The following is a 111,469-nucleotide window of genomic DNA, read 5'->3' on the forward strand; positions in this document are numbered from 1 at the left end:
ACCTGGAAGATCGGCGCTTCTTCGTCCTTGTTGATGGCGACGATGACGCGGCTGTCCTTCATGCCTGCCAGATGCTGGATCGCGCCGGAAATGCCGACAGCGATGTAAAGCTCCGGTGCAACAACCTTGCCCGTCTGGCCAACCTGCCAGTCGTTTGGCGCATAGCCCGCATCGACTGCCGCACGGCTGGCACCAACCGCCGCACCGAGCTTGTCAGCAACCGGCAGGATCACTTCCTGGAACTTCTCAGCCGAACCAAGTGCACGACCGCCCGAGATGATGATCTTGGCCGAGGTCAGTTCCGGACGGTCCGAAGCCGACAGCGCATTGCCAACAAAGCTAGACAATGCTGGATCGGCAGGCACAGTTGCACTTTCAACCGCAGCCGAACCGCCATCGCCGGTGGCCTGGAAAGAGGCCGTGCGCACCGTGATCACCTTCTTGGCGTCGGTGGACTGGACAGTCTGGATCGCATTGCCTGCATAGATCGGACGCTTGAACGTGTCTGCCGATACGACTTCCATGATTTCCGACAACTGCATCACATCGAGAAGTGCTGCAACGCGCGGCAGGATGTTCTTGGCCGAGGTCGTCGCCGGAGCGATGATCGTGTCGTAATTGGCGGCGAGTGCCACGATGAGCGCTGCCGTTGGCTCAGCCAGACGGTTTTCCAGCGCATCGCTTTCAGCCAGCAGAACCTTGCGCACGCCTTTCAGCTTGGCAGCAGCATCGGCTGCCGCCTTTGCGCCCTTGCCTGCAACCAGAATATCGACATCGCCGCCGATCTGGGCGGCTGCCGTCAGCGCCTTTGCCGTCTGGTCCGAAAGGGTTGCATTGTCATGTTCGGCAAAAAGAAGAATAGCCATTTATCGTGTCCCTTCCGATTTCTTAGATGATGCCATCAGCTTTAAGCTTCTCGACCAGCTCGCCAACCGAGCCAACCTTGACGCCAGCCTTGCGGCCACCCGGTTCTTCGGTCTTCAGGACCTTCAGGCGCGCTGTGATATCGGCACCGAAATCGGCAGGCGACTTCTCGTCCAGCGGCTTCTTCTTTGCCTTCATGATATTTGGCAGCGATGCATAGCGCGGCTGGTTCAAACGAAGATCAACCGTGACAATCGCCGGAAGCTTCACATCGATGGTCTGCAGACCGCCATCCACTTCGCGCGTGACCTTGGCCGAACCGTCGCCCAGTTCCACTTTCGAGGCAAAGGTTGCCTGGCTCCAGTTGAGAAGCGCCGACAGCATCTGGCCGGTCTGGTTGGCATCGTCGTCAATGGCCTGCTTGCCGAGGAAGACGAGGTCTGGCTTTTCCGCATCGACCACGCCCTTCAAGACCTTGGCGACGCCGAGCGGCTCGACCGTCTCGTCGGTCTTCACCAGAATGGCGCGATCCGCACCCATGGCAAGTGCCGTGCGCAGTGTTTCCTGCGCCTGTGCCGGGCCGACCGATACAGCCACAATCTCCGTGACCTTGCCAGCTTCCTTCAGGCGGATCGCCTCTTCAACCGCAATCTCGTCGAACGGGTTCATCGACATCTTCACATTCGAAAGCTCAACGCCTGATCCGTCGCCCTTAACGCGGATCTTAACATTGTAATCGACGACACGTTTTACTGCGACAAGGACTTTCATCCGCGACCACCTCTTCAATGAATCCTGCGGCACGACTATGCCGCCATGAAACACCGCCCGCATGTCAGATTCCGACGGGAACCCGACATGGAAGCGGCTCCGAAAAAAGCACTGTGACAAAGCCTTTAGCCACGGCGCTTCCTATTAGAAATCGGCGGGAAACGTAAAGACGCCTGACGTGCACGTCAATCAGCCTCGGCAATCTATATCGATTAATATCCATTTATTCTGACAGAACTTCATTCTCAGATTGCGACATCCCCTGAGAGGCCTTCTGTTCCCTTATCTGTGGCGTTTACAAAGGCGTCATCCTGCTTTACGACACGCTCCGCACTAACCGGTCGCAGCCTACCCGGTCAAAACAAGGAACCCTGACTATGAAAACGCTTGTCGTCTGCTCCGGCGGACTCGACTCCGTTTCGCTTGCGCATAGAAGCGCAGCGGAACATGAACTCACTGCCCTTCTCTCCTTCGATTACGGCCAACGGCATAAGAAGGAGCTGGATTCAGCCAGAGCCTGCGCCGAACGGCTCGGCGTTCCGCACCAGATCATCGATATCCGCACCATCGGTGCCAGCCTCACCGGCTCGGCGCTGACTGATGATGTCGATGTTCCGGACGGTCACTATGCCGAAGAGACGATGAAGATCACCGTCGTACCCAATCGCAACGCCATCATGCTGGCGATTGCCTTTGGTGTGGCCGCTGCGCAAAAGGCCGATGCGGTGGCGCTGGCCGTCCATGGCGGCGATCATTTCATCTATCCCGATTGCCGTCCCGGCTTTATCGACGCCTTCCAGACCATGCAGAATCATGCGCTGGACGGCTATGCAGATATCAAGCTGCTGGCACCTTATGTGCACGCATCCAAGGCCGATATCGTCACCGATGGCGCAAAACACGACACGCCTTTCGAGGCGACATGGTCCTGCTACAAGGGCGGCGAACACCATTGCGGTCGCTGCGGCACCTGCGTGGAACGTCGCGAGGCGTTTCACCTCGCAGGCGTCACAGACCCGACCATCTATGAGGATGCCGATTTCTGGCGTGAAGCCGTTGAGCGGAGGAACGCCTGATGTTTCGCATCACCAAGGAGTTTCATTTCTCCGCATCACACCAGTTGACCGGACTACCTGCCAATCATCAATGCGCACGGCTGCACGGCCATAATTACATTGTTGAAGTGGAGCTTTCCGCCCCCGGTCTCGACGGTCATGGCTTCGTGCGCGACTATCACGAGCTGGCGCCGTTCAAACACTATATTGATGACGCTTTCGATCACCGGCATCTCAACGATGTGCTGGGTCATGGCCAAACAACAGCCGAAACGCTGGCAAAGCATTTCTTCGACTGGTGCCATTCGCGCTGGCCGGAAATTTCGGCTGTGCGGGTGAGTGAAACGCCAAAAACATGGGCGGAATATCGTCCAAGTGTAAAGCCATGAAACCGGCATCCGAAATCCGCATTAGCGAGATTTTCGGCCCCACCATTCAAGGCGAGGGCGTGCTCATCGGCGAGCCGACTGTCTTCGTGCGCACAGGCGGCTGCGACTACCGTTGCGCATGGTGCGACAGCCTGCACGCGGTCGAAAGCCGCTTTCGCCATGAATGGAAGCCTATGGGTATCGAAGCCATCTGGCATGAAGTGACGACACTTTCGGGAAATAAGCCGTTAACAGTGTCACTTTCTGGCGGCAATCCGGCGATACAACCTCTTGGACCTCTCATCGCCCATGGCAAGGTGGAGGGTTATCGCTTTGCGCTGGAAACCCAAGGCTCTATCGCCAAGGACTGGTTTTCGGCGCTGGACACGCTGGTGCTTAGCCCCAAGCCACCGTCAAGCGAAATGGAATTCGACCCCGATGCGCTGGCGGCCTGTGTCGAAGCGGCAGGACCGAAGCCGCGGGTGGTGCTGAAATTCGTGATCTTCGATGATGCCGATTATGCCTTCGCAAAGCATGTCTCGGCGCGTCATCCCCGGCTGCCGGTCTATCTCCAACCCGGCAATCACACACCGCCACCGCCCGAAGCAGATGATGCGCTGATCGACATCGACGGCATCATGCGCCGCATGGAATGGTTGGTGGACACGGTGATTGCAGACCGCTGGTTCGAAGCGCATGTGCTGCCCCAGTTGCATGTGCTGATCTGGGGCAACAAACGGGGCGTCTGACTACCGATTTGCGCCTGGCACCCAGAGCACGTCTTTCGCGCCGTTGTCATTGACGGCGCGGGAGGCGACGAAGAGAAAATCCGAGAGGCGGTTGATATATTGCAGAGCCTCCGGCGACACCACCTCACCCTCGATCTTCGCCAGCGCCACCATCAGGCGCTCGGCGCGGCGTGAAACCGTGCGCGCCAGATGAAGTGCTGCCGATGCCGCCGAGCCGCCCGGCAAAATGAAAGAGCGCAATGGCTGGAGATGGGCGTTGAGACCATCGATATCCGCTTCCACGCGGGCAACCTGCGACGCAACGATGCGCAGCGGTTCATAAGCCAGCGGCTTGCCGTCATCCGGCGTCGAAAGATCGGCCCCGAGATCGAATAAATCGTTCTGGATGCGCGAGAGCATCGCGTCGATTTCAGCATATTCGCCGGTATGAATCCGCGCCATGCCGATGCAGGCATTGGCTTCATCCACCGTGCCATAGGCTTCCACACGCAGATCGGACTTCAGACGGCGCGGGCCGCTGGCAAGGCCAGTGGTGCCGTCATCGCCGGTGCGCGTGTAAATCTTGTTGAGCTTGACCATGGCTTACTGACCGCCGGTGTGCCGCGCGAAATAGATAGCGCCCACGATCAGAACGATTGCGATGAATTGCAGGAATACGCGTAACTGCATCATCTTGTTGGAAAAATTGGCATCACCACCGCGCATCATATTGCGCAGGCCAATGATCAACACAATCGCCACGGCGAACATGGCCACCATGGCTGCGCCTTTGAACACAACGTCCATCTTGTTCCCTTCCCATCATCCGCAGCCCCTTGTTTTTCAAGACTGATCGGACAGCATCCGGTACAGCCAGCGCGATGGCATCAGGCGGCGCGCCAGAATTCCCAGTTTCGCCGGTCTCGTTACCGCATAGTGCGGACGTGGACGCGGCGCCTCCAATGCGTGAAGCAGTACATCATAGACGGCTTCCGGTCCAAGCTTGTTCTTCGATTTGGTGCCGCCGCTTGTCAGCTTGGCCATCTGGCGCTGATAAAGTTCGCGATGCACCGAGGCCTCCAGATCGATATTGGCCTGCGCATGCCGGGCGGCATTATAGGTGAATTGGGATGCGATCGGCCCCGGCTCGATCAGCGAAACCTCCACACCGGAGCCTTCAAGCTCCATGCGCTGCGCCAGCATTAGGCCTTCAATCGCGAATTTGGACGCGACATAAGCGCCGCGCCATTTCATCGGTACCAGCCCCAAGATCGACGAACAATGAACGATGCGCCCGTGCCCCTGCCCGCGCATGACGGGCACCACCCGTCGCGTCAGATCATGCCAGCCGAAGAAATTGGCTTCGAACTGGGCGCGAAGCGCTTCCACCGGCAAATCCTCGACTGCGCCCGGCTGGGCATAAGCGCCATTATTGAACAGCGCACCCAGCCTGCCATCCGTCTTGCGCAACACTTCGTCGGCAAGGGCAGCAATGGAGTCCGGCTCGGCATAATCAAGATAATACGCCGCCATCCCCTTGGCTTGCAGAGCGGCGATATCCTGTTCCTTGCGAGCGGTGGCAAATACCTGCCATCCACGACGATGCAAGGCTTCCGCGCAATAAGCGCCAATGCCGGAAGAACAGCCGGTTATGATGATGCTGCGATTTGCGTGTTCCTCAGCCATTTCGTCCTGTCCTGCCGCCGCGTTTCTTCCACAGTGCTTGATTCGCAAGGGCTTTAAAACGGCGCAACCCTTGCAATCTGACAGGTGATGCTAGATTTAAGTGTCTGAAACTTGGGCCAATGATCGAAGGGGTAAAATCTGCGGATGCGAAAAGTCAGACGTTTTCTCCGTCAGATTACCTATGATGTGCTCGGTCATTTCAGTTCGGACGACGGCTGGGCTTTTGCCAGTCACATCGCCCTGTCAGGCCTGATGGCGCTGTTTCCTTTCCTGATCTTCGCAACCTCGCTGGCCAGCTTTCTCGGCACCAAGGAATTTGCTCAAACGGCGGTCCATGTCATTTTCGACATGTGGCCGTCGAATATCGCGGCCCCCATCGCCAATGAAGTGACCAATGTTCTGACGGTTCAGCGTCGGGGGCTTTTGACCCTCAGTGTGATCGCCGCCGCCTATTTTGCCTCCAATGGCGTGGAGGCGCTGCGCATCGCGCTCAATCGCGCCTATCGCGTCACCGACCAGCGCTCGATCATCTTTTGCCGCCTGCAAAGCCTCGGTTTCGTTCTGGTCGGCACTCTCAGCCTGATGGCAATCAGCTTCCTGCTGGTTCTCGCACCGCTCGCCGTGCGCATTGCCGAACAATGGTTTCCCGACATTGCACCCTTCACCGGCACTATCGCGTTCTGGCGCTATAGTGTCGCCGTGGCGGTTCTGGTGCTGGCGCTGTTCATGGTGCATATCTGGCTGCCAGCCGGACGCCGCGGCCTTGGCGATATCCTGCCCGGCATCATCATCACACTTTTCGCCTGGCTTGCCGCCGCAACCGCCTTTGCGAAATATCTGGAGACTTTTGCCAATTATGTTTCCACCTATGCGGGCCTTGCCTCGATCATGGTGGCTATCGTTTTCCTCTATATGCTGTCGGCTATCTTCATCATCGGCGCAGAAATCAACGCAGCAATCATGAATTTCCGCAAACGCGAGCAGCAGCCGGATTTGATCGTCGAATAATCAGCGCTTCATCGTCGTCAGGGCCACGCCAAGCGTGGTGACGACCATGCCTGCAATCTGGATCGGACCGAGCGTCTCGCCAAAAATCAGATAGGCCATGATCGCTGCGGTGCCCGGCACGAGATAGAACAGCGATGCGACTTTCGACATCGCACCCTCGCGGATCATCACCAGAAGCGCCAGAATGGCACCGATGGAAATCGCCAGCGTCAGCCAGACCAGCGCGAAAATGAGCTGCGGTGACCAGATCATCACCCGGGTTTCGAACGCAAAGGCACAGATAGCCGTCAGCGTAGCGGCGGCGATATACTGAACCGCAGTGCCTGTCTTCAAATCGCCGGTCGTTCCAAAACGCTTCTGCCAGACCGTGCCCGTGCTGATGGCCAACACCGCAAAAAATGCTGCGGCAAGGCTTTTCGGGTCGACGCCGCTACCAGCGGAAAACTTCGGCCAGACGACCATGGCCACGCCAAGAAAACCGATGAGCAGTCCCGCCCACTGACGTCCACTTGCTCTTTCCCCGAGAAGCATGGCGGCGATCAGCGTTGTGAGCATGGGTTGCAAACCGGCGACGAGGCCCGACATGCCAGCAGGCAGACCGTGATGCACGGCCCAGAACAGCGCCGAGAGATAAGCGCCATGGATCAGACAACCAGCGATGGCTGCATGAACCAGCGTCGCCCCCTTCGGCCACGCAGCCCTGCTTGCCAGCGCCCAGAACGTCATGATGACTGCCGCAATGGAGAACCGCACCGCCATGAAAGTGAAGGGTTCCGCATAGGGCATGGACAGCCCGGCCCCGATAAAGCCAGTGGCCCAGAGCAGAACAAACATGATGGGGAAGAAACGGGCGGCCATGACAAACTCTCTTATTTTGGCCCGCCATATACCGCTTCGCTAGAAACGCCTATCGCATAAATCTGATTGCAGCGTTCAATTTGCCAAAAGCCGACACTCCTTTTATGGAGAACGGATGACCGCTGAAACCAATACGATCCGCATTCTTGTCGACGCCGATGCCTGCCCGGTGAAGGCTGAAATCTACCGCGTCGCCGAGCGTCACAACCTTCCGGTGGTGCTGGTTGCCAACAGTCACGTGGCAATCCCGCGCGATGCCGAACGGGTGGAACGGGTTGTCGTATCGGACAAGCTGGATGCGGCGGACGACTGGATCGCCGAAAATGCACAACCGGGGGCAATCGTCATCACCGCCGATATTCCGCTTGCTAGCCGCTCACTTGAAAAGGGCGCATCGGTCATCGCGCCCAATGGGCGCGTTCACACGCAGAGCACCATCGGCAACACACTCGCGACACGCAATCTGATGGATTCGTTACGCTCTGCCGGAGAAATCACCGGCGGCCCCGCGCCATTTTCACCGAAGGACCGTTCGGCCTTTCTGTCGGCGCTCGATCTCGCCATTGTACGGCTGAAGCGCGCCGGTTTTACCTCAGCTTGACCGGATCGTCGCGGTTGCCACACCAGCGCCGATCAGCAGGGTTCCGCCCGCGCGATTGAAAATCCGCAAGGCCCGCTCGCTGGCAAAGAAGCGCCGCGCCCGCGCCGCCGTCAGCGCATAAGCGAAGGCATTGAGGAAAGCGAGCACCAGAAACGTGCTTTCGAAGACCAGCATCTGGGTCAGAAAATCCCGATGCGGGCTGAGAAACTGCGGCAGAAACGCCACGAAGAAAGTAATGCTCTTTGGGTTGAGCGCTGTCACCAACCAGGCGTGAACCAGCATCTTTGCCGGATGCACCTTGTCATGCCGCGCCTTCGCGTTCATCGTGCCGCCTGCCCGGAAAAGCTTGATGCCCAGCCAGACGAGATAGGCTGCACCAATCCATTTGACCGCCGTGAACACAGTTGCTGAAGCCGCGAGCAGCGCGCCGACGCCTAACATCGACAGGGTCATGGCCGTGAAATCGCCAAGCGCCACACCCACCGCCATCGGGAAAACCGTCTTCCAGCCCTGTCCCAGCGCGTAAGAAACGACGAGCAGAACTGTCGGCCCCGGAATGATCAGAAGCACGATAGATGCTGCGGTGAATGCCAGCCAGACGTCGAGGCTCATGGGAAGTCTCCTTAGAAAAAGGAGGAAGCCACCAATTCCGGACTTTGTCGAGGACTAAAGCATAATCCGACCGGAGTGAAACGAGGATCGATAAGATTATGCGTTAAACAAAAGAATTTAGAGCGTCGATCCGATTCATTCGGATCGGTACACGCTCTAAAGTTTTTGCGCTGCTTCGATCAGTTTCATGGCGTCAGGCCCTTCCCATGGAGCAGGACCGTTCATGGAGGCGATCTGACAGCCTTCCTTGTCGACCAGAAGTGTGACCGGCAAGCCGAAAGCGAGGTTCTTGCGCTTCAGCTCATTGAAACTCGCCATGGTCGCATCGCGATGCAAGGCAAGGTTCTTGATGCCGATCTCGTTCAGAAAGCCCTTCGGCTTGTCGTCGGAACCTGTGTCTATATTGATCGCCACAACGTCGAAATCATTGCCGCCCTTTTCGGCCTGCAATTTGTCGAGGGCGGGCATTTCCTCACGGCATGGCGCGCACCAGGTCGCCCAGAGATTAACGAGAAGCGTCTTGCCCTTGTAATCACCAAGCGTCATCTGCTTGCCGTCGGGGCCGGTGAAAGCCAGATGAGCAACGGAAATAGGCTTTTCCGCCGGGCGCATGGCAGCCACGCCACCGGTTGCAGCCGCGTCCAGTCCCTTCAGGGAATCGGCTTTGAGGGCGCATTGGGCGGACGCTTCGTCATTTTCGGCAGAAACATTAGCCGCTACCACATTGCCAGAGGGGCGCTCCATCACGTATACCGCCCCAATACCGGCAATGACACCGGCAAGGGCTGCAAGAAGGACGATCTTGCGATTTCCCGATTTCGCCTTTTCGTTGTCTTCTGCCATGTCGCGTCACTTCTTTCTATTATCCGGCCAAATCGTCACTCGGGGCATATGAGCATGAGCGAACAAAAATCAAGCAATCAGATGTGGGGCGGCCGTTTTGCCTCAGGACCCGATGCGATCATGGAAGAGATCAATGCATCGATCGGCTTCGACCGCAAGCTCTACGCGCAAGACATCCAGGGCTCGCTCGCACATGCCGCCATGCTTGCAAAGACGGGCATCATTACGGCAGACGATCATAAGCAGATCGAGCAGGGCCTGAAAACCATCCTCAAGGAAATTGAAGACGGCAAGTTCACCTTCTCACGCAAGCTTGAAGACATTCACATGAATATCGAGGCGCGGCTGGCCGATCTGATCGGCCCTTCCGCCGGACGCCTGCACACGGCCCGCTCGCGCAACGATCAGGTGGCTGTCGATTTTCGTCTCTGGGTCAAGCAGGAGATGGAAAAGACTGCCGTCGCCCTGAAGAACCTGATCGAAGCATTTCTGGAACGCGCCGAAGAACATGCGGCAACAGTCATGCCGGGTTTCACCCATCTCCAGACCGCGCAGCCTGTCACTTTCGGCCATCATTGCATGGCCTATGTGGAAATGTTCGGCCGCGATCTGTCCCGCGTGCGCGATGCAATTGAGCGCATGGATGAATCGCCGCTGGGTGCCGCAGCCCTTGCAGGCACCGGTTTCCCGATCGACCGCCACATGACAGCGAAGACGCTCGGCTTCCGCGAACCGACCCGCAACTCGCTCGACAGCGTTTCCGACCGCGACTATGCGCTGGAATTCCTGTCGCTCGCGTCAATCTGCGCCGGTCATCTGTCGCGCCTTGCGGAAGAAATCGTCATCTGGTCGACGCCGCAGTTCAACTTCGTGCGCCTGTCCGACGCCTTCTCCACCGGCTCGTCGATCATGCCGCAGAAGAAAAATCCGGATGCCGCCGAACTGGTCCGCGCCAAGACGGGCCGTATCAACGGTTCGCTGGTTGCACTTCTGACCATCATGAAGGGTCTGCCGCTCGCCTATTCCAAGGACATGCAGGAAGACAAGGAACAGGTGTTCGACGCTGCCGAAAATCTGGAACTCGCCATCGCCGCCATGGCTGGCATGGTGCGCGACCTGACCATCAATGTCGCATCCATGAAGAAGGCTGCCGGTTCGGGCTATTCCACGGCGACCGATCTGGCTGACTGGCTGGTGCGGGAACTGGGTCTGCCCTTCCGCGAAGCGCATCACGTCACCGGTCGCGCTGTTGCTCTGGCGGAAAGCCGCAAGGTCGACCTCGCCAAGCTCTCGCTGGATGAGCTGCAATCGATCCACCCGGGCATCACCGATGCGATCTTCGGCTATCTCACGGTCGAGAAATCGGTCAAGAGCCGCCAGTCCTTCGGCGGTACGGCCCCGCAGGAAGTGCGCCGCCAGATCCGCTACTGGAAGAAGCGTATCGTGAAGGCGTGAGTGTCTGATCTAAAAGTCGCTATGCCGGTCTGCAAATGGCAATTTCTGCGCTTACCTAGGCTCACGTACCCAAAAGTACGCTGCGCTCCGGTTCTCGAAATCACCATTTTCGCCACGGCTGCCGCTTTTTGATTCAGACACTGTAGCCGTTCAAGATAAAGTCATGTGAAATCATCCGGGCAACGGGTGATTTCACTCTTGAGATTTTTGCGTTACAGCTAGCGCAAATAGATTTTGATTCAGGAACCAAAGCTGATGACAGGCCGCTCCGCTATTTCTACCGTGCTTATGATCGCCGCACTCGCGGCCACGCTTGCCGCCTGTGGACGCAAGGGCCCGCTGGAGCCGCCACCGTCGTCGCTGATTACCGACGATCAGGGGCATACCAAGCCGAAACCCAAGGAAGACAAGCCTTTCATTCTTGATAAGCTGCTCTAGTTCCCAGAAGGACTATCTTCCGTGAATCATTTTGAATATCGCGACGGCGTGCTGCACGCCGAAAATGTCAGCCTGCCTGAAATCGCCAAGGCGGTCGGCACGCCGTTCTATGTCTATTCCCGCGCCACGATCGAGCGTCATTTCCGGGTGTTCAGCGAAGCTTTCGCTGACATGGAACCAACGATCGCCTATGCGCTGAAGGCCAACTCGAACCTGGCGGTGTTGAAGACGCTGGCGAAACTCGGCGCCGGTGCCGATACCGTTTCGGAAGGCGAAATACGCCGTGCGCTCGCCGCAGGCATTCCCGCCAGCAAGATCGTCTTTTCGGGCGTCGGCAAGACGCCGCGCGAAATGGATTTCGCGCTGCAAGCCGGTATCTACTGCTTCAATGTCGAATCCGAACCGGAGCTGGAAATTCTCTCGGCTCGCGCAGTTGCAGCTGGCAAGGTCGCCTCGGTATCACTGCGCATCAATCCGGATGTTGACGCCAAGACCCACGCCAAGATCTCGACCGGCAAGTCTGAAAACAAATTCGGCATTCCGCGCGTCAAGGCGCGTCAGGCCTATGCTCGTGCGGCGAGCCTGCCCGGTATCGATGTCGTCGGCATCGATATGCATATCGGCAGCCAGATCATCGATCTCGAACCGTTCGACAACGCCTTTGCGCTGATGGCGCAACTGGTGACGGAATTGCGCGCCGATGGCCACAATATCCGCCATGTCGATGTTGGCGGCGGTCTGGGCATTCCTTACCGCACCGACAACAACCCGCCGCCGCTGCCCGTGGCCTATGCGGAAATTGTTGCCAAGCACATCAAGCCGCTTGGCCTGAAGACCGTTTTCGAGCCGGGCCGTCTGATCGTCGGCAATGCCGGTCTGCTGGTGACGGAAGTGATTTTCGTCAAGGAAGGCGATGCGAAGAACTTCATCATCGTTGATGCCGCGATGAATGATCTTATCCGCCCGACGCTTTATGAAGCATTCCACGATATCCGCCCGGTCAAGCTGGCGAAGGACGATGCGCCGCGCATCCGCGCCGATTTCGTCGGGCCTGTTTGCGAAACGGGCGACTATCTCGGCCTCGACCGCGAAACGACAAAGCCAGCGCCCGGCGACCTGATCGCCGTCAGCACGGCTGGTGCCTACGGCGCGGTTCTATCGAGCACCTATAACAGTCGTCTTCTGGTGCCGGAAGTGCTGGTGGATGGGGATCGCTACCATGTCGTTCGCCCGCGCCACACTTACGAAGAGCTGCTCGCGCTCGATTCCATTCCAGACTGGCTATAGTCCATTCGGATCATGGCCGATATTGATCATGGCCCAATTAATCATGGCGAAGCCTCGCCTTTGCCATGATGCATGTTATCCTGTCATTCGATTGCACACTGGCAGACAGAGCAGAAAGCCCGGATGACGGATCAAGGCCACGACAAGAAGGATAAGCCGCAACTGATGCGGGATGCCTTTTTGCGCCTGTTTTCAGGCGATGGTGCGCTGTTGCGGCGTCTGCGTCTGCGCACGTTCCTGTCTGTCGGGTTTGAACGTCTGTGGCCGCTGGTCCTGCCGCTGATTCTGCTGGTAGCACTTTTCGCAAGCATCAGCTGGTTTGGCCTGTTCAGCATGATGCCGCGCTGGCTGCATATCGCCGTGCTAACGGTCTTCGCGCTGGCAGGGCTGGTTGCGCTCTATCTCCCATCCCGCTTCCGCCAACCGACCGAAGACGATGTGACGGCGCGGATCGAGGCGGTGAACGGCCTTGTGCACGAACCGCTGGCCGTGCAGTCCGGCCACATGGCCACCGGCACCCACGATCCTTTCTCGCAGGCTCTGTGGCGCGAACACCAGCGCCGCATGGCCGAACGGCTGAAGAACCTGCAATCCGGCCTGCCACGACCGCGCCTTCCCGAACGCGATCCTTATGGCCTGCGCGCCGCCGTGGCGCTGCTGTTCGTCACGGCGCTCGCCTATACATCCAGTTCAAGCAGCGGGCGCATTGCCGATGCGTTTCACATTCGCCCGGGTGAAGGCGGTGCTGTTGCCCGCGTCGATGCCTGGGTGACGCCACCGCGCTATACAGGCCGCGCGCCGGTCTTCCTGACGGTCAGCGCCGACAATGCCCACAATGCCGAGGCGATTACGGTTCCGGAAGGCAGTGTGCTTTCGGTCCGCGTCATCGGCGGCAGTTCGGAACGCCTGACCGCAACCAATGCAGAAGGCGAACAGCGGGATGTCCAGCCGATCGTACCGAAGGAAGAGCAGACCGAACCCAAGGGGCTGAAGCCGGTGCAGACGCCGGAAGAAAGCGCCGTCGCGGGCAGCCGCAACTTCCGCTACGATTTGCGTGAAGACGAAACCCTGACGCTTTCCGGCACCGATGCGCGCTGGAAATTTGCGGTGACGCCGGACACGCCGCCGACAATCAGCTTTACCAAGGAACCCGGTCGCGCGCTGAACGGCACGCTGCAACTCACCTATGAAATCGATGACGATTATGCGCCGGCCAAGGCTTTTGCTGAAATCGTGCCGCTGGAAATCGATGAAGACGAAGAAGCAACGCCGCTTTACGAAGCACCTGAACTGCCGCTCGCACTGCCACGCCGTGGCGTGAAGGAAGCCACCACCTCGAAGGACCTGACCGAACATCCGTGGGCTGGCCAGAAAGTGGCACTGACCCTCGTCGTCACCGACGCGGCAGGTCAGGTCGGCCGCAGTGAAACCAAGACAACAACGCTTCCAGAACGGCCATTCAGCAACCCGCTTGCGCGCGCAATTGCCGAACAGCGGCGTATTCTGGCGCTCGACGCCAATCAGCGCGATCATGTACTGGACATGCTCTCGGCGCTGATGCTGCGTCCGGAAGAAACGATCAAGAACGCCGCGCATTATCTCGGCCTCGTGACCATCCGTACAAAGCTTCGTCTGGCGCGCAGCGATGATTCGCTCCGCGAGACTGCCGACTACATGTGGCAGGTGGCGCTGGGTATTGAAGACGGCAATCTTTCGGCAGCTGAAAAGCGTCTGCGTCAGGCGCAGGAAGCGCTCAAAAACGCGCTGCAAAACGGTGCCTCGCAGGAAGAGATCGAGAAACTCACCGCCGATCTGCGCAAGGCGATGCAGGACTTCCTGCGCGAATTCGCCCAGCGCCAGCAGCAGAACCCGAATGCGCGCCAGTCAGCGCCGGATCCCAATGCCCGGATGCTGACGGAAAAAGATCTGCAGCGCATGATGGACCAGATCGAAAATCTGGCCCGTCAGGGTTCCCGCGATCAGGCCGAACAGCTTCTCTCGCAATTGCAGGACCTGATGAACAATCTGCAGATGGGACAGGCGCAGCCCGGCCAACAAGGTCAGGGTCAGCAGGGCCAGCAAGGTCAGATGCAGCAGCAGATGAACAAGCTTGGCGATCTGATGCGCCGCCAGCAGCAGATGATGAACGAGACATTCAATCTCGACCAGCAGCAGCAGCGCCAGTTCGACAGCAATCCGGGTGCGGGGACAGAGGGCGAAGACGAGGACATGGAAGGCCTGTTTCCCGGCGATGACGGCTCCAAGGGTGGTGGCTCGCAGCAGGGCGGCCAGACGGATGAAAAGACGGCTGAGGCCATGCGCAAGCTGCAACAGCAACAGCAGCAATTGCAGCAGGAATTACAGAAGCTCACGGAAGACCTGAAAGGCATGGGCATTGAACCCGGCAAGGATTTCGGCGATGCCGGAAAATCCATGGGCAATGCCGCCGAAGCGCTCGGACGCAATGAAGGTGCGGAAGCCAACGACAATCAGGGCAGCGCTCTCGACGCCTTGCGCCGTGCCGGACGCGACATGATGCAGAAGATGCAGCAGGCGATGGGCCAGGATGGCCAGCAGGGTCAGGGCGCGAATGGTTCTCGTGGACGCGATCCGCTTGGACGCCAGCAGGGAATGGGAGCTGATGACGGCAGCGGCACCAAAATTCCAGGTGAAATCGATATTCAGCGCGCGCGTGAGATTCTGGATGAAATCCGCCGCAAGCTCGGCAATGCGCTGACGCCGCAGATGGAAAAGGAATATCTACAGCGCCTGTTACAGTTCGATTAGAGCATTTCCAGCAAAAGTGCGTAGCGCCTACGCAGAGAAATCAGTCCACTGGACTGACTTCTGATCCTGCTTCGATGCGTGGGATAATGCGAAAATACAAATAGATCGAGCGGCTCGGAACCGCTCTAGAAGCTGTTCAGCAAATTCGTCAGGCCACGGCGAAAAGAGTGATTTTCGAGCACCGTAGCGCGTACTTAAAGGTACGTGAGCACCGGCGCACAGAAAAGCGCTCTTTGCAGCCCGACATCACGAATTTGCCGCTCAATCCTTGACGTGTCCGACGTAAGGCAACTGCCGGAACGAATGGGCCACGTCCATGCCGTAACCGACGACAAAATAGTCCGGGCATTCGAAGGCGACGAAATCAGCTTCCAGATCAACCTTGCGACGCACGCTCTTGTCGAGCAGGACGGCGATGCTAACGCTGCGCGCACCACGTTCCAGCATCAGTTCGCGGACGAATTTGAGCGTCTTGCCTGATTCCAGAATATCGTCGATCAACAGCACGTCGCGATCACGAACTTCGCTGTCGATATCGCGCAGCAGGCGAACCTCGGTGCTGGTCGTGCCCTTGCCATAGCTGGAAACGGTAATGAATTCGACATCCGGTTCAACGCCTGCATCATGCATGGCGCGGATGAGGTCAGCTGCGAAAATGAACGAGCCCTTGAGAATGGAAATCGTCAGCAGATTGTGAAACTTGCGTTCGGCAATAGCCTTCGCCAGCTCAAGATTGCGACCGGCAATATCTTCCGGGCTGAACAGAACTTCTATCGTCTTGCCGCCGACTTCTGGCATTGTCGGTTCTCTCCTGATCGTTTGCTGTACTTCTCACACCCGAAGCCGTTTCAGACTTTCGGGAGGTGCTGTCATGCAGAAGGCACGCTCTATAGCATGGTTTGAGAAAAATGCACCCCGCCTGTCAACAGGCTCAGGCTTATATCCATTCCCCGATGACGGGATTTGATATAGCGTGCCAGCATGCATCCGGACATTATCGAACTGCGCTCCTTTTACGACACGACACTCGGTCATTTGGCCGAGCGCGCCATACGCATGGCGATTGCCGGTCTGTGGGAACGCGTACCGGGTGAGCGTCTCGTCGGAATGGGCTACTGCCTCCCCTATCTTGACCGGTTCAGCGCCGATACCGAGCGCACTTTTGCCTTCATGCCCGCCGGACAAGGCGCCATTGCCTGGCCTTCAGCCGACAAATCCAGCACGGCTTTGGTCTTCGATGAAGAACTGCCGCTGCCAGATTCCTCTATCGACCGCGTTTTGATGGTGCATGCACTGGAATATGCGGAAAACGCGCAGGAAACGCTGAAGGAAATGTGGCGCGTGCTTGCCCCTAATGGACGGCTAGTGATTGTGGTGCCGAACCGCGGCGGTGTCTGGGCCCGCTTCGAGCACACACCTTTCGGCAGCGGGCGACCCTATAGCCGCGATCAGCTTTCCACCTTGCTGCGCGAAGCCAACTTCACGGTCAACACCGTCAGCGACGCCCTGCATTTTCCACCCGCCACGCGTCGCTGGATGATGCGCCCCTGTCTGGCGCTGGAAGGCATGGGGCGGCGGCTGTGGCCGCTTTTCTCCGGCGTTCTGGTCGTGGAGGCACAGAAGCGCCTCTATCAGGGCCTGCCGGTTGCGCAGCGCTCGTCCCGCCGTGTTTTCGTGCCGGTGCTTGGAACCCCCGTCGGGGGCTTGCGCAAAGCAAAGCAGAAAGAAGCGGAAACCTGACGCTTTTCCCTTGAAAACAAGGTTTTTCTCGACTTCCAGCCCATGGCGGTTTATGTCGCATCGGGGCTCAAATCCCTTGAGCGTCCCGTTAAGCAACACTGTTCTTTTGGCGGAGCCAAAATCATGACCGATCAGCAAACCCTTTCCCGTCCCCAGCCCAAGGCCGGCCTGCTCAACATCGCAGCCTACGTGCCTGGCAAGGAACATGTGGAAGGCGTTGCCAAGGTCTATAAGCTCTCCTCCAACGAGACGCCGATCGGTCCCAGCCCCCATGCTGTGGAGGCCTATCGATACGCCGGCGAAAAGCTGGAGATTTATCCCGACGGACAAGCGCTCGCGCTGCGTGAGGCCATTGCCGAAACGCAAGGCCTGAACATTGGCAACATCCTGTGCGGCAATGGTTCGGACGAGCTGCTTGGCCTTCTCTGCCAGACCTATCTTGCGCCCGGCGATGAAGCCATCATCACCGAGCATGGCTTTGCCGTTTACAAGATCCAGACGCTGGCAGCCGGTGCAACGCCGGTTACGGTAAAGGAAAGCAATGAGCGCATCGACGTGGATGCCATTCTTGCTGGCATCACACCGCGCACCAAGGTCGTCTTCATTGCCAATCCGGCCAACCCGACCGGCACCTATCTGCCGTTCGAGGAAGTGCGCCGCTTGCATGCGGGCCTGCCGAAGCATGTCCTGTTCATCCTCGACGCGGCCTATGCCGAATATGTCCGCCGCAACGATTACGAGGCTGGCCTCGAACTCGTTTCGTCGAACGAAAATGTCGTGATGACCCGCACCTTCTCGAAGATTCACGGCCTTCCAGGCCTGCGGATCGGCTGGATGTATGCGCCTGCCCATGTAATCGACGCGGTCAATCGCATTCGCGGTCCGTTCAACATGAACGCGCCCGCCATTGCTGCGGGCGCCGCGGCCATTCGCGATCGCAACCATGTCGAAAAGTCGGTCGCCTATAACGACACCTGGCTGAGCTGGCTAACGGATGAGTTCACCAAGCTCGGCCTGCGGGTCACGCCTTCGGTGACGAATTTCCTTCTGATCCATTTCCCCGAAGACGCCGCTCACTCGGCGGACAAGGCGGATGAGTGGCTTTCCAAGCGCGGTTATATTCTGCGCCGCGTTGGCGGATACGGTTTCCCCAATGCGCTGCGCATGACTGTCGGACCGGAAGAAGCCAATCGCGGTGTAGTCGCCGCACTCACTGAGTTTTTAAAGTAAGATCAATGTCCACGATCCATTTTGATAAAATCGCGCTGATCGGTATCGGCCTCATCGGTTCGTCGCTGGCGCGCGTCATCAGTCGCGAAGGCCTTGCAAACCACATCGCAATCGCAACCCGCAGCGCCGAGACCCTGAAGCGCGCCGAAGAGTTGGCTCTCGGCGACAGCTACACGACCGACAGTGCCGAAGCGGTCAAGGATGCCGATCTGGTTATCGTCTCGGTGCCGGTCGGCTCTTCCGGCACCGTCGCAAAGCAGATTGCCGCAAGCCTGAAGCCGGGCGCCATCGTCACTGATGTCGGCTCCACCAAGGCTTCCGTCATCGCGCAGATGCAGCCGGAACTGCCTGCCAATGTGCATTTCATTCCGGGCCACCCGCTGGCCGGAACGGAATATTCCGGCCCGGATGCAGGCTTTGCGGAGCTGTTCAACAATCGCTGGTGCATCCTCACGCCTCTTCCAGACACGGATGAAGCGGCGCTGGAAAAGCTCACTGCCTTCTGGACGGCCTGCGGTTCGCGGCTCGATCACATGGACCCGCAGCACCACGATCTGGTGTTGGCCATCGTCTCGCATCTGCCGCATATCATCGCCTACAACATCGTCGGCACGGCCAGCGATCTGGAACAGGTGACGAAATCGGAAGTCATCAAATATTCCGCATCCGGTTTCCGCGATTTCACGCGTCTGGCGGCATCCGATCCGACCATGTGGCGCGATGTCTGCCTGCACAACAAGGACGCCATCCTTGAAATGCTGGGACGATTCTCGGAAGATCTTGCCTCCTTGCAGCGCTCGATACGCTGGGGTGACGGAGAGGCCCTGTTCGACCTCTTCACGCGCACGCGTGCGGTCCGCCGCGGCATTATCGATGCAGGACAGGAAGTGGATGCGCCAGACTTTGGCCGTCAGGCTGCTACGCGCACAAACGAAAAGAAGTAAGACAACGAGAGGGGCAGTAAAAAATACTCCCCTATTCCCCTAATTCCCTTACAACGCCGGCAACCGCCCAAGCGGAATGAACCCGGCATTGGCCCTGCCCTTGCGAACGGCAATCTCCAGCGTGGGATTGCCGTTTTCGTCTTTCGGCATAGCTGAAAGCGCGAAGAGGATCGTGGCGATATTGCTGCCCTGTTCCGGGAAAACCGTCTGGCCTGCCTGCGCCAGCGACTGGGCATTCACCAGCGTCAGCTTCACGTCGGCATTGATCAACCCTTCGTCATCGACGGAGAACGGGCCGGTCAGCGATACCATGGCCCCATTGGGCATGGAGAGAAATGCCTGATGGATCGTGCCGCTATGACCGCGCAGACGCTGGCTGAAGTCGGAAGAGCCAGACGCCAGAAGCGTCGCAGCATCGGCGATCTCGATATCGGCAACACCGTCGATCTCGGGGCTCTTGGCATTACCGATCACCGGTGCCGCGAGCTTCAGCCCTGCAAAACGGCCAGTCAGCTTCAGCGCGCCATCGGCGGCGCTCATGCTGAAATCCATCTGTTCCAGGCTGCTGAGCGGTTCCGTGGTCGTGGTTTCCGTGCGGCGGCCGACCACGACGTCGCGGGCTTCCAGCGCAATCTCAGTCGGGAACGGGCGGGCAAGCCGGGTGTTGGAGTTGAACTTGCTCCAGTTGACTTCTAGCGGTTGCAGGCCGGGGAATTCGATAAAGGCGGGGCCAGTCAGATCGTTGCTGAGCGAGCGCGGCGCATAGACAGGCGAGCCGGAGGTGAAACGACCGGCGCGGAATGCCATGCCCGCGCTCGGCTTCTGCCAGGAAATGCTGTCGCAGACGACATTGACGCGGAGCGGATAACCGCTGGTGCGCAAATCCTCGCAGCGCACACCAATGCCCTGGGCCGAAAGCTTGGCCATATCTGCCGTCGCGCGGGTTTGCAGGCGGTCGGCCACATAGAACCACCCGGCTGTATAGCCAGCGACGAGAACGATCAGGAAAATGCCAAGCGCAATCGGGCGCTTTCTGGACTTCCGTTGCTCTGTTCCAGCTTCCGTCCCGGGATGCATCATCGAAAAACCTTATGTCGGTCAGAGAGTTGAGCCTGAGAAGCGGCAAAGCCGCCAGCGACGCATCTTTCGATACCAGTGTTTTGCTCAACCTCACTGGTGGCCATATTATGGCAGGATTGAGTCTTGTGAAGTGGAGCTTCAGAAAAAACGAGGGATATCCATCAATTACCCATGGAAATCGAACAAGAGACGGCAAATATTATATCATCATGACAAAACACATCGATGAAAAGCGGACGAGTGATTTCTGGGTTTTCGGCTATGGCTCGCTGATGTGGCGTCCCGGTTTCGCGCATGTGGAAACTATTCGCGCCCGCCTGCACGGCTATCGTCGCAGCCTGTGCATCTATTCGCATTTTCATCGCGGCTCACCCGATCATCCCGGACTGGTGCTTGGCCTCGATGCGGGCGGCTCCTGCCTTGGCATGGCCTTTCGCGTGCCGGGCGAAATGACCGACGAAGTGATGGTCTATCTGCGCGAACGCGAAATGTCGAACAATGTCTATCATGAAAAGAAGCTGCGGCTGCGCCTTCACGACGGGCGCGATGTTCAGGGGCTGGTCTATGTAGCCGACCGCCGCCATGTGCAATATGCCGGAGCGCTCAAGGCCGAGGATGCAGCGGCAATTGTCGCCTCGGCGCATGGCGAGTCCGGCGCAAATATCGATTATGTAGCCAATACGCTGAAGCATCTGCGCGACATGCGGGTGCGCGATCACGCGCTGGAGCATGTTGGCAATCTGATCGCCTCGAAATCACACCAGCCGCGTGATTTCGACTGACAGGACGCGTCAAAGGATGACAATCATCCTTTGATAGCGAGAATGGATTTTGCCAGTCCGGCAATCTTTTCAAACTCGATCTGCGCATCCGGGAAGAGCTTGCGCACCTGGCCTGTGGTCAGAAGGCGGATCGATTCCACGTGGAAGCGCGCTTCATCGGCAGTTTCCTGACGTGGGAAAAAGCCAAGCCGCATTTTGGTCATCAGCCAGATGCGCACCGGCACCGGCAGCCACTGGAATCCGATAAAGCGGAAATGCGGCTCGTAAGGGAACCAGTAATTCGGCGTCTGCATATAATAGCGCTTGCCGAGCCTGCGGGTGTTCTCAGCAAACCGCGTGATGGCAGCCCAGTCGCCGACATGTTCAATGACCGAGTTGGAATGAACAACATCGAAAGTCCGCCCGGCAAACAGCGCCGGATCGGTCGCGTCGCCGACCAGAAACGTGAAAGTTTCGGTGTCTTTCTCTTCCTGCTCTTCGGGATTGATCAGCGTGAAATGCAAACGGTCACGATTGGCCTCGATAAAAGCCTCGCCGATCAGCCAGTATTTTTCCGATCCGCCGAGATCGAGAATCTCTACCTTCTCGCCTTCCGGCTTTTCGGCAAGGGCGGCTTCGATCAACTTCTGAATATGGGCAAACCGTTTGGCGCGGAAAGAAAACTCGATGCTTTTGCGGTCCTTATAGGGATCGCGACCATTATCTGAAATATTCATTGCCGTTTTATCCGTTCAGCCATACACCAGCCAGCGCTGTTAAGTTCACTTGGCATTTATTACAGAGCATAGCAACACTGCACAGAATGTTAGTATGATCTAATTTTTTGTTCGCATATCATCACAGCTATACTGACTACACGGCGATCTGTGAATAAATAGGACCATAACTCGATTGAAGGGCGCTTTTCGCACGGCATTTCGATGACGAAAGTTGAGCCGACACTCTATCGGGCACTTGTCCTTAATCGCAGCAATCGCTACATCTCGGCCAATCGTCAAGGAGACAGACACTCATGATTGCATTGTTCCGCACCATTGATCTGGCGCTCGACATCTACACCTGGATCATCATCGCCAGCGCCATCTATTCGTGGCTCTATGCGTTCAATGTCGTCAATTCCAGCAATCGCTTCGTGGCCTCGGTCGGAGAGTTTCTCTACAAGGTGACCGAGCCGGTTCTACGCCCGATCCGCAATCTCCTGCCCAATCTCGGCGGGATCGATATTTCGCCGATCATCCTGCTCCTGATCATCTTCTTCATCCGCCAGTTCATGTGGACGACGCTGCTGCCGCTCTTCCTCTGATCGGCAAACCAAAGCTTAAAAGCAAAAGCGCCCAATAATCCTTCGGGGATCATTGGGCGCTTTTGTTTTAAACCAGAATGCAAACCGGCGATTGCTCGCCCGGATTATTTGCCCTTGGCGCGTTCGATCGCTTCAACGATGAACTTGCGAGCGTAATCTTCATCGCCCCAATCGCCAATCTTGACCCACTTGCCGGGTTCCAGATCCTTGTAGTGTTCGAAGAAATGCGCGATCTGCTTCAGCGTGATTTCCGGCATATCCGTGTAATCATGGATCTTCTCGTAACGGCGCGTCAGGTGCGGCGACGGAACGGCGATGATCTTTTCGTCCTTACCGGAATTGTCTTCCATAACCAGAACGCCGATCGGGCGGACATTGATCACAGAACCCGGCACCAGCGGACGGGTGTTGCAGACGAGAACGTCAATCGGATCGCCGTCTTCCGAGAGCGTGTGCGGTACGAAACCGTAATTGCCCGGATAGGTCATCGGCGTGTAGAGAAAACGGTCAACGATCAGAGCCCCGGACTTCTTGTCCATCTCGTACTTGATCGGCTGGCCGCCGACTGGAACTTCGATGATGACGTTGACGTCTTCGGGAGGATTGGTTCCGATGGAAATGGCATCAATATTCATGATGGGTCCTTTCGTGTCGCGCTCTGATACCGGGTTTCATGTTTCCGTGCAAGAAAAACGAAACTCCCACAAAACGCGACTAATTGTCGTTTAACTTAAGTTGAACATGAAGGCTCAGGACGTTTAACCGCGAGGGGAAACGCCCAGTTCCTTCAAGCGCTCAACAGCTGTTGGTGGCATCGGGGGTGGGTTGGCGTCGCGGCTTGCCGCAACCAGAAGCTCGTCGCAGGCCGTTTCGGTGGTTTCGATCAGCCGACGCAGAAACTCTTCCTTTTCAAGCCCCGGCGGAATCGGAGGCAGAACGCGGCAGCGAACGGTGCCCGGAAAACGCAGGAACTTGCGGCGCGGCCAGTAGAGCCCGGCATTATGCGCAATCGGCAGGACCGGCAGATCGAGCGCATCGTAAAGATGCACGATGCCGTATTTATACTGCGGCGGTGCGCCCGGCGACCGGCGTGTGCCTTCGGGATAGATGAGGATCTGACGCCCTTCGGCGATAGCCTTTTCCGCGCCCTTGGTGATCGAATGCAGCGCCTTGACGCGCGATCCACGATCCACCGGGATCATCTCCATCTTGGCGATATACCAGCCGAACAGCGGAATGCGCATCAATTCGCGCTTCAGGATCAGAACCGGATCGTCCAGATAAGGCAGGAAAGCATAAGTATCCCAGGCCGACTGGTGCTTGGGCGCGCAGATATAGGCGCCTTCCGGAATATTCTCGAGCCCTTCGATGACGTAATCCGTACCGACAATGACCTTCTGGAGCCACAGATTAACCCGCGCCCAGAGCTTCGGCACGATCCATGCCTTCTTGCGCGGCAGCAGGAAATAGAACGGCGTATAAAGGATCATCTGCACCAGTGTGCAGATGTAAAACGCAGCGTTGAAGAGGATCGAGCGCAGGTATAGAAGCATCGTGTCGGCGAGTATCCCGGCTAGAGCACATCCCGAAAAGCGTGAAACGGCTTTCGGAAATGATGTGCTCAAAACAAACAGTCAGACCATAATCCCGAAAAACTGTCAGGCCTTCGTTTTCCGAAATCTCGGGCACTCCTATATCAGGAACTGCCCCATTTTCCATACAGAAAACGGTGACTGAGCGCCGGGATTTTCCTGTTTGTTACCGATTGATCTTCTGACCGGTCACGCCGTCGAGAATGTCGAAGCCGAAAATCTCTGACGCGCCAACGCGCACGACCGCGCCCAGATATTTGACATATTCAACGAAGAGCACGCGCAATGTGTCGCCTTCGGCCACCCAGCTTTGCTCGCGACCGTCGCCATTCACCACCGGATAGGGCACGAATTCCACGTCCTTCATCCGATAGGACATTTCCAGAATGCTGCGCGGCATATGGTAATTGTTCGTGACGACGATCACGCGGCGATAATCGTTGTTGCGAATCCAATGCTCGCTTTCCTCGGCATTGCCGACGGTGTTGCGGGCCGAACGGTCGAGATCGACACAGCAGTCGAACAGGCCTGGATCAGCATGGGTCGCGCGCTGTATCGATTTTTCATTCGTCGAAGGGTGCACGCCGCTGATCAGCAGCCGCTTGCCGCGCTTATCCTGCAAGAGATCGACCGCCGCCTGAATGCGGGACTGACCGCCGGTCAGAACCACGATGCCATCGGCCGGCTCATCGATCACTGGCGGCGTCATGCTCGTCACTTTCTCCCCGAAGACGACAAAGCCGACGAGAAAAGCCAGAAGCAGCGTGAAAAGCACAATCGAGATGGGTTGGAAACGTCTGAGCATACGCATCATGACAGACCACAGGAATCTGGCTGGCGCAAGCAGCAAGGATGAAGGGGCAACAACAGGGGGACTGCGCCGCCAGACCACAGCGCCCGCATGCATCTCTTCCGCTGTTCGTTTCTGTGCCACCGCATCGTTACTCGCCCGGTATCCGCCGCCCAATGCGCGCGCGATTCGTCCGTAGTTCCTCTGGCTATCATACGCAGCATTGCGGCGATAACTCGGAGAACTACCAGGAATTCCCGTGCGACGGAGCGTATTGGGCCAAAAGACTGTCATTCGGAGCGTACTCCCGGACCATCCATGGTTGCGAGCTGGCGGATAACCGTCAGGCGGCTGGTCAGCATAGTCAGGACGCTGACCAGAATGATGATGGCGGCGGCACCGAGATAGCCGCTGCGACCAATGGCGAAGCTACCAAACATGGCAGCGGCCTGATCGCCTTCGGGTGTCGCCATATGGCGCGAAGCCCACCAGGAAAAGATCAGGAAAACCAGCATGGCGGCAGCGCCGCCGAACAGAGCGCCCTTCAGCGCCGTGCGGAAGAAATGCCACTCGAATTCACGCGCCACGAATTTCGATTCCGCACCGATGAAATGCAGAACCTCGATGATGTGGCTATTGCCGGACATTGCGCCACGGGTGGCGAAAATGACGGTGAGAACGGTCGCCGCAATGACCAGCGACAGAACCGCCGTACCGACCAGAACCGTTGTGTGCGCCATCGACACCAGTCGGTCCACCCAGGTCCGGTGGTCGTCGAAGCTGGCCGCCGGAATAGCGCGGGTCAATTCCGTGCGCATGGTACCGAAATCGGGCGGCGCGCTTTCATCGATGGTCACCACGACGAGGCGTGGCACGGGCAGTTCATCGATATTGAGACCAGTGCCAAGCCATGGCTCCAGCAGACGCGCAGTGGCATCCTTGTCGATGATGTTCGTCGCTTTCACGCCCGCAAAGCCGCGTGCGATGTCGCTCGCCTGCTGCAAGGCCTTTTCAATATCCTGCCCTTCGACCGGGCGTATCTGGATCGTTGCCTCCCGCGCAATCTGGCTCTGCCAGGCGGCAGCCGATGCGCGCACCAGCGATACGCCGCCCATTGTCAGGCAGGCGAGAAAGGTCATGATCGCGATAACGGTCACCAAAGCGGTGCCGGTAACGCTTCCGTCGGGTACAATCGGGCTTGGCCCTTTGCGTTGTCGGCGCTTGCCGAGGCGCACCAGAACCATATCCTTCAGGTCTTCGAAACGAACCTTCAGGTCATCCTGAATTTTCTGCCAGCCGCTCGGGCGGCCACTGCGGGTGTTACTCATAGATGTCGAGCCGCCCATGTTCCAGAATCATGCGCCGCGCATTGACCTGATCCATCAGGGATAGATCGTGCGTTGCGATGATAACAGCAGTGCCCGAGCGGTTAAGCTCCGTAAAAAGGCGCAACAGGCGCTTGGCCAGCGGCGGATCGACATTGCCGGTTGGCTCATCAGCAAGCAGCAGTTCCGGCTGATCAATGAGCGCACGCGCAATCGCGGCGCGCTGCTTCTCACCGCCGGACAAAACCGGCGGCAGAACGCCCATGCGGTCACCGAGGCCAACCCAATGCAGCAGCTCTTCCACCTCATGTCGATAGGTGGCTTCTTCCTTGCCGCGCACCCGCAGCGGAAGAGCCACATTCTCGTAAGTGGTCATGTGGTCAAGCAGGCGAAAATCCTGAAACACAATGCCGATACGGCGGCGCAGCAGAGGCACTTGCCTGTGATCAAGACGCGCCACATCCTTGCCGAACACGTTGATCAAACCGCGTGTCGGCTTCAGCGCCATGAAAAGAAGGCGCATGAGCGACGTCTTGCCGGCGCCTGAAGGGCCAGTCAGAAACTGGAATGAACGCGGCGGTATGTGGAAACTGACATCCTTGAGGATCTCAGGTCCCATTCCATATCTCAGGCCGACATTCTCGAAACGTATCACCGGTCAGCTTCTCTTTGGTTCTTCGCGCGAGCGAGGCGTTCGCACGCACATCAATATCGGATTGACCTTTACCCTCTATGGTTAATCTTGCGTTAAATCCGGCCTGTTTGGACCGTTAAAAATTTCGCGAGCGAAGCATTAACCATTTTGCGGCAGCCTAGGCTGGCAAGGTCTATCGAGAAAACACAGAGGAAGATGACTTCATGATGGCGAAGCAATCATCAACCAGAGGTAGCGCGCGCGGCCAGCCGCATGCGACAAAGCCTGCTGGCTGGCGTCTGTCCCCTGCTGCTGAAGTCGAGGATGCCGAATTCGAAACTGTGCTGCCCGAGCGGCAAATGCCGGTCACGTCGCGCGCGCTGCCCGGTTTGAGCCTCTTTCACAAACAGGACCATCCAACGCTTTCGGCGAAAACCGCCCACGGCCCCGGAGTCGCATACTGGGTTCTGGTGGCTTTTTGCGCCACGACCGCTTTCTGGATGGCGGGCGGCTATACGATCATGACCAACAAGTCATCGGATGTCGCAGCCGCTGCCTCGCCGTCCCTGCCACTTGCTCCCGCATTGAAAGTGACCGACATCACCACGAATATTGCTGAGCGCGCCGAAGGCAATGTGCTGAATGTCGGCGCCAGCATCAGCAATGAAAGTCGCGAGACACGGCTGCCCCCGGCACTGATCGTCAGTATCACCTATAGCGACGGACAGAAGCGCGAGCGCCTGCTGGAACCGGTGCGCACCAGCATCCGGCCCGGCGGTAATATCCGCTTCGAGACAATGCTGCCCGCCCTGCGCGGCACGATCGAGAAAGTCGATATACGGATGGCGAGCCCGGCCTGATTACCGGGCGCAGACCGCCTGTAATTCTCGAAACCGCGGTTACTGCCAGCAGCCGAGATTGCGTCCCTTGAGATTGTGAGAATCGATATCGACGACAAGCTTCGGGTCCTGACGCAGCAGAACCATCGTCGTCCGCTGTTTCAGATCAATCTTCTGCCATCCAGCGCATTCGGTCGGCATCGGCGTGGAGTCGATCTTGACCTTTTCCGTCCATGCGGTCGCCGTGCAGCCCGACAGAACGGAAATCAGCGCCACTGCCACAGCGCTGCCCAATAGGGCTTTCGATTCTCTGGTCTTCGGATGCGTGTTCAAACCGCAAACTCCCTGTCATGCTCTGCGACAGCCTTTGAAAATGGCTGTTCTTCGGTTGCGGGCCTGCCCCGTGCCTACCTTTCGCTTATAACGCGCATGCAGCGTTCTTCGCAATGACCCGACGACAGAAGACCATGGCCAAGGCTCTACTGCAAATGTGGTGCCGGTCAGGCCAGCGATGATGATCCCATCAACGCGGAAGCGCGATAGAGCGCTAAAAAAGCCGACCTCTATTTTAACCAACGGGGCAAATGGATTATTTAAATGAATTCAATATTTTATGGGCTAAATTTATAAAATTCATAATATAATTGGGATAAATTTGCGCCTTTACTGTTAAAACGGTTCTAACAAGCAAAGCATAACAATCATTCTTTGCTTTCAACAATATTGCCGGAAGAATATGACAAGGATATAGTTTTTGTCATCTGATTCGCTTACGGCCAGTTTCACTACACCAACCTTGGGGATTTCCATGTTGAATAAACTATCGGCTGAGTTTTTCGGAACTTTCTGGCTGGTTTTCGGCGGCTGCGGTAGCGCGGTGCTCGCTGCGGCTTTTCCTGAACTTGGCATCGGCTTCCTTGGCGTCGCCTTTGCTTTCGGTCTCACCGTCCTGACCATGGCTTATGCTGTGGGCGGCATTTCCGGCGGTCACTTCAATCCGGCTGTATCACTCGGCCTCGTGATCGGCGGCAGACTTCCGGCAAAGGACCTCATTCCTTACTGGATCGCACAGGTTCTGGGCGCCATCGTTGCGGCGGCAGTACTCTATCTGATCGCTTCGGGGAAAAGCGGCTTTACTGCTGGGGGCTTTGCTTCCAACGGTTATGGCGAATTGTCACCTGGCGGCTATAGCCTGACATCGGCCCTGCTGATCGAAGTCGTCCTGACGGCGTTCTTCATCATCATCATTCTGGGTTCGACCTCGTCGATTGCTCCGGCAGGTTTTGCGCCGATCGCTATCGGTCTTGGCCTGACCCTTATCCACCTGATCTCGATCCCGGTGACCAATACATCGGTCAACCCGGCTCGCTCGACCGGCGTTGCGCTCTTCGCTGACACAGCTGCACTCAGCCAGCTCTGGCTGTTCTGGGTTGCACCTTTGGTCGGCGCAGCACTCGGCGCGATCATCTGGAAAGGCCTGCTTGGCAAAGATTGATCCGCCCTCCCGGATCGACTAGGCCGGCTTCATGTCGGCCTTTTTTTATTTGAAGACTTTTCGCCCCTAGTGGATTGAATTTGACGTTTAAATCCCGACTGACATAGATGCTGTTTCAAACGTCAAATTCGAAAAATCCACTAGATACTTATACTTGCTAGTGGTCTGATTCCAACCTTTGCTCAGCGCTTGAACCGAAGGATGCAAATGTTGGAATCAGACCACTAGAAGCAGGGGCGAAACATTTGCCACCAAAAAAGTGATTCCGATCATGGGAAGGATGCTGTAAGTAACAAGCATCTTTCCTCTCGATGTCTTGAGCAATGTCCCCCTCAACTGATGCTTCTTCTGCGGATCGCTACGCAGCATTCCGCCACTCGTCATTCAAGAAATACTGGGGCGCGCGCTTTCTGAGTGCCTTCGCGGTGCAGATTGTCAGCGTTTCAGTCGGCTGGCAGATTTATGACCAGACCCGCGATGCCTTCAATCTGGGCATGGTCGGGCTGGTGCAGTTTCTGCCCGCATTGCTGCTTGTTCTAGTGACCGGCGCAACAGCCGACCGTTTCGGCAGACGCCTGATCATGGGGCTGTCGCTGGTTCTGGAAGCTGTCGTCACGGCTTTGCTGCTCTCACTGACGCTAGCAGGCCTGTTCGAGCCGATGACCGTGTTTGCCTGTCTGCTGCTCTTCGGTATCGCACGCGCCTTCCTCGGACCGTCCTCGGCATCGCTCGTCGTGAACCTCGTTCCGACCGAAGACTTTGCAAATGCGGTATCGTGGAATTCGTCTGCCTGGCAGGTCGCAACCATTGTCGGCCCGGTTGCTGGCGGTCTGCTCTATGGCATCTCGCCGGTTGCGGCCTATTGTGTGGCCACGATCTTCCTGATCGCGGCTGCGGTTCTCACCTTCTCTATCCCGAAACCGAAACAGCACACGCTGACGGAAGAGCGCTCCATGTCGAGCATGCTCGCCGGCTTCCGCTATATCTGGAAGGAAAAGATCGTTCTGGGCGCAATCTCGCTCGATCTTTTTGCGGTGCTGCTCGGCGGTACGGTCGCACTATTGCCGATCTATGCGCGGGATATTCTCGATCTTGGTCCGTGGGGGCTTGGCCTGCTGCGTTCTGCGCCCGGCATCGGCGCAGTTCTCACCGCAATCTGGCTGGCCGGTCATCCGATCCGCGATCATGCGGGCCGCGTGATGTTCGTGTTCGTGGCGTTTTTCGGCCTGTTCAACATCATTTTCGGCGTTTCAACACTGACCTGGCTTTCCGTCGTCGCACTGGCGCTGGCGGGTGCTGCCGACATGATCAGCGTCTACATTCGCGAAACGCTGATGCAACTCTGGACGCCGGATCATGTTCGCGGACGCGTCAATGCCGTGAATATGGTTTTTGTCGGCGCATCGAACGAGTTGGGCGAATTCCGCGCGGGCCTGATGGCAGCGGCGCTCGGCGCGGTTCCAGCTGTGGTGATCGGCGGCGTCGGCTCCATCGCGGTCGCGATGATCTGGGCAGCCATGTTCCCGCAATTGCGCAAAGCCCGTCACTTGCAAGGGCGGACTTGATGATCAAAAGGGCGAGCTACGGCTCGCCTTTTCTATTTGCACCCGCGCCTGAAGAGCATTGCGGTCGTCTTCGCGGATGCCGATAAGCTCCGCGATACGCCATGTCACATCCGCTTCCACTTCGCTGACATCGCCATCAGCATAGACCATTTCCCACATCAGCCCCACGAAATCGAGCCGCGCATTATAGTCGAGCTGGCGCTTGAGAACGGATGTGAAGCTTGAAAAATCGATGGCCTCGCTGTCGGCCACCTCGGCGGCCTTGATCAGCTTCTTCAGCGCATCGCCTTTGAGATTATATTTCAGCGACAGCATCGCCGCGAGCTTCTTGCGCTCGCTCTCGCGCGTCTCGCCGTCGACATCCATGATATGGAACAGCAGGGCAGCTGCGGCAAGCTTGGGATCGTCATTGGAAATATCACCCTTGCGGTCACGAAAACCGTTGCCGGGCAGCTCCTTCAAAAATTCCAACAGACGATCGAACATTCACCCTCGCCAGACATATCAATACAGACGCACCCCATAGAGAAACGCTGCTCTTCATATCTGCGAACCTAACCGGGGAAACACGGCAGACAACGCGACAAACCGTCATGAAAGACGGTTCGCAGCAGATGACGCCGCCAGCGTTGTTTTTAAGCAACGCTTTGCTAAAGCGGAAGTGGCTTAAAAGAGCCGCAAGCCGCCCTGCGCCTTGCGTGGTGTACTGTTTTGATCCACACCCGGATCATCCACGACGAAATGACTGCGCTTGTCCTCGTCGTCACCATCATCAATGGGCGACGCATCAAGAGGCGGTTGCGGAATTTCATCGCGTTTCTGAGCAGGCGCGGGAGGGGAAGCTTTGACCGGTTCCGCATCGGGAACGACCACTTCGGCCTCCACCACGTCGATTTGAGGAGCTGCTTTCACTGGCGCTTCGCGAGCAGGCGGTGTTACCACAACGGGCACTGCCGCTTTGTTATCGGGAATTGGCCCTTTGATCTCCGGCTCTTCCGCCTCAACAACCGGGGCAAGTTCGACCACCGGAACTTTCCATTCAAAACTGTTCAGGCGACCGGTGACCGGCGAGACTGGCGACCAGCGTTCCGAAACATAACCGTCGGCAGTCCAAGCGGGATCACGCGGCGCCTTGACGGCCCGGGCAAGCCACTGACGCACCTTGCCCTGATCGCCACTCTCGGCTTCCTCAATATCAGCCAGCAGCAAATAGACGCTTTCCGTCGGACGCGCCCTCAGCACCTGATCGGCATTATCGCGCGCTGCCTTGAAATCTCCGGCTTCATAAGCCGCGCGCGCCAGCACAAGACTGCCTTCGGCTGTGTTGGAACGCAGCGAAACCAGATGCCGCGCGCGTTTCAAACGGTCCTGCGCCGTGTCACCAGCGCGGGCATAGACATAAGCGGAAGCGATATCCGGATGCGGGAAACGCTTCCATGCCGCTTCCAGAATCTTGGAACCCTTGCGCACTTCTCCATCGGTAAACAGCGCCTGTGCGGCCACCACGGCAGCGGGCACCAGATCTGGCGCGAGCTTGTTTGCCTCCAGCGCCATGGTGCGTGCATGGGCGTGATCCACATTCAGCGTTGCCATGGCCTTGGCCGTCAGCAGCGCTGCGCGTTCCTTCTTCACGGTATCCTTGCTGTGCGCCAGCGCCTGCTTGCGCGCCTCGACCAGCTTCAGCGCCCCATCCCAATCGCCATCAGCGCAGAACTGACCCATAACCGCAGATGACGCCCATTCGAGTTGCGGTGCCTGTTTGGCAGCTTCCGAAGCATAATGGCGTGCGGCTTCAATCGCGCCGACACGCTGGGCCTCGATGTAAAGCCCACGCAGGCCCAGAAGCTTGGTTTCCGGATCTTCCAGCATAGCCTCAAACCCCTTGCGGGCATCGTCCGTGCGGCCTTCCAGCATCGCCGTCTGCGCTTCCAGAAGCTTGATGAGCGGCTCCTGATCGGAATTCAGCAATTTGCCGGCCTGCTTGGTCATGCGGCGTGCAGCCTCGGCATCGCCCGCACCGGCAGCAATCAGGCCGGTTGAAAGCGACTGATATCCACGGTCGCGCTTGCGCGCCCGAAAATGGCGGCGCAGCGTGTAGGGCGACTGGATAATGCTCTTCACCAGCCACCACAAAAGCAGGATCGCCGCCACGATGGCCACGATACCGGCAACCGCCGTAATCAGCGGCACATTATAGTGGTTGCCCGCAAAAACGACATCCAGCTCACCGGGACGATCGGCCAGCCATGCAAAGCCGAAACCAAGGGCCACAACGATCAGCAAATAGAATAAAACACGCAGCATCGGCCCGCCCCCTTAATTACCCGCTGGTGCCGCAGCACCCGCGTCAGTCGGCGCCTTTGGCTTGAGGCTGTCCGCAACCAGACGCTGGATCAGCGCATCGGCATCGCGGCGCACCTTCATCTGGTTCGCAAATTCTCCCGAAACAGCTTTCGCATCGGCGGGCAGTTTCTCCCATTCGCCGATGGCGCGTTCCAGATCACCTGCGTGGAGTGCGGCTTCCATGCGGGCAGTCGTCGGACCGACACCCTCGCCTTCCACATTGCCCGCGACAGGGCGGACGCTCACCAGCCCCTTGGCGCTGGCAACGAGCTGATCCCAAACACCCGCATCAGCGGGCAGCTTGTTTTCGGTGGCGACAATGCGATTGGCAACCGGGCCAAACCAGGCGTTAAGGTCGGCCACTGTCGGCACGCCCGTATCGGCAAATGCCTTGAGGCCCTCGACCGAACTATCCTGCGGCGCAAGTGAAGCATAAGTATCGAGTTCGACCTTGAACGAACCGCCACGATCAATGGCCGTCTTCAGCGCATTGGCCGCGATCAGCGCTGTCGCATCCGGCTGGCGGGCAGCTTCGCCGACCTTTGCCTGCAAGGAGGTCAGTTTTGATTCGAGCGAAGAAATCGTGCCGCTATTGCCCGAAACACCGGCTGCGGCCTGATCAGCCTGATTCTGGGCTGCCGACAATTTCGATTCCAGCGCGTCGAGACGCCCGGTCAGCGCTTCAATATCACCCGAAGCGGCACCTCCAGTCGCCTGCGGCAGTGTTTCGACCTGCTGCTGCAATTGCGTGAGAGTTCCCGCGACCGCTTCCGCCTTGATCTCTGCGGCCTGAACATTCTTCTGCAAATCGGCAAATTGCGCGCGGCTTGCCGCATCGAGCGGCGCAGGCGTTGGATTGGTGCGCAGATCGGCGATCTGCTGCTCCATCTGCGCCAGCTGCTCGGCAGTCACGCGCGCGCCGGGCGACGGAATGACATTACCCCATTGAAGCGCAAACATGCCGCCGAGCGCGATAACGCCACCGGCGATGCCAGCCAGAAGATGCGATGCACCGGATGTGGATTTCGGGCTGGAACCCTGATTGGCATTGCTGATTGGCGGCACAGTGTACGATGCGCTGGAGGTTGAACGCGGCTTTTCCGCTTCCGGCTTGACGCCTGCGGTAAAAGGCGGACTGGCGGCATTTGAGGTACTTGCAGCCGGTTTCGGTTCTGGCTTTGGCCCAGATTTCGTTTCGGCGGCTTTCGCCTCAGCGGGCTTGGTTGCTGTTGCTTGAGTAAAGTTGCCGACCGGCTCGGCGGGCGGTGTCGCCCTGGCTCCCGTCTGTTCATCGACACGCTTTACATCAGACGGATCGAGATTGATCGTCACGGGATTGCGGGCCGGTTTGGAATGTCGCGGGGTGCCGGATTTCGCCATGGGTCCTCTCGTAATCGTCGATTGCCTGCCGGTGACTCTATGTGACTCTAACAGATAAAATCCTCTGTCGCAGGAAGGTTGCGTCTAAAAGAGTCAAAGTTTGGAAAACAGGCGGAAAAGTCCTTTCTCATCCGGCTGTTCTGCGACCAGCGCATTCGTCTGCCATTCGGCGGGCAGTTTTGCGGCCACACGCGCCGATATACACAAAAAGCGGGTCTTTTCGTTAAAAGGCGGAGCAATCCCGCCCATCGCGGCGGTAAATTCTTCCGCCGCCACACCGGAATAGAGCATCACAGCCGCAAGCGGTTGCGCGCCCAATATGCGCTGAAGTTCATCACGCGAATAATCGATGGTTTCGATATCATAGACATCGCACACGGTCATATCGAGACCAGCTGCGGATACACGCTCTTCGAAAATCGGCTGGCGAACGCGCCCCGCCAGATAGAGAATGCGCGCTCCTTGCGGCAAAGCCTCGCGCATGGTCTCAGCAAGACGCACCGCATCACCGCCACCGTCGACCACATCGCTGAACCCCGCCTCGTGTGCAGCACGCGCCGTACCCTCGCCAACGGCGAAGAGCGGCATATCGCGTTGCGGCAAAGCATGCCCCGCATGGCGAAACGCATTGGCGCTTGTCACCGTCAACGCGTCGAATCGAGTGGCAGGTATGGAGAAAGCCATCGAGACCGTGCGGCTGAGCGGTAGAAGCACCGGCTCGAACCCCGCATCAGTGAGCTTCGCGGCGGTCAGCAGCGCCGCCGGTTCCGGCCTCGTCACCAGAACCCGCTTGCCTGCTATGGCTGCGCCCGGCCCCGTCAAGGTCAATCCCAGTCGGTGAAGAAATGCGGACCGGCTGCCGCACGAACCTGGCTTGCAGCCTCGGTTCCAAGCGCCGCCGCTTCCGATGCCGTGCCGTCGAGCGTCACTTCATGCGCCTTTGTGCCATCAGGTGTCAGGATCATGCCGTGGAAATGCACCTTGTCGCCGTCCACAGTGGCAAGACCGGCAATCGGCGTGCGGCAGGAGCCGTCAAGCGCGCCCAAAAACGCGCGTTCGCAGGCAAGGGCTACCTGCGTGTCGCGATGCGCCAACGGTGCCAGCAGCGCATCAATGCGCGCATCGCCAATACGGCTTTCAATACCGATTGCGCCCTGTCCCGGCGCGGGCGGGAAGGTCAGTGGATCCACCAGTTCGGTAATTGCTGCATCAAGGCCCAGCCGCTTCAGCCCTGCACAGGCCAGAAAGGTACCATCAACCTCGCCTGCTTCAAGTTTTCGCAAACGGGTATCGACATTGCCGCGATACATCACCACCTGAATGTCCGGGCGCAAACGCCGGATCAGCGCCTGACGGCGCAGTGACGACGAACCAACGACAGCGCCCTGCGGCAAATCCATGAACCGCTTGGCCGTGCGACCGATGAAAGCATCGCGCGGGTCTTCGCGTTCGAGAAAGACGGAAAGATGCAAGCCTTCAGGCAAGACAGTCGGCATATCCTTGGTCGAATGAACGGCGAGATCAATGCGTCCGTCCTTCAGTGCCTGCTCGATTTCCTCGGTGAAAAGCCCCTTGCCGCCGACTTCCGAGAGCGGGCGGTCCTGAATGCGGTCGCCCGCCGTGGACATGGGCAAAATCTCGATAGCCTCTTCCGGCAAGCCATGCGCTTCCATCAGACGGCGACGCGTCTCGTGAGCTTGAGCCAGAGCCAGCTTGCTACCGCGTGTGCCAATCTTCAAGGATGGTGTTTGCATATTGCGTCGTCCATGGTACCGGGTTGCTTGACGTATCAGAAATATGAGACTGGCAGGGTCTAACCGCAAATGCGCATTCTTGGAATAGAAACCAGTTGCGACGAAACAGCCGCCGCTATCGTTGAACGCAACGATAAGGGTGAAGGCCGTATTCTGTCCAATGTGGTTCTGAGCCAGATCGCCGAACACGAGCCTTATGGCGGCGTTGTGCCGGAAATTGCGGCGCGCGCGCATGTCGAGGCGCTGGATCGGCTGGTCGCACGCGCCTTGCAGGATGCGGATATGCAGCTCGATGATGTGGATGCCGTGGCAGCCACCGCCGGTCCCGGCCTGATCGGTGGGCTGATCGTCGGCCTGATGACGGCCAAGGCGCTCGCCATGGCTGCGCAAAAGCCCTTCTATGCCGTGAACCATCTCGAAGGCCACGCGCTGACAGCGCGACTGACCGACAAGCTCGAATTTCCCTATCTGCTGCTGCTGGTTTCGGGTGGTCACACGCAGATGGTGCTGGTGCGCGGACTTAATGATTATGAGCGCCTCGGCACCACGATTGATGATGCGCTGGGTGAAGCCTTCGACAAGACGGCGAAGCTTCTCGGCCTGCCTTATCCCGGAGGCCCGGCGGTTGAGCGCATGGCGCTTCAGGGCGATCCCAAGCGCTTTGCCCTGCCCCGACCGCTGAAAGGCGAAGCGCGGCTCGATTTTTCATTTTCCGGTCTCAAGACCGCCGTGCGCCAGACAGCAAGCGAACTGGTGCCGCTGAGCGATCAGGACGTCGCCGATATTTGCGCCTCGTTTCAGGCCGCAGTCGCCGATACGCTTTCCGACCGGGTCGGGCGTTCGCTCGAACGCTTCAAAGCGGAGTTCCCGGACTGCGCAACGCCTTCGCTCGTCGTTGCGGGCGGTGTGGCCGCTAACAAAACCTTGCGGGCTTCGCTGGAGCAGCTCTGCGCCAGACACGGCTTCAGCTTTATCGCCCCGCCGCTCAATCTTTGCACTGACAATGCAGCGATGATCGCCTGGGCCGGAGCTGAACATGCCGCAACCAAAACGCCGGATTCGCTTGCCATCGCGCCGCGCTCGCGCTGGCCGCTCGATGAAAAATCCGCGCCGCTGATCGGCACGGGACGGCGCGGAGCTAAGGCATGAGTGCTCGCACGAAGATCGCCGTTCTCGGTGGCGGCGCATGGGGTACGGCGCTTGCTGCCATGGCGGCGACCAGCGGCCACGAAGCCTGGCTTTACGCCCGTGATACGGACACGGTCGCAGCGATCAACGATAACCGACGCAACCCGCGCTATCTGGGCGACATCGAACTGCCAGCCGGTATTCGCGCCAGCACCAATGCTTCCGATGTTGTGACCGATGCTGACGCCGTTTTGGCGGTAGTCCCCGCGCAGGCAATGCGCATGGGCCTCTCCGAACTGAGCAGCCTCATTCCACAGTCCGCGCCCGTCGTTCTTTGCGCTAAGGGAATTGAACGCGGCACCGGACGCCTGATGTCGGAAGTGGTGGCGGAAGTCTTGCCGAACCACCGCATCGCCGCCCTTTCCGGCCCAAGTTTTGCAACCGATGTTGCACGCGGCCTGCCGACGGCGGTGACGGTTGCCTGTGAAGATGCAGACACAGCCGACAAGCTGGCAGCTCTTCTTTCTGGTCCTGCTTTCCGCTGCTATTCGACCACCGATCTTAAAGGCGTCGAGATTGGCGGCGCTTTGAAAAACGTTCTGGCGATTGCCGCGGGCGCCGCTGTCGGACGCGGTTATGGTGCGAGCGCGCAAGCAGCGCTCGTCACACGCGGCTTCGCAGAACTGCGCCGCATCGGACAAGCCATGGGCGCAAAGCCGGAAACCATCATGGGGCTTTCCGGCCTCGGCGATCTGATGCTGACATGCTCATCATCACAATCGCGCAACTATTCCTACGGTCTTGCGCTGGGACGCGGCGAAGACCTGACCAACCGGCCTCTGGCCGAAGGTGTCGCAACCGCGCCTATTGCTGCGGAACTGTGTGACAAGCACGGCATTTCTGCACCCATCATCGATGCGGTTGGCGCTTTGCTCAGCGGGAAGATTACCATCGACGAGGCTGTAACCAGTCTCATCAACCGACCACTTAAGACCGAAGACTAGAGGACCAGACGATGCTTTTTGCACTTCTCTGCAACGACAAGCCCGACCATCTGCAAGTGCGCCTCGATACGCGCCCGACGCATCTCGAATATCTTACGAGCCTTGGCGATGTGCTGAAGTTTGCCGGTCCCTTCCTCGGCGAAGACGGCAAGCCAAATGGCAGCCTTCTCGTTGTCGAAGCTGAAGACAAGGCCGCAGCGTCCGCCATCGGCGCCAATGATCCCTATGCGAAGGCTGGTCTGTTTCAGGACGTCACCGTACGCCCGTGGAACTGGACGTTCAAAAATCCTGCCAACGCCTAAGGCTTAAGCACCGGGGAACACGCAATGGCATACTGGCTGTTCAAGTCCGAACCGTTCAAATGGTCATGGGAAATGCAAAAGGCCCGTGGCGAAAAGGGCGAGCAATGGGATGGTGTGCGCAATTATCTGGCGCGCAACAACATGCGCGCCATGAAAATCGGCGACAAAGGCTTTTTCTATCATTCCAATGAAGGGCTGGAAGTGGTCGGCATTGTCGAGGTTTGCGCTTTGTCGCACCCCGACAGCACCACTGATGATCCGCGCTGGGACTGCGTGGACATCAAGGCCGTCCGGGATGTGCCGAAGCCCGTCACGCTGAAGGACGTCAAGGCGAACCCCAAGCTTGAGAACATGGCGCTTGTCACCTCCATGCGCCTGTCTGTGCAGCCGGTGACGGAAGACGAATGGATCGAAGTCTGCCGCATGGGCGGCCTCGACGCCAAAGACATCTGAGACCAGCAACCGATGCTCGATCCGGCGGAAACCAGCACGCGCAGCTTCATTCTGGCCAATACCGGCCTGCAAGCACCGCCGCATGTGCCGGAAATCCGCCTGCATCTGGCTGACGAAGCGCACGACCTCTGGCACAAGACAGAGGAAGAACTGGCCACAATCGGCCTGCCGCCGCCCTTCTGGGCCTTTGCCTGGGCGGGCGGTCAGGGCGTGGCGCGCTATATTCTCGACCATCCGGAAGCCGTAAGCGGCAAGACTGTGCTGGATTTTGCGTCCGGCTCAGGTCTTGTCGCCATCGCGGCCATAAAGGCTGGTGCGAATAGCGTCCTCGCTTCGGATATCGATCCCTTCGCGCTCCCGGCAATCGATATCAACGCCACGGCCAACGGCGTGGCAGTGACGGCAAGCCTTGAAGATCTCATCGGCACCGATTACGGCTGGGATGTGGTTCTGGCAGGCGATGTCTTCTATGAGAAGCCGCTGGCAGACCGTCTCATTCCATGGTTCGCAAAACTGGCGGAACGCGGCGCCGAGATCATTGTCGGCGATCCGGGCCGCTCCTATCTGCCGAAAGAGCGCTTGCGGCAGCTTGCCGTCTACACCGTGCCCGTGACGCGTGCGCTGGAAGATTCCGAGGTCAAGCGCACGACCGTCTGGGCATTCATTTAGACGCACATCTTATCCGAAAACCGTTTCACACTTTTCGGGATGTGCTTTGCTTAAGCAAAGCGTTTCGCTCCCGCCACACAGAGCACGACAACTCCCGCTGTCGCGACCATGCCCATGCTGACGGGTTCACCCGCAATGCCCGCCGCCAGCATCAAGCCGAAAAACGGCTGTAGAAGCTGAAGCTGGCCAACCGTCGCAGCGCCGCCTTGCGCCAGCCCGCGATACCAGAAGAAAAAGCCGATCAGCATCGAGAACAGCGAAACATAGACCAGTCCGCCCCATGCCATGGCCCCAATCCCCGCCCATGTTTCTGGACGCATAAGAATGGTCAGCGGCAGCATGATCGGCAGCGAGAAGACCAACGCCCAGCAAATGACCTGCCAGCCGCCAAGCCTGCGGGACAGGCTCGCTCCCTCCGCATAGCCAAGCCCGCAAACAATGATCGCGCCCAGCATCAGCACATCGCCTAGGAAAGTCGACTGGCTGCCCTGCCCGTACGCATAGGACGCGACGATAGCGCCGCCCACGATCGAAAATAGCCAGAACAGTGGACGCGGACGCTCGCCGCCGCGCAGCACTGCAAATACCGCCGTCGAAAGCGGCAGCAGGCCGATGAAGACAATCGCATGGGCGGAGGTCATATGTTGCAGTGCAATGCCCGTCAGCAGCGGAAAGCCAACCACGACGCCCAGCGCCACGACAATGAGTGAAATGACATCGCTCTTGCGCGGAAGAGGTTCACGAAATGCCAGCAGCAGCGCCATGCCCAGCAGACCGGCAATCGACGCGCGTGCCAGTGTCAGAAAAGTCGGATCGATATCGATGACGGCGAGACGCGTCGCGGGTAGCGAGCCTGAGAAAATCAGCACACCGAGAAATCCATTCAACCACCCGGCCGTCTTGTTACCCACGGTCTGGCTAACAACCACCTTGTTCCCAACATTCTCGCGCATGTGTCTTTTCAGCTTTCAACAAAATCGTCTATGAATTTTGCGGACAATGCCGCGAACTTGCCGAAATAATCAGAGACAGTTACCGGACAATTCTGGCAAACTGTACTGGTACGAAAGAGAGTACAGATGATATCGACGGGCTTATTGCGCAGCCTGGAAGCCGCCTATGCGGGCGTCGATAACGCGCGCGGCGATGAAAACGCTGCTGCAGAGAAGACCTCGCTCGTCGAAAAAGTCATGTCCATTATCCGTGGACGCATTGCAGCCATGAGCCTTGCGCCCGGCGCCCGACTGCCATCGATCCGTCGGCTTGCCGAGACGATGGACGTTTCCAAATCGACCGTTGTCGAAGCCTATGACCGGCTGGTCGCCGAAGGCATCATCCAGTCACGCCGCGGCGCAGGCTTCTATGTGTCGGAACGGGCGCGCCAGCCCTTTTCGCTGGCCACGACCACACCGCATAAGGACCGGCAGATCGATCCATTCTGGGTCATGCGCCAATCGCTGGAAACCGAAGGCAAGACATTGAAGCCCGGCTGCGGCTGGCTGCCGGATGAATGGCTGCCGCTTGAAGGCATCCGCCGCGCGCTCCGCGCCATTGCTCGCGACGAGCGCAGCGATCTCGCCACCTATGGCGAACCGCTCGGCTTTCGCCCGTTGCGCAGTCACCTCGCACACCGGCTGGCGGAACAGGGTATGGATATTTCCGGCGGCGAGATAGTGCTGACCGATTCCGGCACGCAGGCCATCGATCTCATCTGCCGCTTTCTGCTTCAGCCGGGCGATACCGTGCTGGTGGACGATCCCTGCTATTTCAATTTTCAGGCCGTGCTGCTGACCCATCGCGTCAAGCTGATCGGCATCCCCTATACACTTAGCGGCCCGGACCTCGAAGCCTTCGCCAAGGCAGCCGCCGAACATGCGCCGAAACTCTATATTTCCAATGCGGGGCTGCAAAACCCGACCGGCGGCGTCATGTCGCCCGCAACCGCGCATCGCCTTCTGAAACTCGCGGAAGTCCATGGCATCATTCTCGTCGAGGATAATATTTTCGGCGATTTTCATCCCTCACCCGCGCCGCTGCTGGCGGAACTCGACGGGTTCGAACGTGTTCTGCACATTGGCAGCTTCTCCAAGACCCTCTCGGCTGCGGCCCGTGTCGGCTATATTGCCGGGCGCAGTGACTGGATCGACGGCCTCACCGATCTGAAGCTGGCCACCACCTTTGGCGGCAATTCGATTTCAGCACAAGTCGTCCACGCGCTTCTGACCGACGGCACCTATCGTCGTCACATCGAAGGCATGCGCGCCAAGCTGGCCGATGCCATGACGCTGACCGCCAAACGCCTGAAAGCCGCAGGACTTGAACTCTGGAACGAACCGCAAGGCGGCATGTTTCTCTGGGCGCGCCTGCCGGACGGCATGGACTCCGGCATCATTGCCAGGCACGCTCTCGACAAGGGTGTCGTTCTGGCTCCGGGTGATGTGTTCAGCCCGTCACGGACCGCAAGTTCCTATCTGCGCTTCAATGTGGCGCAATCAACTGACCCCGCTGTTTTCACGGTTCTGCAAGAAGCGATGAAAATAACCGAACGCTAAATCCACCCACAACATTAGCCTTCCCGCGTCGAAAACAATTTCAAGCAAAAGACGCACAGTCATGCGGACGACTGTCGTTATACTCTTGCGACTGTCTTGGAGGAGACATCGCGTATTTGTGTGTGTGGCATAACTCGGACAGCCACAACACGATTGCGCAGGGAGAACGGAGAGGGCAGACTGGTCTAAACCCGTCTGCCGGGAGGGAGTAGCATTGAATACGCGCCTGTCCGGGGCGGATGCAGTTTCGCGCCCCGAAGATGAAAAACTGTCGGTTGCTGCCAACATTGCCTATGGTTTTCAGCATGTGCTGACCATGTATGGCGGCATTGTCGCGGTTCCACTGATTATCGGTCAGGCCGCAGGGCTGAGCCCCAGCGAAGTTGGGCTTCTGATCACGGCTTCGCTCTTTGCAGGCGGTGTCGCCACCGTACTGCAAACCATCGGCATCCCCTTTTTCGGATGCCAGTTGCCGCTGGTGCAGGGTGTGTCTTTTGCCGGTGTCGCCACGATGGTGGCCATCGTCACATCCAGCGGTAGCGGTGAAGCGGGGCTGCAAGTCGTCCTTGGCTCCGTCATGGCAGCGGCTTTTATCGGCTTTCTGATAACGCCGATTTTCTCACGCATTACGCGCTTCTTTCCACCGCTCGTGACGGGCATCGTCATCACAACCATCGGCCTGACGCTGATGCCTGTTGCCGCCCGCTGGGCGATGGGCGGTAACAGCAATGCGCCCGACTTCGGCAGCATGTCCAATATCGGCCTCGCTGGATTGACGCTGGCGCTTGTGCTTGTCTTGAGCAAAATCGGAAGCGCCACCATTTCGCGCCTGTCCATCCTGCTTGCCATGGTGTGCGGCACGCTGATCGCCTGGGCGCTCGGCATGACGGATTTTTCGAGAGTCAGCGAAGGCCCGATCATGGCTTTCCCGGAAATCTTCCATTTCGGCTTGCCAGTGTTCAGCATCGCCGCCACCATTTCCATGTTCATCGTCATTCTGGTGACTTTGGTGGAAACATCCGCCGATATTCTGGCGGTAGGCGATATCATCGGCACCAAGGTCGATTCCCGCAGACTCGGCAACGGACTGCGTGCCGACATGGCATCGAGCATTCTTGCCCCGGTCTTTGGCTCGTTCACACAGAGCGCGTTTGCACAGAATGTCGGCCTTGTGGCGGTAACAGGTGTGAAAAGCCGCTTTGTCGTCGCGACGGGCGGCCTCATTCTCGTGGCGCTTGGCCTGTTGCCGGTGATGGGGCGCGTGATTGCCTGCGTTCCGCCAGCGGTTCTGGGCGGTGCAGGCATCGTGCTTTTCGGCACGGTAGCGGCCAGCGGCATTCGCACGCTGTCGAAGGTCGATTATCAGAACAATGTCAATCTGATCATCGTGGCGACCTCCATCGGTTTCGGCATGATCCCGATTGCCGCGCCGCAGTTCTATCATCAGTTTCCGGCCTGGTTTGAAACCATCTTCCATTCCGGCATCAGCTCGGCTGCGCTGATGGCTATCCTGCTGAACCTGATGTTCAATGAATTCAAGACCGGCAATTCCGATCAAATGTCTGTGTTCTCGGAAGGAACCGAGCGCATCATCCGCCATCACCACATCGCCGAACTGCATGATGGCGACTATGTCCTCGGCGGGAAGCTCTACGATGTGCAGGGCAATGAAGTGAAAGTCGTTCCCGCACCGGCACACTGACGGATCGAAACTATCGCAGGACGCGAACCACCGTCCGGTCTGATAAATGCGGCAAGAGGCGCGCCATATCGGCGCGCTTCAATGCGATACAGCCCTCGGTCGGCGTATAGCCGGGCCTTGCAAGGTGGAAGAAAATGGCGCTGCCGCAGCCACGACGGCGCGGCACAATATTCCAGTCCATCACGATGCAGACATCGTAGAGATCGTCCTTGCGCCACATATCTTCGTGACTGGCCTTGTAAGCCAGCGGTACCGGCCGGTTATAATTGCGGTCTCCCGGTGCGTCGCACCAACCGTCCAGACGACGGATTCTGCGCAACGGTAACTGCGTTGTCGGCAGAGTTCCCTTATCGCCACGGCGATATCCGTAGAGCAGACGCATGGCGGTCAAAGGCGTTGCGCCGTCGCCCTCGCGCTTGAAAGCGCTGATGCCCCCCTTGCCAAGCGCGCATTCCAGCACCAGATTGCCAGCAGTAAGCAGCCCGCGAGTCTTGTGGCCCGGCTTGGCCCGAACATTGATGATGCCGACCCCACGGCTTCCTTGGTATCTGGTCACGCCCCCGCCTCCATTTTTAGTTTACGGGCAAAACATGTTTACAATCCGCCCCCGAAGCCGGTGAAAACATGATTCGCGTTTCGCCGCTTCAACTTCTGGCCATTAAGTGTCATAAAACACGAAGAGCCATATTTAAATCAAAGAGTAACGAGGACAGGCATGACAGGCCGTACAATTCTGATTGTGGATGACGACGAAGATCTCCGCTCCATCCTCGTCGAGCAGCTTGAGCTGTGTGAAGAATTCCAGATCCTGCAGGAAGACAATGCCACCAAGGGCATTCAGACTGCGCGCAACGGCATCGTCGATCTTCTGATCATGGATGTGGGTCTGCCGGACATGGATGGCCGCGAGGCTGTCAAGCTTCTGCGTAAAGGCGGCTTCAAGTCCCCGATCATCATGCTGACCGGACATGACACTGAATCGGACACGATTCTCGGTCTCGAATCCGGCGCGAATGACTATGTCACCAAGCCGTTCAAATTTGCCGTTCTGCTTGCCCGCATCCGCGCGCAGTTGCGCCAGCATGAACAAAGCGAAGACGCGACCTTCACGGTCGGCGCCTACACGTTCAAGCCGGGCCAAAAGCTGCTCATCGACGAGAAGGGTGCAAAGATTCGCCTGACTGAAAAGGAAGCGGCGATCATCAAGTATCTCTATCGCGCTGGCGACAAGGTCATCGGTCGCGACGTGCTGCTGGAAGAGGTCTGGGGTTATAATTCGGGCGTAACGACCCATACGCTTGAAACCCACGTCTATCGCCTGCGCCAGAAAATCGAGAAAGACCCATCCAATGCCACGCTTCTCGTCACAGAAAGCGGGGGATACAAGCTTGTCCCGTGATGGACAGCGCTCGATGCAGGTGTATTGACAATCTATGGCGCTAGACGACGATATTCGCATTCTCGGCACGGTGGGCCTGTTCGAGTCATTTACACCCGAACAGTTGCGTCTTCTTGCCTTCGGCGCCGAGCGGCTTGTGCTACGCGCGGGCCGCGAACTTTTTCGTGAAGGCCAGAGCGCAGACTGCGCCTATATCGTCGTTTCCGGCAACATTACCCTGTTTCACGATGCTGATGAGGGGCGGATATCAATCCGCCCCGTCGGCCCCGGTGCGATGCTTGGTGAAATGGCTCTCATCGCCCAGACATCACGCCTCACCGGCGCGGTCGCTGAAGCAGAAACTGAAGTGATCCGCATCAGCCGCTCGATCTTCCGGCGCATTCTGGAAGAATATCCAGAAGTCGCCGCCTCTCTGCATGGTCATATCAGCCGGAATCTGCTGGACCTGATCAGCGAAATCGAGAAGGTCGCGCCTCGTCTCGGGAATGGTGACTGACCGCCTCTCATTACAGTTCAATCACTCGTTCTATTCCGATGGCGTTCAAAAACGCCTGATCATGGCTGACAACAAGTAAGCCGCCTTCATAATCGTTTAGTGCTATTTCGAGAGCCTCGATGGAATCGAGATCGAGATGGTTGGTCGGTTCGTCCAGGATCAGTAATTCCGGCTTCTGTGTTCCGCCGAGAACGCAGGCGAGTGCGGCGCGCAGCAATTCGCCACCGCTCAGCTCTCCTGCAAACCGGCTCGCGCTTTCGCCGCGAAATGAAAAACGCGCCAGCGCTGCGCGCGCATCATTGTCATTCGCATCTGGATTGAGACGACGGAAGTTCTCATAAAGCGTGGCTGTGCGATCCATCAGCTTCATCTGCTGATCGAACATCGCAATTGGTACGTAGCACTGCACGCGTCCGGCAATCGGCAACAGTTCTCCCATGACAAGCCGCAGCAGTGACGTCTTGCCCGCACCATTGGCGCCATGTATCGCGATGCGCGCTGGCCCGACGATCTTCATCGAAAAGTCACGGATGACAGGCGGGTCTGATCGAGGGCCACCCGAAACAGTATCCATTTCCAAAAGAACGCGCCCGGATGGCAGTGCCGAACGCTCGACGTTGAAACGCATTGGCTTGATCGTTTCGACCAGTGCCTCGGCCTCCGTCAATTGAGCCTGCGCCTTCTCCGAATTGCGATCCGCGAGCGCCTGGCCCTTGCCACCGGTCTTCTGCGCCCGATCCTCGCGCGCATCGAGTGTCATTTTACTTATGCCGCTATCAGCACGTGAATTACGCCCACGCGCATCACTGCGCGCCTGACGTTCGGTCGCGTCCTGCGCCTTGCGTTGAACCTGTTTCACCTCGCGTTGAGCCGTCTGAAGATTACGGGCAGCAATATCCCGCTCTTCCTGCTTCTTATCGTGATAAAAATCCCAGTTGCCGCCATAAAGATGGAGACCAGTTTGCGTAAGCTCGGCGATGCTATCCATCTGCCGCAACAATGCTCGATCATGGCTGACGACAATCGCCGCCCCGCGCCAGTCCGCCAACAGAACCCTCACGGCCTCACGGCCATCGCGATCGAGATTGTTGGTCGGCTCATCCAACAGAATGATATCGAGTTGGTGGAAGATTAGGGCAGCCAATGCCGCGCGCGTCCGCTGCCCACCGCTGAGCGACGCAAGGGGTGTCTGCGGTTCAAGCGCCAGTCCGAAGCGCTGTAAGGCGTCCGCAAAGCGCTGCGGTAGAGCCCAGTCGGCTTGTTCAAAGTCGCTGTCCTCCCCCTGCCCGGCCTCAATACGCGAAAGCATGGCTAATTCTGCGGCAAGCTCGAACAGATCGGCCAGCGTTTGCCCGCTATCGGTCGAGATATTCTGTTGCAGAACACCGAGCCTGCCGCTGCGCGCGACAGTGCCCGATGTCGGCGCCAAGGTGCCGCTCATGATGTTGAGAAGCGTGGATTTACCCACACCATTGCGCCCGACAAGCCCGATACGGGCTTCGGTTACACTAAAATTGACGGATTCGAAAAGCGTGCGGCCATCAGCCGTGATGCAGGAAACGTCCTGTAGTGTCAGAAGAGCAGTCATTGCGAACCATGGAAACATTGAAAACACTGGTCGGTTGATACAGTGCTGTCTGATCCATCGTTCTTTTCTCCTTGCTTAGACTGCTCTCTATATAGGGGCTGTTACCGGATCAATCCAGATCAAAGGTCGCAATAACCGGAACATGGTCTGATGGCCGCTCCCAGCCACGTGCATCGCGCAGAATCTGCAGGCCCTTCATATGGGCCTCCAGATCGGCAGAACCCCAGACATGGTCGAGCCTGCGGCCACGATCCGATTCATCCCAATCCTTGGCGCGATAGCTCCACCAGGTATAGATTTTCTGGTCAGACGGAATGATCTTGCGCATGAGATCGCTCCAGCCGCCCTTGACGCGCAGATCTTCCAGCGTCTTGGTCTCGATCGGCGTATGGCTGACGATCTTCAAAAGCTGCTTATGCGACCAGACGTCGTTTTCAAGCGGGGCGATGTTGAGATCGCCCACCAGGATCGACGACAGGCCATCCTGACGATCCGCCACAATGGCCCGCATTTCTTCAAGAAAGCCGAGCTTGTGGGCAAACTTCGGGTTGATTGCCGGGTCCGGCTCATCGCCGCCTGCTGGCACGTAGAAATTATGGATGCGCAGCTTCTTAGTCCCCGCCTCGACCACCGCGCTCAAATGGCGGCAATCGCCCATATCGCAAAAGCCGATTTTCTCAACACCGGACAATGGACGACGCGAAATGGTTGCAACGCCGTGATAGCCCTTCTGGCCGCTGATCGCGATATGTTCATAACCAAGTGCGCGAAAACCTTTGGACGGAAACTGATCGTCCGGGCACTTGGTTTCCTGAAGACACAGAACATCGGGCTGATAGTCGCGCAGAAACTGCTCGACCAGCGGCATGCGCAGGCGCACAGAGTTGATGTTCCAGGTAGCAACGGAAAAAGCCATGGGGGTGGACTCGCAGCAACGAAAAAGATGCCGCGAACCTAACCATTTATCCTGCAAATGCAAACAGCTTGCCGCAGCAAGGTGACATTTGCTGACCTTTTTGTGAAGGCCGTTACTGGCCTTTGCGCTTCATGGCGATGCGCTGATAGTCGATCTTGAACATGTCATCGGTGAAACGGACACCGCTGCGCACGTTGAAGATCATGACCGTCGTATCAAGCTTCTGGGCATCGGTGATCGTCCACTGCTTCAGCTCGTAAGACTTGGGATCGAACATCATGGTGATTTTCGAATCGCCGAAGATCGACTTGTCGCCCAGCACCAGCGTGGTCATGTCCGGTTCCTGCTTCACATTCTGAAGACGGCCGCCGCCAAGGTCGATACGGTCTGCCAGTAACAGCTTGAGCGGCGTCTTGGACAGCGGATAGAGATCCCACGTATCCAGCTTGCGATTGTTGATGACCACAGACTCGCCATCGGAAATCACGCGGATCGGCGAATTATTGTAGTTGAAGCGAATCTTGCCCGGACGCTCAATATAGAAAGTGCCGCCAGTCTGATCGCCCTTCGGGCCGAACTGTACGAACTCACCCGTCATGGTGCGAACCGATGAAAAATGATCGGCGATCTGCTGTGCTGCACCCGCAGCACCAGCCCCCTGCGCCATCGCCGCAACTGGCGTCAGAACCAGCGACGTGACGCCAAGACCAAGCGCTCCCATTCCCAGCACGGCTGCAAGACGACCAGCTTTCGCAAAGGCTGAAAAACGGGAGAATATCATCGGTATACTTTCTCTTTTCATCATATCGTCAGGTTATCGCGCCAGTTTGGCGCGAGTGTGGCGTGCTGTCGCGTCATATCCCTGGCTTAAAAGTCATCGTCACCGGTTGGTACGAGAATCTCGCGCTTTCCGGCATGGTTGGCGGGACCAACAATCCCTTCATCTTCCATCCGCTCGATAATCGACGCAGCCCGGTTATAGCCAATGCCGAGACGACGCTGGATATAGGAAGTGGAAGCCTTCTTGTCACGAAGCACCACGGCGACGGCCTGATCATACGGATCATCGGAATCTTCCAGATTGGAGGTTCCAGACGGGCCGCTGCCGCCCTCGTCGTCTTCTTCATCCTCAGTGATGGCATCCAGATATTCCGGCACGCCCTGAAGCTTCAGATGCTGCACGATGCGTTCCACCTCGTCGTCGCCGACGAAAGGCCCGTGCACACGCTGGATACGACCGCCGCCAGCCATGAAGAGCATATCGCCCTGACCGAGCAGCTGCTCGGCGCCCTGCTCGCCCAGAATGGTGCGGCTATCGATCTTCGATGTCACCTGGAAGGAAATACGGGTCGGGAAGTTCGCCTTGATCGTACCGGTGATGACATCCACCGATGGACGCTGCGTGGCCATGATCACGTGGATACCAGCGGCTCGCGCCATCTGCGCCAGACGCTGCACCGCGCCTTCGATATCCTTGCCCGCGACCATCATCAGGTCGGCCATTTCGTCGATGATCACGACGATATAGGGCATTGGCGCCAGATCCAGCTCTTCGGTCTCGTAGATCGCCTCGCCGGTATTGCGGTCAAAGCCGGTCTGCACAGTGCGTGCAATCGGCTCGCCCTTTTTCTGCGCCAGACCGACACGCTGATTGAAGCCGTCGATGTTGCGAACGCCGACCTTCGACATCTTGCGATAACGGTCTTCCATTTCGCGCACGGTCCATTTGAGCGCGACCACAGCCTTTTTCGGGTCGGTCACAACCGGCGTGAGCAGGTGCGGAATGCCGTCATAGACGGAGAGTTCCAGCATCTTCGGATCGATCATGATCAGGCGGCATTCCTGCGGCGTCATGCGATAGAGCAGCGACAGGATCATCGTGTTGATCGCAACCGACTTGCCCGAACCGGTCGTACCGGCAACGAGCACGTGCGGCATCTTCGCGATATCGGCAATCACCGGCTCACCATTGATGGTCTTGCCGAGCGCCAGCGCCAGTTTCGCCTTGGACTGTTCGAAGTCGCGGCTGGCCAGCATTTCGCGCAGATACACCATCTCGCGCTTCGGATTGGGCAGCTCGATGCCAATAGCGTTGCGGCCCGGAATGACGGCAACACGCGCGGCAATCGCGCTCATCGAGCGGGCGATATCGTCGGCAAGGCCGATAACGCGGGATGACTTGATGCCCGGTGCCGGCTCCAGTTCGTAAAGCGTGACCACCGGGCCGGGCTTCACATTGATGATTTCACCGCGCACGCCGAAATCTTCCAGCACGCCTTCCAGCAGGCGCGCATTCTGCTCAAGCGCATCCTTCGACAGAGCGGGATCGCGCTGGACCAGCTTGGGTTCCGCGAGGAAATGCAGCGATGGCATTTCAAACACGCCATTATCCTTGAGGAAGGACGGCTGTGCTTCACGCTGGGCGCGAGCGCCCGGCTTGGGCGAAGGCGCGGCCTGTTCGACGCGCGCCTTGCGGCTGCGTGCAGGCGGCGCATCATGCCATTCCTGACCGGCCAGCGGTGCGTCGTCCGCGCCATCATCCATTGGATCATGCATCGGGTCGTCCATATCGAACGGCGCTTCATCCGCCGATGGTCCGCCGAAGCCCGGTTCACGACGCCTGCCCGCTTCCGCACCATTGCGCGTTTCAGCGCTGCGGCGTACTGCGCGCATATTGCCGAAATCCTCGTCGCGGGACTGGCGACGGCCAAGCCCGGTGAGCCGCTTGAAGTTGGCTGTCGTCGTCAGCGCGAGATGGGTCAGCGCACCAATGAACTGGAAGCCGCCGCCTGCGGTTTCCTCGTCCTCATCGATGAAATCATCCTCAGTCCGTCCGCGTTGTGCAGGCTGAACCGGATTGATGATGCCACGGCCAATGATGCCGCTTGCAAAAAGGCAGAGCCACAGAGCGGGAAAGGCGAGAACCAGCGCGATAGCCGAAGCGATTGCACCCTGTGGGAACTGGCCAAGGAACAGGCCGGGCAGCCGCAGCAGCATGTCGCCAAACACACCGCCAAGCCCGATTGGCATCGGCCAGCTTTCCGGTACGGCAAAACAGCTTGCAATGCCCGCGAAAAGAATGGCTGCACCGATCCAGGCAAAGCTGCGCTTCGCGACACGGCCGATACCACCGCGCGTCATCATGAGAAGCGACCACACGACCAGCGGCAGCAATGCGGGAACGCTCGCCAGACCGAAGAACTGCATGGCGAGATCGGAGAAGACAGCGCCCGGATAGCCAAGCGCATTGGTCACCGGATTGTCGGTTGCATGGCTGAAGCTTGGATCAGCCACATTCCATGTAGCCAGCGCGCCAACGGCCATCGCCGTCAGCGACAAAAGCGCCAAACCGAACAGTATATAGAACTGCCTGCGGAAGATATTGGTCAGGCGAAGCCTGTCTTCCGTTATCCGCTCGTCACGCAGCGGGTATGAGGGCGAATATCCTTGCCGCATATAGCCAGTCCCGAACCGAAATTTCTGCTGTCGCCCATAACAGAATAGCTACGGGCAGAATGAATCGGTCCGATCCTAATCCGGCGATGGTTAATTCCGCATTAACCATGGGTCAAAGCATTTCCAGCAAAAGTGCGAAGCGGTTTTGCGTAGGGAAATGTGTAAAGGGATTAGAGTCCACATATGAAAAAAGGCGCAGTTTCCCGCGCCTTTTTTCGTCTTGGGAGAATTGTTCTTAATGAACAGATTCGCCGTGCAAAGAGATATCGAGACCTTCGATTTCGGCCTGCTTGCTTGGACGCAAGCCCATCACAGCCTTGACCACGTAGAGGATGATGGCCGTAGCGATTGCGGTGTAGACGACGGTTACGGCAGCACCGAAGAACTGCTTGCCCATCGTGGCACCTTCGCCAGCCGCATTGATGGTGGCGTCTGCAAAGAAACCGGTCAGAACCGCACCAACGAAACCGCCAACGCCATGGACGCCGAACGCATCAAGCGAGTCGTCATAGCCGAGAGCGTGCTTGATCTTGACGGCTGCAATGTAGCAGATCGCGCCAGCGACGATGCCGATGATGAGAGCGCCCGTCGGGTTGACGAAACCGGCAGCAGGCGTAATCGCAACGAGACCGGCAACGGCGCCCGAAATAATGCCGAGCACGCTTGGCTTACCGGCAACAGCCCATTCCACGAACATCCAGGCCAGAGCCGCACCGGCAGTCGCAACCTGCGTGTTGAGCATGGCAACACCAGCCAGTGCATTCGCGCCAGCGGCAGAACCGGCGTTGAAGCCGAACCAGCCCACCCACAGAAGGGCAGCGCCGATGACCGAGAGAACGAGGTTGTGCGGGGCCATGTTGGTGTGGCCGTAGCCATCACGCTTGCCGAGGATGAGCGCAGCCACCAGACCGGCAACACCGGCATTGATATGAACGACCGTACCGCCGGCAAAGTCGAGAACACCATCGGAAGCCATGAAACCGCCGCCCCAGACCCAATGCGCGACCGGGATATAGACGATGAAGAGCCACAGGGTCAGGAAGACCAGCATGGACGAGAACTTCATGCGTTCAGCAAACGAACCGGCAATCAGCGCAGGCGTGATGATCGCGAAAGTCATCTGGAAGGTGATGAAAACATATTCCGGGATGGTGCCGGTCAGCGATTCCATCGTTACGCCGGAGAAGAAGGCCTTCGACAGACCGCCGATGTACGAATTCATCGAACCGCCGTCGGTGAAGGCGAGCGAATAGCCAGCGACCATCCACAGCACGGACATGAGGCAGGTAATGGCAAAGCTCTGCATCACCGTGGACAGCACGTTCTTCTTGCGCACCATGCCGCCATAGAACAGCGCAAGGCCCGGAATGGTCATCATCAACACAAGCGCGGTTGACGTCAGCATCCAGGCCGTATCGCCCGTATCGAGAGTGGGCGTGGGTGCCGCAGGGGCTGCGGCGTCCTGAGCCAACGCCATTCCAGCCATGGCGACAAGCGCAGGCAAAGTGGCCAAAAGAGCTGCTGGCTTGATTCTTCCTGTTATGAGCATCGAATATCTCCGTCGAATGGCGGTTTCAAACGCGTATGCGCTGGAAAGACCGGTTCAAACAGAGAGAAACAAAAATCGTGCCAGTTGCAGAAACGAGGGGCACAAAATGTGATTTTTTTGTGAAGCCGAGGATTACGAGTTCCGAGAGAACCCGAAAAGCCGGGCTTTTTCTGCCAGAGGTTTAGGCAAAATCAGGCTAAGTGATTCTGGCGATTCAGTTTTTCAGCGCCCTGTCGGAGCGCTGAACTTTACGGCCCACCATCGAATTGCACAATATTTATACAGCAATAACCGGCACGATTAATATTTAATCATTCTTTCTTTTCGTGCACACGAATTAGCCCTTCCTGTGCAACGGAAGCCACCAGAATCCCGTCCCGCGTATAAAGCGCGCCGCGATTGAACCCGCGAGCCCCCGAAGCGCTCGGCGTGTCCTGCGTATAAAGCAGCCAGTCATCCAGCTTAAACGGACGATGAAACCACATGGCATGATCAAGGCTTGCCGCCTGAAGATCACGATCGAAGATCGAGCGCCCATGCGGATGCAGCGAGGTATCGAGAAGCGTCATATCCGACAGATAGGCGAGAATTGCCGCCTGGAGCGCCCGATCATCAGGGACAATACCGTTTGCGCGCACCCAAACATGCTGCACCGGCTCCAGCTTCTCCCGCGAGAAATAATGCGTGAGCTGGACTGGCTTGATCTCGATTGGCCGCTCCCGCTCCCAATATTTGCGGACATTGGCCGGAGCAAGATGCAGATATTGCTCCTTGATGTCGCGATCGCCGAGCAATTGTTCCGGCAACGGCAACCCTTCCGGCATGGCGATCTGATGATCGAGACCGCCCTCATCCACCTGAAACGAAGCCGACAGCGTGAAGATGGCCTTGCCGTGCTGTTTGGCCAGCACGCGCCGCGTATTGAAGCTCGACCCGTCGCGAATACGATCCACTTCATAGATGATCGGAATTGCCGGATCGCCGGGACGCACGAAATAGCCATGCAACGAATGCACATGCCGCTCTGGTTCCACCGTCCTTTGGGCCGCAATCAGCGCCTGACCGATCACCTGACCACCGAATACACGCTGCCAGCCCACTTGCGGGCTGTTACCGCGAAACAGATCCATCTCCAGCGTTTCCAGATCGAGTATCGAAAGCAGCTCGCGCATGGAAGCGGTCTGACCTGCGCTCTCGCCTGAGACAGGCCCTGCGACAGGCTTGGCATCGGACTGCTGATATTCGGACTTTTCGCGATCGGACATGGACAGCCTAACTCCTGCGACCCTATATGAACCTAATAAACCTATGGCTCATGTTTGTTCCCGACGGCAGAAATCTGTCAAGTGGCGTGGCTGCTTTTAGGGTTCCGCCTCCTTGCGAACATGCCTCACAGTGCCGCGGCAAAATATCGGCTTCACTCTTGCCGTATTTGTGCCAGAAGCGCACAAGCATGGTATAGGCTTTCCGGAAAGGACGAACTGATGGCTGCGAAATCCAAACAGACAAGCACCAGCAACACCGACCTGCTGATCGCCGGCGGCGGTTATGTCGGCCTCGTCACGGCGGTCGCGGTCAAGTCTGCGGCGCCGCATCTTTCCGTTACTGTTGTCGACGGCGCCCCTGCTGGCGCCTGGAAGACCGACCCGCGCGCCTCTTCGATTGCGGCTGCCGCATCGCGCATGCTCGACAAGCTCGGCTGCTGGCAGGAAATCGTGCCTGAGGCGCAGCCGATCACCGAAATGGTCATCACCGATTCGCGCGTATCCGACCCGGTGCGACCCGTTTTCCTGACCTTTTCAGGCGATGTGGACCCGGGTGAGCCCTTTGCCCATATGGTCGAAAATCGCGTTCTCAACACCGCCCTGCATAACAAGGCCGACGCACTGGGCATCAGCTTTCTCGAAGCAACCAGCGTGAACGGCTTTGAGACCAAGCCGGAAACCGTGGCCGTGGCGCTTTCCGATGGCAACACAATCGAGACCCGGCTTCTGATTGCTGCCGACGGCGCGCGCTCGCGCCTGCGCGATCAGGCGGGCATCAAAACCGTCAACTGGGACTACGGCCAGTCCGGCATCGTCTGCAACGTGTCGCATGAAAAGCCGCATGGCGGACGCGCCGACGAGCATTTCCTGCCTGCCGGGCCTTTTGCCATCCTGCCGCTCAAGGGCAATCGCAGCTCGCTGGTGTGGACCGAACGCACTGCTGACGCCGACCGCCTGATCCGTGAAGATGATTTCGTCTTCGAAGCCGAACTGGAGCAGCGTTTTGGCCACCGTCTCGGCTCGCTGCATGTCGAAGGTCCACGCCGCGCCTTCCCGCTTGGCCTGACGCTGGCGCGCGAATTCGTAAAGCCGCGCTTTGCCCTCGTCGGCGATGCCGCGCATCGCATCCACCCGATTGCCGGACAAGGTCTCAATCTTGGTTTCCGCGATGCGGCAGCCATTGCCGAAGTCATCGTCGAAACGGATCGTCTCGGCCTCGATATCGGATCATTCGCAGCACTCGAACGCTACCAGTCCTGGCGTCGGTTCGACACGGTGCAGATGGGTGTGACGACCGATGTGCTCACCAAGCTGTTTTCCAACGACAACCCGGCCATCCGCTCCATCCGCGATATTGGTCTTGGTCTCGTTGATCGCGTTCCCAGCCTGAAATCCTTCTTCATCAAGCAGGCCGCCGGGCTGTCCGGTGAAACGCCACGCTTGTTGAAAGGGCAGTCGATCTGATCGCCTGCTCTCAGATTGCTGCCTATTAATCGCTGGAAGCCACCGCCAAGCGCCCTATATCCGTGACGGACAATCACCAAGAGGAGCTTCCCCATGGATAGAAAAGCAACCGCAGTCTGGCAAGGCACGCTCAAGGAAGGCAAAGGCACGCTCAATACCCAGAGCGGCGCGCTGAAAGACCTTCCCTATGACTTCAAGGCCCGTTTCGAAGATGAAAGCGGGCGCGCAGGAACCAATCCTGAAGAGCTTCTTGGCGCAGCACATGCGGGCTGCTTTGCGATGCAGCTTTCCGCCTTGCTGACGCAGAACGGCACCCCGGCAGAAAAGCTGGAAGCAACGGCAGTGGTCAGCATCGGCCCTGCCTCGGGTGGCGGTTTTGAGATTACCCGCAGCGCACTGACGCTCAATGCCAAGATTCCGGGCATTTCCTCTGATGATTTCGACAGCCTTGCGAAGAAGGCAAAGGAATCCTGTCCGCTTTCGAAGGCGCTCGGCGCAATCGAAGTGACGCTGGACGCGAAACTGGTCTGAGACCACCAAAGGCCGGTTTTTGAGCGCATCCCGAAAAGTGTGAAACGCCTCCGCAGCGAAATCAGTCCACTGGACTGATTTCTGATCCTGCTTCGATCGGAAAAGATGCGCGTTAGAACAAACCCATAGAGCGCCGATCTGATCCAATCAGATCGAATGCGCTCTAAGGAACCCGCCTTTTATTCCGGCAGATGACAGACGGCCTCAATATTGTGCCCGTCTGGATCGGTCACGAAGGCCGCGTAATAATCAGGATGGTAATCGGCGCGAAGGCCCGGCTTGCCATTGTCGCTGCCGCCGGCTGCAATGGCCGCTTCATAGAAGCGATCCACTTCCAAACGCGTGCCAGCCGAAAAGGCGACATGCAGAACGCCTTCCAGTTTCGCGCCCTTCTGCTTGCCGATCCAGAATTCCGGCTTGCCATTGCGCCCATATCCAACCCAGTCACCGAATTCCATGGCGCGGGTAATGCCCAGTGGGGCAAGCGCCTCATCATAGAATTTGCGCGACTTGGGCATGCTGGAAATGTTGAAGCCAATATGGTCGAGCATGATTGCCCATTCTCCGTGCTGCCTTGTTATCTCAAGACATATCGGCAGCAACGTAAAGGTCAAGACCATGCAATCAATGAGTGCATAGTCCTCACGGGAATCCTGACAAAGAAAAAGGGGAAGGCAACAGCCTTCCCCTTTTCTAATTTTCAGATCGATCGCGCGATTACACGCGGCGCTCGACCATCATCTTTTTAATCTCGGCAATCGCCTTGGCCGGGTTCAAACCCTTCGGGCAGGTCTGCGCGCAGTTCATGATCGTGTGGCAGCGATAGAGACGGAACGGATCCTCAAGATTGTCGAGGCGTTCGCCCTTGGCTTCGTCGCGGCTGTCGATCAGCCAGCGATAGGCCTGAAGCAGCACAGCCGGGCCGAGGTAACGGTCGCCGTTCCACCAGTAGCTCGGGCACGAGGTCGAGCAGCAGGCGCACAGAATGCACTCATAAAGACCGTCCAGCTTCTGGCGGTCATCATGGCTCTGCAGCCATTCCTTCTGCGGCTCCGGCGAAACCGTCTTGAGCCAAGGCTCAATGGAACGGTGCTGGGCGTAGAAGTTGTTGAGGTCCGGAACGAGATCCTTGACCACTGGCATGTGCGGCAGCGGATAAACCTTGATGGTCCCCTTGATGTCGTCCATGCCCTTGGTGCAGGCCAGCGTATTGGCGCCGTCGATGTTCATTGCGCAGGAACCGCAAATGCCTTCACGGCACGAACGGCGCAGCGTCAGCGTCGGATCGATCTTGTTCTTGATATAGAGCAGACCGTCCAGAACCATCGGGCCGCAATCGTCGCGATCGACATAATAGGTGTCGATGCTCGGATTGGCGTCGTCGTCCGGCGACCAGCGATAAATACGGAATTCCGTGACGCGCTTTGCGCCATCAGGACGGGGCCAGGTCTTGCCCTCCTGCATGCGGGAATTCTTGGGAAGTGCGAGTTCAACCATTGCTCTTTCCCTTAATCAGTAAACGCGCTTCTTCGGCGCAATCTTGGCGAGGCTGATGCCACCTTCTTCTTCCGTCGTGAGCGGATCGAGGTGAACGGCGCGATAACCGAGCGTCACCTTGCCGTCCGGCGAGAGCCAGGACAGGGTGTGCTTGCGCCACTCGGCATCGTTACGGTCCGGGAAATCCTCATGCGCGTGAGCGCCGCGGCTTTCATGACGTGCTTCCGCCGAAACAACGGTCGTCAACGCGTTGGCCATGAGGTTTTCAAGTTCGAGCGTTTCGACAAGATCGGAGTTCCAGATCATCGAGCGGTCGGAAACCTTAATATCCGGCAGTTCGTGCCAGAGCTTTTCCATGCGCTCGCAGCCCTGCTTGAGCGATTCCGACGTGCGGAACACGGCGGCATCTTCCTGCATGGTGCGCTGCATCTTTTCGCGCAGCTCTGCCGTCGGCGTCGAGCCGTTGGCGTAACGCAGGCGATGGAAACGATCCATGATCTTTTCGACTGCGGCTTCGTTGATGTCCGGGATCTTCGCAGCGCGGTCGATGACTTCGCCAGCGCGGATCGCAGCCGCACGACCGAACACCACAAGATCGATCAGCGAGTTGGAGCCGAGACGGTTGGCGCCGTGCACCGAAGCGCAGCCCGCTTCGCCGACAGCCATCAGGCCCGGCTGGACGCGATCCGGATCTTCCGGCGTCGGGTTCAGCACTTCGCCCCAGTAATTGGTCGGAATGCCGCCCATATTGTAGTGAACGGTTGGCAGAACCGGGATCGGCTCCTTGGTCACGTCCACGCCTGCGAAAATCTTGGCCGACTCGGAGATGCCCGGCAGGCGTTCATGCAGAACGGCGGGATCGAGATGGTCGAGATGCAGGAAGATGTGGTCCTTGGCCTTACCGACGCCACGACCGGCGCGGATTTCCATGGTCATGCAGCGCGAAACAACGTCACGCGAGGCAAGATCCTTGGCCGATGGCGCATAGCGTTCCATGAAGCGCTCGCCTTCGGAATTGACCAGATATCCACCTTCGCCGCGTGCGCCTTCAGTGATGAGGCAGCCTGCGCCGTAAATGCCGGTCGGATGGAACTGAACGAATTCCATATCCTGAAGCGGCAGGCCAGCGCGCGCAGCCATGCCGCCGCCGTCGCCGGTGCAGGTATGGGCCGAGGTGGCCGAGAAGTAGGAGCGACCATAACCGCCCGTCGCCAGAACCACCATCTTGGCGGAGAAGCGATGAATGGTGCCGTCATCGAGGTTCCACGCCACGACGCCGGTGCAGACACCGTCGGTCATGATCAGGTCGAGCGCGAAATATTCGATGAAGAACTGTGCGTTGTTCTTCAGGCTCTGGCCGTAAAGCGTGTGCAGAATGGCATGGCCGGTACGGTCAGCGGCAGCGCAGGTGCGCTGAACCGGAGGACCGTCGCCGAAATTCTGCATGTGGCCGCCGAACGGACGCTGGTAAATCTTGCCTTCTTCCGTACGCGAGAACGGCACACCATAGTGCTCCAGCTCGTAAACGGCGGCAGGCGCTTCACGCGCCAGATATTCCATCGCATCGGTATCGCCGAGCCAGTCCGATCCCTTGACAGTATCGTACATGTGCCACTGCCAGCTGTCCGGGCCCATATTCTTCAGCGAGGCGGCAATGCCGCCCTGCGCCGCAACCGTATGCGAACGGGTTGGGAAAACCTTCGTGATACAGGCTGTCTTCAGGCCCTGCTCGGCCATGCCGAGCGTGGCGCGCAGACCAGCGCCACCGGCGCCAACCACGACAACGTCGAACTTGTGATCGACAAACTTGTAGGCCTTTTCGCCCGCAGCAGGAGCTGCATTCTTTTCTGCACTAGCCATCGGGCTATCAACCTCCGAAGCTGAGCTTGAGGATCGCGAAAACGCAGGCAAAACCGACCACCGCCGCAAAGAAGGTGTTCAGCATCACCAGCACGATCTTCATGCCTTCGCCATGCACATAATCTTCGATAATGACCTGCATGCCCAAACGCATGTGATAGACGCCGGTCAGAACGAACAGCGCCATGATAATCGCGGTAAGGGGATGCGAGAGAGCAGCCCGGACTTCCGCAAAGCTTGCGCCATTGAGCGAAATCACCAGGCCGATGAAAAAGAGAACCAGCGGCACCAGAGCCACCGCCGTCATGCGCTGATACCAGAAATGGCTGGTGCCTTCCTTGGCGGAGCCAAGACCGCGAACCTTGCCAAGAGGCGTACGCATATCGTTATTCGAACCGCTCATGGGATCAGCCTCCTAGCGCACCGAGTAAGCGACGACCCAGACGAGGATCGTTGCGATGACCGAGAAGACAACCGTTGCCCAGGCAATCTTGGAAGCGGTGTGCTTTTCAAGACCGGCGCCGGTATCCCAGATGAAGTGACGAACGCCGCCAGCCAGATGGTGCAGCAGCGCCCAGGTGTAACCGAACAGAACGAGCTGGCCGATCCAGGAGCCGAAAACGGCGTTGACGGCATTGAAGCACTCTTCGCCAACGGCTGCGGAAATGAGCCAGGCTGCAAGCAGCAATGTGCCGAAATAGAGCGCCCCACCCGTGATACGATGCACGATGGACATCGTCATCGTGATGACCGGCTTATAGACGGACAGGTGCGGCGACAAAGGACGCGGACGCGTTACGGTCGGTTGTGTCATGGTTCTCGTTGGCCTCTCGTGGGGCTTCCCTGACGTTTCTCCCCCGGCAATACCCACCGACGATGATCGGCCGGGCGTACCGGATGGCGGGTTTCTGAAAACCCAGTTTTGAAGTCGCCCTTCACGCAAGGTACCGGAACTTCCGATCCTGCGTCGGCACGACCCAAGAAATATGGCGAGACCGTGGAATACGGCCTTATGTGCCGCTTTCTACTGCTCTTTTACCATCACGTCAAAGAAGCTTTTTCACGAAAAGACTAACAATTGGTCGCACCTTTGCGACACATTCACGTGATTGCGGCCTTCAATCGTTTGAAGGCCGCAATTTCGAAAAACATGTGTAAATTCATCAACTTTAGTAAAGACGCATCAAGCGCCGAATCGAATCACATAGCTCGACCAGTCAGCCGCCGTCGCGATCTGCTCATAGAGCTTGCGGCCGTCTTCCGGCACGCGCGGTGCATTGAGCACAAGCTTGGACCAGCTGCGTTCTTCCGCCTTGTCGGCCAGCAGGTCGATCAGCGCCTTGGCGATGCCTTTGCCCCGGTGATCGTGATGGACATAGATGTGATCCACCTGCCCTGCGCGCAGGCCCGATACCGGCTCCGGGAGATCGTAGAAAATCACGAAGCCGACAAGGTTCCCGTCCACACGCGCGCCGAGAATTTCAGTGGCGCGGTCCTGCAAAAGATGCTCGGCGTAATAATCGTCGGGACGGCGCGGCGCTCCACGCTTCAGCGCCTGCGCATAGCTGGCAAGCAGCGGCGCAAATTCGTGGGCATCACGAAGATGAAGATGCGCAATATCGACGGCATGATCTTTGGTCATTAAACATTCCTTGGCCTTCGGGGCGGTTCAAGTCGCCTTTGGTCACAACGCGGCGAAGCAGTTGCGTCCAAAGACTTATCCGATTGTAGCCAGCACGGATGAAAAAGGTAAAGAAAGAGTTAAGATGATCTGGAAACTCTTTTTGCGTCAGACGGCAAAGGTGAAACCGCACCATGGCAAACCGAAACAGAATAGCCTTGATAGCTTCATGTGCACTTGCGCTTGCCGGCTGGGTCGCGACGGCATCCGCCGACACCACTTTGCGCTATGCCGACGCATCGGGAAACCTGATCATGCAAAAGGCGAATGGCGGCCCAAAGATCATCCGTGTCGGTGCGGCGCATAAGGACCCGACATTGCAGATGCCGCGCCGGGCGCAGGGCACGACGACCATCACCGCGCCGCAAGACAAGGCTGTTGCCTATATCGTCGGCCCGCCGAACAGCAGCTGCGAAAGCGCTGTTCTTCTGCGCGGGCGCTCATTCATGTATGGGCTGGATAGCGGAGAAACGCCGGTTCTGGATCACCCGGGCTGTTGAGCCGGATTATCCACGTGTGCGGGCTGATCCCGACGGGCGAAACTCCACGACATTCTCATCCGAGATGATCGGCGATGCCGCGCGCACGCAATTGCGACCGCCCTTTTTCGCCTCGTACAGCGCGCCGTCAGCCCGTTTGTAGAGATCGGAAAACATGTCGTCGAATTCCATCTCGGCAACGCCGAAGCTGGCGGTGAAATCTATATCGCCACTATGGCTCGGAATTTTAATCGTGCCGCATGCCAGACGCAAACCATCGGCACAGCGCGACGCCGACTGAATGGTGTTTCCCGGCAGCAGGACCGCAAATTCCTCTCCGCCCATACGCGCGGCAAAGCCGCCTCGGGCAACTGCCGTCTTGCGCAATTCAGCAGCAAAGGCCGCAATGACACGGTCGCCCAGCGCATGGCCGTAATTGTCATTTATCAGTTTGAAATAGTCGATATCGCAAACCACGAGCGACAAGGCCTGCCGCGACCGCTTCGATTTATCGATCGCCGCTTCCGCCCGCAACGCAAAGCCACGGCGATTGAGCAGGGCCGACAGCTCGTCCGTTTCAGAACGGATAGTCATGTCCGAAAGCAGTTCACGCATCAGGCTCAACAGCAACAGCAGCCCCGCCGCGACCGACAGACCTGCGCCAATCGACTGGGCAAAAAGCGCATAGGCCGTGTTCACATAATCGTTCGGCTCGCTGCCCGCCCCACCTGACACATCGGCGAGCACGGGTTTCAAAAGAAAATGTAACGCACTCAAAGCAAAGAGCGCGGCCATCATCATATCGACGGCACCACGCCTGCTGAAACGCAGGATAACCCAGACGGCAAGCGCCAAGGCCAGAAAATAAGGCGTCTGGTAGAGAAACAAGCCCGCCCAGCTGCTGCGCGCAATGCCGTAAATGGCGTAAATCATCACCAGCGAAAGGAACACAAGCAGACCGAGCATCTTCAACGGCACCGGAGCGGCATACATGCGCGCCAGACCGATGACGAGGCAAACCAGCGTCATAAGATAAGTTGCGAAGGCGAGCATATAGCCAAGACGCGGGCTTGGCATGGACGGCATCGCCAGCTCGGTCAGGAAATAAAGCATCGCAAAAACGAAGCCCATCGCGAAGACGCGCGCAGCCGCATTGCCTTGCGCGTAAACGGCAATGCCGAAAAACGCGAAGGCAAACAGACCGGATACGGTCATGTTGATGATGAGAATGAAATCGGCCCCGCCCATGAATGCCTTTTCCGTTCGAAGCGCGTCAAATAAGAAAACACTAATCTAACAGCACTTGCATATACATGGAATATGCGGGGAAACCATGAAGAAGCTCATAAGACCAGTGCTTTTTAAGGCATTAATCTCGATATTTATATTTAGAACAGAGCATAAAGAAAAAGCCGCCGGATCGCTCCGGCGGCTTTTTCAAATCGGTGTCTTACGGAACTCAGTTCCAGTCGCGAATGTCGACGAAGTGACCGGCAATCGCAGCAGCGGCAGCCATGGCTGGCGATACGAGATGGGTGCGGCCCTTGAAGCCCTGACGGCCTTCGAAGTTACGGTTCGAGGTCGAAGCGCAACGTTCACCCGGCTTCAGGCGGTCGTCATTCATCGCAAGGCACATGGAGCAGCCCGGCTCGCGCCAGTCAAAACCGGCTTCGATGAAGATCTTGTCGAGGCCTTCAGCTTCCGCCTGTTCCTTCACGAGACCCGAACCCGGCACGATCATCGCGTTGACGCCATCGGCAACCTTCTTACCAGCGGCCATACGCGCTGCGTCGCGCAGATCTTCGATACGACCATTGGTGCAGGAACCGATGAAAACGCGGTCGATCTTGATGTCGGTCATCTTGGTTCCCGGCTTCAGACCCATATAGTCGAGCGCACGCCACTTGGATGCACGCTTGGTTTCGTCCTTGATTTCGTCCGGATTTGGAACGATGTCGGTGACGAAAACAACGTCTTCCGGCGAAGAGCCCCAGGAGACGACCGGCGAAATCTTGGCGGCATCCAGCTCGACGATCTTGTCGAAATGCGCACCTTCATCCGAATGCAACGTCTTCCAGTAGGCGATAGCCAGTTCCAGCGCTTCACCCTTCGGCGCGCGCGGCTTGTCCTGCACATAGGCGAAGGTCGTTTCGTCCGGAGCGATCAGACCAGCGCGTGCGCCACCTTCAATCGACATGTTGCAGACGGTCATGCGACCTTCCATCGACAGCGAGCGAATGGCGCTGCCTGCATATTCGATCACGTAGCCGGTGCCGCCAGCGGTGCCGATTTCACCGATGATGGCGAGCGTGATGTCCTTGGCGGTGACGCCGGGAGCCAGTTCGCCCTCAACACGCACCAGCATGTTCTTGGCTTTCTTCTGGATCAGCGTCTGGGTCGCGAGCACATGCTCAACTTCCGACGTACCGATACCATGCGCCAGCGAACCGAACGCGCCATGGGTCGAGGTGTGGCTGTCGCCGCAAACAATCGTCATGCCCGGCAGGGTGAAGCCCTGTTCCGGTCCAACGATGTGCACGACGCCCTGACGGCGATCGCGTTCGGAATAATATTCGACATTGAAATCGGCAGCATTCTTGGCGAGAGCCTCAACCTGAATGCGGCTTTCTTCGTTCTTGATGCCGTTGACGCGATCTTTCGAAGTCGGCACGTTGTGATCGACCACGGCGAGCGTCTTCTCGGGATGGCGCACCGGACGGCCAGCCATGCGCAGGCCTTCGAAAGCCTGCGGGCTCGTCACTTCGTGCACAAGATGGCGATCAATATAAAGGAGGCAGGTACCATCTTCCTGCTGATCCACTACATGGTCGTCCCAGATCTTGTCATAAAGTGTACGCGGCGCGCTCATTGCGAGAGTTCCTTTGAACGGTTCTTAATTTGGCCTGTCATATGCACCTGCCATCGCGTTTCGTCAAGAAACTGAAACCGCAACAGGGTGTCGCAGTAACAATCTTGCGCAAAGTCGGCAGAATTATGCCTGATATTATGTGTCTCGGTGCATTTGGCAAATAAAAAAGGCGGCCATAGGCCGCCTTTTTCAAAGATCTCTGACTGAACCTTATTCAGCAGCGGTCTTGGCAGCTTCGGCCTTGGCAGCGGCAGCCTTGTCAGCTTCGCGCTCAGCCTTGGTGCGGTTGTCTTTCTTTTCAGAAATACGGGCAGCCTTACCGGTGAGGCCACGCAGGTAGTAAAGCTTGGCGCGACGGACCTTACCGCGGCGAACCAGCTCAACGCCTTCAACGATCGGCGAGTAAACCGGGAATACGCGCTCTACGCCTTCGCCGTACGAAATCTTGCGAACGGTGAAGTTTTCGTTGAGGCCAGCGCCCGAACGAGCAATGCAGACGCCTTCATAGGCCTGCACGCGGGTACGCGTACCTTCGGTAACGCGAACCTGAACGCGAACCGTGTCGCCCGGCTGGAAATCTGGAAGCTTGCGCTTTTCTTCGATCTTTGCTGCCTGTTCGGCTTCAAGCTGACGAATGATGTCGGTCATCGTCTGACTCCTTCTATGTTCTTTTCAAACAGTCAGAGCGCTCTGCACTTGCCGCCAAGCAATCCTTGGCCTTGCGGCTATGCCTTCAATATCAGGCAGGAGCGGTACACCATTTATTGGTTTACGGACGTCTCGGGCTTGGCCCGAACGAGGTATTGCAATGTCGGGTTCCCCCGAACAGACGCGCAAATACAGCATTGCGAGGGGTTTGTCACGCCCTGTCAGAATTTTTAATAGCCAGCCGCAAGCGACTATGTCAGAAATATTGCAAAAATAAATGCTTCACACGTAAGCAATCAAAAAAAGCATAAAGCTAAAATGGGGACAATATGACTATCAAACAACCGTCACCCTCATTGTATAATGAGGATCTGGCGCCCGCTGTCGAACGCAAATGGGGCGCTTTCAGTATTTTCAATGTCTGGACATCGGACGTCCATAGTCTTTGGGGCTATTATCTTGCTGCAAGCCTTTTTCTGCTTTGTGGCAGCTTTCTGAACTTTATCATTGCCATCGGCCTTGGCTCTCTGGTGATCTTCTTCCTGATGAGCCTCGTCGGCAATGCGGGCGTGCGGACAGGTGTGCCATTTCCGGTGCTGGCGCGCGCGTCTTTCGGCACATTCGGCGCGAATTTTCCGGCGCTCGTGCGCGGCGGCGTCGCCTGCTTCTGGTATGGCGCGCAGACGGCGGCAGCCTCTGGCGCGCTCGTTGCGCTGCTGATCCGCAATGACAGCATGCTGGCCTTTCACCAGAACAGCCATTTGCTCGGCCACTCCACCCTTGAAGTCATCTGCTACGTGCTAGTCTGGGCGGCGCAGTTGCTGATCATCCAGCGTGGCATGGAAACGGTGCGCCGCTTTCAGGATTGGGCGGGTCCGGCTGTCTGGATCATGATGCTCATTCTGGCCGTCTATCTGGTCATCAAGGCTGGTACATTCTCCTTTGGCAGCGAAATCCCACGCGATATTCTGCTGGAGAAGACAAGGGACGCTGGCGTATCCGGCGAGCCGGGTTCCATCGCCGCGCTGGCAGCGGTCGCCGCCACCTGGATCACCTATTTCGCAGCACTTTATCTCAATTTCTGCGACTTCTCGCGCTATGCCAAGGATGAAGCGGCACTGCGGCGCGGCAATCTATGGGGCCTGCCGGTCAATCTTCTGGCCTTCTGCCTCGTTGCCGGTGTCACAACCACCGCCGCATTCACCGTTTATGGCGAAGTGCTGCTGCACCCCGACCAGATTTCAGCAAAGTTCGACAGCTGGTTTCTGGCGCTTCTGGCCGCGCTGACATTCACTGTCGCCACGCTCGGCATCAATGTGGTGGCAAACTTCGTTTCCGCCGCCTTCGATTTCTCGAATACATTTCCGCAGAAGGTTTCCTTCAAGCGGGGCGGCGTTATCGCAGCGCTGATCGCGCTGATCCTCTATCCGTTCGCGCCATGGGAAACCGGCGCTGCACATTTCGTCAATTTCCTGGGTTCCACCATGGGGCCGATCTTCGGGATCATGATGGTCGACTATTATCTGCTGCGTCGCGGACAGCTGAATGTCGCCGATCTTTATCAGGAGAATGGTGAATTCCGCTTCCAGAACGGCTGGCACGTCAAGGCTTTCATCGCCTTTGCGATTGGCGCTCTGTTCTCGTCTGTCCTGCCGATGGCCACCAGTCTTCTGCCGGACTGGTGGGCAACCTATGGCTGGTTCTTCGGCGTCGGCATTGGCGGCGGCGTCTATTTCATACTCCGCAGGCCGGAAGTGCAGGCTCACGCATCCGCAAAGCAGCACGCATGAAACAAAATGCCCGGTGAAAACCGGGCATTTTCATCTATTTGCCGATACGACCCAGATGCGTATCCTGAAAGCCTGATCCATATTTGAGACCAAAGCCCAGCGCGCGGTCGATGCCGATATGCACCGCCCAGATCAGCGCCATGGCGATACAAATCTGCCAGTTCATTGCCCAGCCAAACACGGCCAGCAGAACCACGCCGATCCAGCTATGGGCAATATTATAGACAACCGCACCGGTGCGCGGTCCCTTCATATAGGCAAAGAACGACAGATCCGGCGCCAGAACCAGAATGGCAAAAAGCCACCAGCTTGCTCCACTCACCCAGTAGGCTCCGAGCGCCAAAAGCGCGAGGGACAGGCTTTCAAGGCGCTGGATCAGATTCATTTGCGTTTTGTCTCCTGATAGGAATCCCAGAGATCGGGGCGGCGTTCCCGGGTGATCCGCTCGGCCTGCGCATGCCGCCACTTGTCGATGGCGCCATGATTGCCGGATGTCAGAACATCGGGAATGGATCTGTCTTCCCAGACCTGCGGACGCGTATAATGCGGATGTTCGAGCAGCCCGGTCTCGAAACTTTCCGTTTCGCCCGATTGCTGATTGCCCATCACGCCCGGCAACAGGCGCACCACAGCATCCAGCAGCACGATGGCCGCCGTCTCGCCGCCCGAAAGAATATAATCGCCGATCGAGACTTCCTCGAGTTGGCGCGCTTCAATCACGCGTTCATCCACGCCTTCAAAGCGTCCGCACAGAATGATCGCGCCCGGCCCGGCTGCAAGCTCGCGCACGCGTTTCTGCGTCAGCGGTGCACCGCGCGGGGTCATCAGCAGCATCGGGCGATCATCGGCAACGGAATCGAGCGCCCGCGCAATCACATCGGGCTTCATCACCATGCCCGCGCCACCGCCCGACGGCGTGTCATCGACCATGCGATGCCTGCCTTCGGCAAAGTCGCGAATCTGCACCGTGTCGAGCTGCCACTTCGCCTCGGCGAGTGCCTTGCCGGCCAGTGAAACGCCAAGCGGCCCCGGAAACATTTCCGGATAGAGCGTCAGCACAGAAGCATGGAACAAGCCTGCTTCTTTGACTTCCGGCAGAAGGTGCGAAGATTCACCCGTCATGACTTCTTCGGTCGCTTCTTCTGCTGATTGCCGCCCTTCAGCGGATTGTCATTTTCATCGGGGATCAGGCCCGCCGCGAACGGCTCCACCAGCAGGGTGCCTTTTTCGAAGTCAATCTCCGGTACAGCCGCTTCGGTGAAGGGAATGAGCATCGGGCGCTTGCCCTTCTCGCTCAGTTCGATGAGGTCGCCACCACCGAAATCGAACACCGCGCTCACAACGCCATAGCTCTTGCCCTCGGCATCGATTGCCGCAAGACCGATCAGGTCGGTCTGAAAGAACTCGTCGTCTTCGAGATCGTCATCCGACAATTGCGAACGGTCGATGTAAAGCGCAGTACCATTCAGCGCCTCGGCGGCATTGCGATCGTTGACGCCCTTGAAGCGCACAATCACAACCGTCTTGGCGGCCCGGGCTTCAAGAACCTCGTAGCCCTTGCCCTGCTCATCATAAAGCAGGCCATAATCGCCAATTGAAAGCGGATCTTCGGTGAATGTCTTGATTCTGACTTCGCCACGAATGCCATGGGCGGCACCGACGATGGCGAGCTGAATCGGATTTTCTGGACGTGGCATGGTTGCCCCTGATCTGGATTCGGGCACATCGCCCCGACAGTGAGACCGATATGCGCTGCTGATTAGCTTTATCGCTTAGCGAATTAACACCGAAACGCCAAGAAAAATGCTTGGTTCCGTCAATCTGGCTGCCAAACACACTATGGCAACCAGCCGGTAACCTCTCCCTGACAAACTGTCAGCCGAAACTTCAACCGGTAGATTTCAAGATGGCGATGAATGGCGAATTCCTGATTCCCGCCCGTGCAGACCTTGCGGCTGCGCGTGAGGAATGGCTGAAGACATTAAAGGATACGCGCCGTCTTTCTGAAAACACCGTTGAAGCCTATGAGCGCGACTCGCGGCAATTTCTCAATTTCCTCACCGGACATCTGGGCGAACCGCCCTCGCTGAAAGATGTCAGCAGCCTGCGCGTTGCCGATCTGCGCTCGTTCCTCGCCAGCCGCCGCAATGATGGCGCAGGCGCGCGAACCCTTGGCCGTGGTCTGGCCGGTATACGCTCCCTGCTGCGCCATCTGGAAAAACGCGGTCTGGCCAATGCCGCAGGCGCGAGCGCCATGCGCGCACCGCGCCAGCCGAAATCCCTCCCGAAACCGCTAACCGCTGACGACGCCCGCCGTGTGGTCGCTGCCGATGGCCAGATGGCCGAGGAACCGTGGATCGCGGCGCGTAACGCGGCCGTGCTCACCTTGCTCTATGGCTGCGGCCTGCGCATTTCCGAGGCTCTTGGCCTCAAAGGCGATGCGCTGTCCGACAGTTCCGCGCTTTCGATCACCATAACAGGCAAGGGCAACAAGTCTCGGCTTGTGCCCCTGCTGCCGATTATCCATCGCGCCGTCGCGCAATATCGCGCGCTATGTCCCTATGATCTCTCTGCCGACAAGCCGCTGTTTCGCGGTGCGAAAGGCGGCGAGCTTCATGCCGCCATCATCCAGCGCGAAATGCAAAAGCTGCGCGCCGGGCTCGGTCTACCGGACAGCGCCACGCCGCATGCTCTACGCCACTCCTTCGCCACCCATCTGTTGGGCCGCGGCGGTGATCTGCGCACCATTCAGGAACTGCTTGGCCATGCCAGCCTGTCGACCACGCAGATCTATACCGGCGTGGATACGGAGCGGTTGCTGGAAGTTTATGACAAGGCACATCCGAGAGCCTGAACTGGCCACCTTTCACATCGCGGAAGATTGCTTATATTCCCCTGTATGAAAAAGCTGCTTCTCGTTCTTCTATGCGCCGTCTTCGCCGGTTCCGTCACCGCACGAGCTGACGAAAAAGCTCCCGCCTGCTCCATTCGGGGCGAAAATCTCATCGATGGCGTGGAAAAAAGCGACCCCGCTCTCTGGAAAGAGCTGCGCGCGGAAGCAGAATCGATCCCCAACCATCAAGGCCGCATCTGGAAGATCGAAAAGGACGGAGTAGCCCCGTCCTATCTGTTCGGCACCATTCATCTCAGCGATCCGCGTGTACTGGAATTGCCGAAGGTAGTGCAAGACGCCTATCAATCGGCGAATACTGTCGTGATCGAAACCACTGATGTTCTCGACCAGAAGAACTTTCTGCGTTTGAAGCTGGAACGTCCCGAACTGCTGCTTTTCACCGATGGCAGCACGCTCAAATCGCATCTGCCTGCCGACAGGCGGGAGGAAATCGAAAATAAGCTTGCGGAGCGCGGCATTATTCTCGATGCGGTCGCCAAGATGAAGCCGTGGATTCTGACCACGCTGCTGGCCCTGCCCAAATGCGAGCGCGAACGCAAAAGCGACGGCGTGAAATCGCTCGACGAGTTTCTGGCAATCCATGCTCAGTTGGAAGGGCGCAACATTGAGGGGCTGGAAACGGCTGCGGAACAGTTCGAAGCCACCGAGAAGCTTCCGCTCGATTTTCACATTCGCAATCTCATCGCCACGGTCGATTACGGTGACAAAACCGAAGACGCCATGGAAACGACAACCGCGCTTTATCTGAAGGGCGAGCTTGGCATGATCATGCCGGCGCTGAGAAGAATCGTGCCGGATGCATTGTCCGATCAGGATTACGATCTGTTCCTGAAATATCTGATCATCGACCGCAACCACACCATGGCGGATCGCGCCGTTCCGCTGCTGGAAAAAGGCAATGTCTTTATTGCTATCGGCGCCCTGCATCTGCCGGGCGAAGAGGGTGTGGTGGAGTTGCTGCGCGCCAAGGGCTATCGGCTGACGGCGCTTTAGCCCCCTGCCCGCACGCGGAACAATCGGCTTTTGACTGCGTTCACTCTGCTGAAGCGAGTTTGTGACGGCTGAAAGCCGCGCAAACCCGATGCGACAACTGGAGGAGCGCGCAATGGTTGATCCCCTCGATCCGCGAAACGACCCCAGAACGAACCCGGTTAATACTGATCCGAGACTTTCCGATCCTTCCGGCATGCCACCGCCGCAACGCGGCGGAAGCGGCTATCTTCTGGGTGCCGTTCTGCTCGTGGCAATCATCATTCTCGGCTATTTCTTCTACGAGAATGGTACGCGAACCGACACGGCAGCACCGCCACCCGCAACGCAGAGCGAGCCCGCAACACCGGCTCCGGCCACACCTGCCAATCCGCCAGCCCAGAATTAATTCCCATAAAACAAGAAAGGCCCGCTTGCGCGGGCCTTTCTGCATTCTCTCTAGAGCGGTTCCGGTTAAAACGGAATCGTGGAACCGCTCTATCTATTTTTAAGCATTATCCTACGCAAAACCGCTTCGCACTTTTGCTGGAAATGCTCGAAGAGACTACATATGGATCGGCTTGGCGAAGGTCGCCAGAGCGGATTCGCGCACGGCTTCCGACATGGTCGGATGCGCATGGCAGGTGCGGGCCAGATCTTCCGACGAGCCGCCGAATTCCATCAGAACGGCCAGTTCGTGGATCATTTCGCCAGCGTTGTAGCCGAGGATATGAGCGCCCAGCACGCGGTCCGTCGCCTTGTCGGCGAGGATTTTCACGAAGCCGTCCGTGTGCAGCATGGCGCGTGCGCGGCCATTGGCCGTGAACGGGAACTTGCCGACCTTGTATTCAATACCGGCGGCCTTCAGTTCTTCTTCGGTCTTGCCCACAGAAGCCACTTCCGGCTGGGTGTAGACAACGCTTGGAATAACGTCGAAATTCACATGACCGGCCTGGCCAGCGATGATTTCGGCAACAGCAATGCCTTCGTCTTCAGCCTTGTGCGCCAGCATCGGGCCCTGCACCACGTCGCCGATGGCGTAAATGCCTTCGACATTGGTGCGCCAATGATCGTCAATCGCAACGCGGCCGCGATCATCGACATTGACGCCTGCTTCCTGAAGGCCAAGACCGTCCGTGTAAGGACGACGGCCCGTGGAGATCAGAACGGCATCGGCTTCGAGCACTTCCGCATCGCCGCCCTTGACCGGCTCGAAAGTGACCTTCGCGCCCTTACCGGACTTTTCGACGCCCGTCACTTTCGCGCTGAGCTTGAAGGCAATGCCCTGCTTTTCGAGCAGACGCTGGAACTGCTTGGAGACTTCGCCGTCCATCGCGCCGAGCACCTTGTCGAGATATTCGACAACCGTGACCTTTGCACCGAGACGCGCCCAGACCGAACCGAGTTCCAGACCGATCACACCGCCGCCAACGACGACGAGATGACCCGGAACCTTGTCGAAGGACAGAGCGCCGGTCGAGGAAACGATGGTCTTCTCATCAATGTCGACCTTGACGCCCGGAATACCGGCAACGTCGGAACCCGTTGCGATGATGATGTTCTTGGCTTCGATTTCCTCAACCTTGCCGTCTTCGGCGGTCACGGAAACCTTGCCCTTGGCGACGACCTTGCCGGTGCCGATGTAAGGCGTGATCTTGTTCTTCTTGAACAGGAATTCCACGCCCGTCACATTGGACTTCACGGTCGCGTCCTTGTGGGCCAGCATCTTTCCCAGATTAAGCTTGGGCGACACTTCCACGCCCAGCGTATCAAAGGAATGACCAGCTTCGGCAAAGACTTCCGATGCATGCAGAAGCGCCTTGGACGGAATGCAGCCGACATTGAGGCAGGTGCCGCCGAAGGTCTTGCGCTTTTCCACCACAGCGACCGAGAGACCCAGCTGCGCGGCCTTGATTGCGGCGACATAACCGCCGGGGCCCGTACCGATGACAACCACATCATAAGACATTGAATTACCCTTTTCAGTCTTTCCTGAACGTTTTTCGTTAGAGTACCGCATTTATGCGACGCCAAATGTTTCGGCTGCAAAATGCTTGAAATAACCGGCTTTTGTTAAAGCTGCCGATCAGTTTTCATCCGGGGTGCATCCCTGAAAGCGGAACACTTCCCACTGAAGCGGCTTTTCGGGTTTGGCCGCTCCAAAATCATAACCGTCGAGCGCCGTCACCAGATCGGGGAACAGCACAGCCTGCGCGGCAGGTTCATCCGCCTTGGGCAGAACTTCCGCTTCCGCACCTTCCTTCAGCGCGTAGATGACGCTCTGCCAGATACTGCAATCATCAAGGTCTTCCGGATTGGAGCCATCGCCCTTGCAATTATAGGTGATGAGCGCATAAGGCCGCGCCACACCCTCTTCCGGCCAGATCACCATGCCATTCAGCTTGAATTCCGGCTTGTCATTGGCAGTGATCGTAAATTCATTGGTCGGCGCAGGCGTCATCTTGAGATCGTTCGTCTGCAGTGGACGGAACGTCAATGTGTAGGCGCCGTCACGGTCCTGATAGATGCCGCGATTCTGGGTGCAGGCTGCCTGCACCGCGGTTGAGAACACCGAAGCGGCGACGACCGAAGCGGCCGTTATTTTGAGAAGCTTCCTTGCAACATGCATCTGTCGGTTCTCCCTGAGTTTTTCCGGCAGCAAATCAATTGCTTCTTACATAGCCTTTTCGGTGGCAAGTTTAAGCCCCAGAGCGATGAAGACAACACCGCTGGTGCGATCGATCCATTTCGAAGCTCGCGAAAAAGCCGCGCGCATCTTCGGCGTCGTCATGAAAATGCTGACTCCAACGAACCAGCTGATCAGCGCCGTGGCCATCACGACACCGTAGCCGAGCTTTATTTCGGTCGGCGTGTGCGCGTGAACGACTGTCGAAAAAATCGACAGGAAGAAAAACACCGGCTTCGGATTAAGAGCATTCGCCGCAAAGCCGAGACCGAATGCCTTGGCAAAGCTCTGCTGCTTGCGCGGCTCGTTCGAGGCGGTTTGCGCATCAATTGTGGTCGCGCCCGCACGCAGCGCTTTGATGCCGATATAGACCAGATAGGCCACACCGCACCATTTGACGATGTTGAACAGATAGATCGACTTGGAAATGATGAGGCCAAGCCCCAGCACCGTATAGGTGACGTGCATCATCAGCGCCGTCCCGATCCCGAAGCTGGTGATGATCGCCTCACGACGGCCATGCATCAAGGACTGCCGCATGACCATGGCCAGATCTGCTCCCGGCGAAACAATCGCAAAGGAGAAGATCGCCATCAGGGAAGCCAGTTCGAAGAGATAGGGATGCATCGCTTTTCCTTTGCTACATTGTGGCGCGATTGGCCGCGCCGGCAGCTATCAAAAAATCAAAGCCAGAAACATGACACCCAATCCGACCATCGAACCGACCCAGATCAGCGACCGGATATAGGGAATGCCCGCCAGATAGAGCGGAATGTAAACAATACGGCATGCAAACCAGAGCCAGGCTCCGTAAATGCCCCAGACGCTTGCATCACCCTTCAGGGTCAGAGCCAGAGCCAGCGCAATAAAAGCCGGATAGGTTTCGCGGAAATTCGTGGACGCCCGCTCAGCACGCCCGGCAATGGCACCGGAAGGTTTCAACCCTTCATCGCGGGGACCGGCATTCCAGTCGGTGCCGAGTTCTCGCGTCGCCGTCATGGCTTGCAGGAGAATATGGGCCACCAGCAAGACGACGCTCCAGCCGACAAGCGGCAGATAGGGCGACAGATAAGGCGAAGAGGAGAAAAGACCCGGCTCCATCGTTCAAATCCCGTTGCTCGTAAACCCGACCGAAAAGCCACCCGATTGTGCCCGGGCGGCTTTCCTGAATTCCAGCTTAGAGATCGAGAACCAGACGTTCCGGATCTTCCAGGCTTTCCTTGACGCGGACCAGGAAGGTCACGGCTTCCTTGCCGTCCACGATGCGGTGATCGTAGGACAGGGCCAGGTACATCATCGGACGGATCACGATCTGGCCGCCGACAACCACCGGACGATCCTGGATCTTGTGCATGCCGAGAATGCCCGACTGTGGCGAATTGAGGATCGGCGAAGACATCAGCGAGCCGTAAACGCCACCATTGGTGATGGTGAAGGTGCCGCCCTGCATGTCAGCCATCGAAAGCGTGCCATCGCGCGCTGCCTTGGCCAGACGACCCAGTTCCTTTTCCACGCCAGCGATCGAAAGCTGATCGGCGTCGCGGATAACCGGAACGACAAGACCCTTGTCGGTGCCGACAGCCATGCCGACATGCGCAAAGTTCTTGTAGATGATGTCAGTGCCGTCGATCTCGGCGTTAACAGCCGGGATTTCCTTCAGCGCATGGGTAACAGCCTTCGTGAAGAAGCCCATGAAGCCGAGCTTCACGCCGTGCTTCTTTTCGAAGACGTCTTTGTACTTGGTGCGCAGTTCCATGACTGCGGACATGTCGACTTCGTTATAGGTCGTCAGCATGGCAGCAGTGTTCTGCGCATCCTTCAGACGCTTAGCGATAGTCTGACGCAGACGGGTCATTTTCACGCGTTCTTCGCGCGGTGCATCGTCAGCCGAGGAAGCCGGACGGGCAGCAACCGGAGCCGGAGCAGCCGAAACACCCTTGGCGATAGCGTCGAGAACGTCGCCCTTGAGAACCTGACCGCGCTTGCCCGAGCCTTCGACCTGATCAGCGGACAGACCGCTTTCAGCAAGAAGCTTCGAAGCAGCAGGTGCAGGCTGCATGGCCGGGCCCGACGATGCGGAAGCGACCGGTGCAGCGGCTGCCGGAGCGGCGGCTGGCTTGGCTTCTTCCTTCTTCGGAGCAGGTGCAGCAGCTGCGCCCTCACCGGAAATCTGGCCGAGCAGAGCGTTGACCTCAACCGTGTCGCCTTCCTTGGCCACGATTTCAACCAGCACACCAGCAGCAGCAGCCGGAACTTCCACTGTCACCTTGTCGGTTTCCAGTTCCACCAGCGGTTCGTCGATGGCGATAGCATCGCCAACCTTCTTGAACCATTTTCCGATGGTTGCCTCAGTAACGGACTCCCCAAGCGTGGGAACGCGAATTTCGGTGGCCATGGTTTCTTCTTCCGTTGATCTTCAAACTTTAGATTTTGTGTTCAATTCAGGTTGGAGCAGCTTCGAAAAACTGCTCCAAAACTATAACCCGGATCAGTTACCGAGCGCATCCTCAAGGAAAGCCTCAAGCTGCGCAAGATGCTTCGACATCAGGCCGGTTGCCGGAGAAGCGGCAGCCGGGCGGCCCGTGTAGCGGACGCGCTGATGCTTGGCATCGATATGCGCCAGCACCCATTCCAGATACGGATCGATGAACGACCACGCACCCATATTCTTCGGCTCTTCCTGGCACCAGACGATTTCCGCATGACGGAAACGCGACAGCTCGTTGATGAGCGCCTTGGCCGGGAACGGGTAGAGCTGTTCAACACGCAGCAGGTAGACATCGTCGATGCCGCGCTTTTCACGCTCTTCGTACAGGTCGTAATAGACCTTGCCCGAGCAGAGCACGACGCGACGGATCTTGGCGTCTTTCTGAAGCTTGATGCCTTCTTCGCCCTTGTTGTACTGCGCATCGTCCCAGAGCAGACGGTGGAACGAGGAATCGCCCGACAGTTCGCTGAGGCTCGATACAGCACGCTTGTGGCGCAGCAGGGACTTCGGCGTCATCATGATGAGCGGCTTGCGGAAGTCACGCTTCATCTGGCGGCGCAGAATATGGTAGTAGTTAGCCGGCGTCGTAACGTTGGCAACCTGCATGTTGTCTTCAGCGCAGAGCTGGAGATAACGTTCCAGACGGGCGGACGAATGTTCCGGACCCTGACCTTCATAACCATGCGGCAGAAGGCAGACGAGACCGGACATGCGCAGCCACTTGCGTTCACCCGACGAGATGAACTGGTCGAACACGACCTGCGCACCGTTGGCGAAATCGCCGAACTGGGCTTCCCAGAGAACCAGCGCACGCGGATCGGACAGCGAATAACCATATTCGTAGCCAAGCACCGCTTCTTCCGAAAGCATCGAATTGATGGCTTCGTAGATCGCCTGACCCTTCTGAATATTGTTCAGCGGGGTGTAGCGGTTCTGGTTTTCCTGATCGTAGAGAACCGTATGACGCTGCGAGAAGGTGCCGCGTTCCACGTCCTGACCGGACAGACGAATCGGATGGCCTTCCGCAACGAGCGTGGCGAATGCCAGCGATTCAGCGGTTGCCCAATCGATGCCTTCACCGGTTTCCATCATCTTGGCGCGGTTATCGAGGAAGCGCTGGATGGTGCGGTGGACGTGGAAGTCCTGCGGCACTTCAACCAGCTTCTTGCCGATTTCCTTGAGCGTCTTGATCGGAACACCGGTCTTGCCGCGGCGCTGCTCGTCGGCATTGTCAGCCGTGCGCAGACCAGCCCAGGCGCCGTCAAGCCAGTCAGCCTTGTTCGGCTTGTAGCTCTGTCCGGCTTCGAACTCGATTTCGAGCTTTTCGCGCCAGTCGGCCTTCATCTTGTCGACATCGGCCTGAGTGAGCAGACCTTCGGCAATCAGCTTTTCGCTGTAGAGCTGAACGGTCGTCTTGTGCGCGCGGATTTCTTTGTACATCAACGGCTGGGTGAAGGACGGTTCGTCGCCTTCATTGTGGCCGAAGCGACGGTAGCAGAACATGTCCACGACCACCGGCTTGTGGAAGGTCATGCGGAATTCCATCGCAACCTTGGCTGCGAACACCACAGCTTCCGGATCATCGCCATTGACATGGAAGACCGGCGCTTCAACCATCTTCGCCACATCGGACGGATAAGGCGAAGAACGCGAGAAAGCCGGATTGGTCGTGAAACCGATCTGGTTGTTGATGATGAAATGCAGCGTGCCACCGACGCGGTGACCCTTGAGGCCCGAAAGACCAAGGCACTCGGCAACCACACCCTGACCTGCGAAAGCGGCATCGCCGTGCAGCAGCAGCGGCAGAACCTTGGCGCGTTCGGTCAGCGGAACCATGTCGTCACGGGTGCGACCGACAAGCAGATCCTGCTTGGCGCGGGCCTTGCCCATGACAACCGGGTTGACGATTTCAAGGTGAGACGGGTTGGCGGTCAGCGACAGGTGAACCTTGTTGCCATCGAACTCGCGGTCCGACGAAGCGCCAAGATGGTACTTCACGTCGCCCGAACCTTCCACATCGTCCGGCGTGTAGGAGCCGCCCTTGAACTCGTGGAAAATAGCGCGGTGCGGCTTGGCCATAACCTGGCTGAGCACGTTCAGACGGCCACGGTGAGCCATGCCGAACACGACTTCCTTGAGACCCATCTGACCGCCGCGCTTGACGATCTGTTCCAGTGCCGGGATCAGCGATTCACCGCCATCGAGGCCGAAACGCTTGGTGCCCTTGTACTTGACGTCGATGAACTGTTCGAAACCTTCTGCTTCGATAAGCTTCGACAGGATAGCCTTCTTGCCTTCCGGCGTGAAAGCAACCTTTTTATCCGGACCTTCGATGCGTTCCTGAATCCAGGCCTTTTCAGCCGGATCGGAAATATGCATGAACTCGACGCCAATCGTGCCGCAATAGGTGCGCTTCAGAATGTCGAGCATTTCCGGCACGGTCGCGTATTCGAGACCGAGCACATTATCGATGAAAATCTTGCGATTGTAGTCAGCAGGCGTGAAGCCGTAGGCTTCCGGCTCCAGCTCGTTATAGTCGTTCGGCTTTTCGGCCAGACCAAGCGGATCGAGATTAGCATGCAGATGGCCGCGCATGCGATAGGCGCGGATCATCATGATGGCGCGAACGCTGTCGCGTGCAGCCTGTGCAATCTCTTCAGCGGACAGTGCGGCAGCGGCTTTACCGTCGCCCTTGCCATTCTGGGCAGCTTTGCCCTTCAGCTTGTCGGTCACATGCTTTTCGACTTCAGCCCAGTTGCCGTCGAGAGCGGAGACGAGTTCGCCATTGGCGGCAATCGGCCAGTTCTTTCTGGTCCAGCTTGCGCCCTGCGCATTCTTCTTCACATCTTCGGCACTATCGCCCAGCTTCGCGAAAAAATCGCGCCACTGCGGATCAACCGAATTCGGATCATCCTCATACTTGGCGTACAGCTCCTCGATATAGTCGGCGTTGCCGCCATAGAGGAACGAGGTAAGGGCGAAAACGTCGTTGGCCTGTTCTTGCCTTGCCATAACCTAATCCGGAGCTTTGCTCCGTCTCCTTGTCAGTAGCTCATCTGCGCGGGCCGGAAGTTTCCGGAAGTTCGTTGCCGAAACCTTCATCCCTCACGCCGCCGGGGAGGAACCACAACAGACCCCGGCAAAACTCGTTTCTACGCGACCCGAGCAATCTGTTCCGACGCAATTGTCAGAACCGCCCGGTCTATTTGTTCGACACCGGAGAATGACCGCGAATGCCTGCCATTCCCTTAAAGCCCGGTATCCGGCTTCAGTATGTTTTGTTATGCCAAACCCGGCAGCGGCTTTCGCCGCCGCCGGGATATTCAAACTCGAACCGATCTTAGCCCTTGAGGACTTCGACCAGCGTCTTGCCGAGCTGCGCAGGCGACGGGGAGACGCGGATGCCAGCCGATTCCATGGCTGCAATCTTGTCTTCCGCTCCGCCCTTGCCGCCGGAGATCACGGCGCCGGCATGGCCCATGGTGCGTCCGGCAGGAGCCGTACGGCCAGCGATGAAGCCAACCATTGGCTTCTTGCGACCGCGCTTGGCTTCGTCCTTGAGGAACTGAGCCGCATCTTCTTCAGCCGAACCGCCGATTTCACCGATCATGACGATCGACTTGGTTTCGTCGTCAGCCAGGAACATTTCCAGCACGTCGATGAACTCGGTGCCCTTGACCGGGTCGCCGCCGATACCGACAGCAGTGGTCTGGCCGAGGCCCTCGTTCGAGGTCTGGAACACAGCTTCATAGGTAAGCGTGCCGGAGCGGGATACAACACCCACCGAACCCTTCTTGAAGATATTGCCCGGCATGATGCCGATCTTGCATTCTTCAGGGGTCAGGATGCCCGGGCAGTTCGGTCCGAGCAGGCGCGACTTCGAGCGTTCCAGACGCTCCTTGACGCGAACCATGTCCAGGACCGGAATGCCTTCGGTGATGCAGACGATGAACGGAACTTCAGCTTCGATGGCTTCGATGATCGCGTCGGCTGCGCCTGCTGGCGGAACATAGATCACGGATGCATCGGCGCCCGTGCGTTCCTTAGCTTCGGCTACGGTTGCGAAGATCGGGAGCTTTTCGCCCTTCGAACCTTCCCAGGTTTCGCCACCCTTCTTCGGATGGATACCGCCGACCATCTGCGTGCCGTAGTAAGCAAGCGCCTGTTCGGTATGGAAAGTACCGGTCTTGCCGGTCAGGCCCTGTACGAGAACCTTGGTGTCCTTGTTAACGAGAATGGACATGCCTTAATTCCCCTTCACAGCAGCGACGATCTTCTGCGCCGCATCGTCGAGATCGTCAGCCGAAATAACGTTCAGGCCGCTCTCGTTGATGATCTTCTTGCCGAGTTCCACATTGGTGCCTTCAAGACGGACAACCAGCGGAACCTTCAGGCCGACTTCCTTGACCGCAGCGATCACGCCTTCGGCGATCACGTCGCACTTCATGATGCCACCGAAGATGTTGACCAGAATGCCCTGGACAGCCGGATCAGCGGTGATGATCTTGAACGCAGCCGTCACCTTCTCCTTCGAAGCGCCGCCACCAACGTCGAGGAAGTTGGCAGGTTCTGCACCGTAGAGCTTGATGATGTCCATCGTTGCCATGGCAAGGCCAGCGCCGTTGACCATGCAGCCGATATTGCCGTCGAGAGCAACGTAAGCGAGGTCGTACTTGGAAGCTTCGATCTCTTTTTCGTCTTCTTCCGACAGATCGCGCAGTTCCTGAATGTCAGGATGACGGAACAGCGCATTGCCGTCGAACGATACCTTGGCATCGAGAACGCGCACGCGGCCATCGGTCATGACGATCAGCGGGTTGATCTCGAGAAGGCTCATGTCCTTTTCGGTGAAAGCCTTGTAGAGGATCGGGAACAGCTTCACGCCGTCTTCGCGAGCCTGACCTTCAAGCTTCAGCGCGTCGGCGAGCTTGTTGGCGTCTTCGTCCGTTACGCCCTTGGCCGGATCGATGGCGACAGTCACGATCTTTTCGGGGGTTTCTTCGGCAACGGCTTCGATGTCCATGCCGCCTTCGGTCGAAACGACGAAAGCCGGACGGCCGACGGTGCGGTCGATCAGGATCGAGAGATAGAGTTCGCGATCAATGTCGGCGCCATCTTCGATGTAAAGACGGTTGACCTGCTTACCGGCAGGGCCGGTCTGCTTGGTGACGAGCGTGTTGCCGAGCATTTCCTTCGCATTGGCAACCACTTCCTCAACCGACTTGGCGAGGCGCACGCCGCCCTTGGCGTCCGGGCCGAGTTCCTTGAACTTGCCCTTGCCGCGTCCACCAGCATGGATCTGGCTCTTGACGACATAAAGCGGTCCGGGAAGCGTCTTTGCCCACTCTTCCGCCTGCTCGACGGAATAGACAGCCACACCGTTGGCGATCGGCGCGCCGTAGGTGTGAAGCAGGCGCTTGGCCTGATATTCGTGAATATTCATCTGGTTGTCCTCTACGGATTCCCGGTTCGTTTGGCGAACCGGTACGGATTGACAGCCGGAAAAGGCCGGAGCCCCGTCAAAAACAGAGCATCCGGCCTTGTCTGGATATTACTTGAGCGACGGAGCGATACCGATGCAGGCTTCGCAAAGACCGGCAACCGAAGCCACCGACTTTTCGAACTCGGCCTTTTCGTCCTTGTCGAGGTCGATTTCGATGATGCGTTCAACGCCATTGGCGCCGATCACGGTCGGCACGCCGACATACATGTCCTTCACGCCATACTGACCGGTCAGCTGGGCAGCGACGGGCAGAACGCGCTTCTTGTCCTTGAGGTAGGATTCAGCCATCTGAATGGCCGAAGAAGCCGGAGCGTAGAAAGCCGAACCGGTCTTGAGCAGACCGACGATTTCCGCGCCGCCGTCACGGGTGCGCTGGATGATCTTGTCGAGCTTTTCCTGGCTGGTCCAGCCCATCTTGACGAGGTCCGGCAGCGGAATGCCAGCAACGGTCGAGTAGCGAGCCAGCGGAACCATGCTGTCGCCGTGGCCGCCGAGCACGAATGCCGTGACGTCTTCAACCGAAACGTTGAACTCTTCCGAGAGGAAATAACGGAAACGGGCGCTGTCGAGAACGCCAGCCATGCCGACAACCTTGTGAGCCGGAAGGCCCGAGAACTTCTGCAAAGCCCAGACCATCGCGTCGAGCGGGTTGGTGATGCAGATGACGAAGGCTTCAGGCGCATACTTCTTGATGCCTGCGCCGACCTGTTCCATCACCTTCAGGTTGATGCCCAGAAGATCGTCGCGGCTCATGCCAGGCTTGCGCGGCACACCTGCGGTAACGATGACAACGTCCGCGCCTTCGATGGCTGCGTAATCGTTGGCGCCGGTAAACTTCGCATCAAAACCGTCAACCGGAGAAGATTCGGCGATATCCAGTCCCTTGCCCTGCGGAGTACCTTCCGCAATATCAAAAAGGACGACGTCGCCCAGTTCCTTCAGACCGGCGAGATGAGCGAGCGTGCCGCCAATCATACCGGAGCCGATGAGGGCAATCTTGTTGCGTGCCATGATTGTTTCTTTCCTCAAGTTTGATCCAGAAACGCATGAAGCCATCCGGTGTCCTCCCGGAAACGCTTAAGCGCTGCGAGGGTTCGATATGACTCTTTGCAAAAAAACACAACTCATTATTTTGCGACCAATGTTTTCAATCGGTTAGAATTATATGTTCTTACGTAAACGTAAGATAATTAGGCGAAATAATGGCAATTCCCCTCTGTCTCGCCCGTCATCACCCTGCCAGTGATGCGATAGGCAAGCCGCCAATCCGATCGGTCATTGCCGCATCCCGCATGCGAATGCCGGGAGCAACAATCCTAGAGCAGATACATCCTTCCGAACGTATCAGGTCGCTCTAACTATCTGAACCTACACACCCTGCTTTCCAAAAATTCGCTTTCGCGTTTCGGGGCCGGGGCGCTGAATTTGCGCGGGCACGATAGCCGATTGAGGATATAAGTCCAGTCTGTGGCAATCAGATGATATGGCTAGACATTTGTAGCCAGAGACGGCTCGCAGAATCGGTGAGCCGTCTTCAAGATCAAACCGATGGGCAAACCGATCGGAGAAAAGCACCGAACTCAGTCGGCCCTCTCCGGTATCTGCGACAGATATTCGGCGCTCTGCATCTCGAAGAGACGTGATGCGGTGCGGTCGAATTCGAATGCCTCGGTGCCGCTTTTCGCAACGTAAAGCTTTTCCGGCTGCGCTTCCGCCGTGATGAACACGCGGGCATGATGGTCGTAAAGTACATCCACCAGCAGGATAAAGCGCTTGGCTTCGTTGCGCCGCGAAAGATCGAGCATCGGCACATTGTCGATAAACAGAGTGGAATAGCGGCCAACAATGGCCAGATAGTCCGCAGCCCCGAGCGGGCGGCTGCACAGTTCTTCGAAACTGAAACGCGCAGCGCCCGGAACGGAATGCGGCACCTCGACATCACGCCCCTTGATGCGAATGACGTCCGGCTTTTCTTCCACGCCGTTCTTCTGCGCAGCCCAGGCGGCATCCATCCGCTTCGCCGTCTCGCCACCCAGCGGGGAGAGATAGACCGGCTGGCGGTCCAGCTTTTCCAAACGGTAGTCGGTGCGCGAATCGAGATTGATCACGTCGACATGCTTCTTGAGAATATCGACAAAGGGCAGGAACAGCTGGCGGTTCAGACCGTCACGATAGAGATTATCCGGCGCAACATTCGACGTGGCGATCAGCACGACGCCGCGTGCGAAAAGCGCGCTGAAAAGGCGCGACAGGATCATCGCATCGGCAATATCCGTCACCGTGAACTCATCGAAACACAGAACCCATGCCTGTGCGCTCAGCGCATCGGCAACTGGCGGAATCGGATCGTCCTGCTTGGTCTCACCGCGCTTCAGGGCCTGCCGATGCGCATTGATGCGATCATGCACGTCAGCCATGAAATCATTGAAATGCGCACGGCGTTTGCGTTCGACGGGCAGAAGCGAAAAGAACATGTCCATCAGCATGGTCTTGCCGCGGCCGACCTCGCCATGAACATAAAGCCCCTTGACGATTTCCTGCGCCTGCTTGCGCTTGCCGAAAAGCCAGCCAAGCGCGCTGGACTTGCGCGAAAGCCGCTTGGTGCAAATCTCCTCGATCAGCCGGTCATAACGGCTGGTCAGTTCGAGCTGCGCGGGATCGGCCTCCACTTCGCCAGATACGACCAATGCATCGTAATGCTCGCGGACGGAGGGAAACGCTTTCAGATTACCATCAAAGGACATGACAGGTTCCGTGAAACCTCTACTTAAAATTCGGCGGAGCAGTCCGGAGACGCCCCGCCGCGATCGATTGTTTCGGCTTTATATCAGCGCGCCACGTTTAAATCAGCGCGCCAATCTCAGATTAACGCGAAAGTGACAGGGCCTGACCGCCCGTGGTCTGACCGTCGAAACGGCCCTGACCGGACGAATAGAGCGAAGCGACCGTGCCGCCCGATCCATCGTAAAGCACAAGCTGCTTGCCGTTAACGGCCCAGGAAGCGAGGTTTGCCAGTTCGCCCGGGCAACGCAGCGGACCTGCGCGGAAACCCTGACCATATTTGGTCTGCGGCGTGGCAACCTTACAGCTCTGGCCGCCAAGCGAGGCGTTCCAGACGCCTGCGACGCTACCCGGCGTCAAGTCGGGCGCCGATGCGGGCGGCAGGCTTGCAACCTGCGTATTGCCCGGCTGCATGCCGGGATTGGTGGTTGGAGCGGTCGGGAACTGCGATCCATCCGGCGAATTGAGATTGCCCTTCTGCACAGAACCCTGCGGCGCGGCCTGCAAGGGTGCTGGCGGAGGCGGCGGGGAAACAGGCCCGAGGTCGTTGCCCATCCGGGAGCTCTGACAGCCGGCCAATACGATGCCAGCCGCTGCCAGGCTCAGCAAACTTGCTTTCGAAATTCCCATCAGGTTCTCCATTTCGGTCGAGGTCTTGGGATAGCGGCGCAAACCACGCTCACGCGAAACCCAGCTATCACACCAATATTGGCGCGATAAAATGGCTATATGGTTAAAAAATCAACACCATCACCCGGCAATTTGCGCAGGAGTGATCAATCCGGGTTTGAAATTGCTCATAAATTTTGGGACTGGGACAGGAAGGCCACAGTTTTTCGGGTGCATGGCTCGAAACGGAACCGCGCAACCGGCCATATGAGCTGATAGCAATGTTAGATATATTGCTGGCACTGGCAATTTGCCGGGTTTTCCGCCATATAGACGCCAGATAACCCATTGAACGAACCTTTCGGTTGCATCAATGCAGCCGCAGGCAGAACGGAACCACGACAGCTATGGCCACCAGGGCAGCCTTCGCCAAGATGAACGGGCTCGGCAATCAGATCATCGTTGCCGATATGCGCGGCCGCGCAGACCGCATCACGCCTGACGCCGCCATTCATCTTGCCGGTGCGAGCGAAACGGCCTTCGACCAGATCATGGCCATTCATGATCCGCGCACGCCGGGCACAGACAATTATATATCGATCATCAATTGCGACGGCACGGAAGCACAGGCCTGCGGTAATGGCACGCGCTGCGTGGTGCAGGCGCTGGCCGCCGAGACCGGCAAGCGCGCCTTCACCTTCGAGACCCGCGCGGGAATTTTGACCGCCAAAGAACATGATGACGGGCTGATTTCCGTCGATATGGGCAAGCCGCGTTTCGGCTGGCAGGAAATTCCGCTTGCCGAAGAATTTCAAGACACGCGCATGATCGAGCTTCAGGTTGGCCCTATCGATGCGCCAGTGCTGCATTCGCCTTCGGTCGCCTCGATGGGCAATCCGCATGCAATCTTCTGGGTGGACCGCGATGTGTGGTCCTACGAATTGGAAAAGTTCGGCCCTCTTCTGGAAAACCATCCGATTTTCCCGGAACGCGCCAATATCTCGATTGCCCGCGTCACATCACCGGAAACGATGGACCTGCGCACCTGGGAACGCGGCGCCGGGCTGACCCGCGCCTGCGGTTCTGCCGCCTGCGCCGCGGCTGTTTCCGGCGCACGCACGCGCCGCACCGGCCGCAAGGTGACGGTCAATGTTCCGGGAGGCCCTCTGCTGATTGAATGGCGTGACGACGATCATGTCATGATGACCGGCCCGGCTGAGTGGGAATTTTCCGGCACATTCGATCCGGCAAGCGGCGACTGGAGCCGCGACCTTGAAGGCGGTCCAACGGCGAGCACGTCTGCGGACAAGGGTGCTGCCTGATGAGCGTGGAAGTCGTAACATTCGGATGCCGCCTCAACACCTATGAATCCGAGGTGATGAAGCGCGAAGCCGACGCTGCCGGTCTTGGACAGTTGAAGGATGGCGCGATCATCTTCAACACCTGCGCCGTGACGTCGGAAGCCGTGCGACAGGCCCGTCAGGCCATCCGCAAGGCGCGCCGCGAAAATCCCGAAGCCCGCATCATCGTAACCGGCTGCGCGGCACAAACCGAAGCAGACAATTTCGCATCCATGGATGAAGTGGACCTCGTGCTTGGCAATGAGGAAAAGCTGAAATCCAACTCCTATCGCATGTTGCCCGATTTCGGCGTGAACCAGTTTGAGAAGGTGCGCGTCAACGACATTATGGAAGTGCGCGAAACCGCAAGCCACATGGTCGACGCCATCGAAGGTCGCGCACGCGCCTTCGTGCAGGTCCAGAATGGCTGCGACCATCGCTGCACGTTCTGCATCATCCCCTATGGTCGCGGCAATTCCCGTTCGGTGCCGATGGGTGCGGTCGTGGAACAGGTGAAGCGCCTTGTCGGCAACGGTTATGCCGAAGTGGTGCTGACCGGCGTGGACATGACCTCCTACGGTCCCGACCTTCCGGGAAGCCTGCGTCTCGGCAAACTGGTCAAGACGGTTCTCAATCAGGTGCCGGACCTTCAGCGCCTGCGTCTCTCATCCATCGATTCCATCGAGGCGGATGACGACCTGATGGACGCCATTGCCAATGAAAAGCGGCTGATGCCGCATCTGCACCTGTCCTTGCAAGCAGGTGACGACATGATCCTGAAACGCATGAAACGCCGCCATCTGCGCGACGATTCCATTCGTTTCTGTGAAACGGTGCGTTCGCTGCGTCCCGATATCGTGTTCGGCGCAGATATCATCACCGGCTTTCCAACCGAAACCGAGGACATGTTTCAGAACTCGATGAAGATCGTCGAGGAATGCGGCCTGACCCATCTGCACGTCTTCCCATATAGCGCGCGCGAAGGCACACCTGCCGCGCGCATGCCGCAGGTGCGGCGCGAAATCGTCAAGGAGCGCGCCGCCCGGCTGCGCGCTGAAGGCGACAAGGCCTATGAGAAACATCTTGCCTCGCTCACCGGCACGACCCAGCGTCTGCTGATCGAGAAGGAAGGCATTGCCCGCACGGAAGGCTTTACGCTCGCAGCCGTCGAAGGCGGCGCGGAAGCTGCCGCTCCGGGTCAGATTATCGAACGTGTGGTAACGGGCCACGACGGTGAGAAACTTCTCACCCGCGCCGCCTGACCATCAGCTGCATAAACAAGGCATCGGAATCCATGGCAATCGGTTTCATCAAGAGAATGTTCTCCTTCGGCAAGAAGGAGGTCGAGGAAAGACCGGTCGACCAACCGGCGCCCGACACAATCACCGAAGCCACGCAAACGCCAGAACCGGAAGCGCCCGCTGCACTGGAAGCGCCGAAACCGGCTGAAATACCGGAAGAAGCAGCCGTAGAGGCACCATCAGAGCCGGAAGCTCCGGTTGCCGAAGAACCGGCGGCCTGCGCCGCGCCGGAACCGGTTATTGAACCTGCCGAAAAGGCGCCGGAGCCTGCGGTCGAGGACGTTGTCGAAGCGCAGCCCGAGCCGGAACATCCTGTCGCGGAAATCGAAATTCCAATCGAACAGCCGCCGGTCATGGAACCGGCGGTGATCGAGCCGCCATTTATTGAGCCAGAGCCAGACCCAGAACCCGAGCCCGAGCCCGAGGCCGCACCGGAATCCGAAGCGGAGCCGGAGCCAGAACCGGCTCCTGTGCCTGAACCCGAACCAGAAAAGCCTGAAGAGCCGAAGCCTGTCGAAACACCAGCGCCCGTTGCAGCGGAGCCGGTGGCGGAAGCGACACCAGAACCTGCGCCCGCCAAGCCGAAAAAGGTCAAGGTTTCCAAGGCAGTGGAGGAACAGGCAGAAGAAGCGCCTGCCGCCCCTGTGGCCGAGCCGAAACTGTCGTGGTTCGAGCGTTTGCGGCGCGGTCTGTCGCGTTCATCCTCTTCGCTCAGCGAATCCATCGGCGGCATTTTCACCAAGCGCAAGCTGGACGAAGACACGCTTCAGGATCTGGAAGATGTGCTGATCCAGGCCGATCTCGGCCTTGAAACCGCAATGCGCGTTACCGATGCGCTGGCCTCCGGGCGCTATGGCAAGGATGTTTCGAGCGATGAAGTGCGCTCGATCATGAGCACGGAAATCGAAAAAGTGCTCGGCCCTGTCGCCAAGCCGCTGGAACTCGACCTTTCCCACAAACCGCACGTCATTCTGGTTGTCGGCGTCAACGGCACTGGCAAGACCACGACCATCGGCAAGCTCGCAGCAAAGCTGACGGCGGGCGGCCTCAAGGTCATGCTGGCGGCAGGCGATACTTTCCGCGCAGCAGCCATCGAACAGCTCCATATCTGGGGTGAGCGCACAGGCGCACCCGTTGTCTCGTCCAAACTCGGTGCTGATGCGGCCGGTCTTGCCTATGACGCCTGGGAAAAAGCCCGGGACGCTGGCAGCGACGTGCTGATTATCGATACAGCCGGACGCTTGCAGAACAAGGCCGAGCTGATGGATGAACTTGCCAAGATCGTGCGCGTGCTTGGCAAGCACGACCCGGAAGCACCGCACACGGTGCTGCAGACGCTCGACGCCACGACCGGTCAGAACGCGCTCAATCAGGTCGAAATCTTCAAGAATATCGCTGGTGTGAACGGGCTGGTCATGACCAAGCTTGACGGCACGGCACGGGGCGGCATTCTTGTTGCCATCTCGGCCAAGCACAAGCTGCCGGTCTATTTCATCGGCGTCGGCGAAGGTGTCGATGACCTCGAACCATTTGCGGCCAATGAATTTGCCCGCGCCATTGCAGGAGTTGCCTGATGGAGCACCCCGTCTTCGAACGCGATCCGTCGCAGAAGAGCGAAGTCGAGCGCAAGGAAGTGCAGCCGCTGCTCAAGCTGGTGCTGGAGCTGGGGCCGCTTCTGGTGTTCTTTTTCGCCAATGCGCGCGGCGAAACGCTGATCGAGCATTTTCCGGTGCTCGCCTCCATCGGCGAGCCGATCTTTCTGGCCACCGCCCTTTTCATGGTCGCGACGGTGATCGCACTTGGCATTTCGTGGGCATTGACGCGCACGCTGCCCATCATGCCGCTCATTTCCGGCATCGTGGTTCTGGTGTTCGGCGCGCTGACGCTCTGGCTGCACAACGACACCTTCATCAAGATGAAGCCCACCATCGTCAACACGCTGTTCGGGGCGATTCTCCTTGGCGGATTGTTCTTCGGAAAATCGCTTCTGGGCTATGTGTTTGATTCGGCCTTTCGGCTCGATGCCGAGGGCTGGAAGAAGCTTACCTTCCGCTGGGGCCTGTTCTTCATTTTTCTGGCGGTTGCCAACGAAGTTGTCTGGCGCAATTTCTCCACCGATGCGTGGGTCTCGTTCAAGGTCTGGGGCATTATGCCCATCACCGTTGTCTTCACGCTTTTACAAATGCCGCTTATCCAGAAGCATTCATTGACAGAGGACAATAAGCCCGCATCATAGGTGCATGATCCCAAAAAGATCATGCACGGAAAATGAACGAGCGGCAGGCATTGAGGGAATCGCGGCATGGTCGCCATCGCACAACAGCTGGATATCGAACAATTCATCTGCCGCAGTGACAATTATGGCGTCCTGATCCACGATCCGGTCAGTGCGCTGACGGCGGCCATCGATGCGCCGGATGCCCACGCCATAGAAGCAGCGCTTGAGCGGCGCGGCTGGACGCTGGATTTCGTTTTCACTACCCATCATCACCTCGACCATGTCGAAGGCAATGCGGCGCTGAAAAAGAAATTTGGCCTCAGCATCATCGGCCCGGCGGCCGAAGAAAGCAAAATCCCCGGCATCGACCGCGCGGTTCGCGACGGCGATGAATTCACCTTTGGGCTTTTCAAGGTCAGGGTCATCGCAACACCGGGCCACACAGCGGGCGAGATTTCCTATTACATCCCGGACGCCAAGGCGGTTTTCACCGGCGATACGCTGTTTGCGCTCGGCTGCGGACGGCTTTTTGAGGGAACGCCCGCGACGATGTTTCAGTCGCTGCAAAAGCTGGTCGCCCTGCCCGGCGATACCGCCATCTATTGCGGCCATGAATATACCGAAAGCAACGCCCGCTTTGCGCTGACCATCGATCCGGATAATTCCGCGCTGAAAGAACGGGCGCTGGAGATCGGACGGCTGCGCGCTGCCGACAAGATGACCCTGCCGTCGAGCATTAGTCTCGAAATGGCCACCAATCCTTTCCTGCGCTGGCATGACAGCCGTATTCGTGCCCGCCTTGGCATGCAGGATGCGCCCGACGAAGCCGTGTTTGCAGAGATTCGCAAGCGCAAAGACATGTTTTAAAGCCGTCGCCTGTGGCGACCACTCTAGACAATTGTTTCACGCATAATCTTGTCCGAAAAGTCTGCAACTGTTCGGGATTATGCTTTTAGGATAGACGACGATGACCTTTTCCCGCTTCAAAAGCCTGAACCGCACCGCCCTGCTCGGCCTGTCGCTTGTTGTTCTGCCTGCTTCTGCCGGGATGGCTTATGCGGAAGACATTCTGTCGATCGCCACGCCGCCGGAAACGCCAGCCGAAATTAACAATTTCAAGCTAACCGAAGACCTGTTGACGCGCATGGAAAAGATTCATGGCGAACTGGAACGGATGCAGCTTTCGCCTACCTCGGAAGAGGGGCAGGATGCGCAGCCCTCGATGGATTCCATGGTGAAAAGTATCGAATCGCGCCCGCAGGTCGTGGAGCTGATGAAAGCGCAGAACATTGCGCCGCGCGATTATCTTCTCGCCTATTTCGCCATGATGAGCGCTCTGGCCGCCGTCGATGCGGAAGAAGAAGACCAGCTTGTCGATGAAGTGAAGGGGATCAATCCCGAACACGTCGCCTTCGGCAAGCAATATGGTGACCGCATCCGCGATCTGATCGGCGAGTAGTCTCTTCCCGCACCCAGCGCGCGCCCTCATCTTGACCGGTGCTTCCACCTCCTCAGGAGGATGAGGCTGGAGCCAGTCAAGCTTTCTGCCTCAACAGTCGCAGCGCATTGATCGTCACCAGCACGGTTGCGCCGGTATCAGCCAGAATGGCGGGCCACAGCCCGGTTATGCCCAGCACGGTGGTAACCAGGAAGACAGCCTTCAAGCCGAGCGCAATGGTGATATTCTGATGAATATTACGCATGGTGCGCTTCGACAGATCGACCATCGCCACCACATCGCCGACCCGGCCATGAAGCACGGCTGCATCCGCTGTTTCCAGCGCCACATCGGTCCCGCCACCCATGGCGATACCAACATCGGCGGCGGCAAGAGCGGGCGCATCGTTGATACCGTCGCCAACCTTGGCAACAACCTGCCCCTCACCCCGCAATTCGCCGACAATGCGCTGCTTGTCTTCGGGCAGCAATTCGGCTCGCACATCGATGCCCAGATCGCGCCCGATGGCTTCCGCTGTGCGGCGATTATCGCCCGTCAGCATAACCGTGCGAATACCGGCATCTTTCAGCGCCTTGAGACCCGCAATAGCGTCGGCGCGCGGTTCGTCACGCATGGCGATGGCACCAGCGATCTTGCCGCCAGCGACCAGCACCGAAACCGTCTTGCCATCGTCATTGCAGGCGGCGATGCGTGCGGCCAGTTCATCAGAAACAGCTGCCACGTCGTTTGCAGCCTTTCGCGACCCGAGAAACAGTTCGGTCCCATTCGCAACACCGGAAACGCCCTTGCCGCCATGCGCTTTACCCTGCGCGACGGCAGAAAGCTTCAACCCACGCTCTTCCGCAGCCGACACGATGGCCAGCGCCAGCGGATGGCTTGAGCCAGCATCGAGCGATGCCGCAAGGCGCAACACCTCGTCCTCCGGCAGAGCACCGGCAAGAACATCCGTAACCTTCGGCTTGCCTTCGGTCAGCGTACCAGTCTTGTCGAAGCAGGCGGCGGTGATCTTGCCGATGGTTTCAAGCACAGCGCCGCCCTTCATGAGAAGGCCGCGCCGGGCGCCCGACGACAGGGCCGCAGCGATTGCAGCCGGTGTGGAAATGACCAGCGCGCAAGGGCAACCGATCAGCAGAATCGCAAGACCCTTATAGATCCACTCGCCCCATTCAGCTCCCGCCACCAGAGGCGGCAGAACAGCCACGAGTGCGGCAACCACCACCACGCCAGGTGTATACCAGGTCGAGAAGCGGTTGATGAAGCGTTCGGTCGGGGCCTTGGCTTCCTGGGCTTCCTCCACCAGTCGCACGACGCGCGCAATGGTATTGTCCTGCGCCTCTGCCGTAACTTTCACACGCAGCAGACCATCGCCATTGATCGTGCCAGCGAAAACCGTGTCGTCCACGCCCTTGCCAACCGGCGTGCTTTCACCGGTAACCGGCGCTTCATCGATAGCGCTTTCGCCGGACAGGATTTCACCATCCGCCGGCATTCGGTCGCCGGGTCGCACGGAAATGATATCGCCTACAGCAAGGCTGTCGGCGGCAACTTCCGTGGTCGCGCCATTACGCTCCAGAAAGGCGGTCTTCGGGACAAGGGCAGTCAGCGACTGGATGCTGGCCCGGGCCTTGCCCGCCGCGACACCTTCCAGCAATTCACCAACGAGGAACAGGAACACGACCGCCGCCGCTTCCTCGGTCGCACCGATGAAGACCGCGCCAATGGCGGCAATCGTCATCAGCATTTCGATGGAAAACGGCGTACCATTGATCGCAGCCATATAGGCGCGCTTGGCAATAGGCACGAGCCCGATCAGCATCGCCGCTGTAAAGGCCCACAGAGCGACCGGCGGATAAAGATGACCGATCACATAGGCCGCAACCAGACCGCCGCCACAGATAAGCATCGTGCGGCCCTTGTCCGTCCGCCACCATGGCAGAGGCTTGGATGGTGCACTGGCCTTCGGCGCATCTACGGATGGAGCTGCGGCGAGCGCGGTTTTATAACCCAGCCCTGTGACCTTTCCGGCGATTTCGTCGCTGTTTGCGGAGCCGTCATGATTGACGGTCATGGTCCCGTTGGTCACGGAAACAGACACATCGCTGACGCCTGCAACACGCCGTACAGCCGTGTCGATCTTCGCAGCGCAGGAAGCACAATCAATGCCCGCCACCTGAAAACGGAAGCTGCTGGACGATGCCGCTATCACCTTTTCCAAGGCTTGTTCATGCGCATGATCGTGCCCGGAATGATCGTGATCATGTGTGGAATGGTCGTGTCCGGAGTGGTCGTGCCCAGAATGGTCGTGATTGTGATCATGACCGTCACAGCTCCCATGGTCATGGTCGTGCGCATGCGCATCAGCCTTGGGCGCTGCGGCGCGCTTTTCAACGGCCAACCGTTCGACGCCATAGCCAAGGCTACGCACCTTCTTTTCCATGCTGTCCGGATCGCTGCTGCCATCATGCTGCACGGTCATCGTGCCAGCCGTCACCGAAACGGAGACGTCCTTCACGCCCGGCACGCGGCGTATGGCGGTATCAATCTTGGTCGCGCAGGATGCACAATCCATGCCGTCAACGCGAAAACGAATCTGGTTTATTGCCTTATTCATGACCTGCCCTTTCGGAGCACTCTTGAATTGTCCTGAACGAGGTCTACATCCTCTAGCGACTAGAGGAGCAAGAGGAAAATGACAACCAACCTTCCCATCGGCGAAGCTTCCAAGGCCAGCGGCGTCAAAGTGCCGACAATTCGCTATTATGAGCAGATCGGTCTGCTGCCGGTGCCCCCGCGCACGGAGGGCAATCGCCGCCTTTATGACAAGAGCGACGTCGAGCGGCTTTTGTTCATCCGCCACGCGCGCGATCTGGGATTCGAGGTGGATTCAATCCGCACATTGCTCGACTTGCAGGACAATCCGGATCAGTCATGCGCCACGGCCGACGCTATTGCCCGCGCCCGGCTTATTGAAGTCGAGCATCGTATCGCCAAGCTTCTGTCCCTGAAGACGGAACTGCAACGGATGCTGGAATGCACCGCGCATGGCCGCATCGACCAATGCAGGGTCATCGAAATTCTGGGCAATCACGACGAATGCCTGCATCCGGCGCACTGAGGCGCTAATTCACCTTCTCGAAGCGCGAGGCGGAAATCTTCAGCGTTCCGATCTGCGTACCGATTCGCGCCACGACTGGCGCATAGATGCCCGAATTGCCTAATGAGGCGAAGGAAACGCTGATCCGGCTCTTATTGGCCAGATAGTCAATCGACTTCTTGCCCTTCTGATAGCCGGAAATCGGAATGAACTTGGCCGAGCAGATGACCGACTCGCCGGTAAAGCCATCAGCGGTGAACGATTCGGTGCCGTTGAAGGAAAGCTTGATATCGGCCCGTGTCTGCCCGTCAAACACGCTCAGCGTGCGATTGCAGACCGAACTCGGATCGGTAGCGGGAATCATCAAAGCGCTCAGCGCATCGCTGACATTGAGCAGATCCTGCGGTGAAGTCTCTACCCATGGATCGCGCTTTTTCACTGGCGGCTGGTTTTCCGCAGCCACGACATTGCCATTGGCAAATCGAATGGTCGTGCGCTTGTTTTTCCGTCCATGCTTGTAATTGAGATCGAAGGTGCTCGGAATCACCTTCCCTTTGACCGCATTGCCGGTGACATGCACGGTTCCGGCGGTGTCATCGAAGACGCGCGCGAGGCCGGAAGTCTTGAAATTGCCGTTCAGATTATATCGGGAACCGCTGACCGTTGTCTCGGTGGCGGCGCGCGCGATGGAAAGGCCGAAAATCGATATCTCGTAATCGGTTCTGTAGAGATCGTCCGCCTGTGCTACCCCTGCGCTCAGCGCGAAACCTGCGCATGACAACAGAACAAGCCGTTTCAGCCGATTCCGTACAGGTTTCAATAAAAGTGGCGGCTCGATCATATTCGGCGTTCCTTTCTGCGTCCCGGCCCGGAAGTGGCGGCCTATGGTTTTCAACCACATTGAGCTGTCAAAAAGTTGCGAGAGATTCTTCGATACAGTATCTGTGCAACAGGCAAAACCGGCGAAGTTATGATCGTATCGTTTCGTGAAGGCGATCTGAATGCCGTAAAACCGCGCTGTTACGGCTTCGCGGCGGAATCTCACTTGACTGCCAGCGCTCCTGTCACTATAGAAACGCGACTTTCCCAATAGGCCGCCTGTCCGAAATCGCGCGCCAGCAGCATTAAGTTGCTTTGAATGCTTGAATTCGGACATTCGGGTCGGGGCCTGAGAAAACAAAATTGAAGGTGAGACCAAAATGTCCCGCGCTTGTGAATTGACCGGCAAGTCGGTCCAGTACGGCAACAATGTCAGCCACGCGAACAACAAGACGCGTCGCCGCTTTCTGCCGAACCTCTGCAACGTTACGCTGATCTCTGAAGCACTCGGCCAGAGCTATCGTCTGCGCGTTTCTGCCAACGCTCTGCGTTCGGTTGAACATCGCGGCGGCCTCGACGCTTTCCTCGTCAAGTCTGACGACAAGGAACTGTCGCAGCGCGCTCGTCTTCTGAAGCGCCAGATCGCGAAGAAGCAGGCTGAAGCTGTTGCTGCCTAAGCAATAATCCTGAAAGGCCGCTGGCCTTTCGAATAGGATTTTGCTTCAGACAGAGCACAACACATATCCCGAATGGTTTTCGGATATATGTGTTGTAAGAATACAGTCTTGAAGATTTGACAAAAAAGGCTGACATTTTGTCGGCCTTTTTTGCTGGTTCCATCACCCAGGATAAAAAAATGCCTATTGAGAATCCTGCATTTTCCCGGCTTTTGCCGGCTGTACTGGCCATGTGCGTTGCGGTCGCCGCATCGAATATTCTGGTTCAGTATCCTTTCCAGCATTTCGGCCTTGGCGAAGTGCTGACCTATGGCGCCTTCACCTATCCGGTAGCATTTCTGGTCAATGACCTGACGAATCGTCGCTTCGGCCCCGCCGCCGCGCGCAAGGTCGTCTATGCCGGTTTCGTGCTCGGTGTCGTGATGTCGATCTGGCTCGCAACGCCGCGTATCGCCATCGCTTCGGGCTCGGCCTTTCTGCTGGCACAGCTGATGGACATCACCGTCTTCGACCGTCTGCGTCGCAAGACTTGGTGGAAGGCGCCCTTTGCCGCCGCCATGTTCGGCTCGGTGCTGGATACGATCCTGTTCTTCTCGATCGCTTTTGCCGCACAATTCGCATGGATCGATATGCTGACGGGAATGCCTGATTCGTCATTGACGGAACCGGCATCGTTCCTCGGCCTTGGCGTGCCTCTCTGGGCATCGCTCGCCTTCGGCGATTTCTTCGTGAAGGTCATCATGGGAACGCTGATGCTGATTCCCTATGGCGCGATCCTCGCCATATTCGCCCCGTCGCTTTATTCATCGGGTCGGGCGACTGTAGAAAAGGCATAAAAAAGGGGCTCGTGAGCCCCTTTTATTTTAGAGCATTTCCAGCAAAAGTGCGAAGCGCCTACGCGGGGAAATCAGTCCACTGGACTGATTTCTAATCCCGCTTCGATGCGTCGGATAATGCGTCGAAACAAATAGATAGAGCGGTTCCACGATTCCGTTTTAACCGGAACCGCCCTAGCGTCGTCCGCCAGCCCGGCGTTTGCCGTTACCGGCTGCGGCCGCGCCCTGTTCCTCGAACAGGGATGCAAGCTGCTCGGTCATGGCGCCTGCCAGCTCTTCCGCATCGACAATCGTCACGGCGCGACGGTAATAGCGCGTCACGTCATGGCCGATACCGATAGCGATCAGCTCGACCGGCGAACGTGTTTCAATCTCTTCAATCACTGCGCGCAGATGGCGTTCCAGATAGTTGCCCGGATTGACCGACAGCGTCGAATCGTCGACCGGCGCGCCATCGGAGATCATCATCAGGATCTTGCGCTGCTCGGGACGGCCCAACAGGCGCTGATGCGCCCAGATCAGTGCCTCACCGTCAATATTTTCCTTGAGGAGGCCTTCACGCATCATCAGGCCAAGATTGCGCCGTGCACGACGCCATGGCGCGTCAGCGCTCTTATAGACGATGTGGCGCAGATCGTTGAGACGACCCGGATTGGCTGGCTTGCCGCGTGACAGCCAGGCTTCGCGCGACTGACCACCCTTCCAGGCCTTGGTCGTGAAGCCGAGAATTTCCACCTTGACGCCGCAACGCTCCAGCGTGCGGGCAAGAATATCGGCGCAGGTGGCCGCAACCGTGATCGGACGACCACGCATGGAGCCGGAATTATCCAGAACCAGCGTCACGACTGTATCGCGGAAATCCGTGTCGCGCTCCATCTTGTAGGACAGAGGCTGGGTCGGATCGATCACGATACGCACGAGACGAGCCGAATCGAGATAGCCCTCTTCCAGATCGAAATCCCAGGAACGGCTCTGCTGCGCCATCAGGCGGCGCTGGAGACGATTGGCCAGACGGCCCACCACACCCTGCAAATTGGCAAGCTGCTTGTCGAGGAAGCCGCGCAGACGGTCGAGCTCAGCCTCGTCGCACAGGTCCGTCGCCTCGACCTCTTCATCGAATTCTCGTGTGAAAACCTTATAGTCGATCTGCTCGGCAAAATTGCCGAAAGGCTGGTTGGGACGACGCGTATCACCCGGCGTTTCCGCGTCGATATCCTCGCTCTCGTCCATATCGTCAGCGGATGCGTCGGCAGCATCCATCTCGCCCTGCTCGCCTTCTTCGCTCGAGCTGTCGGATTCTTCGCTTTCAGCGGAATCGGAGCCTTCCTGGCTCTCGTCGCCGCCTTCCTCGTTCTCGTCGGAATCGGGCGTCTGTTCTTCGTTCTGTTCCTGATCGTCGCTCGGCTCTTCCTGCGACAGCTCTTCAGCCATGTCCATCGATGCGAGCATATCGCGCACAGTGCGTGCAAAAGCCTGCTGATCGTCGAGGTTTTCACCCAGACGCGCCAGATCGCCGCCAGCCTTCTGCTCGATCCAGTCGCGCCACAGCTCCAGCACCTGACCCGCTTCAGCAGGTGCTGCCCGTCCGGTCAGTTTTTCGCGCAAGAGCAGCGACACCGCTTCCTCAAGCGGCGCATCTTCCTTGTCCGTAACAGCCGAGAAATTGGCCTTGGCATATTTGTCTGCCAGCATGGTCGCCAGATTATCGGCAACGCCAGCCATGGCGCGCGCGCCGATTGCCTCGACACGGGCCTGCTCAACGGCGTCATAAATGGCGCGCGCCTGTTTGCCTTCCGGCGCGAGCTGCGCATGAATGCGGGGATTGTGGCGCGCCTGACGCAGCGCCATCGAGTCGCCAAGGCCACGCGTAACCGCAATATCATGCGCGGTCGGGCGCTTCGGCAGATCGGGCAGTCGGGCGCGATTGGCCGTCAGAGCGGGGCGATCATTGCTGAACGCTACTTCCAGCTCGTTTTCGCCGGAAATGGCGCGCATGCAAGCCGTTACCGCGCGCTTGAACGGCTCGGAGTCCACTGGCCCCGGCTTGCGCTCACGCGAATTGTCGCCCATTCCTGACATCTGGCCTGACATATGCCTATCCTGCTTCCCATCAAATCAAGGCCCTGCCGCCATAGCGGCGACAGGTATCATCAATTTTCCTCATGCTTGTCTTTGCCCTGAAAGCGGTCTCCGCTTTCAGGAGAACAGCATCAGGCCAGAACGATATTGGCTGCCGATTCCGGCAGTTCGGTACCGAAGGCGCGCTGATAGAACTCAGCCACCGTCGCACGTTCCAGTTCATCGCACTTGTTGAGGAAGGTCAGGCGGAAGGCAAAACCGACATCATTGCCGAAGATCGCAGCATTTTCAGCCCAGGTGATGACCGTACGCGGGCTCATCACGGTCGAAAGATCGCCGTTGATGAAAGCCTGACGGGTCATGTCGGCAACGCGAACCATCTTGTTGACGATCTCGCGGCCTTCCGCATTCTGGAACTGCTTGGCCTTGGCGAGAACGATGTTCACTTCGTTGTCGTGCGGCAGATAGTTCAGCGTCGTCACGATGGACCAACGATCCATCTGCGCCTGATTGATCTGCTGCGTGCCATGATAAAGGCCGGTCGTATCGCCGAGGCCCACCGTATTGGCAGTCGCGAACAGACGGAAAGCCGGGTGCGGATGAATAACGCGGCTCTGGTCGAGCAGCGTGAGGCGGCCGGAGGTTTCCAGCACGCGCTGGATCACGAACATCACATCCGGACGACCGGCATCATATTCGTCGAACACAAGCGCGACATTGTGCTGGTAAGCCCAGGGCAGAATGCCTTCCTTGAATTCCGTGACCTGCACGCCGTCCTTGACGACGATGGCATCCTTGCCGACGAGGTCGATACGGCTGACATGGCTGTCGAGATTGACGCGGACGCAAGGCCAGTTCAGGCGCGATGCAACCTGTTCGATATGGGTCGATTTACCCGTGCCGTGATAGCCCGAAACCATCACGCGGCGGTTATAGGCAAAACCGGCCAGGATCGCGAGCGTCGTCTGACGGTCGAAAAGATAATCCGGATCACGCTCCGGCACATAGGAGTCGCCCGCCGCATAGGCCGGTACTTTCATGTCGGAATCAATTCCGAACACTTCACGCACCGAAACCATCGTATCCGGCAAATTGGCTATATCCCGCTCAACCTTGTTCATCATGCCTCCAGGGCGGCAGGACTGTCCGGCCGCGACATCCAAGTATCATCCGGGGCATGAGGTCCGGCAAGCCGGTGGTATGCCCCTTCCGTCGTTCGTTGCGGGCATCCATGCTTGAATCCGCGCTTGGCAGCACGGCAGGAGAATGTCCGTCAGAGCATTTTGCAGCCAAATGACAACATCTGGCGTCGCATAAATGCGGCTTGAGCCACAGCTCGACTTAATCAATCGAAAACCGGCCAGTTCAAGACTGGCCGAGCCCTCATGCTCTAGCAAAAACCTGCCTGCTTGAGCAATTGGTAAGCCTGAATGACATCGCGGAATCTCTCTTCAGAACCGCGGTCACCACCATTCGCATCGGGATGGTGCTGTTTTACCAGCTCTTTATAGCGCGCCTTAATCTTATCGCTAGTCGAATTTGGTTCAAGTCCGAGTGTAGCGAGCGCTTTGATTTCCAGCGTGCGCGGCTTGCGCTTGGCTGTCGCCCCCGGTTCCTGACCCTTGGCTTCCTTCACGAAATTGAACGGATCGCGAATGCGATTGTGATAGGAAGCCGATCCGGAGCGCATCTTTGCCACGTCCGGCGAGGTGCGCGCCTTCGCCGTCGAATTCGCCGTCGTGGACCAGGTTGGACGATGGCCAGTGACCGCGTCCTTCTGGAACTTGGCGATATCTCCATCGGCAAGGCCGGAGAAATAGTTGAAATTCTTATTATATTCCCGCACGTGATCGATGCAGAAGTGGAAATATTCCCCTTCGCGCATGCGTCCGACCGGCGCGCGATGCGTGCCAGGCTTGTCACAACCGTCCCACTGACAGCAGGGTCCACTGGACTTGGCCTGCTGCGTCTTCTTCGGGCGAATGCGGATACTGTCGAAAAGTTTGGAGTTCGTGGTCATCGAATCAATTATGCGGATTAAGGGGTTGCTAAACAAGAATTGACATTTCGTCCGGTTGGGCTTTTAGCCATTTCAACAGGGCGAAATTTTGAAGCGGATTAGTTTCCTGTGCGGATTTGCCCCACCTTGGGCCGTCGGGGCTTGAGTCTATATGAAGCACAGCGTGTATATGGGGAGAACCAGCCCAAATGTCCATTCACAATAGCAAACAAGACGTGATGCAAGCAAAGCTTACAACAGCTTTCGCGCCAGAACGGCTTGAAATCATTAATGAAAGCCATCTTCACGCTGGCCATCATCATCACGACAGCGATCATCAAGCAGCTTTCGACGGCTCAGGCGAAACGCATTTTCGCGTCCGTATCGTCTCCGATGCCTTCACGGGCCTGAGTCGCGTTCAACGCCATCGCGCCATCAACGAAGTCCTCAAGGACGAATTGAACAACGGCGTTCATGCATTGGCGCTGGAACCGTCCGCGCCCGGCGAACCGACGCGCCGCTGATCCTGCCCATTTAGGTACGCGGCGGCAGAACGCCAACGGCGACGATTGGTTTTCCATCGGCATCGAGCGTTACGATACGCAAACGCGTCAGGCGGTTTTTCTCCTTTTTCAACACGGAGAACCGCTTGCCGTGAAAGGTGAAGGCCTGCTTCACTTCCGGGATAGACTGAGTTTCATGAATGACCAGCCCGGCAATCGTCGTCGCTTCCTCATCGGGCAGCGACCAGTCGAGCGCCCGGTTGAGATCGCGAATCGGCAGTGATCCGTCGACAATGAACGAACCGTCCGGTTGCAGGCGGACACCCTGCATGTCGATATCGTGCTCATCGGCAATATCACCGACGATTTCTTCCAGAATGTCTTCCAGCGTCACCAGACCCTGCACATCGCCATATTCGTCCACGACGATGGCAATGTGCGCCTTGCGGCGCAAAAAGGCGTTCAGCTGGTCCTGCAAGGTCGTTGTGTCCGGCACGAACCACGGCTTGCTAGCCACTTTCATGATGTCGATGCGGCTAAAGTCATTATCGACATCATAAAGCGCCCGCACCAGATCCTTGGTGTGAATAATGCCGACGATATTGTCGATATCGTTGCGCCAGACCGGCATGCGCGTGTGCGGGCTCGCCAGAATATCGCCGACGATCTGCTCGGCGGGCGCATCGGCATTGATGGTTCCCATCGCCGTGCGGTGCACCATGACGTCGCTGACTTCCAGCTCCTTGAGATCGAGAAGACCGCCCAGCTGGTCGCGGTCTTCCTTGATCACCGAACCGTCGCGATGTAGCACTTCCACCGCGCCACGCAATTCGTCATGCGCCGAAAGCATCGAGCGGCCAGCCGCGAGATTGATGCCGAACAGCCGCAGGATTGTACGCACGATCCAGTTGATCGCCGTCGAAATCGGGCCGATCACCGAGACCACCACGGAAACGGCGCGCGCCACTGCCAGCGAAAAGCGATCTGGCGCGGAAATCGCCCAGGATTTCGGCAGTACCTCGGCGAAGATCACCAGAATGACCGTCATGGCGATGGTGGCATAGGCCACACCGGCATCGCCAAAGAAGGTGAGGAAAATGCTGGTCGCGATCGAGGATGCGAGAATATTGGCGAGATTATTCCCGATCAGCAGCGCGCCGATCAGCCGGTCGCGCCTGCCGATCAATTGCTGCACCACTTCGGCGCGCTCGTCGCCCTGATTTTCCAGCGAATGCATGCGCGCACGGGATGCGGCGGTCAGCGCCGTTTCGGAACCGGAGAAAAAGGCCGACAGAATGACACAAAGCAGGATGATCCCGCACATGATCCAGAGTTCGAAAACCATCCCATCGATCTCCTTTTCCGTCCGCGCCGACCGGTTGCGCTATGAGAATTATGCAGTAGCCAGACGTTCCTTCAGAAACTCCAGCACGGCAGCAGGCGGTACATCCTTGGCAATGAAGGACTGGCCGATACCATGCGTCAGAATGAAGGTGAGCGCGCCCCGCGCCACTTTCTTGTCCTGCGCGATATAGTCCATCAGCTTTTCAGCAGGCGGCAAGCCGCCCGGAACGTCGGACAGCGCGGTCGGGAGGCCTACGGCCTTCAGATGCGCCTCAACCCGCTCCACCGCTTCCACGCCGGCCAGATTCATCTTCACCGAGAAACGATGCGCCAGCGCCATGCCAATGGCCACGCCCTCACCATGCACCAGACGGCTGGAATCGTAGCCCGTCGCCGTTTCCAGCGCATGGCCGAATGTATGGCCCAGATTGAGAAGCGCACGGTCGCCCGTTTCGCGCTCGTCGCGCGCCACAACGGCAGCCTTCGAACGGCAGGATTCGGCAATGGCTTCGGTTCGCGCCGCACCACCAGCAAAAACTTCATGCCAGTTCTTCTCCAGCCAGGCAAAGAAATCCGGGCGGTCGATAAGTCCATATTTGGCGACTTCCGCATAACCGGCCCGGAATTCACGCGGGCTCAGCGTATCCAGCACATCCGTATCGGCAAGCACCAGCTGCGGCTGGTAGAAGACGCCAACGAGGTTCTTGCCATAAGCGGTGTTGATGCCCGTCTTGCCGCCAACCGACGAATCCACCTGCGCCAGAAGCGATGTCGGCATCTGCACGAAATTCATGCCGCGTCGCACAATACCCGCCACGAAGCCGGACAGGTCGCCCACGACGCCGCCGCCAAAAGCTACCAGCGCATCGCCGCGCTCCAGCCGGGCAGCCAGAATGGCATTGGTGACGGTTTCAAGCATCGCGAAGGATTTGGACTTTTCGCCAGGTGCGACAACAACCGGCGTCGCTTCTATGCCCGCCTGATTGAAACTTGCCGTCAGCCGTTCGAGATGCGCCTTGGCGACATTTTCATCGGTGACGATGGCAACGCGCGCGCCCTTCAGCCGCTTGGCAACTTCCACCCCTGCACGGTCGACGAGGCCCTTGCCGATGAGGATATCGTAAGAGCGCTCTCCCAGCGAAACCGGAACGGTGACACTGTCATGTGCGGGCGAAGGCGCGTTCATGCTTATTCTCCAGTCGATTTTCCCGTGGTCCGGTTTCTGCAAGGCAATCCTCGCTTAGGCCAATCAGTCCGCGAACTGCCGTTTTTCCAGATGCTGCGCGAGAACCTCGATCAGCTCGTCGGCAATGATTTCTTTCTTCTCTTCGCGCGTCATCATTTGCAGATCGGCGAGCGCGTAAACGGGATAGCGCTCGTTCATCAGTTTCTGCATGACGGCGCGTGGATCGCTGTTGCGAAGAAGCGGCCGGTTCTGGCGGCGTGAAACCCTGTCCATCAGCACATCGATATCGGCATTGAGCCAGATGGAGATGCCCGCCGCGGAGACAGCGGCGCGCGTTTCGGCATTCATATATGCGCCGCCCCCGGTAGCAAGCACCATCGGGCCGTCATCGAGAAGACGCAGGATAACCCGGCGTTCGAGATCGCGGAATTCAACCTCGCCATAAGCTTCGAACAGTTCGGGAATCGTCATGCGCGAGACGGCTTCGATCTCCGTATCGGCATCGCGAAAAGGAAGACCGAGCATCGAAGCCATTTTGCGACCGATGGTAGACTTGCCAGCGCCCATCAGTCCGACCAGCACCAGAACCTTCGTACCGAGCAGACCACGGATAGCGTCGGCCCGCCCATGGAGCCCCGCCTTCTCATGTAGATTGGCTTGTTTTTCTATACTGCTCATCAACCTCATCCATTTGGGATGGTTCCACATGAAAAACCGGGCTGCGTCAATTGCTTTCATGGAATCTGAAAGCAGGAATGGCGGCTTTTTGCAGCGATGCCACCGACATTCTTGCTTTCATCGCAATGCCGCATCATAAACGACATATGCCTACGCTGACGCGCCTCATCGCTTTCGTCGTCGTGATCGCAGCCATTGCCTATGCTGCGATGTATGCGCTTGCGAATTTTGTCACGCCGCAGACCCAGGAAATGAAGGTGGAAATTCCGGCTTCCAAATTGAAGCCTGTGCCGATTGCGCCGACGTCTTCGGCTGGTGGAACGGCCTCGACGGAGGAACCGGCAGCGGAGACAACCACGCCTTCAACGCAAACCGATCCCCAGGCCAAACCCTAGGAATGACGATGCGCGCATCTCTGGCGATTGAAAATTTCCTTGAAATGATGAGCGCCGAACGGGGCGCTGCGGGCAACACGCTCGAATCCTATGCCCGCGACCTGCAAATGACCGCGGAAGCCCTTGGCGAGCGCGGCATCAATCTCGCAGAAGCGCAAGCTGATCATATCCGCTCGGTTCTGGACGGCATGGCGACGGAAGGTTTTGCCGCGACATCGCAGGCGCGCCGCCTGTCCGCGCTGCGCCAGTTCTTTCGGTTTCTCTATTCGGAAGGCTATCGTCAGGACGACCCCACCGGGGTCATCGATGCGCCAAAAAAGCAGAAGCCTCTGCCCAAGATCATGAGCGTCGATCAGGTCACGCGCCTTCTCGACCGTGCCGCGCTGGAAGCAAGCGAAGCCACCGAGCAAGGCGAGCGTATCAAGGCGCTGCGGCTTCATGCGCTGATCGAAACGCTCTATGCGACGGGCTTGCGTGTTTCAGAGCTGGTGGGTCTGCCGGTGCGCGTTGCCCGCACCGATCACCGTTTCCTGCTGGTGCGCGGCAAAGGTTCGAAGGACCGCATGGTGCCCCTGTCGCCCAAGGCGCGGGATGCGCTGCAAGCCTTCCTGACCTTGCGCGATTCCTTGCCCGCCAGTGACGAGAACCCATGGCTGTTTCCGGCCTTCTCGGAAAGCGGACATCTGGCGCGACAGGTTTTTGCCCGAGAGCTGAAAGGGCTTGCCGCCCGCGCCAATCTTTCCGCTGCCGCCATTTCACCCCATGTTTTGCGCCATGCCTTTGCCAGCCATCTTTTGCAAAATGGCGCTGATTTGCGCACAGTGCAGCAATTGCTCGGCCACGCAGATATCTCGACCACGCAGATTTATACGCATGTGCTTGAGGAAAGGCTGCATAAACTGGTCAGTGAGCATCATCCGCTTGCCGATTGAGCCTGCTCCGGTTATGAGAAAGTCAAAATTTGCAAGTTGAGCCCGCAGTGAATATGTAAAGCGCCGTAAAACAGCCTTCTTCAGGCACGCAATTGCGGCGAGCTCATTAGAAACGCACGAACAGTCAGGCCCGATGTACAACTATCTCGATTTTGAAAAACCCGTCGCCGATCTCGAAGGCCAGATTCTTGAGCTGAAGAAGCTCGCGCAGGAACAAGGCAGCGTTGAGATGAGCGACGAGATTCGCCGCCTCGAGAAGCGTTCGGCTGATGCGCTGAAAGATATCTATCGCAAGCTGACCCCTTGGCAGAAGGCGCAGATCGCCCGTCACCCGGATCGTCCGCATTGCCTCGAATATATCGACCGGCTGTTTACGGAATTCACGCCTTTGGCCGGTGATCGCCAGTTCGCCAATGACGAGGCGTTGCAGGCAGGCTTTGCCCGTTTCAACGGACAGCCCGTTGCCATTCTCGGTCAGGAAAAGGGCTCGGACACCAAGACGCGCCTGAAGCACAATTTCGGCTCGGCCCGTCCGGAAGGCTACCGCAAGGCCGTCCGCATCATGGAAATGGCCGACCGTTTCCAGCTGCCGCTGATCACGCTGGTTGATACGGCAGGCGCCTATCCGGGCGTCAGCGCCGAAGAACGCGGCCAGGCGGAAGCCATTGCCCGCTCCACCGCCGAATGCCTGCGTCTGCGCGTACCAGTGGTCTCGATCATCATCGGCGAAGGCGGTTCGGGCGGCGCAATCGCGATCGCCGTCGCCAATCGCGTCTATATGCTCGAACATTCGATCTATTCGGTCATCTCGCCGGAAGGTGCTGCCTCGATCCTGTGGCATGATTCCACCCGTGCGAAGGATGCCGCCTCCAACATGCGCATCACCGCGCAGGATCTGTTCGATCTCAAGGTCATCGACGGCATTATTCCTGAGCCGCTCGGCGGCGCGCATCGCGGCAAGGAAGCCGTCATCGATGCAGCGGGCGACATGATCACGGCATCGTTACGCTCGATGAAAGATATCGACGGCGAGACCCTGAAGCAGGAACGCCGTCAGAAATTCCTCCAGATCGGTCGTAACCTCTAATAAAACCCCTGTCTGTTTTGCCATTTTTCATCCGGGATGTTCTTCACGTCCCGGATTTGCATCTCCACGTCATTTCCGCCATATTGCCGTCGCGTTAATTTTTAGATATCCAAGCAAGGATTTGTAAACGATACCGTAAGGTTTGGTTGTCAAAATCATCCGAGCAGGAAATCGTCTCTTGCACCGTTCTAACAAAATCGATGCGATATGAAGATCAGAACCGCAATACTTGGAACCGTCATGGCAACCGCGCTTCTCGCGGGATGTCAGGGTTCGTCCGTATCCGACCTGAGCTTGCGCGCTGAAAAGCCGCTTCCCGAAAAGATCGTGACGAAGATGAAGGCGAAGGGCATGACCCGCACCTCGCCAATCACCGTGCGCATTTTCAAGGAAGAAGGCGTTCTCGAAGTCTGGAAACAGAAGAATAACGGCAAGTACGACCAGATCGCTTCTTATGAGATCTGCAAATGGTCGGGCAAGCTCGGACCGAAATATATCGAGGGTGACCGTCAGGCTCCGGAAGGTTTCTACACCGTCCATCCTGGGCAGATGAACCCGAAATCCAATTATTATCTCGCCTTCAACATCGGTTTCCCCAACGCCTATGATCGCGCCAACGGGCGCACGGGCCAGAACCTGATGGTGCATGGTGCGTGCTCGTCGTCGGGCTGCTATTCGATGACCGATGAGAGCGTCTCTGAAATCTACGCTTTTGGACGCGACGCCTTCAAGGGCGGCCAGCGCGACTTCCAGATTCAGGCTTTTCCGTTCCGGATGACAGCGGCCAACATGGCCCGTTACAAGAGCGACCCGAATTACGGCTTCTGGAAAATGCTGAAGCAAGGTTACGACGCTTTCGAAGTGACCAAGGTGCCGCCAAAGGTCGACGTTTGCGAAAAGCGCTACGTATTCAACGTTGCTTCGCCGGACGACCAGCCCCTCTCGGCAACGGATGCCTGCCCGCCATCGGCCAACACCGATGCGATGTCGACGGCCTATACGTCGTATGAGAAGACCTTCCAGAGCGCCTTCAGCGCGTCGCAAAAGGCCCCTGCTCCGTCGATCCAGGGCTTGACCGAAGCCAAGCTCGTTTCGGCTTGGAGCGCTGCACGCGCCCGCGGCGAAAAGGTAACCCGCGAACCGCCTTCGCTCACGCCGTCTTCGGCTGAAAAGGCTGGCGCACCGGATATTCGTCCTGTCACGCCGGCGCTATCCCAGCCGACGGCCACGGCGATTGCGGCAACGCCAGCACCGTCCGCAACTGCTCCAGTCGCGGCTCCTGCTGCTGCTCCAGCCATTCCGGCGCAATCAACCCGGACCGCTTCGGTGCCTACGCCGCAGCAGAATCCGAGCCAGAACGCGGCAATACCTGCCGACGTTTCGCCGGTCACCACCGGTAGCACGGTTGCCCAGAATATCGATCAGCCAGCACCTGTGGCTGCACCGGAAGCGAAAAAGCCATGGTGGAAGATCGTCGGCAACTGACCTCAGCCGAGGCGCAAATTCCCGTTTATGACCTGAGGGGGCTGAAATGCCCCCTTCCGGTTTTGAAAACCCGTCATCGCCTTGAAAAAATGGCGAGCGGCGCGCAGCTTTGGGTGGAGGCGACCGACCCGCTTTCCGGTATCGACCTGCCGCATTTTTGCACGCAAGAAGGCCATGCGCTCATTGAACATGAGCGCAGTGAAACCGTGCAGCGTTTCCTGATCCGGAAAAAATAAAACTCAATGCTTTGGCGAGAAGCCGGGGATTGCCAATGGATTTTCCATCAGCGCCGCCCGGTCTGGCCGGTCAAGGCTCGGACGACCCAGAAACGCGTCGAAGAGTTCCCGCACATAGCTTTCCGGCAGGTCCTTCACGATCATGACCAGAAGCGTCTGCTTCTCGCCCTGCGGCCCCAGGGGCCATTCTGGCAGGCGCGCTGGCGGGTGGAAAATCTTCTGCACGCCGTGGATCACGACGGGACGTTCCGGATCTTCGGCGATCTGCACAATGCCTTTGACGCGCAACAGCTTCTCGCCATGCGTTGAACGCAAGAGATCAAGGAACATATCGAAGGTCGAAAGCGGAATAGGTGCATCGTGCCGCAGCGAAAACGAGCGGATGGCATCGTCATGGTGGTGATGATGCGCATGATGATGATGGTGGTGTCCATGGCCGTGGCCATGATCATGGTCGTGATCGCAATCCGGCCCGCACACATGGTCATGCCCGTGATGGTGGCCATGATCGTGATCGTGATCGTGATGGTCATCATCCTCATAGGCTTCCGCCTTGAGCCAGCGCTGCACATCCGCGGTTTTGGTCTCAGGATTATATAATCCGCATTCGAACAAAGCCGCATAGCCGGTGCGCTCATCACCTGCCGTCAGAATCTCGGCGCCCGGATTGAGCGCTCTGAGACGCGCTTTCAGCGCCGCCAAGCCTGCTTGCGCTTCGGGCAAATCTGACTTGGTGAGGATGATCCGGTCGGCCATTGCCGCCTGCTTGACCGCTTCCTCATGGTTGTCGAGCGTCGCCATACCGTTGACGGCATCGACGGTTGTCAGCACGCCATCGAGACGGAAAGCCTGCATCAACACGGGATGCCCCATGATCGAATGCAGGACAGGCGCCGGATCGGCAAGGCCAGTCGTTTCAATGATGACCCGCTTCAGCGCCTTGATGCGCCCGGTCTGCAAGCGGTCGATCAGATCGGCCAGCGTGTCCACCAGTTCGCCGCGCACCGTACAGCACAGGCAACCGTCCGACAGCTCGATAACACCCTCGCTCGCCTGCTCGACCAGCAGATGGTCGATGCCCACTTCGCCAAATTCATTGATGATCACGGCGGTGTCGCTCAAGGCCAGATCCTTCAGAAGCCGGTTGAGCAGCGTGGTCTTGCCGGAGCCCAGAAAGCCGGTCAACACGGAGACGGGAATAGGATTTGGCATGGCAAACACTTCACACTTTGAGGGCGCGACACTTCAGGAGCACGATGGGTTGGGCTGACAATACCAGCCCAATGTCGTGGTGGATCAGTTGATCGCGGTTGTTTTCACACCCGCTGCACGCTGCGGGCGCGGCATTGGCACAGGCACCTGCGAGATGTGGAGCTGGCTTGGCTTGGTGACCGGGCCCGGTTCGGAAACAAGTCCGACCTGCACGGCAACCGGATCGTGATCCATGGCGTGAATATAGGGCGAGTTGATCTTCAGCTTGCCTTCAACATCGCGACCGTCCCAGCGATCGGCCATGGCCTCCTGACTACAGATCGCCTTGCGCATATCGACAGCCTCATTGAGATTGCCGCCTGCGGTTGGCCGCAGCGTTGCAAGCGTTGCACCGCCGGAAGTGTTGTCACGGAAAGCGTCGGTCATCATTTGCGCTGCCTGAACGGCACGCGTTTCCTGACGATCCGCGCCAAGCACGATGGCCAGCACAGTGCGACCGTTACGGGTGGCGGAACCGGCCAGATTGAAGCCCGAAGCGCAGACGAAACCGGTTTTCATGCCATCAGCGCCGTCATAGCGGCCCAGCAGAATGTTATAATTGGCCTGAACTTTTTTGCCCGCGCCCGGATCGATGGCCTCGGTCGAGAAATAATGCGCATATTGCGGGAATTCGCGGCGCAGCTGCACGGCGAGAACCGCCAGATCGCGCGCCGTCGTATAATTGTTCGGATCGTGCAGGCCATTCGGATTGGCGAAATGCGATCCAACCATGCCGAGGCGCTGCGCTTCGGCATTCATGAGCTGCACGAAGCCCGCCTCACTGCCACCCACAGCCTCGCCCACGGCGACGGCGACGTCATTGGCGGATTTGACGAGCATGATCTTGAGCGCAGTATCGAGCGTCATCACGGAACCGGGCTTGTAGCCCATCTTGCTCGGTGGCTCCTTGGCGGCGCGAACCGTCATCGGCACGGGAGATTCGAGCGTCATGCGACCGGACTGAAGCGCGCGAAACGTGACATAGGTTGTCATCAGCTTGGTGAGCGAAGCCGGATACCAGCGCTGGAATGCATCCTGCTGGGCGTAGACCTTGCCGGTTGCCACATCGACGGCGATAGACGGATTGGCCAGCGCCGCTCCCATCGCCGTGCCAGTCATTGCTGCGGCAGCAACCAGGATTTTCA

The 111,469-nt window shown here is 58.1% G+C and carries 111 protein-coding genes (1 of these 111 cut by a window edge); 48 read left to right on the forward strand and 63 right to left on the reverse strand.

All coding sequences use genetic code 11. From position 1 onward, the window contains the following. Both ACTJKP_RS00005 and ACTJKP_RS00010 read right to left on the reverse strand, forming a co-directional pair. Positions 1 to 866 (reverse strand): electron transfer flavoprotein subunit alpha/FixB family protein (locus tag ACTJKP_RS00005; protein WP_440629270.1); only part of this gene is annotated, 866 nt, incomplete at its 3' end. Positions 867 to 888: 22 nt separating this feature from the next. Further along, positions 889 to 1,635, reverse strand: coding sequence for an electron transfer flavoprotein subunit beta/FixA family protein (locus ACTJKP_RS00010; protein ID WP_440629271.1), 747 nt, complete (start codon positions 1,633 to 1,635; stop codon positions 889 to 891). A 377-nt stretch (positions 1,636 to 2,012) separates the two neighbouring features. On the opposite strand from ACTJKP_RS00010, the gene queC reads away from it, so the two are divergent. From queC to queE, 3 genes are read left to right on the forward strand one after another with little or no spacing between them, the layout of a single operon-like run. Continuing rightward, on the forward strand, positions 2,013 to 2,711 hold the full coding sequence (gene queC / locus ACTJKP_RS00015) for a 7-cyano-7-deazaguanine synthase QueC (RefSeq protein ID WP_440629272.1): 699 nt from the start codon (positions 2,013 to 2,015) through the stop codon (positions 2,709 to 2,711). Further along, entirely contained in the window at positions 2,711 to 3,079 is a 369-nt protein-coding gene (gene queD / locus ACTJKP_RS00020; RefSeq protein WP_440629273.1) for a 6-carboxytetrahydropterin synthase QueD, read from the forward strand. Before queC ends, queD begins: the two co-directional genes overlap by 1 nt. Next, positions 3,076 to 3,807, forward strand: coding sequence for a 7-carboxy-7-deazaguanine synthase QueE (queE, locus tag ACTJKP_RS00025; protein ID WP_440629274.1), 732 nt, complete (start codon positions 3,076 to 3,078; stop codon positions 3,805 to 3,807). The genes queD and queE overlap by 4 nt, the downstream gene beginning before the upstream one ends. Here the strand turns inward: queE and ACTJKP_RS00030 are convergent, their stop codons facing one another. Genes ACTJKP_RS00030 through ACTJKP_RS00040 form a run of 3 tightly spaced genes read right to left on the reverse strand, consistent with a single transcriptional unit; the run spans position 3,808 to position 5,472 of the window. Then, on the reverse strand, positions 3,808 to 4,386 hold the full coding sequence (locus ACTJKP_RS00030) for a cob(I)yrinic acid a,c-diamide adenosyltransferase (RefSeq protein WP_440629275.1): 579 nt from the start codon (positions 4,384 to 4,386) through the stop codon (positions 3,808 to 3,810). Between the two features lie 3 nt (positions 4,387 to 4,389). Next, on the reverse strand, positions 4,390 to 4,593 hold the full coding sequence (locus tag ACTJKP_RS00035) for a twin transmembrane helix small protein (protein WP_440629276.1): 204 nt from the start codon (positions 4,591 to 4,593) through the stop codon (positions 4,390 to 4,392). Between the two features lie 36 nt (positions 4,594 to 4,629). Further along, positions 4,630 to 5,472 carry an SDR family oxidoreductase gene (locus tag ACTJKP_RS00040; RefSeq protein WP_078337808.1) on the reverse strand — a complete coding sequence of 281 codons (843 nt, stop codon included), beginning with the start codon at positions 5,470 to 5,472 and terminating at the stop codon, positions 4,630 to 4,632. A gap of 144 nt (positions 5,473 to 5,616) precedes the next feature. Between ACTJKP_RS00040 and ACTJKP_RS00045 the strand changes: the two genes are divergently transcribed. Then, the gene (locus ACTJKP_RS00045) at positions 5,617 to 6,480 is read left to right on the forward strand and encodes a YihY/virulence factor BrkB family protein (RefSeq protein ID WP_440629277.1); all 864 of its coding nucleotides are present in this window, start codon (positions 5,617 to 5,619) and stop codon (positions 6,478 to 6,480) included. Here ACTJKP_RS00045 and ACTJKP_RS00050 read toward each other — a convergent pair whose 3' ends face one another. Beyond that, on the reverse strand, positions 6,481 to 7,338 hold the full coding sequence (locus ACTJKP_RS00050; RefSeq protein ID WP_440629278.1) for a DMT family transporter: 858 nt from the start codon (positions 7,336 to 7,338) through the stop codon (positions 6,481 to 6,483). 115 nt (positions 7,339 to 7,453) lie between these two features. On the opposite strand from ACTJKP_RS00050, the gene ACTJKP_RS00055 reads away from it, so the two are divergent. Beyond that, on the forward strand, positions 7,454 to 7,939 hold the full coding sequence (locus tag ACTJKP_RS00055) for a YaiI/YqxD family protein (RefSeq protein WP_138784215.1): 486 nt from the start codon (positions 7,454 to 7,456) through the stop codon (positions 7,937 to 7,939). Here ACTJKP_RS00055 and ACTJKP_RS00060 read toward each other — a convergent pair. Further along, positions 7,931 to 8,551, reverse strand: a complete 621-nt coding sequence (locus ACTJKP_RS00060; RefSeq protein WP_440629279.1) for a LysE family translocator — start codon at positions 8,549 to 8,551, stop codon at positions 7,931 to 7,933. The two genes, ACTJKP_RS00055 and ACTJKP_RS00060, sit on opposite strands and share 9 nt — an antisense overlap. A gap of 156 nt (positions 8,552 to 8,707) precedes the next feature. Continuing rightward, the gene (tlpA, locus tag ACTJKP_RS00065; RefSeq protein WP_440629280.1) at positions 8,708 to 9,394 is read right to left on the reverse strand and encodes a thiol:disulfide interchange protein TlpA; all 687 of its coding nucleotides are present in this window, start codon (positions 9,392 to 9,394) and stop codon (positions 8,708 to 8,710) included. A 54-nt stretch (positions 9,395 to 9,448) separates the two neighbouring features. On the opposite strand from tlpA, the gene argH reads away from it, so the two are divergent. The 4 genes from argH to ACTJKP_RS00085 all read left to right on the forward strand — a co-directional run bounded on the left by argH (position 9,449) and on the right by ACTJKP_RS00085 (position 15,361). Further along, positions 9,449 to 10,849 carry an argininosuccinate lyase gene (argH, locus tag ACTJKP_RS00070; RefSeq protein WP_440629281.1) on the forward strand — a complete coding sequence of 467 codons (1,401 nt, stop codon included), beginning with the start codon at positions 9,449 to 9,451 and terminating at the stop codon, positions 10,847 to 10,849. Between the two features lie 255 nt (positions 10,850 to 11,104). Further along, on the forward strand, positions 11,105 to 11,287 hold the full coding sequence (gene lptM, locus ACTJKP_RS00075; protein WP_078337809.1) for an LPS translocon maturation chaperone LptM: 183 nt from the start codon (positions 11,105 to 11,107) through the stop codon (positions 11,285 to 11,287). Positions 11,288 to 11,308: 21 nt separating this feature from the next. Next, on the forward strand, positions 11,309 to 12,574 hold the full coding sequence (gene lysA, locus ACTJKP_RS00080; RefSeq protein WP_440629282.1) for a diaminopimelate decarboxylase: 1,266 nt from the start codon (positions 11,309 to 11,311) through the stop codon (positions 12,572 to 12,574). Positions 12,575 to 12,697: 123 nt separating this feature from the next. Next, positions 12,698 to 15,361 carry a TIGR02302 family protein gene (locus tag ACTJKP_RS00085; RefSeq protein WP_440629283.1) on the forward strand — a complete coding sequence of 888 codons (2,664 nt, stop codon included), beginning with the start codon at positions 12,698 to 12,700 and terminating at the stop codon, positions 15,359 to 15,361. Positions 15,362 to 15,622: 261 nt separating this feature from the next. Here ACTJKP_RS00085 and hpt read toward each other — a convergent pair whose 3' ends face one another. Further along, on the reverse strand, positions 15,623 to 16,159 hold the full coding sequence (gene hpt, locus ACTJKP_RS00090; RefSeq protein WP_078337512.1) for a hypoxanthine phosphoribosyltransferase: 537 nt from the start codon (positions 16,157 to 16,159) through the stop codon (positions 15,623 to 15,625). A 183-nt stretch (positions 16,160 to 16,342) separates the two neighbouring features. On the opposite strand from hpt, the gene ACTJKP_RS00095 reads away from it, so the two are divergent. The 3 genes from ACTJKP_RS00095 (at position 16,343) to ACTJKP_RS00105 (ending at position 19,275) form a co-directional block, all read left to right on the forward strand. After that, entirely contained in the window at positions 16,343 to 17,101 is a 759-nt protein-coding gene (locus tag ACTJKP_RS00095; protein ID WP_440629284.1) for a class I SAM-dependent methyltransferase, read from the forward strand. 123 nt (positions 17,102 to 17,224) lie between these two features. Beyond that, positions 17,225 to 18,331: a histidinol-phosphate transaminase gene (gene hisC / locus ACTJKP_RS00100; RefSeq protein WP_440629285.1), complete on the forward strand. Its 1,107-nt coding sequence runs from the start codon at positions 17,225 to 17,227 to the stop codon at positions 18,329 to 18,331. A 5-nt stretch (positions 18,332 to 18,336) separates the two neighbouring features. After that, positions 18,337 to 19,275, forward strand: coding sequence for a prephenate/arogenate dehydrogenase family protein (locus ACTJKP_RS00105; protein WP_440629286.1), 939 nt, complete (start codon positions 18,337 to 18,339; stop codon positions 19,273 to 19,275). Positions 19,276 to 19,323: 48 nt separating this feature from the next. Here the strand turns inward: ACTJKP_RS00105 and ACTJKP_RS00110 are convergent, their stop codons facing one another. Continuing rightward, positions 19,324 to 20,352 (reverse strand): DUF2125 domain-containing protein, encoded by a 1,029-nt coding sequence (locus ACTJKP_RS00110; protein ID WP_440629618.1) that lies wholly within the window; start codon positions 20,350 to 20,352, stop codon positions 19,324 to 19,326. Between the two features lie 212 nt (positions 20,353 to 20,564). Here ACTJKP_RS00110 and ACTJKP_RS00115 point away from each other — a divergent pair, with 212 nt between their 5' ends. Beyond that, on the forward strand, positions 20,565 to 21,137 hold the full coding sequence (locus tag ACTJKP_RS00115) for a gamma-glutamylcyclotransferase (protein ID WP_078337516.1): 573 nt from the start codon (positions 20,565 to 20,567) through the stop codon (positions 21,135 to 21,137). Positions 21,138 to 21,160: 23 nt separating this feature from the next. Here the strand turns inward: ACTJKP_RS00115 and ACTJKP_RS00120 are convergent, their stop codons facing one another. After that, positions 21,161 to 21,853, reverse strand: a complete 693-nt coding sequence (locus ACTJKP_RS00120; RefSeq protein WP_440629287.1) for a methyltransferase domain-containing protein — start codon at positions 21,851 to 21,853, stop codon at positions 21,161 to 21,163. 296 nt (positions 21,854 to 22,149) lie between these two features. Here ACTJKP_RS00120 and ACTJKP_RS00125 point away from each other — a divergent pair, with 296 nt between their 5' ends. Next, complete coding sequence (locus tag ACTJKP_RS00125; RefSeq protein WP_078337518.1) at positions 22,150 to 22,440, forward strand: YggT family protein; 291 nt, start codon at positions 22,150 to 22,152, stop codon at positions 22,438 to 22,440. A 104-nt stretch (positions 22,441 to 22,544) separates the two neighbouring features. On the opposite strand, the gene ppa is transcribed toward ACTJKP_RS00125, so the two are convergent. The 5 genes from ppa to ftsE form a co-directional block, all read right to left on the reverse strand. Then, positions 22,545 to 23,075, reverse strand: a complete 531-nt coding sequence (gene ppa / locus ACTJKP_RS00130) for an inorganic diphosphatase (protein ID WP_078337519.1) — start codon at positions 23,073 to 23,075, stop codon at positions 22,545 to 22,547. 123 nt (positions 23,076 to 23,198) lie between these two features. After that, positions 23,199 to 23,993 carry a lysophospholipid acyltransferase family protein gene (locus ACTJKP_RS00135; protein WP_440629288.1) on the reverse strand — a complete coding sequence of 265 codons (795 nt, stop codon included), beginning with the start codon at positions 23,991 to 23,993 and terminating at the stop codon, positions 23,199 to 23,201. Positions 23,994 to 24,198: 205 nt separating this feature from the next. Continuing rightward, a complete protein-coding gene (locus ACTJKP_RS00140) occupies positions 24,199 to 25,116 on the reverse strand; it encodes a YdcF family protein (protein WP_440629289.1) in 918 nt (305 codons plus the stop codon). Further along, a complete protein-coding gene (locus ACTJKP_RS00145) occupies positions 25,113 to 26,150 on the reverse strand; it encodes a cell division protein FtsX (RefSeq protein WP_440629290.1) in 1,038 nt (345 codons plus the stop codon). Before ACTJKP_RS00145 ends, ACTJKP_RS00140 begins: the two co-directional genes overlap by 4 nt. Further along, positions 26,143 to 26,766, reverse strand: a complete 624-nt coding sequence (gene ftsE, locus ACTJKP_RS00150; RefSeq protein WP_235889735.1) for a cell division ATP-binding protein FtsE — start codon at positions 26,764 to 26,766, stop codon at positions 26,143 to 26,145. Before ftsE ends, ACTJKP_RS00145 begins: the two co-directional genes overlap by 8 nt. Positions 26,767 to 27,005: 239 nt before the next feature. Between ftsE and ACTJKP_RS00155 the strand changes: the two genes are divergently transcribed. Beyond that, a complete protein-coding gene (locus tag ACTJKP_RS00155; RefSeq protein WP_440629292.1) occupies positions 27,006 to 27,641 on the forward strand; it encodes a hypothetical protein in 636 nt (211 codons plus the stop codon). 39 nt (positions 27,642 to 27,680) lie between these two features. Here ACTJKP_RS00155 and ACTJKP_RS00160 read toward each other — a convergent pair whose 3' ends face one another. Further along, positions 27,681 to 27,914: a hypothetical protein gene (locus tag ACTJKP_RS00160; protein ID WP_374843078.1), complete on the reverse strand. Its 234-nt coding sequence runs from the start codon at positions 27,912 to 27,914 to the stop codon at positions 27,681 to 27,683. A 514-nt stretch (positions 27,915 to 28,428) separates the two neighbouring features. On the opposite strand from ACTJKP_RS00160, the gene aqpZ reads away from it, so the two are divergent. Both aqpZ and ACTJKP_RS00170 read left to right on the forward strand, forming a co-directional pair. After that, a complete protein-coding gene (gene aqpZ, locus ACTJKP_RS00165) occupies positions 28,429 to 29,115 on the forward strand; it encodes an aquaporin Z (RefSeq protein ID WP_078337526.1) in 687 nt (228 codons plus the stop codon). A gap of 323 nt (positions 29,116 to 29,438) precedes the next feature. Next, complete coding sequence (locus ACTJKP_RS00170) at positions 29,439 to 30,680, forward strand: MFS transporter (protein ID WP_078337527.1); 1,242 nt, start codon at positions 29,439 to 29,441, stop codon at positions 30,678 to 30,680. A 3-nt stretch (positions 30,681 to 30,683) separates the two neighbouring features. On the opposite strand, the gene ACTJKP_RS00175 is transcribed toward ACTJKP_RS00170, so the two are convergent. The 5 genes from ACTJKP_RS00175 to hemC form a co-directional block, all read right to left on the reverse strand. Continuing rightward, positions 30,684 to 31,166, reverse strand: a complete 483-nt coding sequence (locus ACTJKP_RS00175) for a TerB family tellurite resistance protein (protein WP_078337528.1) — start codon at positions 31,164 to 31,166, stop codon at positions 30,684 to 30,686. Positions 31,167 to 31,346: 180 nt separating this feature from the next. Beyond that, the gene (locus tag ACTJKP_RS00180) at positions 31,347 to 32,984 is read right to left on the reverse strand and encodes a heme biosynthesis protein HemY (protein WP_440629293.1); all 1,638 of its coding nucleotides are present in this window, start codon (positions 32,982 to 32,984) and stop codon (positions 31,347 to 31,349) included. Positions 32,985 to 32,996: 12 nt separating this feature from the next. Next, entirely contained in the window at positions 32,997 to 34,403 is a 1,407-nt protein-coding gene (locus tag ACTJKP_RS00185) for a mitofilin family membrane protein (protein ID WP_440629294.1), read from the reverse strand. Positions 34,404 to 34,496: 93 nt separating this feature from the next. Beyond that, on the reverse strand, positions 34,497 to 35,225 hold the full coding sequence (locus tag ACTJKP_RS00190; protein WP_440629295.1) for a uroporphyrinogen-III synthase: 729 nt from the start codon (positions 35,223 to 35,225) through the stop codon (positions 34,497 to 34,499). A gap of 2 nt (positions 35,226 to 35,227) precedes the next feature. Next, entirely contained in the window at positions 35,228 to 36,157 is a 930-nt protein-coding gene (hemC, locus tag ACTJKP_RS00195; protein ID WP_440629296.1) for a hydroxymethylbilane synthase, read from the reverse strand. A gap of 69 nt (positions 36,158 to 36,226) precedes the next feature. On the opposite strand from hemC, the gene tsaD reads away from it, so the two are divergent. The 5 genes from tsaD to ACTJKP_RS00220 are packed head-to-tail and all read left to right on the forward strand — an operon-like array spanning position 36,227 to position 39,713. Beyond that, a complete protein-coding gene (gene tsaD / locus ACTJKP_RS00200) occupies positions 36,227 to 37,306 on the forward strand; it encodes a tRNA (adenosine(37)-N6)-threonylcarbamoyltransferase complex transferase subunit TsaD (RefSeq protein ID WP_440629297.1) in 1,080 nt (359 codons plus the stop codon). After that, positions 37,303 to 38,289, forward strand: a complete 987-nt coding sequence (locus tag ACTJKP_RS00205) for an NAD(P)H-dependent glycerol-3-phosphate dehydrogenase (protein ID WP_440629298.1) — start codon at positions 37,303 to 37,305, stop codon at positions 38,287 to 38,289. The genes tsaD and ACTJKP_RS00205 overlap by 4 nt, the downstream gene beginning before the upstream one ends. A gap of 11 nt (positions 38,290 to 38,300) precedes the next feature. Further along, on the forward strand, positions 38,301 to 38,591 hold the full coding sequence (locus tag ACTJKP_RS00210; protein ID WP_440629299.1) for a YciI-like protein: 291 nt from the start codon (positions 38,301 to 38,303) through the stop codon (positions 38,589 to 38,591). 24 nt (positions 38,592 to 38,615) lie between these two features. Then, positions 38,616 to 39,044 carry an EVE domain-containing protein gene (locus ACTJKP_RS00215; protein ID WP_078337535.1) on the forward strand — a complete coding sequence of 143 codons (429 nt, stop codon included), beginning with the start codon at positions 38,616 to 38,618 and terminating at the stop codon, positions 39,042 to 39,044. A 12-nt stretch (positions 39,045 to 39,056) separates the two neighbouring features. Next, positions 39,057 to 39,713, forward strand: coding sequence for a class I SAM-dependent methyltransferase (locus tag ACTJKP_RS00220; RefSeq protein ID WP_440629300.1), 657 nt, complete (start codon positions 39,057 to 39,059; stop codon positions 39,711 to 39,713). 50 nt (positions 39,714 to 39,763) lie between these two features. Here ACTJKP_RS00220 and ACTJKP_RS00225 read toward each other — a convergent pair whose 3' ends face one another. After that, positions 39,764 to 40,666, reverse strand: a complete 903-nt coding sequence (locus ACTJKP_RS00225) for a DMT family transporter (RefSeq protein WP_440629301.1) — start codon at positions 40,664 to 40,666, stop codon at positions 39,764 to 39,766. 126 nt (positions 40,667 to 40,792) lie between these two features. Here ACTJKP_RS00225 and ACTJKP_RS00230 point away from each other — a divergent pair, with 126 nt between their 5' ends. Beyond that, positions 40,793 to 42,265, forward strand: a complete 1,473-nt coding sequence (locus ACTJKP_RS00230; RefSeq protein ID WP_440629302.1) for a PLP-dependent aminotransferase family protein — start codon at positions 40,793 to 40,795, stop codon at positions 42,263 to 42,265. 214 nt (positions 42,266 to 42,479) lie between these two features. Continuing rightward, complete coding sequence (locus ACTJKP_RS00235) at positions 42,480 to 43,967, forward strand: nucleobase:cation symporter-2 family protein (RefSeq protein ID WP_440629303.1); 1,488 nt, start codon at positions 42,480 to 42,482, stop codon at positions 43,965 to 43,967. A gap of 10 nt (positions 43,968 to 43,977) precedes the next feature. Here ACTJKP_RS00235 and ACTJKP_RS00240 read toward each other — a convergent pair whose 3' ends face one another. Then, positions 43,978 to 44,523, reverse strand: coding sequence for a L,D-transpeptidase family protein (locus tag ACTJKP_RS00240; RefSeq protein WP_440629304.1), 546 nt, complete (start codon positions 44,521 to 44,523; stop codon positions 43,978 to 43,980). 159 nt (positions 44,524 to 44,682) lie between these two features. Between ACTJKP_RS00240 and ACTJKP_RS00245 the strand changes: the two genes are divergently transcribed. After that, positions 44,683 to 45,366, forward strand: a complete 684-nt coding sequence (locus ACTJKP_RS00245) for a response regulator transcription factor (protein WP_078337540.1) — start codon at positions 44,683 to 44,685, stop codon at positions 45,364 to 45,366. 34 nt (positions 45,367 to 45,400) lie between these two features. Further along, positions 45,401 to 45,862, forward strand: a complete 462-nt coding sequence (locus ACTJKP_RS00250) for a cyclic nucleotide-binding domain-containing protein (protein WP_440629305.1) — start codon at positions 45,401 to 45,403, stop codon at positions 45,860 to 45,862. A gap of 10 nt (positions 45,863 to 45,872) precedes the next feature. Here ACTJKP_RS00250 and ACTJKP_RS00255 read toward each other — a convergent pair whose 3' ends face one another. The 6 genes from ACTJKP_RS00255 to tesB all read right to left on the reverse strand — a co-directional run bounded on the left by ACTJKP_RS00255 (position 45,873) and on the right by tesB (position 54,636). Beyond that, complete coding sequence (locus ACTJKP_RS00255; RefSeq protein WP_440629306.1) at positions 45,873 to 47,450, reverse strand: ABC-F family ATP-binding cassette domain-containing protein; 1,578 nt, start codon at positions 47,448 to 47,450, stop codon at positions 45,873 to 45,875. 109 nt (positions 47,451 to 47,559) lie between these two features. After that, positions 47,560 to 48,366 (reverse strand): exodeoxyribonuclease III, encoded by an 807-nt coding sequence (xth, locus tag ACTJKP_RS00260; RefSeq protein WP_440629307.1) that lies wholly within the window; start codon positions 48,364 to 48,366, stop codon positions 47,560 to 47,562. Positions 48,367 to 48,478: 112 nt separating this feature from the next. Next, the gene (locus ACTJKP_RS00265; RefSeq protein ID WP_176168299.1) at positions 48,479 to 49,147 is read right to left on the reverse strand and encodes an outer membrane lipoprotein carrier protein LolA; all 669 of its coding nucleotides are present in this window, start codon (positions 49,145 to 49,147) and stop codon (positions 48,479 to 48,481) included. Between the two features lie 86 nt (positions 49,148 to 49,233). Continuing rightward, entirely contained in the window at positions 49,234 to 51,822 is a 2,589-nt protein-coding gene (locus tag ACTJKP_RS00270) for a DNA translocase FtsK (RefSeq protein WP_440629308.1), read from the reverse strand. Positions 51,823 to 52,057: 235 nt separating this feature from the next. Continuing rightward, positions 52,058 to 53,371 carry an ammonium transporter gene (locus ACTJKP_RS00275; RefSeq protein ID WP_078337545.1) on the reverse strand — a complete coding sequence of 438 codons (1,314 nt, stop codon included), beginning with the start codon at positions 53,369 to 53,371 and terminating at the stop codon, positions 52,058 to 52,060. A gap of 311 nt (positions 53,372 to 53,682) precedes the next feature. Further along, positions 53,683 to 54,636: an acyl-CoA thioesterase II gene (tesB, locus tag ACTJKP_RS00280; protein ID WP_440629309.1), complete on the reverse strand. Its 954-nt coding sequence runs from the start codon at positions 54,634 to 54,636 to the stop codon at positions 53,683 to 53,685. A 219-nt stretch (positions 54,637 to 54,855) separates the two neighbouring features. On the opposite strand from tesB, the gene ACTJKP_RS00285 reads away from it, so the two are divergent. Then, positions 54,856 to 56,100 carry a ubiquinone biosynthesis hydroxylase gene (locus ACTJKP_RS00285; protein WP_440629310.1) on the forward strand — a complete coding sequence of 415 codons (1,245 nt, stop codon included), beginning with the start codon at positions 54,856 to 54,858 and terminating at the stop codon, positions 56,098 to 56,100. Between the two features lie 93 nt (positions 56,101 to 56,193). Then, the gene (locus ACTJKP_RS00290) at positions 56,194 to 56,631 is read left to right on the forward strand and encodes an OsmC family protein (protein ID WP_078337549.1); all 438 of its coding nucleotides are present in this window, start codon (positions 56,194 to 56,196) and stop codon (positions 56,629 to 56,631) included. 179 nt (positions 56,632 to 56,810) lie between these two features. On the opposite strand, the gene ACTJKP_RS00295 is transcribed toward ACTJKP_RS00290, so the two are convergent. From ACTJKP_RS00295 to ACTJKP_RS00320, 6 genes are all read right to left on the reverse strand, one after another. Beyond that, complete coding sequence (locus tag ACTJKP_RS00295; protein ID WP_440629311.1) at positions 56,811 to 57,182, reverse strand: VOC family protein; 372 nt, start codon at positions 57,180 to 57,182, stop codon at positions 56,811 to 56,813. A 166-nt stretch (positions 57,183 to 57,348) separates the two neighbouring features. Then, positions 57,349 to 58,128: a succinate dehydrogenase iron-sulfur subunit gene (locus ACTJKP_RS00300; RefSeq protein ID WP_078337551.1), complete on the reverse strand. Its 780-nt coding sequence runs from the start codon at positions 58,126 to 58,128 to the stop codon at positions 57,349 to 57,351. A gap of 15 nt (positions 58,129 to 58,143) precedes the next feature. Then, complete coding sequence (sdhA, locus tag ACTJKP_RS00305) at positions 58,144 to 59,988, reverse strand: succinate dehydrogenase flavoprotein subunit (RefSeq protein WP_440629312.1); 1,845 nt, start codon at positions 59,986 to 59,988, stop codon at positions 58,144 to 58,146. 7 nt (positions 59,989 to 59,995) lie between these two features. Then, complete coding sequence (sdhD, locus tag ACTJKP_RS00310) at positions 59,996 to 60,391, reverse strand: succinate dehydrogenase, hydrophobic membrane anchor protein (RefSeq protein ID WP_113533782.1); 396 nt, start codon at positions 60,389 to 60,391, stop codon at positions 59,996 to 59,998. Between the two features lie 12 nt (positions 60,392 to 60,403). Next, positions 60,404 to 60,802 carry a succinate dehydrogenase, cytochrome b556 subunit gene (sdhC, locus tag ACTJKP_RS00315; RefSeq protein WP_440629313.1) on the reverse strand — a complete coding sequence of 133 codons (399 nt, stop codon included), beginning with the start codon at positions 60,800 to 60,802 and terminating at the stop codon, positions 60,404 to 60,406. 369 nt (positions 60,803 to 61,171) lie between these two features. Further along, a complete protein-coding gene (locus ACTJKP_RS00320) occupies positions 61,172 to 61,630 on the reverse strand; it encodes a GNAT family N-acetyltransferase (protein ID WP_078337555.1) in 459 nt (152 codons plus the stop codon). Positions 61,631 to 61,803: 173 nt separating this feature from the next. Between ACTJKP_RS00320 and ACTJKP_RS00325 the strand changes: the two genes are divergently transcribed. Further along, positions 61,804 to 62,169, forward strand: a complete 366-nt coding sequence (locus ACTJKP_RS00325; protein WP_440629314.1) for a hypothetical protein — start codon at positions 61,804 to 61,806, stop codon at positions 62,167 to 62,169. A 6-nt stretch (positions 62,170 to 62,175) separates the two neighbouring features. On the opposite strand, the gene ACTJKP_RS00330 is transcribed toward ACTJKP_RS00325, so the two are convergent. The 3 genes from ACTJKP_RS00330 to rplS all read right to left on the reverse strand — a co-directional run bounded on the left by ACTJKP_RS00330 (position 62,176) and on the right by rplS (position 65,665). After that, positions 62,176 to 63,396, reverse strand: a complete 1,221-nt coding sequence (locus ACTJKP_RS00330) for a diguanylate cyclase domain-containing protein (protein ID WP_440629315.1) — start codon at positions 63,394 to 63,396, stop codon at positions 62,176 to 62,178. A 211-nt stretch (positions 63,397 to 63,607) separates the two neighbouring features. Continuing rightward, positions 63,608 to 65,017, reverse strand: a complete 1,410-nt coding sequence (leuC, locus tag ACTJKP_RS00335; protein WP_440629316.1) for a 3-isopropylmalate dehydratase large subunit — start codon at positions 65,015 to 65,017, stop codon at positions 63,608 to 63,610. A 210-nt stretch (positions 65,018 to 65,227) separates the two neighbouring features. Beyond that, entirely contained in the window at positions 65,228 to 65,665 is a 438-nt protein-coding gene (gene rplS, locus ACTJKP_RS00340; protein WP_078337559.1) for a 50S ribosomal protein L19, read from the reverse strand. Positions 65,666 to 65,994: 329 nt separating this feature from the next. On the opposite strand from rplS, the gene ACTJKP_RS00345 reads away from it, so the two are divergent. Then, positions 65,995 to 67,455, forward strand: a complete 1,461-nt coding sequence (locus ACTJKP_RS00345) for an NCS1 family nucleobase:cation symporter-1 (protein ID WP_440629317.1) — start codon at positions 65,995 to 65,997, stop codon at positions 67,453 to 67,455. A gap of 34 nt (positions 67,456 to 67,489) precedes the next feature. Here ACTJKP_RS00345 and ACTJKP_RS00350 read toward each other — a convergent pair whose 3' ends face one another. Genes ACTJKP_RS00350 through rimM form a run of 3 tightly spaced genes read right to left on the reverse strand, consistent with a single transcriptional unit; the run spans position 67,490 to position 69,152 of the window. Then, positions 67,490 to 67,840, reverse strand: coding sequence for a DUF4260 domain-containing protein (locus ACTJKP_RS00350; protein ID WP_078337560.1), 351 nt, complete (start codon positions 67,838 to 67,840; stop codon positions 67,490 to 67,492). After that, positions 67,837 to 68,577, reverse strand: coding sequence for a tRNA (guanosine(37)-N1)-methyltransferase TrmD (trmD, locus tag ACTJKP_RS00355; RefSeq protein WP_440629318.1), 741 nt, complete (start codon positions 68,575 to 68,577; stop codon positions 67,837 to 67,839). The genes ACTJKP_RS00350 and trmD overlap by 4 nt, the downstream gene beginning before the upstream one ends. Continuing rightward, positions 68,574 to 69,152 carry a ribosome maturation factor RimM gene (gene rimM / locus ACTJKP_RS00360; protein ID WP_440629319.1) on the reverse strand — a complete coding sequence of 193 codons (579 nt, stop codon included), beginning with the start codon at positions 69,150 to 69,152 and terminating at the stop codon, positions 68,574 to 68,576. Before rimM ends, trmD begins: the two co-directional genes overlap by 4 nt. A 209-nt stretch (positions 69,153 to 69,361) precedes the next feature. On the opposite strand from rimM, the gene ACTJKP_RS00365 reads away from it, so the two are divergent. The 3 genes from ACTJKP_RS00365 (at position 69,362) to ACTJKP_RS00375 (ending at position 71,747) form a co-directional block, all read left to right on the forward strand. Then, positions 69,362 to 70,309 (forward strand): tyrosine recombinase XerC, encoded by a 948-nt coding sequence (locus tag ACTJKP_RS00365; RefSeq protein ID WP_078337563.1) that lies wholly within the window; start codon positions 69,362 to 69,364, stop codon positions 70,307 to 70,309. A 45-nt stretch (positions 70,310 to 70,354) separates the two neighbouring features. After that, entirely contained in the window at positions 70,355 to 71,362 is a 1,008-nt protein-coding gene (locus ACTJKP_RS00370; RefSeq protein WP_440629320.1) for a TraB/GumN family protein, read from the forward strand. 112 nt (positions 71,363 to 71,474) lie between these two features. Next, on the forward strand, positions 71,475 to 71,747 hold the full coding sequence (locus tag ACTJKP_RS00375) for a hypothetical protein (protein WP_440629321.1): 273 nt from the start codon (positions 71,475 to 71,477) through the stop codon (positions 71,745 to 71,747). A gap of 156 nt (positions 71,748 to 71,903) precedes the next feature. Here ACTJKP_RS00375 and lpdA read toward each other — a convergent pair whose 3' ends face one another. The 11 genes from lpdA to ACTJKP_RS00430 all read right to left on the reverse strand — a co-directional run bounded on the left by lpdA (position 71,904) and on the right by ACTJKP_RS00430 (position 85,426). Beyond that, positions 71,904 to 73,307, reverse strand: a complete 1,404-nt coding sequence (gene lpdA, locus ACTJKP_RS00380; protein WP_440629322.1) for a dihydrolipoyl dehydrogenase — start codon at positions 73,305 to 73,307, stop codon at positions 71,904 to 71,906. Positions 73,308 to 73,424: 117 nt separating this feature from the next. Continuing rightward, a complete protein-coding gene (locus ACTJKP_RS00385; protein WP_138784161.1) occupies positions 73,425 to 73,967 on the reverse strand; it encodes a hypothetical protein in 543 nt (180 codons plus the stop codon). A 45-nt stretch (positions 73,968 to 74,012) separates the two neighbouring features. Further along, on the reverse strand, positions 74,013 to 74,651 hold the full coding sequence (locus tag ACTJKP_RS00390) for a LysE family transporter (RefSeq protein ID WP_078337567.1): 639 nt from the start codon (positions 74,649 to 74,651) through the stop codon (positions 74,013 to 74,015). Between the two features lie 48 nt (positions 74,652 to 74,699). After that, positions 74,700 to 75,125 carry an MAPEG family protein gene (locus ACTJKP_RS00395; RefSeq protein WP_440629323.1) on the reverse strand — a complete coding sequence of 142 codons (426 nt, stop codon included), beginning with the start codon at positions 75,123 to 75,125 and terminating at the stop codon, positions 74,700 to 74,702. Positions 75,126 to 75,201: 76 nt separating this feature from the next. Beyond that, on the reverse strand, positions 75,202 to 76,419 hold the full coding sequence (gene odhB / locus ACTJKP_RS00400; protein ID WP_440629324.1) for a 2-oxoglutarate dehydrogenase complex dihydrolipoyllysine-residue succinyltransferase: 1,218 nt from the start codon (positions 76,417 to 76,419) through the stop codon (positions 75,202 to 75,204). A 93-nt stretch (positions 76,420 to 76,512) separates the two neighbouring features. Then, positions 76,513 to 79,524, reverse strand: coding sequence for a 2-oxoglutarate dehydrogenase E1 component (locus ACTJKP_RS00405; protein ID WP_440629325.1), 3,012 nt, complete (start codon positions 79,522 to 79,524; stop codon positions 76,513 to 76,515). Between the two features lie 328 nt (positions 79,525 to 79,852). Beyond that, positions 79,853 to 80,755 carry a succinate--CoA ligase subunit alpha gene (sucD, locus tag ACTJKP_RS00410; protein ID WP_078337571.1) on the reverse strand — a complete coding sequence of 301 codons (903 nt, stop codon included), beginning with the start codon at positions 80,753 to 80,755 and terminating at the stop codon, positions 79,853 to 79,855. Positions 80,756 to 80,758: 3 nt separating this feature from the next. Continuing rightward, positions 80,759 to 81,955, reverse strand: coding sequence for an ADP-forming succinate--CoA ligase subunit beta (gene sucC, locus ACTJKP_RS00415; RefSeq protein ID WP_078337572.1), 1,197 nt, complete (start codon positions 81,953 to 81,955; stop codon positions 80,759 to 80,761). Positions 81,956 to 82,063: 108 nt separating this feature from the next. Beyond that, entirely contained in the window at positions 82,064 to 83,026 is a 963-nt protein-coding gene (mdh, locus tag ACTJKP_RS00420) for a malate dehydrogenase (RefSeq protein ID WP_078337573.1), read from the reverse strand. A gap of 569 nt (positions 83,027 to 83,595) precedes the next feature. Further along, entirely contained in the window at positions 83,596 to 84,759 is a 1,164-nt protein-coding gene (zapE, locus tag ACTJKP_RS00425; protein ID WP_440629326.1) for a cell division protein ZapE, read from the reverse strand. A gap of 121 nt (positions 84,760 to 84,880) precedes the next feature. Next, on the reverse strand, positions 84,881 to 85,426 hold the full coding sequence (locus ACTJKP_RS00430; RefSeq protein ID WP_078337575.1) for a protease inhibitor Inh/omp19 family protein: 546 nt from the start codon (positions 85,424 to 85,426) through the stop codon (positions 84,881 to 84,883). Positions 85,427 to 85,812: 386 nt separating this feature from the next. Here ACTJKP_RS00430 and dapF point away from each other — a divergent pair, with 386 nt between their 5' ends. The 6 genes from dapF (at position 85,813) to ACTJKP_RS00460 (ending at position 91,723) form a co-directional block, all read left to right on the forward strand. Then, positions 85,813 to 86,727 carry a diaminopimelate epimerase gene (gene dapF, locus ACTJKP_RS00435; protein WP_440629328.1) on the forward strand — a complete coding sequence of 305 codons (915 nt, stop codon included), beginning with the start codon at positions 85,813 to 85,815 and terminating at the stop codon, positions 86,725 to 86,727. Further along, the gene (mtaB, locus tag ACTJKP_RS00440; RefSeq protein ID WP_440629329.1) at positions 86,727 to 88,007 is read left to right on the forward strand and encodes a tRNA (N(6)-L-threonylcarbamoyladenosine(37)-C(2))-methylthiotransferase MtaB; all 1,281 of its coding nucleotides are present in this window, start codon (positions 86,727 to 86,729) and stop codon (positions 88,005 to 88,007) included. The genes dapF and mtaB overlap by 1 nt, the downstream gene beginning before the upstream one ends. Positions 88,008 to 88,039: 32 nt before the next feature. Then, on the forward strand, positions 88,040 to 89,620 hold the full coding sequence (gene ftsY, locus ACTJKP_RS00445; RefSeq protein ID WP_440629330.1) for a signal recognition particle-docking protein FtsY: 1,581 nt from the start codon (positions 88,040 to 88,042) through the stop codon (positions 89,618 to 89,620). Beyond that, the gene (locus ACTJKP_RS00450; protein WP_078337579.1) at positions 89,620 to 90,282 is read left to right on the forward strand and encodes a septation protein A; all 663 of its coding nucleotides are present in this window, start codon (positions 89,620 to 89,622) and stop codon (positions 90,280 to 90,282) included. Before ftsY ends, ACTJKP_RS00450 begins: the two co-directional genes overlap by 1 nt. 66 nt (positions 90,283 to 90,348) lie before the next feature. Continuing rightward, positions 90,349 to 91,131, forward strand: a complete 783-nt coding sequence (gene gloB / locus ACTJKP_RS00455; protein ID WP_440629331.1) for a hydroxyacylglutathione hydrolase — start codon at positions 90,349 to 90,351, stop codon at positions 91,129 to 91,131. 100 nt (positions 91,132 to 91,231) lie between these two features. Beyond that, on the forward strand, positions 91,232 to 91,723 hold the full coding sequence (locus tag ACTJKP_RS00460) for a hypothetical protein (protein WP_440629332.1): 492 nt from the start codon (positions 91,232 to 91,234) through the stop codon (positions 91,721 to 91,723). A 76-nt stretch (positions 91,724 to 91,799) separates the two neighbouring features. Here ACTJKP_RS00460 and ACTJKP_RS00465 read toward each other — a convergent pair whose 3' ends face one another. Next, the gene (locus tag ACTJKP_RS00465) at positions 91,800 to 94,334 is read right to left on the reverse strand and encodes a heavy metal translocating P-type ATPase (RefSeq protein WP_440629334.1); all 2,535 of its coding nucleotides are present in this window, start codon (positions 94,332 to 94,334) and stop codon (positions 91,800 to 91,802) included. Between the two features lie 78 nt (positions 94,335 to 94,412). Between ACTJKP_RS00465 and ACTJKP_RS00470 the strand changes: the two genes are divergently transcribed. Continuing rightward, positions 94,413 to 94,838: a MerR family transcriptional regulator gene (locus tag ACTJKP_RS00470; RefSeq protein WP_078337583.1), complete on the forward strand. Its 426-nt coding sequence runs from the start codon at positions 94,413 to 94,415 to the stop codon at positions 94,836 to 94,838. A gap of 4 nt (positions 94,839 to 94,842) precedes the next feature. Here the strand turns inward: ACTJKP_RS00470 and ACTJKP_RS00475 are convergent, their stop codons facing one another. After that, on the reverse strand, positions 94,843 to 95,658 hold the full coding sequence (locus ACTJKP_RS00475; protein WP_440629335.1) for a DUF3108 domain-containing protein: 816 nt from the start codon (positions 95,656 to 95,658) through the stop codon (positions 94,843 to 94,845). Positions 95,659 to 96,016: 358 nt separating this feature from the next. On the opposite strand from ACTJKP_RS00475, the gene rpmB reads away from it, so the two are divergent. Both rpmB and ACTJKP_RS00485 read left to right on the forward strand, forming a co-directional pair. Beyond that, positions 96,017 to 96,313: a 50S ribosomal protein L28 gene (gene rpmB / locus ACTJKP_RS00480; protein WP_078337585.1), complete on the forward strand. Its 297-nt coding sequence runs from the start codon at positions 96,017 to 96,019 to the stop codon at positions 96,311 to 96,313. Between the two features lie 179 nt (positions 96,314 to 96,492). Beyond that, positions 96,493 to 97,149: a queuosine precursor transporter gene (locus ACTJKP_RS00485; RefSeq protein ID WP_138784146.1), complete on the forward strand. Its 657-nt coding sequence runs from the start codon at positions 96,493 to 96,495 to the stop codon at positions 97,147 to 97,149. A 174-nt stretch (positions 97,150 to 97,323) separates the two neighbouring features. Here the strand turns inward: ACTJKP_RS00485 and cobT are convergent, their stop codons facing one another. The 3 genes from cobT to ACTJKP_RS00500 all read right to left on the reverse strand — a co-directional run bounded on the left by cobT (position 97,324) and on the right by ACTJKP_RS00500 (position 101,248). Continuing rightward, positions 97,324 to 99,240 carry a cobaltochelatase subunit CobT gene (gene cobT, locus ACTJKP_RS00490; RefSeq protein WP_440629336.1) on the reverse strand — a complete coding sequence of 639 codons (1,917 nt, stop codon included), beginning with the start codon at positions 99,238 to 99,240 and terminating at the stop codon, positions 97,324 to 97,326. 119 nt (positions 99,241 to 99,359) lie between these two features. Continuing rightward, complete coding sequence (cobS, locus tag ACTJKP_RS00495) at positions 99,360 to 100,349, reverse strand: cobaltochelatase subunit CobS (RefSeq protein ID WP_113533776.1); 990 nt, start codon at positions 100,347 to 100,349, stop codon at positions 99,360 to 99,362. A 269-nt stretch (positions 100,350 to 100,618) separates the two neighbouring features. After that, positions 100,619 to 101,248 carry a J domain-containing protein gene (locus ACTJKP_RS00500; RefSeq protein ID WP_078337587.1) on the reverse strand — a complete coding sequence of 210 codons (630 nt, stop codon included), beginning with the start codon at positions 101,246 to 101,248 and terminating at the stop codon, positions 100,619 to 100,621. A gap of 188 nt (positions 101,249 to 101,436) precedes the next feature. On the opposite strand from ACTJKP_RS00500, the gene ACTJKP_RS00505 reads away from it, so the two are divergent. Then, positions 101,437 to 101,751, forward strand: coding sequence for a BolA family protein (locus tag ACTJKP_RS00505; RefSeq protein ID WP_440629337.1), 315 nt, complete (start codon positions 101,437 to 101,439; stop codon positions 101,749 to 101,751). Between the two features lie 10 nt (positions 101,752 to 101,761). Here the strand turns inward: ACTJKP_RS00505 and ACTJKP_RS00510 are convergent, their stop codons facing one another. The 3 genes from ACTJKP_RS00510 to ACTJKP_RS00520 all read right to left on the reverse strand — a co-directional run bounded on the left by ACTJKP_RS00510 (position 101,762) and on the right by ACTJKP_RS00520 (position 104,938). After that, positions 101,762 to 103,075: an HlyC/CorC family transporter gene (locus ACTJKP_RS00510; RefSeq protein WP_078337589.1), complete on the reverse strand. Its 1,314-nt coding sequence runs from the start codon at positions 103,073 to 103,075 to the stop codon at positions 101,762 to 101,764. Between the two features lie 48 nt (positions 103,076 to 103,123). Beyond that, entirely contained in the window at positions 103,124 to 104,260 is a 1,137-nt protein-coding gene (gene aroB, locus ACTJKP_RS00515; protein ID WP_440629338.1) for a 3-dehydroquinate synthase, read from the reverse strand. A 63-nt stretch (positions 104,261 to 104,323) separates the two neighbouring features. Further along, the gene (locus ACTJKP_RS00520; RefSeq protein WP_078337591.1) at positions 104,324 to 104,938 is read right to left on the reverse strand and encodes a shikimate kinase; all 615 of its coding nucleotides are present in this window, start codon (positions 104,936 to 104,938) and stop codon (positions 104,324 to 104,326) included. 77 nt (positions 104,939 to 105,015) lie between these two features. Between ACTJKP_RS00520 and ACTJKP_RS00525 the strand changes: the two genes are divergently transcribed. The 5 genes from ACTJKP_RS00525 (at position 105,016) to ACTJKP_RS00545 (ending at position 109,073) form a co-directional block, all read left to right on the forward strand. After that, positions 105,016 to 105,333 carry a hypothetical protein gene (locus tag ACTJKP_RS00525; RefSeq protein ID WP_440629634.1) on the forward strand — a complete coding sequence of 106 codons (318 nt, stop codon included), beginning with the start codon at positions 105,016 to 105,018 and terminating at the stop codon, positions 105,331 to 105,333. An 8-nt stretch (positions 105,334 to 105,341) separates the two neighbouring features. Then, positions 105,342 to 106,265 carry a site-specific tyrosine recombinase XerD gene (xerD, locus tag ACTJKP_RS00530; RefSeq protein WP_078337593.1) on the forward strand — a complete coding sequence of 308 codons (924 nt, stop codon included), beginning with the start codon at positions 105,342 to 105,344 and terminating at the stop codon, positions 106,263 to 106,265. Between the two features lie 133 nt (positions 106,266 to 106,398). After that, a complete protein-coding gene (locus ACTJKP_RS00535; RefSeq protein WP_078337594.1) occupies positions 106,399 to 107,352 on the forward strand; it encodes an acetyl-CoA carboxylase carboxyltransferase subunit alpha in 954 nt (317 codons plus the stop codon). A 207-nt stretch (positions 107,353 to 107,559) separates the two neighbouring features. Further along, positions 107,560 to 108,837 carry a hypothetical protein gene (locus ACTJKP_RS00540; protein ID WP_440629339.1) on the forward strand — a complete coding sequence of 426 codons (1,278 nt, stop codon included), beginning with the start codon at positions 107,560 to 107,562 and terminating at the stop codon, positions 108,835 to 108,837. After that, the gene (locus ACTJKP_RS00545) at positions 108,816 to 109,073 is read left to right on the forward strand and encodes a sulfurtransferase TusA family protein (RefSeq protein ID WP_280992076.1); all 258 of its coding nucleotides are present in this window, start codon (positions 108,816 to 108,818) and stop codon (positions 109,071 to 109,073) included. The genes ACTJKP_RS00540 and ACTJKP_RS00545 overlap by 22 nt, the downstream gene beginning before the upstream one ends. Positions 109,074 to 109,076: 3 nt before the next feature. On the opposite strand, the gene ACTJKP_RS00550 is transcribed toward ACTJKP_RS00545, so the two are convergent. Further along, on the reverse strand, positions 109,077 to 110,285 hold the full coding sequence (locus ACTJKP_RS00550) for a CobW family GTP-binding protein (protein WP_440629340.1): 1,209 nt from the start codon (positions 110,283 to 110,285) through the stop codon (positions 109,077 to 109,079). 84 nt (positions 110,286 to 110,369) lie between these two features. Then, positions 110,370 to 111,469 carry the 3' portion of a D-alanyl-D-alanine carboxypeptidase family protein gene (locus ACTJKP_RS00555; protein WP_113533772.1) on the reverse strand. 16 nt of this gene lie beyond the right edge of the window, so only the last 1,100 of its 1,116 coding nucleotides appear in the window; its start codon lies beyond the right edge, outside the window; the stop codon is at positions 110,370 to 110,372.

Source organism: Brucella sp. 22210 (assembly GCF_052045675.1).
GTDB lineage: Bacteria > Pseudomonadota > Alphaproteobacteria > Rhizobiales > Rhizobiaceae > Brucella.

Excerpts from the sequence above, each read along its gene's own strand:
- ACTJKP_RS00505 (WP_440629337.1), top strand. The coding sequence starts at position 101,437 with ATGTCCATTCACAATAGCAAACAAGACGTGATGCAAGCAAAGCTTACA.
- ACTJKP_RS00250 (WP_440629305.1), top strand. The coding sequence starts at position 45,401 with ATGGCGCTAGACGACGATATTCGCATTCTCGGCACGGTGGGCCTGTTC.
- ACTJKP_RS00030 (WP_440629275.1), bottom strand. The coding sequence starts at position 4,386 with ATGGTCAAGCTCAACAAGATTTACACGCGCACCGGCGATGACGGCACC.
- zapE (WP_440629326.1), bottom strand. The coding sequence starts at position 84,759 with ATGTCCTTTGATGGTAATCTGAAAGCGTTTCCCTCCGTCCGCGAGCAT.
- ftsE (WP_235889735.1), bottom strand. The coding sequence starts at position 26,766 with ATGGGACCTGAGATCCTCAAGGATGTCAGTTTCCACATACCGCCGCGT.
- trmD (WP_440629318.1), bottom strand. The coding sequence starts at position 68,577 with ATGACGGGTGAATCTTCGCACCTTCTGCCGGAAGTCAAAGAAGCAGGC.
- ACTJKP_RS00275 (WP_078337545.1), bottom strand. The coding sequence starts at position 53,371 with ATGCTCATAACAGGAAGAATCAAGCCAGCAGCTCTTTTGGCCACTTTG.
- ACTJKP_RS00145 (WP_440629290.1), bottom strand. The coding sequence starts at position 26,150 with ATGAGTAACACCCGCAGTGGCCGCCCGAGCGGCTGGCAGAAAATTCAG.
- ACTJKP_RS00265 (WP_176168299.1), bottom strand. The coding sequence starts at position 49,147 with ATGATATTCTCCCGTTTTTCAGCCTTTGCGAAAGCTGGTCGTCTTGCA.
- ACTJKP_RS00330 (WP_440629315.1), bottom strand. The coding sequence starts at position 63,396 with ATGGGCGGGGCCGATTTCATTCTCATCATCAACATGACCGTATCCGGT.
- ACTJKP_RS00180 (WP_440629293.1), bottom strand. The coding sequence starts at position 32,984 with ATGCTGCGTGTTTTATTCTATTTGCTGATCGTTGTGGCCCTTGGTTTC.
- ACTJKP_RS00155 (WP_440629292.1), top strand. The coding sequence starts at position 27,006 with ATGATGGCGAAGCAATCATCAACCAGAGGTAGCGCGCGCGGCCAGCCG.
- ACTJKP_RS00050 (WP_440629278.1), bottom strand. The coding sequence starts at position 7,338 with ATGGCCGCCCGTTTCTTCCCCATCATGTTTGTTCTGCTCTGGGCCACT.
- sucC (WP_078337572.1), bottom strand. The coding sequence starts at position 81,955 with ATGAATATTCACGAATATCAGGCCAAGCGCCTGCTTCACACCTACGGC.
- rplS (WP_078337559.1), bottom strand. The coding sequence starts at position 65,665 with ATGACCGACATCATTCGTCAGCTTGAAGCCGAACAGGCAGCAAAGATC.
- ACTJKP_RS00175 (WP_078337528.1), bottom strand. The coding sequence starts at position 31,166 with ATGTTCGATCGTCTGTTGGAATTTTTGAAGGAGCTGCCCGGCAACGGT.
- ACTJKP_RS00185 (WP_440629294.1), bottom strand. The coding sequence starts at position 34,403 with ATGGCGAAATCCGGCACCCCGCGACATTCCAAACCGGCCCGCAATCCC.
- tesB (WP_440629309.1), bottom strand. The coding sequence starts at position 54,636 with ATGTCCGATCGCGAAAAGTCCGAATATCAGCAGTCCGATGCCAAGCCT.
- rpmB (WP_078337585.1), top strand. The coding sequence starts at position 96,017 with ATGTCCCGCGCTTGTGAATTGACCGGCAAGTCGGTCCAGTACGGCAAC.
- ACTJKP_RS00045 (WP_440629277.1), top strand. The coding sequence starts at position 5,617 with ATGCGAAAAGTCAGACGTTTTCTCCGTCAGATTACCTATGATGTGCTC.
- ACTJKP_RS00270 (WP_440629308.1), bottom strand. The coding sequence starts at position 51,822 with ATGCGGCAAGGATATTCGCCCTCATACCCGCTGCGTGACGAGCGGATA.
- ACTJKP_RS00285 (WP_440629310.1), top strand. The coding sequence starts at position 54,856 with ATGGCTGCGAAATCCAAACAGACAAGCACCAGCAACACCGACCTGCTG.
- sdhD (WP_113533782.1), bottom strand. The coding sequence starts at position 60,391 with ATGAGCGGTTCGAATAACGATATGCGTACGCCTCTTGGCAAGGTTCGC.
- ACTJKP_RS00365 (WP_078337563.1), top strand. The coding sequence starts at position 69,362 with ATGGCGATGAATGGCGAATTCCTGATTCCCGCCCGTGCAGACCTTGCG.
- ACTJKP_RS00540 (WP_440629339.1), top strand. The coding sequence starts at position 107,560 with ATGAAGATCAGAACCGCAATACTTGGAACCGTCATGGCAACCGCGCTT.
- ACTJKP_RS00550 (WP_440629340.1), bottom strand. The coding sequence starts at position 110,285 with ATGCCAAATCCTATTCCCGTCTCCGTGTTGACCGGCTTTCTGGGCTCC.
- ACTJKP_RS00395 (WP_440629323.1), bottom strand. The coding sequence starts at position 75,125 with ATGGAGCCGGGTCTTTTCTCCTCTTCGCCTTATCTGTCGCCCTATCTG.
- ACTJKP_RS00210 (WP_440629299.1), top strand. The coding sequence starts at position 38,301 with ATGCTTTTTGCACTTCTCTGCAACGACAAGCCCGACCATCTGCAAGTG.
- mtaB (WP_440629329.1), top strand. The coding sequence starts at position 86,727 with ATGAGCGTGGAAGTCGTAACATTCGGATGCCGCCTCAACACCTATGAA.
- leuC (WP_440629316.1), bottom strand. The coding sequence starts at position 65,017 with ATGAGCGCGCCGCGTACACTTTATGACAAGATCTGGGACGACCATGTA.
- ftsY (WP_440629330.1), top strand. The coding sequence starts at position 88,040 with ATGGCAATCGGTTTCATCAAGAGAATGTTCTCCTTCGGCAAGAAGGAG.
- ACTJKP_RS00385 (WP_138784161.1), bottom strand. The coding sequence starts at position 73,967 with ATGCATGTTGCAAGGAAGCTTCTCAAAATAACGGCCGCTTCGGTCGTC.
- ACTJKP_RS00460 (WP_440629332.1), top strand. The coding sequence starts at position 91,232 with ATGACCTTTTCCCGCTTCAAAAGCCTGAACCGCACCGCCCTGCTCGGC.
- ACTJKP_RS00170 (WP_078337527.1), top strand. The coding sequence starts at position 29,439 with ATGTCCCCCTCAACTGATGCTTCTTCTGCGGATCGCTACGCAGCATTC.
- ACTJKP_RS00450 (WP_078337579.1), top strand. The coding sequence starts at position 89,620 with ATGGAGCACCCCGTCTTCGAACGCGATCCGTCGCAGAAGAGCGAAGTC.
- ACTJKP_RS00325 (WP_440629314.1), top strand. The coding sequence starts at position 61,804 with ATGGCAAACCGAAACAGAATAGCCTTGATAGCTTCATGTGCACTTGCG.
- aqpZ (WP_078337526.1), top strand. The coding sequence starts at position 28,429 with ATGTTGAATAAACTATCGGCTGAGTTTTTCGGAACTTTCTGGCTGGTT.
- hpt (WP_078337512.1), bottom strand. The coding sequence starts at position 16,159 with ATGCCAGAAGTCGGCGGCAAGACGATAGAAGTTCTGTTCAGCCCGGAA.
- ACTJKP_RS00290 (WP_078337549.1), top strand. The coding sequence starts at position 56,194 with ATGGATAGAAAAGCAACCGCAGTCTGGCAAGGCACGCTCAAGGAAGGC.
- rimM (WP_440629319.1), bottom strand. The coding sequence starts at position 69,152 with ATGCCACGTCCAGAAAATCCGATTCAGCTCGCCATCGTCGGTGCCGCC.
- ACTJKP_RS00135 (WP_440629288.1), bottom strand. The coding sequence starts at position 23,993 with ATGCTTCTATACCTGCGCTCGATCCTCTTCAACGCTGCGTTTTACATC.
- ACTJKP_RS00095 (WP_440629284.1), top strand. The coding sequence starts at position 16,343 with ATGCATCCGGACATTATCGAACTGCGCTCCTTTTACGACACGACACTC.
- ACTJKP_RS00465 (WP_440629334.1), bottom strand. The coding sequence starts at position 94,334 with ATGAATAAGGCAATAAACCAGATTCGTTTTCGCGTTGACGGCATGGAT.
- ACTJKP_RS00430 (WP_078337575.1), bottom strand. The coding sequence starts at position 85,426 with ATGGGAATTTCGAAAGCAAGTTTGCTGAGCCTGGCAGCGGCTGGCATC.
- ACTJKP_RS00035 (WP_440629276.1), bottom strand. The coding sequence starts at position 4,593 with ATGGACGTTGTGTTCAAAGGCGCAGCCATGGTGGCCATGTTCGCCGTG.
- ACTJKP_RS00525 (WP_440629634.1), top strand. The coding sequence starts at position 105,016 with ATGGCGGCTTTTTGCAGCGATGCCACCGACATTCTTGCTTTCATCGCA.
- ACTJKP_RS00140 (WP_440629289.1), bottom strand. The coding sequence starts at position 25,116 with ATGACAGTCTTTTGGCCCAATACGCTCCGTCGCACGGGAATTCCTGGT.
- ACTJKP_RS00215 (WP_078337535.1), top strand. The coding sequence starts at position 38,616 with ATGGCATACTGGCTGTTCAAGTCCGAACCGTTCAAATGGTCATGGGAA.
- sdhA (WP_440629312.1), bottom strand. The coding sequence starts at position 59,988 with ATGGCTAGTGCAGAAAAGAATGCAGCTCCTGCTGCGGGCGAAAAGGCC.
- aroB (WP_440629338.1), bottom strand. The coding sequence starts at position 104,260 with ATGAACGCGCCTTCGCCCGCACATGACAGTGTCACCGTTCCGGTTTCG.
- ACTJKP_RS00120 (WP_440629287.1), bottom strand. The coding sequence starts at position 21,853 with ATGAATATTTCAGATAATGGTCGCGATCCCTATAAGGACCGCAAAAGC.
- ACTJKP_RS00535 (WP_078337594.1), top strand. The coding sequence starts at position 106,399 with ATGTACAACTATCTCGATTTTGAAAAACCCGTCGCCGATCTCGAAGGC.
- ACTJKP_RS00405 (WP_440629325.1), bottom strand. The coding sequence starts at position 79,524 with ATGGCAAGGCAAGAACAGGCCAACGACGTTTTCGCCCTTACCTCGTTC.
- argH (WP_440629281.1), top strand. The coding sequence starts at position 9,449 with ATGAGCGAACAAAAATCAAGCAATCAGATGTGGGGCGGCCGTTTTGCC.
- ACTJKP_RS00390 (WP_078337567.1), bottom strand. The coding sequence starts at position 74,651 with ATGCATCCCTATCTCTTCGAACTGGCTTCCCTGATGGCGATCTTCTCC.
- lpdA (WP_440629322.1), bottom strand. The coding sequence starts at position 73,307 with ATGTCTTATGATGTGGTTGTCATCGGTACGGGCCCCGGCGGTTATGTC.
- ACTJKP_RS00485 (WP_138784146.1), top strand. The coding sequence starts at position 96,493 with ATGCCTATTGAGAATCCTGCATTTTCCCGGCTTTTGCCGGCTGTACTG.
- odhB (WP_440629324.1), bottom strand. The coding sequence starts at position 76,419 with ATGGCCACCGAAATTCGCGTTCCCACGCTTGGGGAGTCCGTTACTGAG.
- ACTJKP_RS00255 (WP_440629306.1), bottom strand. The coding sequence starts at position 47,450 with ATGACTGCTCTTCTGACACTACAGGACGTTTCCTGCATCACGGCTGAT.
- sdhC (WP_440629313.1), bottom strand. The coding sequence starts at position 60,802 with ATGACACAACCGACCGTAACGCGTCCGCGTCCTTTGTCGCCGCACCTG.
- hisC (WP_440629285.1), top strand. The coding sequence starts at position 17,225 with ATGACCGATCAGCAAACCCTTTCCCGTCCCCAGCCCAAGGCCGGCCTG.
- ACTJKP_RS00125 (WP_078337518.1), top strand. The coding sequence starts at position 22,150 with ATGATTGCATTGTTCCGCACCATTGATCTGGCGCTCGACATCTACACC.
- mdh (WP_078337573.1), bottom strand. The coding sequence starts at position 83,026 with ATGGCACGCAACAAGATTGCCCTCATCGGCTCCGGTATGATTGGCGGC.
- ACTJKP_RS00350 (WP_078337560.1), bottom strand. The coding sequence starts at position 67,840 with ATGAATCTGATCCAGCGCCTTGAAAGCCTGTCCCTCGCGCTTTTGGCG.
- ACTJKP_RS00055 (WP_138784215.1), top strand. The coding sequence starts at position 7,454 with ATGACCGCTGAAACCAATACGATCCGCATTCTTGTCGACGCCGATGCC.
- ACTJKP_RS00470 (WP_078337583.1), top strand. The coding sequence starts at position 94,413 with ATGACAACCAACCTTCCCATCGGCGAAGCTTCCAAGGCCAGCGGCGTC.
- ACTJKP_RS00475 (WP_440629335.1), bottom strand. The coding sequence starts at position 95,658 with ATGATCGAGCCGCCACTTTTATTGAAACCTGTACGGAATCGGCTGAAA.
- lptM (WP_078337809.1), top strand. The coding sequence starts at position 11,105 with ATGACAGGCCGCTCCGCTATTTCTACCGTGCTTATGATCGCCGCACTC.
- gloB (WP_440629331.1), top strand. The coding sequence starts at position 90,349 with ATGGTCGCCATCGCACAACAGCTGGATATCGAACAATTCATCTGCCGC.
- xth (WP_440629307.1), bottom strand. The coding sequence starts at position 48,366 with ATGGCTTTTTCCGTTGCTACCTGGAACATCAACTCTGTGCGCCTGCGC.
- dapF (WP_440629328.1), top strand. The coding sequence starts at position 85,813 with ATGGCCACCAGGGCAGCCTTCGCCAAGATGAACGGGCTCGGCAATCAG.
- ACTJKP_RS00370 (WP_440629320.1), top strand. The coding sequence starts at position 70,355 with ATGAAAAAGCTGCTTCTCGTTCTTCTATGCGCCGTCTTCGCCGGTTCC.
- queD (WP_440629273.1), top strand. The coding sequence starts at position 2,711 with ATGTTTCGCATCACCAAGGAGTTTCATTTCTCCGCATCACACCAGTTG.
- xerD (WP_078337593.1), top strand. The coding sequence starts at position 105,342 with ATGCGCGCATCTCTGGCGATTGAAAATTTCCTTGAAATGATGAGCGCC.
- queC (WP_440629272.1), top strand. The coding sequence starts at position 2,013 with ATGAAAACGCTTGTCGTCTGCTCCGGCGGACTCGACTCCGTTTCGCTT.
- ACTJKP_RS00010 (WP_440629271.1), bottom strand. The coding sequence starts at position 1,635 with ATGAAAGTCCTTGTCGCAGTAAAACGTGTCGTCGATTACAATGTTAAG.
- ACTJKP_RS00320 (WP_078337555.1), bottom strand. The coding sequence starts at position 61,630 with ATGACCAAAGATCATGCCGTCGATATTGCGCATCTTCATCTTCGTGAT.
- ACTJKP_RS00500 (WP_078337587.1), bottom strand. The coding sequence starts at position 101,248 with ATGACCACGAACTCCAAACTTTTCGACAGTATCCGCATTCGCCCGAAG.
- ppa (WP_078337519.1), bottom strand. The coding sequence starts at position 23,075 with ATGAATATTGATGCCATTTCCATCGGAACCAATCCTCCCGAAGACGTC.
- ACTJKP_RS00520 (WP_078337591.1), bottom strand. The coding sequence starts at position 104,938 with ATGAGCAGTATAGAAAAACAAGCCAATCTACATGAGAAGGCGGGGCTC.
- sucD (WP_078337571.1), bottom strand. The coding sequence starts at position 80,755 with ATGTCCATTCTCGTTAACAAGGACACCAAGGTTCTCGTACAGGGCCTG.
- ACTJKP_RS00110 (WP_440629618.1), bottom strand. The coding sequence starts at position 20,352 with ATGCATCCCGGGACGGAAGCTGGAACAGAGCAACGGAAGTCCAGAAAG.
- ACTJKP_RS00225 (WP_440629301.1), bottom strand. The coding sequence starts at position 40,666 with ATGCGCGAGAATGTTGGGAACAAGGTGGTTGTTAGCCAGACCGTGGGT.
- ACTJKP_RS00245 (WP_078337540.1), top strand. The coding sequence starts at position 44,683 with ATGACAGGCCGTACAATTCTGATTGTGGATGACGACGAAGATCTCCGC.
- ACTJKP_RS00295 (WP_440629311.1), bottom strand. The coding sequence starts at position 57,182 with ATGCTCGACCATATTGGCTTCAACATTTCCAGCATGCCCAAGTCGCGC.
- ACTJKP_RS00085 (WP_440629283.1), top strand. The coding sequence starts at position 12,698 with ATGACGGATCAAGGCCACGACAAGAAGGATAAGCCGCAACTGATGCGG.
- ACTJKP_RS00510 (WP_078337589.1), bottom strand. The coding sequence starts at position 103,075 with ATGGTTTTCGAACTCTGGATCATGTGCGGGATCATCCTGCTTTGTGTC.
- ACTJKP_RS00115 (WP_078337516.1), top strand. The coding sequence starts at position 20,565 with ATGACAAAACACATCGATGAAAAGCGGACGAGTGATTTCTGGGTTTTC.
- ACTJKP_RS00205 (WP_440629298.1), top strand. The coding sequence starts at position 37,303 with ATGAGTGCTCGCACGAAGATCGCCGTTCTCGGTGGCGGCGCATGGGGT.
- ACTJKP_RS00230 (WP_440629302.1), top strand. The coding sequence starts at position 40,793 with ATGATATCGACGGGCTTATTGCGCAGCCTGGAAGCCGCCTATGCGGGC.
- queE (WP_440629274.1), top strand. The coding sequence starts at position 3,076 with ATGAAACCGGCATCCGAAATCCGCATTAGCGAGATTTTCGGCCCCACC.
- hemC (WP_440629296.1), bottom strand. The coding sequence starts at position 36,157 with ATGCAAACACCATCCTTGAAGATTGGCACACGCGGTAGCAAGCTGGCT.
- cobT (WP_440629336.1), bottom strand. The coding sequence starts at position 99,240 with ATGTCAGGCCAGATGTCAGGAATGGGCGACAATTCGCGTGAGCGCAAG.
- ACTJKP_RS00220 (WP_440629300.1), top strand. The coding sequence starts at position 39,057 with ATGCTCGATCCGGCGGAAACCAGCACGCGCAGCTTCATTCTGGCCAAT.
- cobS (WP_113533776.1), bottom strand. The coding sequence starts at position 100,349 with ATGAACAAGGTTGAGCGGGATATAGCCAATTTGCCGGATACGATGGTT.
- tlpA (WP_440629280.1), bottom strand. The coding sequence starts at position 9,394 with ATGGCAGAAGACAACGAAAAGGCGAAATCGGGAAATCGCAAGATCGTC.
- ACTJKP_RS00040 (WP_078337808.1), bottom strand. The coding sequence starts at position 5,472 with ATGGCTGAGGAACACGCAAATCGCAGCATCATCATAACCGGCTGTTCT.
- ACTJKP_RS00300 (WP_078337551.1), bottom strand. The coding sequence starts at position 58,128 with ATGGTTGAACTCGCACTTCCCAAGAATTCCCGCATGCAGGAGGGCAAG.
- ACTJKP_RS00375 (WP_440629321.1), top strand. The coding sequence starts at position 71,475 with ATGGTTGATCCCCTCGATCCGCGAAACGACCCCAGAACGAACCCGGTT.
- tsaD (WP_440629297.1), top strand. The coding sequence starts at position 36,227 with ATGCGCATTCTTGGAATAGAAACCAGTTGCGACGAAACAGCCGCCGCT.
- ACTJKP_RS00105 (WP_440629286.1), top strand. The coding sequence starts at position 18,337 with ATGTCCACGATCCATTTTGATAAAATCGCGCTGATCGGTATCGGCCTC.
- ACTJKP_RS00060 (WP_440629279.1), bottom strand. The coding sequence starts at position 8,551 with ATGAGCCTCGACGTCTGGCTGGCATTCACCGCAGCATCTATCGTGCTT.
- ACTJKP_RS00345 (WP_440629317.1), top strand. The coding sequence starts at position 65,995 with ATGACTATCAAACAACCGTCACCCTCATTGTATAATGAGGATCTGGCG.